General features: G+C 72.5%; 92 protein-coding genes, 3 pseudogenes and 1 CRISPR repeat array (2 of these 96 cut by a window edge). Of the genes and pseudogenes, 56 read left to right on the top strand and 39 right to left on the bottom strand.

Annotated features, from left to right (window positions below):
* The 4 genes from B7C62_10190 to B7C62_10205 all read right to left on the bottom strand — a co-directional run.
* On the bottom strand, nucleotides 1-99 hold the 5' end (the start) of the coding sequence (locus B7C62_10190; GenBank protein ARF77082.1) for a 3D-(3,5/4)-trihydroxycyclohexane-1,2-dione acylhydrolase (decyclizing). It extends 1,878 nt beyond the left edge of the window; 99 of the gene's 1,977 nt are visible here — the first part of the coding sequence; it begins with the start codon at nucleotides 97-99; its stop codon lies off the left edge, out of view.
* Between the two features lie 188 nt (nucleotides 100-287).
* Nucleotides 288-1,217 carry a 5-deoxy-glucuronate isomerase gene (locus B7C62_10195; protein ARF72601.1) on the bottom strand — a complete coding sequence of 310 codons (930 nt, stop codon included), beginning with the start codon at nucleotides 1,215-1,217 and terminating at the stop codon, nucleotides 288-290.
* 74 nt (nucleotides 1,218-1,291) lie between these two features.
* Complete coding sequence (locus B7C62_10200) at nucleotides 1,292-2,350, bottom strand: deoxyribose-phosphate aldolase (GenBank protein ARF72602.1); 1,059 nt, start codon at nucleotides 2,348-2,350, stop codon at nucleotides 1,292-1,294.
* A complete protein-coding gene (locus B7C62_10205; protein ARF72603.1) occupies nucleotides 2,347-3,477 on the bottom strand; it encodes a 5-dehydro-2-deoxygluconokinase in 1,131 nt (376 codons plus the stop codon). The genes B7C62_10200 and B7C62_10205 overlap by 4 nt, the downstream gene beginning before the upstream one ends.
* Nucleotides 3,478-3,615: 138 nt before the next feature.
* Here B7C62_10205 and B7C62_10210 point away from each other — a divergent pair, with 138 nt between their 5' ends.
* Entirely contained in the window at nucleotides 3,616-4,551 is a 936-nt protein-coding gene (locus tag B7C62_10210; GenBank protein ID ARF72604.1) for a 2-keto-myo-inositol dehydratase, read from the top strand.
* Between the two features lie 270 nt (nucleotides 4,552-4,821).
* Complete coding sequence (locus tag B7C62_10215; GenBank protein ARF72605.1) at nucleotides 4,822-5,013, top strand: MarR family transcriptional regulator; 192 nt, start codon at nucleotides 4,822-4,824, stop codon at nucleotides 5,011-5,013.
* A gap of 27 nt (nucleotides 5,014-5,040) precedes the next feature.
* Here the strand turns inward: B7C62_10215 and B7C62_10220 are convergent, their stop codons facing one another.
* On the bottom strand, nucleotides 5,041-5,790 hold the full coding sequence (locus B7C62_10220; protein ARF72606.1) for an SAM-dependent methyltransferase: 750 nt from the start codon (nucleotides 5,788-5,790) through the stop codon (nucleotides 5,041-5,043).
* 313 nt (nucleotides 5,791-6,103) lie between these two features.
* Nucleotides 6,104-8,365, bottom strand: coding sequence for a transporter (locus tag B7C62_10225; GenBank protein ID ARF72607.1), 2,262 nt, complete (start codon nucleotides 8,363-8,365; stop codon nucleotides 6,104-6,106).
* A gap of 265 nt (nucleotides 8,366-8,630) precedes the next feature.
* Here B7C62_10225 and B7C62_10230 point away from each other — a divergent pair, with 265 nt between their 5' ends.
* From B7C62_10230 to B7C62_10240, 3 genes are all read left to right on the top strand, one after another.
* Entirely contained in the window at nucleotides 8,631-9,368 is a 738-nt protein-coding gene (locus B7C62_10230; protein ARF72608.1) for a TetR family transcriptional regulator, read from the top strand.
* A 184-nt stretch (nucleotides 9,369-9,552) separates the two neighbouring features.
* Entirely contained in the window at nucleotides 9,553-9,873 is a 321-nt protein-coding gene (locus B7C62_10235; GenBank protein ARF72609.1) for a copper-binding protein, read from the top strand.
* Between the two features lie 103 nt (nucleotides 9,874-9,976).
* Nucleotides 9,977-12,484 (top strand): copper-translocating P-type ATPase, encoded by a 2,508-nt coding sequence (locus tag B7C62_10240; protein ID ARF72610.1) that lies wholly within the window; start codon nucleotides 9,977-9,979, stop codon nucleotides 12,482-12,484.
* A 585-nt stretch (nucleotides 12,485-13,069) separates the two neighbouring features.
* Here the strand turns inward: B7C62_10240 and B7C62_10245 are convergent.
* The 3 genes from B7C62_10245 to B7C62_10255 all read right to left on the bottom strand — a co-directional run bounded on the left by B7C62_10245 (nucleotide 13,070) and on the right by B7C62_10255 (nucleotide 17,431).
* Nucleotides 13,070-14,368: a citrate (Si)-synthase gene (locus B7C62_10245; protein ID ARF72611.1), complete on the bottom strand. Its 1,299-nt coding sequence runs from the start codon at nucleotides 14,366-14,368 to the stop codon at nucleotides 13,070-13,072.
* Nucleotides 14,369-14,582: 214 nt separating this feature from the next.
* Complete coding sequence (locus tag B7C62_10250) at nucleotides 14,583-16,808, bottom strand: helicase (protein ID ARF72612.1); 2,226 nt, start codon at nucleotides 16,806-16,808, stop codon at nucleotides 14,583-14,585.
* A gap of 59 nt (nucleotides 16,809-16,867) precedes the next feature.
* The gene (locus tag B7C62_10255) at nucleotides 16,868-17,431 is read right to left on the bottom strand and encodes a MarR family transcriptional regulator (GenBank protein ARF72613.1); all 564 of its coding nucleotides are present in this window, start codon (nucleotides 17,429-17,431) and stop codon (nucleotides 16,868-16,870) included.
* A gap of 127 nt (nucleotides 17,432-17,558) precedes the next feature.
* On the opposite strand from B7C62_10255, the pseudogene B7C62_10260 reads away from it, so the two are divergent.
* A pseudogene (locus tag B7C62_10260) lies at nucleotides 17,559-19,163 on the top strand (MFS transporter).
* A gap of 186 nt (nucleotides 19,164-19,349) precedes the next feature.
* A complete protein-coding gene (locus B7C62_10265; GenBank protein ARF72614.1) occupies nucleotides 19,350-19,865 on the top strand; it encodes a hypothetical protein in 516 nt (171 codons plus the stop codon).
* Here B7C62_10265 and B7C62_10270 read toward each other — a convergent pair.
* Together B7C62_10270 and B7C62_10275 are read right to left on the bottom strand one after the other, a co-directional pair.
* On the bottom strand, nucleotides 19,838-20,182 hold the full coding sequence (locus B7C62_10270; GenBank protein ARF72615.1) for a hypothetical protein: 345 nt from the start codon (nucleotides 20,180-20,182) through the stop codon (nucleotides 19,838-19,840). The two genes, B7C62_10265 and B7C62_10270, sit on opposite strands and share 28 nt — an antisense overlap.
* Entirely contained in the window at nucleotides 20,179-20,502 is a 324-nt protein-coding gene (locus B7C62_10275; GenBank protein ID ARF72616.1) for a hypothetical protein, read from the bottom strand. Before B7C62_10275 ends, B7C62_10270 begins: the two co-directional genes overlap by 4 nt.
* A 143-nt stretch (nucleotides 20,503-20,645) precedes the next feature.
* Here B7C62_10275 and B7C62_10280 point away from each other — a divergent pair, with 143 nt between their 5' ends.
* The 4 genes from B7C62_10280 to B7C62_10295 all read left to right on the top strand — a co-directional run bounded on the left by B7C62_10280 (nucleotide 20,646) and on the right by B7C62_10295 (nucleotide 23,322).
* Entirely contained in the window at nucleotides 20,646-21,470 is an 825-nt protein-coding gene (locus B7C62_10280; GenBank protein ARF72617.1) for a transcriptional regulator, read from the top strand.
* Nucleotides 21,457-21,681, top strand: coding sequence for a DUF397 domain-containing protein (locus tag B7C62_10285; protein ID ARF72618.1), 225 nt, complete (start codon nucleotides 21,457-21,459; stop codon nucleotides 21,679-21,681). Before B7C62_10280 ends, B7C62_10285 begins: the two co-directional genes overlap by 14 nt.
* Before the next feature lie 100 nt (nucleotides 21,682-21,781).
* Nucleotides 21,782-22,501, top strand: coding sequence for a glyoxalase/bleomycin resistance/extradiol dioxygenase family protein (locus B7C62_10290; protein ID ARF72619.1), 720 nt, complete (start codon nucleotides 21,782-21,784; stop codon nucleotides 22,499-22,501).
* 74 nt (nucleotides 22,502-22,575) lie between these two features.
* Nucleotides 22,576-23,322 (top strand): dienelactone hydrolase, encoded by a 747-nt coding sequence (locus B7C62_10295; GenBank protein ARF72620.1) that lies wholly within the window; start codon nucleotides 22,576-22,578, stop codon nucleotides 23,320-23,322.
* Between the two features lie 116 nt (nucleotides 23,323-23,438).
* Here B7C62_10295 and B7C62_10300 read toward each other — a convergent pair whose 3' ends face one another.
* Nucleotides 23,439-23,861 carry a MarR family transcriptional regulator gene (locus tag B7C62_10300; GenBank protein ARF72621.1) on the bottom strand — a complete coding sequence of 141 codons (423 nt, stop codon included), beginning with the start codon at nucleotides 23,859-23,861 and terminating at the stop codon, nucleotides 23,439-23,441.
* 162 nt (nucleotides 23,862-24,023) lie between these two features.
* Between B7C62_10300 and B7C62_10305 the strand changes: the two genes are divergently transcribed.
* Nucleotides 24,024-25,334: a phosphopyruvate hydratase gene (locus B7C62_10305; protein ARF72622.1), complete on the top strand. Its 1,311-nt coding sequence runs from the start codon at nucleotides 24,024-24,026 to the stop codon at nucleotides 25,332-25,334.
* 432 nt (nucleotides 25,335-25,766) lie between these two features.
* A CRISPR array of direct repeats spans nucleotides 25,767-26,100; the repeat unit is 29 nt; unit sequence GTGGTCCCCGCGTACGCGGGGGTGTTCCG.
* A gap of 64 nt (nucleotides 26,101-26,164) precedes the next feature.
* Here B7C62_10305 and B7C62_10310 read toward each other — a convergent pair.
* From B7C62_10310 to B7C62_10330, 5 genes are all read right to left on the bottom strand, one after another.
* Nucleotides 26,165-26,431, bottom strand: a complete 267-nt coding sequence (locus tag B7C62_10310; protein ARF72623.1) for a hypothetical protein — start codon at nucleotides 26,429-26,431, stop codon at nucleotides 26,165-26,167.
* Between the two features lie 111 nt (nucleotides 26,432-26,542).
* Nucleotides 26,543-27,151, bottom strand: coding sequence for a hypothetical protein (locus B7C62_10315; GenBank protein ARF72624.1), 609 nt, complete (start codon nucleotides 27,149-27,151; stop codon nucleotides 26,543-26,545).
* A 244-nt stretch (nucleotides 27,152-27,395) separates the two neighbouring features.
* Entirely contained in the window at nucleotides 27,396-28,229 is an 834-nt protein-coding gene (locus B7C62_10320; protein ID ARF72625.1) for a sugar phosphate isomerase, read from the bottom strand.
* On the bottom strand, nucleotides 28,226-29,377 hold the full coding sequence (locus B7C62_10325; GenBank protein ID ARF77083.1) for a dihydrodipicolinate synthase family protein: 1,152 nt from the start codon (nucleotides 29,375-29,377) through the stop codon (nucleotides 28,226-28,228). Before B7C62_10325 ends, B7C62_10320 begins: the two co-directional genes overlap by 4 nt.
* Nucleotides 29,378-29,379: 2 nt before the next feature.
* Nucleotides 29,380-30,531: an oxidoreductase gene (locus B7C62_10330; GenBank protein ID ARF72626.1), complete on the bottom strand. Its 1,152-nt coding sequence runs from the start codon at nucleotides 30,529-30,531 to the stop codon at nucleotides 29,380-29,382.
* Between the two features lie 117 nt (nucleotides 30,532-30,648).
* Between B7C62_10330 and B7C62_10335 the strand changes: the two genes are divergently transcribed.
* The 5 genes from B7C62_10335 to B7C62_10355 all read left to right on the top strand — a co-directional run bounded on the left by B7C62_10335 (nucleotide 30,649) and on the right by B7C62_10355 (nucleotide 40,533).
* Entirely contained in the window at nucleotides 30,649-31,755 is a 1,107-nt protein-coding gene (locus B7C62_10335) for a LacI family transcriptional regulator (protein ID ARF72627.1), read from the top strand.
* A gap of 26 nt (nucleotides 31,756-31,781) precedes the next feature.
* Nucleotides 31,782-35,186, top strand: a complete 3,405-nt coding sequence (locus B7C62_10340; GenBank protein ID ARF72628.1) for a LanM family lanthionine synthetase — start codon at nucleotides 31,782-31,784, stop codon at nucleotides 35,184-35,186.
* A 77-nt stretch (nucleotides 35,187-35,263) separates the two neighbouring features.
* On the top strand, nucleotides 35,264-35,458 hold the full coding sequence (locus B7C62_10345; GenBank protein ID ARF72629.1) for a hypothetical protein: 195 nt from the start codon (nucleotides 35,264-35,266) through the stop codon (nucleotides 35,456-35,458).
* A gap of 71 nt (nucleotides 35,459-35,529) precedes the next feature.
* A complete protein-coding gene (locus B7C62_10350; GenBank protein ID ARF72630.1) occupies nucleotides 35,530-38,445 on the top strand; it encodes a LuxR family transcriptional regulator in 2,916 nt (971 codons plus the stop codon).
* Between the two features lie 210 nt (nucleotides 38,446-38,655).
* A complete protein-coding gene (locus B7C62_10355) occupies nucleotides 38,656-40,533 on the top strand; it encodes an AfsR family transcriptional regulator (protein ID ARF72631.1) in 1,878 nt (625 codons plus the stop codon).
* A 31-nt stretch (nucleotides 40,534-40,564) separates the two neighbouring features.
* Here B7C62_10355 and B7C62_10360 read toward each other — a convergent pair whose 3' ends face one another.
* Both B7C62_10360 and B7C62_10365 read right to left on the bottom strand, forming a co-directional pair.
* A complete protein-coding gene (locus B7C62_10360; protein ARF72632.1) occupies nucleotides 40,565-43,162 on the bottom strand; it encodes a serine/threonine protein kinase in 2,598 nt (865 codons plus the stop codon).
* Nucleotides 43,163-43,227: 65 nt separating this feature from the next.
* Complete coding sequence (locus B7C62_10365) at nucleotides 43,228-44,550, bottom strand: MFS transporter (GenBank protein ID ARF72633.1); 1,323 nt, start codon at nucleotides 44,548-44,550, stop codon at nucleotides 43,228-43,230.
* 824 nt (nucleotides 44,551-45,374) lie between these two features.
* Here B7C62_10365 and B7C62_10370 point away from each other — a divergent pair.
* From B7C62_10370 to B7C62_10400, 7 genes are all read left to right on the top strand, one after another.
* Nucleotides 45,375-46,448: a radical SAM protein gene (locus B7C62_10370; protein ID ARF72634.1), complete on the top strand. Its 1,074-nt coding sequence runs from the start codon at nucleotides 45,375-45,377 to the stop codon at nucleotides 46,446-46,448.
* Nucleotides 46,445-47,173 (top strand): hypothetical protein, encoded by a 729-nt coding sequence (locus B7C62_10375; protein ID ARF72635.1) that lies wholly within the window; start codon nucleotides 46,445-46,447, stop codon nucleotides 47,171-47,173. The genes B7C62_10370 and B7C62_10375 overlap by 4 nt, the downstream gene beginning before the upstream one ends.
* A complete protein-coding gene (locus tag B7C62_10380; protein ARF72636.1) occupies nucleotides 47,170-47,391 on the top strand; it encodes a hypothetical protein in 222 nt (73 codons plus the stop codon). Before B7C62_10375 ends, B7C62_10380 begins: the two co-directional genes overlap by 4 nt.
* A gap of 136 nt (nucleotides 47,392-47,527) precedes the next feature.
* Nucleotides 47,528-50,788 (top strand): adenylate/guanylate cyclase domain-containing protein, encoded by a 3,261-nt coding sequence (locus B7C62_10385; GenBank protein ARF72637.1) that lies wholly within the window; start codon nucleotides 47,528-47,530, stop codon nucleotides 50,786-50,788.
* 3 nt (nucleotides 50,789-50,791) lie between these two features.
* A complete protein-coding gene (locus B7C62_10390) occupies nucleotides 50,792-51,760 on the top strand; it encodes a serine protease (protein ARF72638.1) in 969 nt (322 codons plus the stop codon).
* Nucleotides 51,744-52,349, top strand: a complete 606-nt coding sequence (locus B7C62_10395; GenBank protein ARF72639.1) for a GAF domain-containing protein — start codon at nucleotides 51,744-51,746, stop codon at nucleotides 52,347-52,349. The genes B7C62_10390 and B7C62_10395 overlap by 17 nt, the downstream gene beginning before the upstream one ends.
* 76 nt (nucleotides 52,350-52,425) lie before the next feature.
* Complete coding sequence (locus B7C62_10400) at nucleotides 52,426-53,214, top strand: xylose isomerase (GenBank protein ID ARF72640.1); 789 nt, start codon at nucleotides 52,426-52,428, stop codon at nucleotides 53,212-53,214.
* Nucleotides 53,215-53,263: 49 nt separating this feature from the next.
* Here the strand turns inward: B7C62_10400 and B7C62_10405 are convergent, their stop codons facing one another.
* Nucleotides 53,264-54,511 (bottom strand): 4-hydroxy-3-methylbut-2-enyl diphosphate reductase, encoded by a 1,248-nt coding sequence (locus B7C62_10405; GenBank protein ID ARF72641.1) that lies wholly within the window; start codon nucleotides 54,509-54,511, stop codon nucleotides 53,264-53,266.
* 209 nt (nucleotides 54,512-54,720) lie between these two features.
* Nucleotides 54,721-56,349 carry a hypothetical protein gene (locus B7C62_10410; protein ARF72642.1) on the bottom strand — a complete coding sequence of 543 codons (1,629 nt, stop codon included), beginning with the start codon at nucleotides 56,347-56,349 and terminating at the stop codon, nucleotides 54,721-54,723.
* A gap of 346 nt (nucleotides 56,350-56,695) precedes the next feature.
* On the opposite strand from B7C62_10410, the pseudogene B7C62_10415 reads away from it, so the two are divergent.
* From B7C62_10415 to B7C62_10455, 9 genes and pseudogenes are all read left to right on the top strand, one after another.
* Nucleotides 56,696-57,773, top strand: a pseudogene (locus tag B7C62_10415) (acyltransferase).
* 15 nt (nucleotides 57,774-57,788) lie between these two features.
* On the top strand, nucleotides 57,789-59,693 hold the full coding sequence (locus tag B7C62_10420) for an acyl-CoA oxidase (GenBank protein ID ARF72643.1): 1,905 nt from the start codon (nucleotides 57,789-57,791) through the stop codon (nucleotides 59,691-59,693).
* On the top strand, nucleotides 59,690-60,793 hold the full coding sequence (locus B7C62_10425; protein ARF72644.1) for a 3-oxoacyl-ACP synthase: 1,104 nt from the start codon (nucleotides 59,690-59,692) through the stop codon (nucleotides 60,791-60,793). Before B7C62_10420 ends, B7C62_10425 begins: the two co-directional genes overlap by 4 nt.
* Nucleotides 60,790-61,635 carry a short-chain dehydrogenase gene (locus tag B7C62_10430; GenBank protein ARF72645.1) on the top strand — a complete coding sequence of 282 codons (846 nt, stop codon included), beginning with the start codon at nucleotides 60,790-60,792 and terminating at the stop codon, nucleotides 61,633-61,635. The genes B7C62_10425 and B7C62_10430 overlap by 4 nt, the downstream gene beginning before the upstream one ends.
* A gap of 2 nt (nucleotides 61,636-61,637) precedes the next feature.
* A pseudogene (locus B7C62_10435) lies at nucleotides 61,638-62,788 on the top strand (3-oxoacyl-ACP synthase).
* Nucleotides 62,758-63,018 (top strand): acyl carrier protein, encoded by a 261-nt coding sequence (locus B7C62_10440; GenBank protein ARF72646.1) that lies wholly within the window; start codon nucleotides 62,758-62,760, stop codon nucleotides 63,016-63,018. The pseudogene B7C62_10435 and the gene B7C62_10440 overlap by 31 nt, the downstream one beginning before the upstream one ends.
* Before the next feature lie 77 nt (nucleotides 63,019-63,095).
* Nucleotides 63,096-64,319 (top strand): 3-oxoacyl-ACP synthase, encoded by a 1,224-nt coding sequence (locus B7C62_10445; GenBank protein ARF77084.1) that lies wholly within the window; start codon nucleotides 63,096-63,098, stop codon nucleotides 64,317-64,319.
* A 143-nt stretch (nucleotides 64,320-64,462) separates the two neighbouring features.
* A complete protein-coding gene (locus B7C62_10450; GenBank protein ID ARF72647.1) occupies nucleotides 64,463-66,310 on the top strand; it encodes a beta-N-acetylhexosaminidase in 1,848 nt (615 codons plus the stop codon).
* Between the two features lie 179 nt (nucleotides 66,311-66,489).
* On the top strand, nucleotides 66,490-67,131 hold the full coding sequence (locus B7C62_10455) for a hypothetical protein (protein ARF77085.1): 642 nt from the start codon (nucleotides 66,490-66,492) through the stop codon (nucleotides 67,129-67,131).
* Nucleotides 67,132-67,164: 33 nt separating this feature from the next.
* Here B7C62_10455 and B7C62_10460 read toward each other — a convergent pair whose 3' ends face one another.
* The 3 genes from B7C62_10460 to B7C62_10470 form a co-directional block, all read right to left on the bottom strand.
* Nucleotides 67,165-68,652 carry an aminopeptidase gene (locus B7C62_10460; GenBank protein ARF72648.1) on the bottom strand — a complete coding sequence of 496 codons (1,488 nt, stop codon included), beginning with the start codon at nucleotides 68,650-68,652 and terminating at the stop codon, nucleotides 67,165-67,167.
* Between the two features lie 123 nt (nucleotides 68,653-68,775).
* Entirely contained in the window at nucleotides 68,776-69,147 is a 372-nt protein-coding gene (locus B7C62_10465) for a hypothetical protein (protein ID ARF77086.1), read from the bottom strand.
* A 239-nt stretch (nucleotides 69,148-69,386) separates the two neighbouring features.
* Complete coding sequence (locus B7C62_10470; protein ID ARF72649.1) at nucleotides 69,387-73,118, bottom strand: ABC transporter ATP-binding protein; 3,732 nt, start codon at nucleotides 73,116-73,118, stop codon at nucleotides 69,387-69,389.
* Between the two features lie 196 nt (nucleotides 73,119-73,314).
* On the opposite strand from B7C62_10470, the gene B7C62_10475 reads away from it, so the two are divergent.
* Nucleotides 73,315-73,704: an addiction module toxin RelE gene (locus tag B7C62_10475; protein ARF72650.1), complete on the top strand. Its 390-nt coding sequence runs from the start codon at nucleotides 73,315-73,317 to the stop codon at nucleotides 73,702-73,704.
* Nucleotides 73,704-74,132 carry a transcriptional regulator gene (locus tag B7C62_10480; GenBank protein ID ARF72651.1) on the top strand — a complete coding sequence of 143 codons (429 nt, stop codon included), beginning with the start codon at nucleotides 73,704-73,706 and terminating at the stop codon, nucleotides 74,130-74,132. Before B7C62_10475 ends, B7C62_10480 begins: the two co-directional genes overlap by 1 nt.
* A 21-nt stretch (nucleotides 74,133-74,153) precedes the next feature.
* Here the strand turns inward: B7C62_10480 and B7C62_10485 are convergent, their stop codons facing one another.
* Nucleotides 74,154-75,836 (bottom strand): acetolactate synthase, encoded by a 1,683-nt coding sequence (locus tag B7C62_10485; GenBank protein ARF72652.1) that lies wholly within the window; start codon nucleotides 75,834-75,836, stop codon nucleotides 74,154-74,156.
* Nucleotides 75,833-76,813, bottom strand: coding sequence for an agmatinase (locus B7C62_10490; protein ARF72653.1), 981 nt, complete (start codon nucleotides 76,811-76,813; stop codon nucleotides 75,833-75,835). The genes B7C62_10485 and B7C62_10490 overlap by 4 nt, the downstream gene beginning before the upstream one ends.
* Before the next feature lie 133 nt (nucleotides 76,814-76,946).
* On the opposite strand from B7C62_10490, the gene B7C62_10495 reads away from it, so the two are divergent.
* Both B7C62_10495 and B7C62_10500 read left to right on the top strand, forming a co-directional pair.
* Nucleotides 76,947-78,644 (top strand): hypothetical protein, encoded by a 1,698-nt coding sequence (locus tag B7C62_10495; GenBank protein ID ARF72654.1) that lies wholly within the window; start codon nucleotides 76,947-76,949, stop codon nucleotides 78,642-78,644.
* A 403-nt stretch (nucleotides 78,645-79,047) separates the two neighbouring features.
* Complete coding sequence (locus B7C62_10500; GenBank protein ARF72655.1) at nucleotides 79,048-79,437, top strand: hypothetical protein; 390 nt, start codon at nucleotides 79,048-79,050, stop codon at nucleotides 79,435-79,437.
* Nucleotides 79,438-79,491: 54 nt separating this feature from the next.
* Here the strand turns inward: B7C62_10500 and B7C62_10505 are convergent, their stop codons facing one another.
* A complete protein-coding gene (locus tag B7C62_10505; protein ARF77087.1) occupies nucleotides 79,492-79,854 on the bottom strand; it encodes a hypothetical protein in 363 nt (120 codons plus the stop codon).
* Between the two features lie 232 nt (nucleotides 79,855-80,086).
* Nucleotides 80,087-80,461, bottom strand: a complete 375-nt coding sequence (locus tag B7C62_10510; protein ID ARF72656.1) for an NIPSNAP family protein — start codon at nucleotides 80,459-80,461, stop codon at nucleotides 80,087-80,089.
* Nucleotides 80,462-80,971: 510 nt separating this feature from the next.
* Here B7C62_10510 and B7C62_10515 point away from each other — a divergent pair.
* Nucleotides 80,972-81,394, top strand: a complete 423-nt coding sequence (locus B7C62_10515) for a hypothetical protein (GenBank protein ARF72657.1) — start codon at nucleotides 80,972-80,974, stop codon at nucleotides 81,392-81,394.
* A gap of 218 nt (nucleotides 81,395-81,612) precedes the next feature.
* The gene (locus B7C62_10520; GenBank protein ID ARF72658.1) at nucleotides 81,613-81,825 is read left to right on the top strand and encodes a hypothetical protein; all 213 of its coding nucleotides are present in this window, start codon (nucleotides 81,613-81,615) and stop codon (nucleotides 81,823-81,825) included.
* Here the strand turns inward: B7C62_10520 and B7C62_10525 are convergent.
* Entirely contained in the window at nucleotides 81,760-82,809 is a 1,050-nt protein-coding gene (locus tag B7C62_10525) for a hypothetical protein (GenBank protein ARF72659.1), read from the bottom strand. The two genes, B7C62_10520 and B7C62_10525, sit on opposite strands and share 66 nt — an antisense overlap.
* 712 nt (nucleotides 82,810-83,521) lie before the next feature.
* Nucleotides 83,522-83,875 (bottom strand): PRC domain containing protein, encoded by a 354-nt coding sequence (locus B7C62_10530; GenBank protein ID ARF72660.1) that lies wholly within the window; start codon nucleotides 83,873-83,875, stop codon nucleotides 83,522-83,524.
* Nucleotides 83,876-84,240: 365 nt separating this feature from the next.
* Here B7C62_10530 and B7C62_10535 point away from each other — a divergent pair, with 365 nt between their 5' ends.
* Nucleotides 84,241-84,825: a MarR family transcriptional regulator gene (locus B7C62_10535; protein ARF72661.1), complete on the top strand. Its 585-nt coding sequence runs from the start codon at nucleotides 84,241-84,243 to the stop codon at nucleotides 84,823-84,825.
* 99 nt (nucleotides 84,826-84,924) lie between these two features.
* Here B7C62_10535 and B7C62_10540 read toward each other — a convergent pair whose 3' ends face one another.
* Complete coding sequence (locus tag B7C62_10540; GenBank protein ARF72662.1) at nucleotides 84,925-85,266, bottom strand: hypothetical protein; 342 nt, start codon at nucleotides 85,264-85,266, stop codon at nucleotides 84,925-84,927.
* A 268-nt stretch (nucleotides 85,267-85,534) separates the two neighbouring features.
* Between B7C62_10540 and B7C62_10545 the strand changes: the two genes are divergently transcribed.
* Genes B7C62_10545 through B7C62_10555 form a run of 3 tightly spaced genes read left to right on the top strand, consistent with a single transcriptional unit; the run spans nucleotide 85,535 to nucleotide 88,615 of the window.
* On the top strand, nucleotides 85,535-86,692 hold the full coding sequence (locus B7C62_10545) for an acyl-CoA dehydrogenase (protein ID ARF72663.1): 1,158 nt from the start codon (nucleotides 85,535-85,537) through the stop codon (nucleotides 86,690-86,692).
* 40 nt (nucleotides 86,693-86,732) lie between these two features.
* Nucleotides 86,733-87,608 carry an acyl-CoA thioesterase II gene (locus B7C62_10550; protein ID ARF72664.1) on the top strand — a complete coding sequence of 292 codons (876 nt, stop codon included), beginning with the start codon at nucleotides 86,733-86,735 and terminating at the stop codon, nucleotides 87,606-87,608.
* Between the two features lie 38 nt (nucleotides 87,609-87,646).
* Nucleotides 87,647-88,615 carry a cation transporter gene (locus B7C62_10555; GenBank protein ARF72665.1) on the top strand — a complete coding sequence of 323 codons (969 nt, stop codon included), beginning with the start codon at nucleotides 87,647-87,649 and terminating at the stop codon, nucleotides 88,613-88,615.
* Between the two features lie 4 nt (nucleotides 88,616-88,619).
* Here B7C62_10555 and B7C62_10560 read toward each other — a convergent pair whose 3' ends face one another.
* On the bottom strand, nucleotides 88,620-89,054 hold the full coding sequence (locus B7C62_10560; protein ID ARF72666.1) for a hypothetical protein: 435 nt from the start codon (nucleotides 89,052-89,054) through the stop codon (nucleotides 88,620-88,622).
* A 105-nt stretch (nucleotides 89,055-89,159) separates the two neighbouring features.
* Complete coding sequence (locus tag B7C62_10565) at nucleotides 89,160-89,975, bottom strand: phosphatase (protein ID ARF72667.1); 816 nt, start codon at nucleotides 89,973-89,975, stop codon at nucleotides 89,160-89,162.
* Between the two features lie 339 nt (nucleotides 89,976-90,314).
* On the opposite strand from B7C62_10565, the gene B7C62_10570 reads away from it, so the two are divergent.
* Together B7C62_10570 and B7C62_10575 are read left to right on the top strand one after the other, a co-directional pair.
* Nucleotides 90,315-92,039 (top strand): glycosyl transferase, encoded by a 1,725-nt coding sequence (locus B7C62_10570; protein ID ARF72668.1) that lies wholly within the window; start codon nucleotides 90,315-90,317, stop codon nucleotides 92,037-92,039.
* Between the two features lie 24 nt (nucleotides 92,040-92,063).
* A complete protein-coding gene (locus B7C62_10575; GenBank protein ID ARF72669.1) occupies nucleotides 92,064-95,120 on the top strand; it encodes an acyltransferase in 3,057 nt (1,018 codons plus the stop codon).
* A gap of 41 nt (nucleotides 95,121-95,161) precedes the next feature.
* Here the strand turns inward: B7C62_10575 and B7C62_10580 are convergent, their stop codons facing one another.
* The 3 genes from B7C62_10580 to B7C62_10590 all read right to left on the bottom strand — a co-directional run bounded on the left by B7C62_10580 (nucleotide 95,162) and on the right by B7C62_10590 (nucleotide 97,951).
* Nucleotides 95,162-96,463 carry a hypothetical protein gene (locus B7C62_10580; protein ARF72670.1) on the bottom strand — a complete coding sequence of 434 codons (1,302 nt, stop codon included), beginning with the start codon at nucleotides 96,461-96,463 and terminating at the stop codon, nucleotides 95,162-95,164.
* A 94-nt stretch (nucleotides 96,464-96,557) separates the two neighbouring features.
* Nucleotides 96,558-97,223, bottom strand: coding sequence for a hypothetical protein (locus B7C62_10585; protein ID ARF72671.1), 666 nt, complete (start codon nucleotides 97,221-97,223; stop codon nucleotides 96,558-96,560).
* A gap of 104 nt (nucleotides 97,224-97,327) precedes the next feature.
* Nucleotides 97,328-97,951 carry a TetR family transcriptional regulator gene (locus B7C62_10590; protein ARF72672.1) on the bottom strand — a complete coding sequence of 208 codons (624 nt, stop codon included), beginning with the start codon at nucleotides 97,949-97,951 and terminating at the stop codon, nucleotides 97,328-97,330.
* Between the two features lie 122 nt (nucleotides 97,952-98,073).
* On the opposite strand from B7C62_10590, the gene B7C62_10595 reads away from it, so the two are divergent.
* The 6 genes from B7C62_10595 to B7C62_10620 all read left to right on the top strand — a co-directional run bounded on the left by B7C62_10595 (nucleotide 98,074) and on the right by B7C62_10620 (nucleotide 104,933).
* The gene (locus tag B7C62_10595; GenBank protein ID ARF77088.1) at nucleotides 98,074-99,696 is read left to right on the top strand and encodes a methylcrotonoyl-CoA carboxylase; all 1,623 of its coding nucleotides are present in this window, start codon (nucleotides 98,074-98,076) and stop codon (nucleotides 99,694-99,696) included.
* Nucleotides 99,697-99,703: 7 nt separating this feature from the next.
* Nucleotides 99,704-101,662: an acetyl/propionyl-CoA carboxylase subunit alpha gene (locus B7C62_10600; GenBank protein ID ARF72673.1), complete on the top strand. Its 1,959-nt coding sequence runs from the start codon at nucleotides 99,704-99,706 to the stop codon at nucleotides 101,660-101,662.
* Nucleotides 101,659-102,624 carry a hydroxymethylglutaryl-CoA lyase gene (locus tag B7C62_10605; protein ID ARF72674.1) on the top strand — a complete coding sequence of 322 codons (966 nt, stop codon included), beginning with the start codon at nucleotides 101,659-101,661 and terminating at the stop codon, nucleotides 102,622-102,624. The genes B7C62_10600 and B7C62_10605 overlap by 4 nt, the downstream gene beginning before the upstream one ends.
* Nucleotides 102,625-102,632: 8 nt before the next feature.
* Nucleotides 102,633-103,799, top strand: a complete 1,167-nt coding sequence (locus B7C62_10610; GenBank protein ARF72675.1) for an acyl-CoA dehydrogenase — start codon at nucleotides 102,633-102,635, stop codon at nucleotides 103,797-103,799.
* A 221-nt stretch (nucleotides 103,800-104,020) separates the two neighbouring features.
* Nucleotides 104,021-104,257: a hypothetical protein gene (locus B7C62_10615; GenBank protein ARF72676.1), complete on the top strand. Its 237-nt coding sequence runs from the start codon at nucleotides 104,021-104,023 to the stop codon at nucleotides 104,255-104,257.
* A 28-nt stretch (nucleotides 104,258-104,285) separates the two neighbouring features.
* A complete protein-coding gene (locus B7C62_10620) occupies nucleotides 104,286-104,933 on the top strand; it encodes a hypothetical protein (protein ARF77089.1) in 648 nt (215 codons plus the stop codon).
* 27 nt (nucleotides 104,934-104,960) lie between these two features.
* Here B7C62_10620 and B7C62_10625 read toward each other — a convergent pair whose 3' ends face one another.
* Entirely contained in the window at nucleotides 104,961-105,620 is a 660-nt protein-coding gene (locus tag B7C62_10625) for a hypothetical protein (protein ARF77090.1), read from the bottom strand.
* A 194-nt stretch (nucleotides 105,621-105,814) separates the two neighbouring features.
* Between B7C62_10625 and B7C62_10630 the strand changes: the two genes are divergently transcribed.
* Genes B7C62_10630 through B7C62_10640 form a run of 3 tightly spaced genes read left to right on the top strand, consistent with a single transcriptional unit; the run spans nucleotide 105,815 to nucleotide 108,267 of the window.
* Nucleotides 105,815-106,252 carry a hypothetical protein gene (locus B7C62_10630; protein ID ARF72677.1) on the top strand — a complete coding sequence of 146 codons (438 nt, stop codon included), beginning with the start codon at nucleotides 105,815-105,817 and terminating at the stop codon, nucleotides 106,250-106,252.
* Nucleotides 106,253-106,282: 30 nt separating this feature from the next.
* Nucleotides 106,283-107,746 (top strand): hypothetical protein, encoded by a 1,464-nt coding sequence (locus tag B7C62_10635; protein ID ARF72678.1) that lies wholly within the window; start codon nucleotides 106,283-106,285, stop codon nucleotides 107,744-107,746.
* Entirely contained in the window at nucleotides 107,746-108,267 is a 522-nt protein-coding gene (locus B7C62_10640) for a hypothetical protein (GenBank protein ID ARF77091.1), read from the top strand. Before B7C62_10635 ends, B7C62_10640 begins: the two co-directional genes overlap by 1 nt.
* A gap of 84 nt (nucleotides 108,268-108,351) precedes the next feature.
* Here the strand turns inward: B7C62_10640 and B7C62_10645 are convergent, their stop codons facing one another.
* Nucleotides 108,352-112,707, bottom strand: coding sequence for an alpha-mannosidase (locus B7C62_10645; GenBank protein ID ARF72679.1), 4,356 nt, complete (start codon nucleotides 112,705-112,707; stop codon nucleotides 108,352-108,354).
* A 190-nt stretch (nucleotides 112,708-112,897) separates the two neighbouring features.
* Nucleotides 112,898-113,356 (bottom strand): transcriptional regulator, encoded by a 459-nt coding sequence (locus tag B7C62_10650; protein ARF72680.1) that lies wholly within the window; start codon nucleotides 113,354-113,356, stop codon nucleotides 112,898-112,900.
* A 183-nt stretch (nucleotides 113,357-113,539) separates the two neighbouring features.
* On the opposite strand from B7C62_10650, the gene B7C62_10655 reads away from it, so the two are divergent.
* Nucleotides 113,540-115,003 carry an MFS transporter gene (locus B7C62_10655; protein ID ARF72681.1) on the top strand — a complete coding sequence of 488 codons (1,464 nt, stop codon included), beginning with the start codon at nucleotides 113,540-113,542 and terminating at the stop codon, nucleotides 115,001-115,003.
* Nucleotides 115,000-115,343 carry the 5' portion of a GNAT family N-acetyltransferase gene (locus tag B7C62_10660; GenBank protein ID ARF72682.1) on the top strand. Its footprint extends 298 nt past the window's final position, so the window shows 344 of its 642 coding nt (coding positions 1-344); the start codon lies at nucleotides 115,000-115,002; its stop codon lies beyond the right edge, outside the window. Before B7C62_10655 ends, B7C62_10660 begins: the two co-directional genes overlap by 4 nt.

Genomic DNA, 115,343 nt, shown 5'->3' on the forward strand with positions numbered 1-115,343 from the left:
GAAGATGCCCCAGGTAGCGCTGATCAGCCGGTGGTGGCGGCCGTCGCGCTCGGTGTACTGGCGGGTGAGGAAGGCGATGAGGGCCTGAGCGGTGGTCAGACGGCGGGTGCGGGTGGACCGCGTACGCGAGGTGCTTACGGGACTTAGGGGGCTCGCGGGGCCTACGGGACTCGCAGAGCTCGCGGGGTCTGCGGGGTTCGGAGAACGTGCGGAGTCTGCGGAATTCGGAGAACGTGCAGGGTCTGCGGGGTCTGCGGGGTCTGCGGGGTCTGCGGGGTTCGTCGGGCTCAAGGCGTTACCTCCGGGCCGGGCGACGGATGCGCCGTGTAGAGCGGGAGTCTGGCGTCGACCGGCTGCCCCGGCCAGGTGTCGCGAATCCATCCGTGGTCCGGGTGGTCGCGGATCAGCCAGGCCCGCTCCTCCCCCGGCCCCGCCATGACGTTCAGGTAGTACAGCGTCCGGCCGGGCGGGGCGATGGACGGGCCGTGCCAGCCGTCGGGGATGAGGACCGCGTCGCCGTCGGCGACCTCGACGAGGACGTCCGTACCACCGGTGCGCGACGGGGAGACCCGGTGGTAGCCGAGGCCGCCGCCCTCCACCTCGAAGTAGTAGATCTCCTCCAGCTCGCACTCCTCGCCCGGCACGTGCTCGTCGTGCTTGTGGGGCGGGTAGGAGGACCAGTTGCCGCCGGGGGTGAGCACTTCGACGGCGATCAGGCGGTCGCAGTCGAAGGTGTCGGCGGCGGCGAAGTTGTTGACCTGGCGGGAGCAGTTGCCGGTGCCGCGCAGCTCGACGGGTACCTCCGGCGCGGGGCCGTAGCGAGCGGGGAGTCGTCGCTCGCACTTCGCTCCTGCCAGGGCGAAGCGGCCTCCTGCGCCGGAGGCGATCTGTGCTCGGTCGTCGCGCGGCACGTAGGCGAAATCACTCACCCCGCTGAACACGCTGTCCCGGCCCAGCAGTTCAAAGGTGGCACCTGTCGTATGCACCGTACAGCCACCGGTCAACGGCAGGACGATCCACTCGCAATCCCCGGTGACGAGCGTATGAACTCCACCCGGCTCCAGCTCGAGAACGCGGAGACTGGACCGATCCCATCCAGCCATTTTCGGATCGATGTCCAGGGCGTAGGGCCCGCGCCCCGCGCTGCCGGAGGGCAGGTGGTGGCGCGCGGCGGGAGGGGTGCCCCCGGTGTGGTGCTCGTGATGCGTGTCTTCCATGCCCGCTCCCTACCCGTCTTCGGCCCGTACGTCCCCAGCTGCCCTGCTCCCCCGGCTGCGCCCGGCCGCCCCGGCTACAGCAGCGATACGGCGGTGTCGACGGCGCCCGCCACGTCCCCGTCGACCGGGTAGAGCAGCGAACGCCCCACGACCAGCCCCCGTACGGTCGGCAGCCGCAGCGCCTCGCGCCACTTCCCGTACGCCCCGTCCAGGTCGTCGCCCACCTCCCCGCCGAGCAGGACGGCGGGGAGCGTGGAGGTCTCCATGACCCGGGCCATGTCGTCCGGGTCCTCGGTGACGGGGACCTTGAGCCAGGTGTACGCGGAGGTCCCGGCCAGGCCCGAGGCGATGGCGATGGAGGTGGCGACGGCAGCGGCGCCCAGGTCGTTGCGGAGGCGGCCGTCGACGCGCCGGCAGAGGAACGGCTCGACGAAGACGGGCAGCCGGTGCGCGGCCATCGCGTCGATGGTGCGGGCGGCGGCGTGCAGGGTGTCGAGGGAGCCGGGGTCCTCGTGGTCGATGCGGAGCAGCAGCTTCCCCGCATCGAACCCGTGGCGGACCAGGTCCTCGGGGCGGTGCCCGGTGAACCGGTCGTCCAGCTCGAAGGCGGCGCCCGCGAGCCCGCCCCGGTTCATGGAGCCCATGACGACCTTGTCCTCCAGGGCGCCGAGGAGGAGCAGGTCGTCCAGGACGTCGGCGGAGGCGAGGACCCCGTCGACCCCGGGGCGGGAGAGGGCGAGGCAGAGCCGCTGGAGGAGCTCGAACCGGTTGGCCATGGCAAGGGCCCGGTCCCCGACGGCGAGGGCGCCGCGCGCGGGGTGGTCGGCGGCGATGATCATCAGTCGGCCGGGGTGCGGCGCGGCGGCCTCACGGGCAGTCAGCGAGGCACGGGCAGTCAGCGGGGCGCGGCCCGTCGCGGCCTCTCCGGTGGCGCCTGTCTCGGCCCGCCCGGTAGCGGGAGTCTCGCGGTCCGCCGCGGAGTCGGCCGTACGGAGCAGGGGCCGCCGCTTCCGTCGTGCGGCGGCTTCGGCGACCGCTTCGGGGCGCTCGGCGCGGAGCCGTACGAGGTCGTGGACGGAGGGAGCGGCGGGGGCGACGCGGGAGGCGGGGGAGACAGGCGTCGCAGGGGTCATGAGCCCGCTCCGGAGGGCCCGGCGGTGCTCTCCGCCGTCACGGCCCCCGCCGCGAGCGCCCCCGCCACCTCGTCCGGGAAGGGCATCGCGGAGGAGCAGGCGAGGCGGGAGGCGACGATGGCCCCGGCGGCGTTGGCGTACCGCATGATCCGGTCGAGGTCCCACCCGGCCAGCAGCCCGTGGCAGAGCGCCCCGCCGAACGCGTCCCCGGCGCCCAGCCCGTTGACGACCTCCACCGGCAGCGGCGGTACATCGGCGGTGGTGCCGTCGCGGTGGACGGCGAGGACGCCCTTCGGCCCCTGCTTGACGACGGCGAGCTCCACCCCGGCCGCGAGCAGGGCGCGGGCGGCGGCGTGCGGTTCGCGCTCGCCGGTCGCGATCTCGCACTCGTCGATGTTGCCGACGGCGACGGTGGCGTGGGCGAGCGCTTCCCGGTAACGGGCGGACGCCACCGAGCCGTTGGCCCCGCCGTCGAGGCGCTCTCCACCGCCGGAGGAATCGTCGCCGCCGGAGGCATCGCCACTGCCGGAGGGATCGCCGCCGGAGGGGTCCCCGCCCCGGCCCCCGCACCAGAACATGGGCCGCCAGTCGAGATCGAACACGGTCGCCGTACGGGGCTCCCCGGCCGGGACCTCCCCCCGGGCGCTCCCGCTACGGGCCCGGAGGGCGGCCATCGTCGCCGCCCGGCTCGGCTCGGCGCTGAGCCCGGTACCGGTCATCCAGAAGATCCGGGCATCGCGCACCGCGTCCAGGTCGAGTTCCGGCGGGTGGATCTCCAGATCGGGCGCCTTGGGCTGCCGGTAGAAGTAGAGGGGGAAGTCGTCGGGCGGGAAGATCTCGCAGAACGTGACCGGGGTCGGATACTCCCCGACCGCCGTCACCCACCGGTCGTCCACCCCGAACCGTTCCAGCTCCTGATGGAGGTACGCACCGAAGGCGTCTTCTCCCGTACGGGTGATCACCGCCGTCCGCCGCCCCAGCCGTGCCGCCGCCACCGCGACGTTCGTCGGGGAGCCGCCGAGGAACTTGCCGAACGTCTCGACCCGGGCGAGCGGCACCCCGATGTCCAGGGGGTAGAGGTCCACCCCGATCCGCCCCATGGTGATCACGTCGTACGGCTCAGGCATGCGCATCCCTTCGACCCACCGGTGGCCGGCTGATCCCAGGTCAGGTCTAACCCCCTCTCCGGAACCCTGTCAACATTTTGTCCGGACATTCGGACGAACTCTTGACACTCTTCCGCGCACCCCGCGACGCTGGGCGATATGACCCCCTCCGCACCCTCTTCGGCCCGCATCCGCATCGGCTCGGCACCCGACTCGTGGGGGGTATGGTTCCCCGACGACCCGCAGCAGGTGCCCTGGCAACGCTTCCTGGACGAGGTGGCCGAGGCCGGATACGAGTGGATCGAGCTCGGTCCGTACGGCTATCTGCCCACCGATCCGGCCCGGCTGGCGGACGAGACCCGCCGCCGCGGGCTCACCGTCTCCGCCGGCACCGTCTTCACCGGATTGCACCACGGTCCCGACGTCTGGGACCGGACCTGGGCGCATGTCGCGGACATCGCCGAGCTGACCCGGGCCATGGGTGCCGAACACCTCGTCGTCATCCCCTCCTTCTGGCGCGACGACAAGACGGGCGAGGTCCTGGAGGACCGCACGCTCACCCCCGCGCAGTGGCGGGACCTCACCGCACAGACGGAGCGGCTGGGGCGGGAGGTCCGGGAGCGCTACGGGCTCCGCATCGTCGTCCACCCGCACGCGGACACCCACATCGACAGCGAGGAGAACGTCAACCGCTTCCTCGACGCCACCGACCCCTCCCTCGTCTCGCTCTGCCTGGACACCGGGCACTACGCCTACTGCGGCGGCGACAGCGTCAAGCTCATCGAGACGTACGGGGAGCGCATCGGCTATCTCCATCTCAAGCAGGTCGACCCCGAGATCCTGGCGGCGGTGGTGGCGGACGAGGTGCCGTTCGGCCCGGCCGTGGCGCGGGGCGTGATGTGCGAACCGCCCGGCGGCGTACCCGCCCTGGAACCGGTCCTGGACGCGGCGCGCGCCCTGGACGTCGACCTGTTCGCGATCGTGGAGCAGGACATGTACCCGTGCGCCCCGGACAAGCCGCTCCCCATCGCCCGCCGCACCCGCGAGTTCCTCCGCTCCTGCGGAACCCCCGGCACGCCCCGAACCGCAGGCTGAAGCCCCGACGGCACCGGAGGACAGCCGGGAGAGCGGTGTGCCCCTTCTGTCACACCAGTAACCGTTTCGCCACGCATATCTCCATTACGCGGGTTTTCCGTCACAGGCGCACAACAGCCCCACCCCGCCTGCCGTTCTGAACCGTTCAACCGAGCACAGGCTGAGTGATCACCGGCCTGCGCTCCGCGACTTCCCCGACGGCATCCCCCGCCGCCGCTGCGGAGCACGGCAGAACCGAGCACGACAGAGCAGCGCAGAGAGGTGTCACGGATGACGGACAGAACACTCTGGTCCTACAAGGACATTGCCGCGCACATCCAGGTCCAGCCGGACACCGTCCGCTCCTACCGCAAACACGGGCTCCTTCCCCCGCCCGACCAGGTGAAGAACGGAAAGCCGTACTGGTACGGGGACACCATCCGCGCCTGGGTCGCCTCCCGCCCCCGCAACCGGGGGCGCTGACCCCGGTCCGCTCCCCAGGCCCGGCCTCTACTGCCGGGCCTCCTTCCGGAACAGGGCCGTCCAGAGAAAGGACTCACCGAAGACCGGGGACCCGGGCGCCTCGTCGCGCATGCGGCGCAGCTCGACCTCGGTCAGGCCCGAGAAGATGTCACGCAACTCCTCCGAGGTGTAGGCCAGTCCGCCGCCCAGGTCCCCCCGTCGGTAGAGCTCCGCGTCCGGCAGCTCGGAGCCCATACCGCCCTCCCCGGCCGCGAAGCAGGTGAGCGCGAAATGGCCGCCGGGGGCGAGGCAGCGATCGAGGAGCGCGAGGTAGCTGATACGCCGGTGGGGCGGCAGATGGTGGAAGCACCCGGAGTCATGGATCAGGTCGTACGGTCCCGCCGCTTCCGCCCCCTCCGCCGTCAGGGCGAAGGCGTCACCGCAGTGGAACCGGGCCCCGGCTCCCGGTACTTCGGCGCGCTCCTCGGCCCAGGCGATCGCCGCCGGGGAGAGGTCGATCGCGGTGACGTCGAAGCCGTACGAGGCCAGCGCGTGCGCGTTGCGCCCGGGGCCGCAGCCGAGGTCGAGCGCGCGGCCCGGCGTGACCAGCCCCCGGTCGACGTACGAGACGAGGCTCTCGTCGGGCTTCTCCGCGAAGAACGGCACCGGCTTCGCGCGGTCCTCGTAGAAGCCGTCCCACCACGAGGCGGCTCCGGAGGTCCAGCGGTGCGCCTCAGGTGCGAACAGGCCGTCCAGGAGCGTCAGTACGTCGTCCGTCGTGCGAATGTTCCGGTGCATCCGGTCCCCTTTCCCCACTCGTGAATTTTAGTGATGCGGCCGAAGAAAGCCCAGGTCACAGCCGGTTCGGCGAGGCCACTGGCGGACGCTGAAGGGGGCGGGGCCACGTGGGCGCCCCGACCTCCCCGCCCCCTGGCGCCCAGGCCCTCCGCGCTCCCGCCACGGCCCGTCAGGAGGGCAGCGGCGGCCGACCCGAGAACCCTTTCCGAACGGATCTCGGGCCAGCTGCGGAAAGGCCGCACGGCTATCGCGCAGGCCGCACGGCTCCCGCACAGAGGAGGCGCTGGGGGCACCGGAGGGCGAGCGGCGACGGCTACGCCCCCGCGGTGACCTTCTCCCCGTCCCGGGTCCCCGCCTCGGGTATCTCCCCGTCGGCCGCGGGCGCACCCGGGCCGCTCGGCCCACCCTTCGTACCGGGGCCGACCGGGGCCGACTCCCCTTCGCTGAGGCCGAACTTCTGGTGGAAGGCGCGCAGTGGCTTCGGGGCCCACCAGGTGGCGCGGCCCGTCAGCTTCATCACGGCGGGGACCAGCAGACTGCGGACCACCATGGCGTCCATCAGGACGGCGAGGGCGATCCCGAGCCCCAGCATCTTGGTGTTGGTGACCCGCGAGGTGCCGATGGCGACCATCACGACCGCGAGGATCACGGCGGCCGCGGTGATCAGACCTCCGGTACGGGCCAGTCCGAAGGTGATCGAGCCCTCGTGGTCACCGGTCCGGTCGTACTCCTCCTTGATCCGGGAGAGCAGGAAGACCCCGTAGTCCATGGAGAGTCCGAAGGCGACGCAGAACATCAGGACGGGCAGCGTCGTCTCGATGTCCCCCGTACTGGTGAAGGCGAGGACCCCGGAGAGATTCCCGTCCTGGAAGACCCAGACCACCGCCCCGAACATCGCCGTCAGGCTGAGGGCGTTGAGCGCGACCGCCTGGATCGGGATGAGCACGCTGCCGGTGAGCAGGAAGACCAGGAGCAGCGTCACCACGACGATGATGCCGATCGCCCAGGGCAGCCGGTCCGCGATGGCGTCCTTGGAGTCGACGAGGACCGCCGCCGTGCCCGTCACCGAGGTGTCGAGGGAGTCGGCGGGTATCGCGCGCAGGTCCCGTACGAGCTGCTGGGTCTCCTCCCCCACCGCTTCGCCCTCCGGCAGCACGCTGAAGTACGCGGCGGAGTCCCCCGTGACCGGGCCGTCGACCCGCTGCACGCCCGGGACCTGCTCGATCCGGCCCTTGAGTGCCTCGTACGCGGCGGGCGTCCCCCCGCCCTCGACCAGCATCGCCAGACCGCCGCCGGGGCTGCCGGGGAAACCGTCACGGATGTGCTCCTGGACGACCCGGGACTCGGCGCCGACGGGGAGCTGGCGGTCGTCCGCCGTACCGAACTTGACCCCCAGGAAGGGCAGCCCCAGGAGGACGAGCCCGACCGCGGTGACGATGGCGAAGACGGGCGCCCTGCGCATCACCAGCCCGCCGAAGCGCGCCCATGCCCTGCCGGGCTCCTTGAGGGGGACTTCCGCGGCTGCCGCCCCCTTCTTTCTGCGGCGCAGCAGACGGCGCAGGTCGAGCGCGTTGACGCGGGGGCCCAGCAGCATGAGCGCGGCGGGGAGCAGGATCAGCGCGGCGGCAGCGGCGAGCAGGACCACGGCGATCCCGGCATAGGCGAAGGACCGCAGGAAGTACTGCGGGAAGACGAGCATCGCGGACAGGGACACGGCCACCGTCAGCGCGGAGAAGAGCACCGTGCGTCCGGCCGTGCGCAGCGTCGTACCGACCGCCGTCCGGGGGTCGGCCCCGGTGTCCAGCTCCTCGCGAAAGCGGCGGACGATGAACAGGGCGTAGTCGATGGCCAGTCCGAGGCCGAGGGCCGTGGTGAGGTTCATCGCGAAGACCGAGACATCGGTGAACTCGGTCAGGCCGCGCAGCACGGCGTTGGTGCCGAGGATGGCGACGATGCCGACCAGGAGCGGCAGCATGGCGGCGACCGCGCTGCCGAAGACCATCACCAGCAGGACGAGCGTCACCGGCAGGGCGATGAGCTCGGCCCGCAGCAGGTCCTCCTGGATGATCTCCTGCATCTCGTGCTGGACGGCGACCGGCCCGCCCACGGAGACCGTCACCGGCCCGCTCTCCCCGGCGAAGGCGGGAGCGATCCGTTCGAGGGTCCTGCCCGCGGCCGTCTCGTCGCCCCCGACGCGGGCCGCGATGATCGCCTCCCGGCCGTCCTCGGCGCGCAGGCCGGGCGCCTTGGTCTGCCAGTACGAAGTGACGCCCGATATGCCCTGCTCACCGGCGAGCCGCTCGGTGATCCGTGCGGCCTCGGCCGCCACCGCCGGATCGTCGACGGAGGCCGTACCGCTGCCCACCAGCAGGAGCAGGTTGGGCTGGGAGGCGGGGAACTCCCGCTCCAGCACCTCGGTGGCGTACGAGGACTCGGCGTCGGGGGCCTGCCAGCCGCCGCCACGCATCCGGTCGGCCACCCCGCTCCCGGCGAACACGGCGAGGGCGGTGATCACCAGGGCGGCCAGCAGGGCGAGCCGGGGCCTGGCGGTGACGAACCGGGTCCAGCCCCCCACGGACGGAGCGCCGGACGGATTCGCCGGATTCGGTCGATTCGATGGATTCGCCGGACCAGGTGGCCCGGACCGCCCTGCGCTGCCGCGTGGACCGTTGACTTCGGACATGGTGCGGTGTCCCCTTCACCGAGACCCGGGCAGCTCAGGGCAGCATGGGTCAGTCATTGCCACTTACACTGGCAAACACGAGTAGTCGCTCGCGTTTCACAAGAATGCGAGCGAGTACTCGCGTTTGTCAAACGCATCACGAAAGCTGGGGATTGCCGTGCCGGAGGCCAGAGCCAAAAAGGGCGCAGCAGAGGACGGAGCGGCCGGGAAACCCGCGGACGACGGGCCCGGCGGCACCACGGGGGCCGCCCGCCCGCGCCGCCGCCAGGCCCGCGGCGAAGCCCGTATCGCCCAACTCCTCCAGGCCGCCGCCAACGTCTTCGGCAGCAGCGGTTACACCGCGTCCAGCACCAACGCCATCGCCCGCGAGGCCGGTGTCTCGCCGGGCACGCTCTACCAGTTCTTCCCGAACAAGGAGGCCATCGCCGTCGAGCTCGGCGACCGGCTGCTCGACCGCTGGCGCGACACGTACGGAGCCGCCTTCACCCCGAGCCACATCACGCTGCCGCTCGACCGGATGCTGGACGCCGTCCTGGACCCGCTGATCGCGTTCAACTGCGAGAATCCCGCGTTCTTCGTCCTGATGCACGGCTCGGAGATCCCCGGCCGGATCACCGAGGAGCACGACATCGTGCACGCCACGATGCTGAGCCGGGTCGAGGAGATCCTCATCGGCTACCTCGCGGACATCCCCACCGCCCAGGTCCACCGGGTCGCCGAGATGGCGTTCATGACGTTCAAGGCCGGGCTCGACCTGATCATGGCCCACGAGGGCGAGGAGCGTGAGGCGTACATCCGCGAGCTGAAGACGCTCATCTTCCGTTACCTGGACCCCCTGATCGGCGACGACTCCCCCCACCTGGCTCCGCACGCACGGCAGGGCGACCCCGCCTGAGGGACGGCACGGATCGAGGCACGCACGAGGCCCCGGGCCCATCGGCGGGGCCCGGCACGCCCAGGACGCATTAATACCCCCTAGGGGTATAGTGTGGAGTAAGTGAGGCGCCCCGGGCATCCCTGTAGCCCCTGGAGCCCCGAGCCTGTCGCCGAAGATCCGTGTTGCCGAAGAGGAGAACGTCATGACCGCCGAGACCGAGCCCACCACCCCGTCCACCGGTTCCTGCTGCTCGCCCACCGGTTCCTGCCACGACGGCGCCGCCGACGTGCGGATCGAGCCGACGGACTCGGTCACCGCGGTGTACGAGGTGAAGGGCATGACCTGCGGCCACTGCGAGGGCGCCGTGTCGGAGGAGATCTCCGCGCTCGGGGGCGTGACGTCGGTCGAGGCCGTCGCCGCCACCGGCCGTGTCACCGTCTCCTCCAAGGCCCCGCTGGCCGAGGACGCCGTGCGCGCCGCCGTCGACGAGGCCGGTTACGAGCTCGTCGGCCGGGCCGCCTGAACGCCGGCGTTCCACCGCACCGCCCCCTTCTTGCCGTCGGGCCGGGCCCACCAGCAGATACTGGTGAGGTACGGCCCGATCCGCGTTACCCAGGAGTTCGGACATGGCCAGCACAGCAGCAGCCGAGACCCCGGCCGCGAACGCCTCCGAGGCCGAGCTCATGATCGGCGGGATGACGTGCGCCTCGTGCGCCGCCCGCGTCGAGAAGAAGCTCAACCGGATGGACGGCGTCACCGCCACGGTGAACTACGCGACCGAGAAGGCCCGCGTCACCTTCGCCGAGGGGCTGGAGCTGACGGACCTCGTCGCGACGGTCGAGAAGACCGGCTACACGGCCCGTCCCCTCCCGCCGCCGGAGCGGAAAGCGGAACGGAGGGCGGAAGGGAAGACGGAACGGGCACCGGAACCCAGCCACGAGCCCGAGCAGGCGCCCGGCCCCACTCCCACGCCCACAACAGCCGCCGCGCCCACCGGCACACCGGCCGAGGCATCCGCTGACGCGCCCGCCGCAGCACCCGCCGACTCCGCCGACGCTTCTACCGCCGCGCCCACCGGGTCCACCGGGTCCACCGGGTCCACCGGGTCCACCGGGTCCACCGGGTCCACCGAAGCGGAACAGGTCGAAGCGGAACAAGCCGCCTCCCTCGCCGTCCTCCGGCAGCGGGTCGTCGTCTCCGCCGTCCTCAGCGTCCCCGTCGTCCTGCTCGCCATGGTCCCCGCCCTCCAGTTCGACTACTGGCAGTGGCTCTCCCTGACCCTCGCCGCACCGGTCGTCGTCTGGGGCGGGCTGCCCTTCCACCGGGCCACCTGGACCAACCTCAAGCACGGCGCGGCCACCATGGACACCCTGGTCTCGATGGGCACCCTCGCCGCCTTCGGCTGGTCACTGTGGGCCCTGTTCCTCGGCGACGCCGGGATGCCGGGCATGCGGCACGGATTCGACCTGACCGTCTCACGGGCCGACGCGAGCTCCATGATCTACCTGGAGGTGGCGGCCGGGGTCATCACGTTCATCCTGCTGGGCCGCTACCTGGAGGCGCGCGCGAAGCGGAAGGCCGGGGCCGCGCTGCGGGCGCTGATGCACCTGGGCGCGAAGGACGTGGCCGTGCTGAGGGGCGGTACGGAGGTACGCGTCCCCGCCGACCGGCTCGCCGTCGGTGACCGCTTCGTCGTACGCCCCGGGGAGAAGATCGCGACCGACGGCAGGGTCGTCGAGGGCAGTTCGGCCGTGGACGCCTCGATGCTGACCGGCGAGTCCGTGCCCGTCGAGGTCGCCGTCGGCGACACCGTCACCGGAGCCACCATCAACGCGGGCGGACGCCTCGTCATCGAAGCCACCCGCATCGGCTCCGACACCCAACTCGCCCGCATGGCCCGCCTGGTCGAGGACGCCCAGAACGGCAAGGCCGCCGCCCAGCGCCTCGCCGACCGCATCTCCGCCGTCTTCGTCCCCATCGTCATCGCCCTAGCCCTGGGAACCCTGGGCTTCTGGCTCGGCAGCGGCGCCGGACCCACCGCCGCCTTCACCGCGGCCGTCGCCGTCCTGATCATCGCCTGCCCCTGCGCCCTCGGACTGGCCACCCCCACCGCCCTCATGGTCGGCACCGGCCGCGGCGCCCAGCTCGGCATCCTCATCAAGGGCCCCGAAGTCCTCGAAACCACCCGCCGCGCCGACACCATCGTCCTCGACAAGACCGGCACCGTCACCACCGGCAAGATGACCCTCCTCACCGTCCACACCGCCGACGGCACCGACGAGAACGACGTCCTGCGACTGGCCGGAGCTCTCGAGCACTCCTCCGAACACCCCATCGCCCAGGCCGTGGCAGCAGGCGCCACCGAACGCCTCGACGGAGCCACCCTCCCCACCCCCGAGGACTTCACCAATGTCCCCGGACTCGGCGTCCGGGGCACCGTCGAAGGCCACACCGTCCTCGTCGGCCGCCCCCGCCTCCTCTCCGACGCGGGCATCCCCCTCCCCCAGGAATCGGCCGCCGCCCTGGCGGAGGCCGAGGCTCAGGGACGTACAGCGGTGGTCGTCGCCTGGGACAGGGAGGCTCGGGGCGTGCTCGGGGTGGCCGACGCCGTCAAGGACGGCAGCGCGGACGCCGTGGCGGGGCTGCGCGCCCTCGGGCTCACCCCGATCCTCCTGACCGGCGACAACCGGGCGGTGGCCGACGCCGTGGCCCGCGAAGTGGGCATCGACGAGGTGTACGCCGAGGTCATGCCCGAGGACAAGGTCGACGTCGTCAAGCGCCTCCAGGCCGAAGGCCGTTCGGTCGCCATGGTCGGCGACGGGGTCAACGACGCCGCCGCGCTGGCGACGGCAGACCTGGGACTGGCGATGGGTACGGGGACGGATGCGGCGATCGAGGCGAGCGACCTCACACTGGTTCGTGGAGATCTCAAGGTGACAGCTGACGCAATCCGGCTTTCCAGGCGTACTCTGGCCACTATCAGGGGCAACCTCTTCTGGGCCTTCGGGTACAACGTCGCGGCACTGCCCCTGGCTGCAAGTGGCCTGCTCAACCCTATGATCGCGGGAGCCGCCATGGCGTTTTCGTCCGTGTTCGTCGTCACGAACAGCCTCCGGTTGCGTGCCTTCACGTAACTTCCACAAAGAGATTTAGATCACACCGTTCTTGGGGTAACCATCCGGTGGGTTCGCGAGTCTTAGAGTGCGATGCCAAGGATGTCTTGGGGGACGTCCGAGTGGGAGTGTCTTGGGGGACGCTCCCGTGGCAAGCGTTTGAGCCGGGGCACGTGCACCGGGGAGCTTTGAGCGGCCCTCCCGTGCGTACGTTCCCCGGCAGAGCGCGCACAACAACGGGAGCTTCGGCTCCCTGCACAGACGCCCGGCCGGATCCCGTGGGGGGAATCCGCTCCGGGATATGGGAAGCGCCCCGACCGTCGACCCGTGGGGGGATCGGCGGCGGGGCGTTTCTCGCGTTCACAGGGCAGGTGAGGCCCTGCCCGGGCATGAAGCCCCATCGGGGTCCCACCGGGCAGGTGAAGCCCCACCCGGGCACGTGAAAGCCCCACCCCCGACACACACTCCCGTGACGGCCCCCGAGCGCTGCGACGGCCCCGAAACGCCGAATCGCCCCGGACACCGCGCTCTGTGCGAAGCGCGGTACGCGGGGCGAAGGCAGTCGGCCGAAGAGGCCGGGGCACTACAGGGCGGTACGAGAGCGGGTCAGCGGCCCTCGACCGGGACGAAGTCGCGCAGGACCTCGCCGGTGTAGATCTGGCGCGGGCGGCCGATGCGCGAACCCGGCTCCTTGATCATCTCGTGCCACTGGGCGATCCAGCCCGGAAGGCGGCCGAGCGCGAAGAGCACGGTGAACATCTCGGTCGGGAAGCCCATGGCCCGGTAGATCAGACCGGTGTAGAAGTCCACGTTGGGGTAGAGGTTGCGCGAGACGAAGTACTCGTCGGAGAGCGCGTGCTCCTCCAGCTTGAGCGCGATGTCGAGCAGCTCGTCGGACTTGCCGAGCGCGGACAGCACGTCGTGGGCGGCGGCCTTGATGATCTTGGCGCGCGGGTCGAACGACTTGTACACCCGGTGGCCGAAGCCCATCAGGCGGACGCCGTCCTCCTTGTTCTTCACCTTGCGGATGAAGGAGTCGACATCGCCGCCGTTGGCCTGGATGCCCTCCAGCATCTCCAGCACCGACTGGTTGGCGCCACCGTGCAGGGGGCCCCACAGCGCCGAGATACCGGCGGAGATCGAGGCGAACATGTTCGCCTGCGAGGAGCCGACCAGACGCACGGTGGAGGTCGAACAGTTCTGCTCGTGGTCCGCGTGCAGGATGAGCAGCTTGTCCAGCGCCGAGACGACGACCGGGTCGAGCTCGTACTCCTGGGCGGGGACCGAGAAGGTCATGCGCAGGAAGTTCTCGACGTACCCGAGGTCGTTGCGCGGGTAGACGAAGGGGTGCCCGATGGACTTCTTGTACGCGTACGCCGCGATCGTCGGCAGCTTCGCCAGCAGGCGGATCGTCGAGAGGTGGCGCTGCTCCTCGTCGAACGGGTTGTGGCTGTCCTGGTAGAACGTGGACAGCGCGCTGACGACCGAGGACAGCATGGCCATCGGGTGGGCGTCACGGGGGAAGCCGTCGAAGAACCGCTTGACGTCCTCGTGGAGCAGCGTGTGCTGGGTGATCTCGTTCTTGAAGTCCGCCAGCTCGTCGACCTTGGGGAGGTCGCCGTTGATCAGCGTGTACGCGACCTCGAGGAACGACGAGCGCTCGGCGAGCTGCTCGATCGGGTATCCGCGGTAGCGCAGAATGCCCTGCTCACCGTCGAGGTACGTGATGGCGGATTTATAGGCGGCGGTGTTGCCGTATCCGCTGTCCAGCGTCACCAGGCCGGTATTGGCCCGGAGCTTCCCGATGTCGAAGCCCTTGTCGCCGACGGTGCTGTCGATCACCGGGTAGGTGTACTCGTCATCGCCGTACCGCAGTACTACAGCGTTGTTGGTGTGCTCGCTCACGTCATCCCTCACCGACGTAGTGCCTCTTCTTCGAGGTGCCCTGACTGTCTCCACCCTCCCCCATTCGGCTCAGGAGAGTGCACTCGGGGTCGTCCATTGGACCTACTGGCGGCACTCAGTGCCGCCAACTTACTCATCCTGCCCCCTTGACTGCGGTTCCGGAAGACCTCCGTGATGTTTCCCACCGATTTGATCGATCATTTTTGTGCAGGGGTCACACGAAGTCTTCTCCCGAGCCGCCCCGGAGCCGGAAATCCAGTGCCGTACAGCGTCTGCCTGCGGAAACCGTGCGGACGGCCTGGCCGATCGCCTTACGGGACCCGACCAGCACGACGAGCTTCTTGGCGCGCGTCACGGCCGTGTAGAGCAGGTTGCGCTGGAGCATCATCCAGGCGCTGGTGGTGACGGGGATGACGACGGCCGGATACTCGCTGCCCTGGGAGCGGTGGATCGTCATGGCGTACGCGTGGGCGAGCTCGTCCAGCTCGTCGAAGTCGTAGCCGATCTCCTCGTCCTCGTCGGTGCGGACGGTGAGCTTCTGTTCGTCCAGGTCGAGGCCGGTGACGACGCCGACCGTGCCGTTGAAGACGCCGTTCTCGCCCTTGTCGTAGTTGTTGCGGATCTGGGTGACCTTGTCGCCCACCCGGAAGACCCGGCCGCCGAACCGCTTCTCGGGGAGGTCGGGGCGGCCCGGGGTGATGGACTGCTGGAGCAGCCCGTTCAGCTCCCCCGCGCCCGCGGGTCCCCGGTGCATCGGGGCGAGGACCTGCACGTCACGGCGCGGGTCGAGCCCGAACTTGGCCGGAATGCGGCGGGCCGCCACATCCACCGCCAGCTTCCCCGCGTCCACCGTCTCGTCCTCCACGAAGAGGAAGAAGTCGCTCAGCCCTTCGGTGAGCGGCGGCTGTCCCGCGTTGATGCGGTGGGCGTTCGTCACGACCCCCGACTGCTGGGCCTGCCGGAAGATCCGGGTGAGGCGGACGGCGGGGACCGGGCTCCCCTCCGCGAGCAGGTCGCTCAGCACCTCTCCCGCCCCGACGGAGGGCAGCTGGTCGACATCGCCCACGAGAAGGAGGTGGGCACCGGGTGCCACCGCCTTCACGAGCTTGTTGGCGAGCAGCAGATCGAGCATCGACGCCTCGTCGACCACGACCAGATCCGCGTCCAGCGGCCGGTCCCGGTCGTACGCCGCGTCCCCGCCCGGCTTCAGCTCCAGCAGCCGGTGCACGGTGGACGCCTCGGCCCCCGTCAGCTCGGCCAGCCGCTTGGCGGCCCGCCCGGTGGGCGCGGCGAGCACCACCTTGGCCTTCTTCGCCCGGGCCAGCTCGACGATGGACCGCACGGTGAACGACTTCCCGCAGCCGGGCCCGCCGGTCAGGACGGCCACCTTCCGGCTGAGCGCGAGCCGTACGGCCTCCTCCTGCTCGGGCGCCAGAGCCGCCCCCGTACGCGTGGCGAGCCAGCCCAGCGCCTTGCCCCAGTCCACGTCCTGGAAGGCCGGCATCCGGTCCTCCCCGGTCCGCAGCAGCCGCCGCACCTGCCCGGCGAGGGAGAGCTCGGCCCGGTGGAACGGCACCAGATAGACGGCGGTGATCGGCTCGCCGCCCTCGGGGGACGGCACTTTCTCCCGTACGACCCCCTCCGGATCGGCCGCCAGCTCGGCCAGGCACTCGATCACCAGCCCGGTGTCCACCTGGAGGAGCTTGACCCCGTCCGCGATGAGCCGCTCCTCGGGGAGGTAGCAGTGCCCCTGGTCGGAGGACTGGGACAGGGCGTACTGGAGGCCCGCCCTGACCCGCTCGGGGCTGTCGTGCGGAATGCCGACCGCCTGGGCGATCCGGTCGGCGGTGAGGAACCCGATGCCCCAGACGTCGGCGGCCAGCCGGTAGGGCTGGTTCTTCACGACGGAGATCGAGGCGTCCTCGTACTTCTTGTAGATACGGACGGCGATGGAGGTGGAGACGCCGACGCCCTGGAGGAAGACCATCACCTCCTTGATCGCCTTCTGCTCCTCCCAGGCCGCCGCGATCATCTTCGTGCGCTTGGGGCCGAGGCCGGGGACCTCGACGAGCCGCTTCGGTTCGTTCTCGATGATGTCGAGGGTGTCGACGCCGAAGTGGGTGGTGATCCGGTCGGCCATCACCGGCCCGATGCCCTTGATCAGCCCGGAGCCGAGATAGCGGCGGATGCCCTGGATGGTCGCGGGCAGAACGGTGGTGTAGTTCTCGACGACGAACTGCTTGCCGTACTGGGAGTGGGAGCTCCAACGGCCCTCCATCCGCAGCGACTCACCGACCTGCGCGCCGAGCAGCGCACCGACCACCGTGAGGAGGTCGCCGGCTCCGCGTCCGGTGTCGACGCGGGCGACCGTGTACCCGTTCTCCTCGTTGGCGTACGTGATCCGCTCCAGGACCCCTTCGAGGACGGCCATGTTGGACATGATCCGACGCTACCGGGCGCCACTGACAACGCGGTTCGGGACCCCGGTCCGGAACCCGGTCAGGGGGTACCGGAAGCCGGTCCGCCGTCGCGGTACTCGTGGTCGAGCAGGGCGTCCATGGTCGAGCTCAGGTGGCCGATGAAGTCCTCGAACCGCCGGATCTCCTGCGGTGAGTACGCGGCCATCGCCTCGGCCATCCGTTCCGCGTACGGGCCGAAGAACGCCTCGGCGCGCGGCCGGATGCCGGGGCTGCTGCGCAGGGTGACGACCCGGCGGTCGGTGCTCTCGCGGGTACGGACGATGTGCCCGGCCTGTTCGAGCCGCTTGAGGAGGATCGCGGTGGCGCCGGAGGAGAGCGAGACGCGCTCACTGAGGCGGGCGGGCGAGAGGGGGGTGCCCTTGTCCTCGGCGTACAGGATCTCCACCAGGGCGACGGCGTCGGTGGAGTGCAGCCCGAGCCAGGACGCGAAGCGGCGGGTGAACTCGGTGTAGTTGGCGCCGAAGGCACGGAGGCCGTCCATGAGGTGGTCGACACGAGCGCCGTCGGTGCGGGCGCCGCCGTCGCGGCTGTCGTCCCTGTCGGCTCCGGCCTCGGCCCCGGCTCCGGCATCGGCGTTGGCCATCGCTCTGTCCACCCTCTCTCTCCCGCTCCCGGTCGCGCTCGCGCTTTGACAACCTACCGCGCGCACTTTACCTTTGCCGCAAAGATAGTTACCTTTGCGGTAAAGCAATCACGGGAGTAGAAGCACCATGCCCAAGCCTTCCGACCCTTCCGAACCTTCCGAGTCCGCAGAAACCCCTCCCTCCGTACGTCAGTGGCTCGGCCTCGTCGCCGTGGCCCTGGGCGTCGCGCTGATCGTCGTGGACATCACGATCGTCAACGTGATCCTCGCGCCGATCATCGAGGACCTCTCCATCGGCTCGTCCGAGGCGCAGTGGATTCAGGAGTCGTACGCGATCACCTTCGCGGCCCTCCTCCTGGTCACCGGACGCCTCAGCGACCTCTACGGCGCCCGCCGGATCTTCCTGCTGGGCCTCGCCGTCTTCGGCGCGACGAGCCTGCTGGCCGCGCTCGCGCCCAGCGGCGGGCTGCTGATCCTCGCCCGGTTCGTCCAGGGTGTCGGCGGGGCGATGATCCTGCCCACCTCCCTGGCCCTGCTGAACGCCACGTTCTCCGGCCGCGCCCGTGGCCAGGCGTTCGCCGTCTGGGGCTCGACCATCGGGGCGGCGGCGGCCGTGGGCCCGCTGATCGGCGGCTGGCTCGCGGACTTCTCCTGGCGCTGGGCCTTCGGCATCAACATCCCGCTCGTCGCCCTGATCGTGGCGGGGGGCCTGCTGTACCTGGACGTGTCGCCGCGCACCCGGGGCCGTATCGACGGCGTCGGGGCCGTACTCTCGGCGGCCGGTCTCGGTCTGCTCGCGTACGCCCTGATCGAGGGCCGCACACACGGCTGGCTGATGACGACGAAACCGCTGGAGGTGGGCGGCTTCTCCTGGAGCGGCGGACCCTCACCGGTCCTGGTCGCCTTTCTCGGATCGGTCCTGGCCCTGGGGGCGTTCTGGCGGCGGCAGGCGGCGCTCGACCGGTCGGGCGGCGAGCCGCTGATGGACGTCGGCCTCTTCTCCATCCGCTCGTTCCGGAACGGCAACTTCGTGACGCTGATGGTCGGGCTCGGCGAGTTCGGGATCATCGCGGTGCTGCCGCTCTGGCTCCAGTTCGCCCTGGGATACAGCGCGTTCCAGGCGGGCCTGGCGCTGGTCGCCCTCGCCGCGGGCAGCTTCGCCGCCTCCGGGGCGAGCTTCCCGATGGCGGCCACGGTGTCCCCGCTCGCCCAGGTGCGGATCGGCCTGGCGCTGGAGACGGCGGGGCTGACGATGCTGGCCCTGATCGCCTCGACCGACAGCGCCTGGTGGCTCATCGCGGTCGCACTGTTCGTGTACGGGATCGGCGTCGGCTTCGCCACGGCCCAGGTCACCAACATCGTGCTGGTCGATGTCCCGCCCCGGAGCTCCGGTCAGGGCTCGGGCATTCAGAGCGCGGCGCGTGAACTCGGCTCGGCGCTGGGGATCGCACTCCTCACGACCCTCTTCTTCAGCACGCTGGCGTCCGGGATGACCGACCGCCTCACGCGGGGCGGGATGGCCGCCGGGGAGGCCGAGCAACTGGGCGAGGTCGTCACGGAGAGCGCCGGTTCGGTGATCGGGGTGCTCGCCGGGGACCCGCGTACAGCCACGGCGGCGGAGGCGGCGCGCGAGGCGATGGCGGTGGGCGTGCAGGTCTCGGGGTACGTCTGCGCGGGGCTGCTGCTCCTGGCGCTGGCGGCGACGCTGTTCATGTCGCCCAAGGCGCGTACGGATGCCCGGGCCGAGGAGGGGCAGAACGAGGGGCCGGGCGAGGAACGGAGCGAGGAGCTGAGCGGGCGGCAGGAGGCACGCGGCCCGGCACACAGCTCGGTGAACGGCCCGGCACACGGCTCGACGCACGGCCCGGCCCGGTGAAACCGGTTCGTCCGGGCCCCTCCCCCGACCCATCATGAGCCCATGGCCCTGAACAACACCCTGGCCCGCGTGGACGCGGACCTCGCCTCCGGACGCATACCGGTGGCGAGGCAGCGCCTGCGCGGACTGGCCTCCTCCTACCCGCACGAGCCCGCGCCCCGCCGCCGCCTGGCCGAGGTCTTCCGTCTGTACGGCGACACGGCGGAAGCCGGCCGCTGGATGTACCTGGAGGAGGACCGCTCCCCGGAGGAGACGGCGGCCTTCGAGGAGCGGTACGCCACCCCCGTACGCCGGATGCGGGCGGTCGCCTGGCGCGGCACGGAAGCGGACGCGCCCACCCCGTTCGCCGCCGGGCAGCTGACTGCCGTACGGGAGGCCGCTTCCGACTCCCTGGGCCGACCGGTCACCTGGGACGGCCTGGCGGAGGTACGGGATCTTCCCGCCGACGAGCGGGAGGGCAGCCGGCCGGCCGGTGTCCTGGCGGGCGGCGGGTGCCTGATCCTCACCGTCGCCTTCCTCGGGATCTGGGTCTACGGGCTGGTCTCGCTGTTCGACTGAGGCTCAGGCGGTACGGCCTCATTGGCCTCCAGCCGGGACCCCCTGCTCTCCGCGATCCGGTGGACCTGCCCCAGGCACTCGCTCAACCGGCTCGCGAGGAAGTGGAGTTCCGGCGCGGTGACGCCGGGCTCGGTCAGCAGACCATCGGCGTGCCCGAGCAGTTCGTAGGCCATGTCGAGCTGGATCTCCTCCGCCCGATCGGCCATCCGCGACATGTATCCGGTACCGCTCCCGACGAGGTAGCAGGGCTTGCCGCCCGCACTCGTCCACGGCAGCAACCGCGCGGCGGAGGCGCCCCGCCCACTGATCACCCTCATGCGACGGCCCTGCTTCCCGACCCGGCGCAGGGCCCGAGTTCCACTCCCCGCACCGCGACCCAGAGCTTCCCGCCACGCCTGCGCTGCCGCCGCCGCGCCTCCGCGACCTGCCGTTCGTGCGCGACGAAGTACGGCCGCACGAGCGGACTGTCCTCCCCGCGCGGGGGCCGCTCTCCGGTGCGGTGGGTGGTGAGGCCGTCGACGTACGCGTACGCGTACGGGTTCGGGGTGGGGCTCGTCCCCGGTGCGGGCTGTCGCGGCGGGGCGGGGTGCAGCAATCGCCGCACCGGCCTCAGGAGCCGGTCGATGGTGTGCTTCATGGGGGGCCTTCTTTCTCGTTCTTCGGCGTGCGGGCGTCGCTTCTTTCCGTAGCGAACCCATCACAGAGTGGGGTCGCGGGTCGCTACGCTTCCAGGGGGTCGGGCATGACAGCACGCTGGTCAGATCGAGGAGTTGGGCGCGCATGAGGTCGAACGACAAGCCGCGTACGGCACGCCAGAAGTACGGTGAGGAGCTGAGGCTGCGCCGCACGGCAGCCGGGTTAACCCAGGAAGCGCTGGCCGAGCAGGTGGTCTGCTCGCCGACGCTCATCAGCCACTACGAGGCGGGGCGGCGGCTGCCCAGCCCGGACGACGCCCGGCGGATCGACCGGGCGCTGGGGACGGACGGGTTCTTCGAGCGGTGGTTGCAGGACCTGGAGACGAAGTACGACGAAAACTTCGCGGCCGTGGCGGAGTTGGAGCAGCAGGCTGTGCTCATTCAGCAGTTCGCGTTGACGCTCGTGCCCGGCCTGCTCCAGACAGACGACTACGCACGCGCTCTGTTCCGGGCATATCGACCCAACCATCGCCGGGAAGAGATTGACCAGGACGTTGTCATTCGAACAGAACGCGCCCGCCTGCTCGACGGCCCGTTGAACCCGGTGCTGTGGACCTTGCTGGACGAGGCAGTGCTACGGCGACGGGTCGGCGGCCCGCAAGTGATGGCCAAGCAGCTGCGGAAGATCGCGGACATGGCCGAGGCGGGGCGGCTGCGGCTGCACGTGCTGCCGTTCGAGGCCGGGGCTCACTCTCTTCAGCAGAGCCTGCTGACGCTGATGAGCTTCGCGGATTCCGCTCCGGTGGCGTACGTCGAAGGTTTCCAGACGGGCAACTTGATGGATGATCCAAGCTTGGTGGCATCCAGCAGTACGGCCTACGATCTCGCTCTGGGCGATGCGTTGTCGCACCAGGATTCGGTGGTCCGCGTGCGGGCCGCAGCGGAGGAGCACGAACATGGTCAGCAGTAGGCGGAGCGTTGCGGACGCGTCCACGCTCACGGGCTGGTTCAAGTCCACTTACAGCGGGGGAAATCAGGGCGAGTGCCTTGAGGTCGCTCGCGGCCATGCCACCGTCCCCGTACGCGACAGCAAGGCCCCCGCCGGCCCTGTGCTGACCTTCTCGCCCCAGGGCTGGTCCGGGTTCGTCACCGCCGTCAAGGGCGGCGCGTTCCCCGCCTGACGCACGACGCGTTCACAGCGGCCCCGTCACGGTCATCGACCTGACGGGGCCGCTGTCATGAGCCGTTGACCCACTACTCAACTTTGACTAGGTTCGACTCATGACGGAAAAGACCATCCCTCTACTGCCCTGCCGCACCGACCTCCTCCAGTCCGTGGTCGACTTCTACACAGCGCTCGGCTTCGAGATGACGCATTTACAGAAGAGCCCGTACGCGTACGCGGTGGTCGAGCGGGGGGCCGTCGAGCTCCAGCTGTACGGCATCAAGGACTACGACCCCAGCACGTCCCACGCGAGCTGCTACGTACTCACCGAGGACGTCGACGGCATGTACTCCGCGTTCCGGGCGGGCCTCAAAGCCACGTACGGCCGTATCCCGACACACGGACTGCCGCACGTCGGCCCGCTCAAGGACATGTCGTACGGGGTACGGCAGTTCCTGATCTGCGACCCGACCGGCAACACGATCCGGGTGGGGCAGGCGATGAGCGACGAAGGCGCGGAGGAGCCCGTCCACACGTCCTCGTCGAAGGACCCGTTCGACCGCGCCCTGCACACGGCGGACCTGTTCGCGGACTCCAAGCAGGACTTCCCGGCCGCCGCCAAGGTCATCGACCGGGTGCTGAAACTGGAGGACCAACAGCCGACCCCGGTACAGAAGTTGCGGCTGCTCGTCCTGCGCGGGGATCTCGCGCAGCGGATGGGCGACAGGGAGGGGGCTCGGGCCTGGCTGGAGGAGGCGGGCTCGGTCCAGCTCGGCGCGGAGGAGAGGGACGCGGCGCGCGATGTCCTTGCTCGGCTGGGCGACTTGCGGGTGTGAGTGGGCCGGGAGTTGTTCTGCCAGCGGCAGATCAGCGGCCGGTCCGGGCTTGACGGTCGCTACCGTCCGGTCTCATGACGACGATAACGACGCGTACGGTGGAGTACCCGGCCGACGGTTTGACGATGATCGGGCACCTCGCGCTCCCGGCCGGTGCCGGCCGTCGGCCCGCGGTGCTGCTCGGGCCGGAGGGCGTGGGGCTGAGCGACGTCGAGCGCCGCCGAGCCGACGCTCTCGCCGAGCTGGGATATGTGGCGCTGGCCTTCGACCTGCACGGCGGACGGTATTTGGGTGACCCCGAGCAGATGCTGGCCCGTTGCCTGCCCCTGCTCGCCGATCCCGACCGGATGCGGGGCATCGGCCATGCGGCGCTCGACGTGTTGCGTACCGAACCGCGGACCGACCCCGACCGGATCGCCGCCGTCGGTTACGGAACCGGTGGCGCCATCGCGCTGGAACTCGGGCGCGATGGCGTCAACTTGCGTGCGATCGGGACAGTCAACGCGACCACCACGGGCCGACCGGGTGAGGCAGCTCGCATCCGCTGCCCGGTGTGGGCCGGGGTCGGGTCGGAGGACCCGATCATGCCGCCCGCGCAACGGGACGCGTTCACCGCCGAGATGCAGGCCGCAGGCGTCGACTGGCGCCTCACGGTCTACGGCGGCGCCTTGCACGCCTTCCACCACCCGCCGGTCGACCACCCCACACTCCCCGGCGTCGGCCACCACCCACGGCACGCGCAGCGCGCCTGGCGCGACGTCGTCGGCCTGCTCGCCGAGTGCCTGCCCGTGACGGAAGACCTGGGGGCACGCCCCGGGTAAGCGTGCCGCCGCCCGCCCCACCCCCTACAAACTCGCAGGTCGGAAAGTATTTCCCGCGCGAGCGGGGGTGCCCCTCGTGAGGCGTCGCGGTGCGGCGAACGTCGCAGGTCGGGGCGTTAACGCGTGGCGAGGCGCTCCAGCAGGGCGGCGCTCCGCGCCAGCAACACCCGCTCCTCGTCCGTGAGTTCGGCCTCGATGGCCTGAGCCAGCCAGCCGACCCGGCGGCCACGCTCCGCTTCGAGCGCGGCCCGGCCCGCGTCCGACAGTTCGACCAGGGACTTCCGGCCGTCCGTGGGGTGAGCACGGCGCGTGATCAGGTTCTGCTCCATGAGGAGCCCCACCGCCCGGGCCATCGACTGGGGGCGTACGCGCTGGTCGGCGGCGAGGTCGCTGGTGGTCATGGCGCCGTCGCGGTCGAGTACGCCGAGCACGGCGACCTGGCCCAGCGGGATGCGGTCCTCGTGGGTGACGCGTCGGGTGAGCTTGCCCATCGCGGTGCGCAGTTCGGCGGCGATGGTGGCGGCTTCCGGGGTGGACATAGGGCACTTTACCTCGCCGGTCAGCACGGTTGCGCACGTGACCTGCACAGCAAAGCTGTACAGCAAAACTAAGCAGCTTTGCTGTATAGTTTTGGTTGCCGGGGCCAGCGCCAGCGCTGTCGCAGCCGGGGCCACGGCACATGACAACGGGAAGGAACTCCCATGTCCACCAAGGCAGTCGGAACCATCGACGCCACCGTCGAGACCGTCACCGCCCGCCGGATCATCGACAGCCGGGGCAACCCCACGGTCGAGGTAGATGTCGTCCTGGCGGACGGGGCCCTGGGACGGGCGGCCGTCCCCTCCGGCGCCTCCACCGGCGCCCGGGAAGCCGTGGAACTGCGCGACGGGGACTCCGCGCGCTGGCACGGCAAGGGCGTCGACCGCGCGGTGGCCCACGTCAACGGGGAGATCGCGGCGTCCGTACGGGGCAGGGACGCGACGGACCAGGCGGGCCTCGATGCCGCGCTGACCGCCCTCGACGGCACCGCCACGAAGTCCCGGCTCGGCGCCAACGCGATCCTCGGCGTCTCCCTCGCCACCGCCAAGGCCGCAGCGGCGGCCCACCGCCAGCCCCTCTACCGCTACCTCGGCGGCGCCGACGCCCGTCTCCTCCCGTTGCCGATGATGAACATCGTCAACGGCGGCGCCCACGCCGACAACCCGCTGGATTTCCAGGAGTTCATGATTGCGCCCGTGGGCGCGGACACCTTCGCCGAAGCCGTCCGCATGGGCAGCGAGGTCTTCCACACCCTGCGCCGCGACCTGCTGGCCGCCGGGCACTCCACGGGCGTCGGTGATGAGGGCGGCTTCGCGCCCGCGCTGCGTACCGCCGAGGAGGCGCTCGACTTCGTGATGACCGCCATCGAACGCACCGGCTACCGCGCCGGCACGGACATCGGCCTGATCATGGACCCGGCGTCATCGGAGTTCTTCCGCGATGGGGTGTACGACTACGCGGGCGAGGGCGTACGCCGCACCCCCTCCGAGAACGCCGACTACCTGGCCAAGCTGATCGACGCCTACCCGGTCGTCTCCATCGAGGACCCGATGGCGGAGAACGACCTGGACGGCTGGCGCGAGCTGACCGCCCGCGTCGGTGACCGCTGCCAGCTCACCGGCGACGACGTGTTCTGCACCAACGAGACGCTGCTCCGGGAGGGCATCCGTACCGGCGTCGGCAACTCGGTCCTGGTCAAGGTGAACCAGATCGGAACCCTGACCGAGGCGCTGGCCACGGTGACCACGGCCCACCAAGCGGGCTGGACAGCCGTCATGTCGCACCGCTCGGGCGAGACGGAGGACACCACCATCGCGGACCTGGCGGTGGCGACCGGCTGTGGCCAGATCAAGACCGGCTCGCTCTCCCGCTCCGACCGCACGGCGAAGTACAACCAACTGATCCGGATCGAGGAAGAGTTGGGCGACTCGGCGCGCTATGCGGGCGGCTCGGCGTTGCGTCGCCGTACGTGAACAGCGGGCAGGAGCGGCCGAGGCAGAGGCACGCGAGCCCTCAGTTCGCCGACTATCGGGTGCGAACCGGCACCCGGGCGGGCGCCAGTCCCGGAAGTCTCGTCTCGGGGCGTGGCGGCGAGATCGGGCGCTTCGGCGGGGGCGGGGTCTTCGGCGGGCGGTCCGGGATGTGATCCAACACGGAGGCTCCCAGGGTCGGTACGGGGACCCATCGTATGACCGGCCGCTAGGGCGCGCGGCTGCGATCGGCCGTTTCTCGCCTGTGCAAGTCGGGGGTGTGCGGCGCCATGTCTTTTGGGGGCGCTGGCTGAACGACACGGTCTCTGAGAGGCGAACGGGTACCTTCCTGCTCTGTCACCATGGAGGGGTGAGCGTGGTGCAGCCTTGAGACAAGAGATGGCAAAGCCCCTATAAACCCGCAGGTCAGGGAGAGTGGTCCCCACGTACGCGGGGGTGTTCCGCTCCCGGGTCCGGGGCGAGGCCGGTGGCATGGGTGGTCCCCGCGTACGCGGGGGTGTTCCGTCGTCGGTGGGGGTGTCGGTGATCCGGGCGAGGTGGTCCCCGCGTACGCGGGGGTGTTCCGTGGTTCAGCGTCATGTTGACGCTGGTCTCCTGGTGGTCCCCGCGTACGCGGGGGTGTTCCGCTGGCGGCGCTGGGGTCGATGAACGTCCACTCGTGGTCCCCGCGTACGCGGGGGTGTTCCGCACGAGATCGAGGACTCGCTGCCCGGCATCTAGTGGTCCCCGCCCAAACGGGGGTGCTCCGCCCCCAGAGGTCTGCCCGCCCCCCTCGGGTGGGCAGACCCAGGACGCCCTCGGCAAAGGGCGGGTCAGAGGGACGGGGTCAGGCTCTTCGCCGTGCGGCAGTGGCTCGTCCTCGTGTGGCGCCACAGTTGGACGACCGTCAGGCCGAACAAGGCGGTGAACGCGACGAGCAGGGCCGTCACGATCTCCGTCTGCCGGGCGCCCGCGTCGCGGTCCAGTTGGAGGAGCAGGCACAGCAGGGAGAGCACCATCCCGCCGAGGTAGACCGATCGGACGCGCCGCAGCTGCCGTACAGCGCGAGGGGCGAGGGCTACACGCTTCATGAGGGCCATGTGCGGCGGATACCCCGGGCGCGGCCCGCCAGTCACCGTCCTTGCCCTGTTCACCCGCCGCCGACGGGGTTCGGCCCCTCGTGGACCGCGCGGCCGATGGGAGCGGTCGGCTCAGTCCTCGACCGGCCACTCCAACGGTTCGCTGTGGAAGCCCTGTTCGAGCTCGACCGCCGTCGGCTTCTCGCCCCGGGTGATCAGGAAGGTCGTGCAGATCTTCTCCGACGTGCCCTTGGCCAACTTCTTCTCCGAGTCCGGCTCCGGGCAGTTGGGCCACGTCACATCGCCCCACATGACGAGCAGGGCCTTGGTGCGGTCGCCGCGGTCCGTCCTGATGACGAGGTCGCCGTCCATGGCGCCGATCCGCATCGGCTTGCCGCCTGTGTGGGTGAGCGTGGACCAGACGTGGACGGGGACCCTGGGGCCCTTCAACTGGCTCTTGTCCAGGCCGGACTTGTTGACGTCCTCCGATGTGCCGGTCACGACCTTGGTGGGTGTGACCGTGTACGTGGCGCCCCCTTCATCCTTCTTCAGGCCGCCCTGCTGAGGGCTGGACTCGCCCAGGCGGAAGGTCTTGCGGTCGTCGGGCGAGCCGGAGGGCGCGGCCCCGTCGCTCTTCCCCGTGTCGGAGAGGGCTCCGCCGCAGCCTGCCAGGGTCACCGTCAGTGCTATGGCGGCCAGTGCCGCCGGGACCGCGCGCGTCAGCGTACGCGTGTTACGCATGTCTTGTCGTTCTCCCCGTTGGACGTGCTTACTTCCCGCCCGATCCTGCCAGAGCGGGTGGCGCGTCCTCAAAGCGGAATGGGGCCCGGCCTCGCGGCCGGACCCCCCTCGCTTTCCCCCCGTCGGGCCTTCCCGTTCCCCCCGGACCCCTCCCCGGAAGTCCCGACGCCATGTGTGACCCGGGAGGGTACGCAAAGGTTGCAGCCCTTTACGATCTCTTTACCTTCGGGCTCGGTCAGGGCTCTCAGCAGGCATGTTGCGCATAGCGCTCCGCCACCTCGGCCAGTACCTCCGCCCCGTCCCGGGCCCACAGCGCCTCGTTGAAGATCTCCACCTCGATCGGGCCGGTGAAGCCCGCCGCCTCCACCTCCGTACGGAACGACCGGAAGTCCACGCTTCCGTCGCCCAGTTGGCCCCGGCCCAGCAGGACGCCCGCCGGGAGCGGGGTGATCCAGTCGGCCAACTGGAAGGCGTGGATACGGCCGCCCGCGCCCGCGCGGGCGATCTCGGCGGGGGCCCGGTCGTCCCACCAGACGTGGTAGGTGTCGACGACCACCCCCACCTGCTCGGCCGGGAAGCGTTCCGCGAGGTCCAGGGCCTGGGCCAGGGTGGAGACCACGCAGCGGTCCGAGGCGAACATCGGGTGCAGCGGTTCGATCGCCAGGCGTACGCCGCGTTCGCCCGCGTACGGGGCGAGTTCGGCCAGCGCGTCCGCCACCCGTTCCCGCGCCCCGTACAAGTCGCGTCTGCCGGGCGGGAGTCCGCCGGAGACCAGGACCAGGGTGTCCGTCGAGAGGGCCGCCGCCTCGTCGATCGCCCGGCGGTTGTCGTCCAGGGCGCCGGCCCGCTCCACCGGGTCCGTGGCGGTGAGGAAGCCGCCCCGGCAGAGGCTGGTGACCGTGAGCCCGGCGTCGGAGAGGAGCCTCGCCGTGCGCTCGACGCCGTACGCCTGGACCGGCGCCCGCCACAGGCCGACCATGCCGATCCCCGCCGTGACGCACCCCTCCGCCAGCTCGGGCAGCGACCACTGCTTGATCGTCTCCTGGTTGAGCGAGAGACGGGTGAGGGGGTCGCTCATCGCGTTCCTCCGTGGACCGCGAGGAGTGCTCGCATCCGGTGTGCCGCCAGCTCCGGGTCCGGGAACAGGCCCAGGCCGTCCGCCAGTTCGTACGCCTTCGTCAGGTGCGGCAGCGAGCGCGCCGACTGGAGGCCGCCCACCATCGTGAAGTGCTCCTGGTGGCCCGCCAGCCAGGCCAGCAGGACAACCCCCGTCTTGTAGAAGCGGGTCGGCGGCTCGAAGAGGTGGCGGGAGAGTGCGACCGTGGGGTCGAGGAGGGCCCGGAAGCCGTCCACGTCCCCCGTGTCCAGGACCCGTACCGCATGTGCCGCCAAGGGCCCCAGCGGGTCGAAGATGCCCAACAGGGCGTGGCTGAAGCCCTGTTCGTCGCCCGCGATCAGCTCCGGGTAGTGGAAGTCGTCGCCCGTGTAGCAGCGCACCCCGGCCGGGAGGCGGCGGCGTACGTCGATCTCACGCGCCGCGTCCAGGAGGGAGATCTTGATGCCGTCGACCTTGTCCGGGTGTTCGGCGATGACCTTCAGGAACGTGTCCGTCGCCTCGTCGAGGTCCGGGCTGCCCCAGTAGCCCGCCAGCGCCGGGTCGAACATCGGGCCCAGCCAGTGCAGGATCACCGGCCCGGAAGCCTGGCGCAGGAGGTGGGCGTAGACGGCCAGATAGTCCTCCGGGCCCCTTGCCGCGCGGGCCAGCGCCCGCGACGCCATCAGGATCGGCTGTACGCCGTTCGCCTCGGCCAGGGTCAGTTGCTCCTCGTACGCCGATCCGACCTCCGCCAGTGTCGGCCGGGGGGACGCGGGGAGTTGGTCCGTGCCGACCCCGCACGCGATCCTCCCGCCCACCGCCCTCGCCTCCGCCGCCGAGCGCCGGATCAGTTCGGCCGCACCCGGCCAGTCCAGGCCCATCCCCCGCTGCGCGGTGTCCATCGCCTCCGCCACGCCCAAGCCGTGCGCCCAGAGATGGCGGCGGAAGGCGAGCGTGGACTCCCAGTCGACGGCCGCCGGGGCGTCCGGACCGGCATCCGCGTACGGGTCCGCCACCACGTGGGCCGCCGAGAAGACCGTACGGGAGGTGAGGGGCACCCCTGACGGGGGCAGGTCCAGCGGGGTGGTGCGCGGGGTGTACGGGCCCTGGGGCAGCGGGACCTCCCGCACCGTCACAGCGTCAGCTCCGGGACCTCGAAGCGGCGGCCCTCGGCGGACGACTTCAGGCCCAGTTCCGCGAGTTGGACGCCCCGCGCCCCGGCCAGCAGGTCCCACGCGTACGGCTCGTCCAGCGCCACATGGCGCAGGAACAGCTCCCACTGCGCCTTGAACCCGTTGTCGAACTCCTGGTTGTCCGGGATCTCCTGCCACTGGTCGCGGAAGGGTTCGGTGACCGGGAGGTCGGGGTTCCAGACCGGCTTGGGCGTCGAAGAGCGGTGCTGTACGCGGCAGTTGCGCAGGCCCGCCACCGCCGAGCCGTGCGTGCCGTCCACCTGGAACTCCACCAGCTCGTCGCGGTGCACCCGTACCGCCCAGGAGGAGTTGATCTGCGCGACCGCCCCGCCCGCCAGCTGGAAGATCCCGTACGCGGCGTCATCGGCGGTCGCCTCGTACGGCTTGCCGTGCTCGTCCCAGCGTCGCGGAACGTGCGTCCGCACCTGAGCCGTCACGGAGGTGACCCGGCCGAACAGCTCGTGGAGCACGTACTCCCAGTGCGGGAACATGTCCACGACGATCCCGCCGCCGTCCTCCGCGCGGTAGTTCCACGAGGGGCGCTGGGCCTCCTGCCAGTCGCCCTCGAAGACCCAGTAGCCGAACTCCCCTCGGACGGAGAGGATGTCGCCGAAGAAGCCGCCGTCGATCAAGCGCTTCAGCTTGAGCAGGCCCGGCAGGAAGATCTTGTCCTGGACCACGCCGTGCTTGATGCCCGCGTCCCGGGCGAGGCGCGCCAGGTCGAGAGCGCCCGCGGTGTCCGTCGCCGTGGGCTTCTCCGTATAGATGTGCTTGCCCGCCGCCACCGCCTTCTTGACCGCCTCCACCCGGGCCGAGGTGACCTGCGCGTCGAAGTAGATGTCGACCGTGTCGTCCGCGAGCACCGCGTCCAGGTCCGTCGACCACTCGGTGAGGCCGTGGCGGGCCGCCAGTTCCTCCAGGGCGTGGGCACGGCGGCCGACAAGGACGGGTTCGGGCCAGAGCACCTCGCCGTCGCCGAGGTCCAGGCCGCCCTGCTCGCGGATCGCGAGGATCGAGCGCACCAGATGCTGCCGGTACCCCATGCGACCCGTGACGCCGTTCATGGCGATGCGCACTGTCCTGCGTGTCACGAAGTTCCCTCCCTGTCGGCGTACAGCCGTAGTAAGCGCTTTCTATGCGAGAGGACGCTAGCCTGCCGACAGCGGCCGGACAAGAGGGGGCCGCCCATGACCTCACGGAGGACAGCGATGACAGTCACCCTGGCGGACGTGGCGGCTCGCGCCCGGGTGTCCCCGGCCACCGTTTCCCGTGTGCTGAACGGCAACTACCCGGTCGCCGCCTCGACCCGGGAGCGGGTCCTGCGCGCGGTGGACGACCTGGACTACGTGCTCAACGGACCCGCCAGCTCGCTGGCCGCCGCCACATCGGACCTCGTCGGCATCCTGGTCAACGACATCGCGGACCCCTTCTTCGGGATCATGGCCGGGGCCGCGCAGACCCAGATCGGCGGGCCCGGCGACGGCTCCGGGCGGGCGGGCGGCGAGAAGCTGGCCGTCATCTGCAACACCGGCGGCTCCCCCGAGCGCGAGCTCACCTACCTCACCCTCCTCCAGCGCCAGCGCGCCGCCGCCGTCGTCCTCACCGGAGGCGCGGTCGAGAACGAGGCGCACCAGGCCGCGATCTCCGCGAAGCTGGCCAGGCTCGCCGACGCGGGCACCCGGATCGTCTTCTGCGGGCGGCCCCCGCTCTCCGACGGGAACGCGCTCGTCGCCGCGCTCGCCTTCGACAACCGGGGCGGCGGGCGCCGGCTGACCGAGCACCTGGTCGCGCTGGGCCACCGCAGGATCGGTTACGTCGCCGGGCCCCCGGACCGGACCACCACCCGGCACCGGCTGGAGGGCCACCGCGAGGCCCTGCGGGGCGCGGGCATCGAAGCGGAGCCCGGGGACTCGGGGGCCGGGGACCCGGGGGCCGGTTACCAGGAGCGGCTCACCGTGCACGGGCCCTACGACCGGCGCTCCGGGTACGAGGCCACCCTCGAAATACTGCGCCGGGCCCCGGACGTGACCGCGATCGCCGCCGCCAACGACACCGTGGCGCTGGGCGCCTGCGCGGCCGTACGGGACCGGGGGCTGCGCATCCCGCAGGACATCTCGGTGGCGGGCTTCGACGACCTGCCGTTCTCGGTGGACGCCGTCCCCGCCCTGACGACCGTACGGCTGCCGCTCTTCGAGGCGGGCGCGCGGGCGGGCCGGATCGCCATGGGCAAGGAGAACCCGCCGCCGGGGGGCATCGCCACCATCGCGGCCGAGCTGATGATCCGGGGGTCCACGGCTCCGCCCCGGGCGGTGTGAGGGGCCGGAGGGCCAGAGGGCGAAAGATGGGGGCAACTCCCCCATGTGCCCCGGGTCCTCCCCCGCCAGGATGGTCGCGGGCGGTCCGGTGGGCCGTCCCCGACCTGGGAGGTGCGGTGGCGGAGGCGGAAGAGGAACTGATCGGCAGGGGCGGGCGCGGGAGCGGCGGCAGCGGCGATGTCAGTCGCGGTGGCGGTGGCGACAGCGATGTCAGCGGCGGTAGCCGTACGAAGGCCGCTGTCCGTCTCGCTCCCCCGGCCGCGAACGGGACCGCCGGGGTCGTGAGCGCGAACAGAGCCCATGCCTCCGGTGTACGCCCCCGCACCGCCACCACCAGCACCCGCCCCACCAACGGAACCGGAACCACACCCGGCATTACCCCCGCCGCCCCCCACGGCACACCCTCCCCCTGGTGGCACCCCGGAGTCGTCGGGAAGCCTCCCACCGGCGAGCCCGACTGGGCCGTCTTCGTCCGGGACGTCATCGCCGCCGCGCCCGCCGAGGCCGTCGTCCCCGAGCGGGAGTACCCCGGGCTCACCGGATTCGCCCTCGTCGTGGCCCCGTTCGCCGAGCGGGCCGCCGGGCGGCTGCTGGCCTCGCCGTCGAACAACGCCGTGCGGGGCGGGACGGCCGTCGGGCTCGCCCCCGTACTGGAGGATTTCCGGTCCCAGCTGACCCGGCGCCTGGCCCGGCTCGCGGCGCGGACGCTCGTGCTGGAGCTGCACAAGGCGCGGCGGGCCGGGCGGCTGGACGGGGACGGGCCCGAGGAGCGGTTCCGGGACTTCCTGCGGCTGGTGGCGGGGCGGGACGGGCTCGCGGCCCTCGTCACCGCCTATCCCGTACTGGCCCGCATCCTGGCGCGGGCGAGCCTCGCCGCCGCCGACGCGTTCACGGAGATGCTCGGCAGGTTCGCCGACGACCGGGCGCTGCTGGTGGCCTCGGGGGTGCTGGGCGACCGGGGGGCGAGGGCGGATGGAGCCGTGCCGGGGCCCGGGGCGCTGTCCGGGGTCGAGGCGGGGGCCGGGGACAGTCATCGCGGAGGGCGGTCGGTGATGCTGCTGCGATTCGCCGACGGCACCCGGCTGGTCTACAAGCCGCGTCCGCTCGCGGCGCACCGGCACTTCAACTCCCTGCTGGAGTGGTTCGGTTCGCTCCCCGGGACACCCGGGCTGCGGGCTCTACGGGTGCTGGACCGGGGTGAGTACGGGTGGGTGGAGTTCGTCGAGGAGCGGCCGTGCTCGTCGGCGGCGGAGACCGGGCTCTTCTACCGGCGCCAGGGGGCGCTGCTGGCCCTGCTCCATCTGCTGGACGGGACCGATCTGCACCAGGAGAACCTGATCGCCTGCGGGCCGCAGCCGGTGCTGGTGGATGTGGAGACCCTCTTCCATCCGCCGCTTCCCCAGGCCCGTTCCTCCGACCCCGCCGCCCGGGCCCTGCACGCCTCGGTCCACCGGGTGGGGCTGCTGCCGCAGTTGCTGGTCGGGGACTCGGCCGCGCTCGACGTCTCCGCCATCGGGGGCGGCCGGGCCGCCGCCTGTCCGATCGAGACGGCCGACTGGACGGGGGCGGGTACGGACTCCATGCGGCTGGTCCGGCGCTCCGGCCGGTTCGCCGCGTCGGCCAACCGGCCCCGGCTGGACGGGAGTCCGGTCGACCCGTCCGCGTACACGGACGCCCTGTGCGAGGGGTTCCGGGCCGGGTACACCGCCATCAGCGACCACCGTGACGAACTGCTGGGGCCCAGGGGCCTGTTGAGCGGGTTCACGCAGGACGAGGTACGGGTGGTGGCCCGGCCGACCTGGACGTACACCACCCTGCTCGACGAGTCGACCCACCCCGACCTGATGCGGAGCTCCGCCGAACGCCACCGGGTCCTCTCCCTGCTGCACACCCCCACCCTGGGCGTGCCCGCGCTGCCCGGTCTGGAGGACGCGGAGATCGAGCAGCTGTGGGCCGGTGACGTGCCGGTCTTCCTCACCCGGCCGGGCACCGCCGAGCTGTGGAGCGGCACCGGTCGCGGGGTGCCGGTCGCGCCGGGGCCCACCGGGCTCGCCCGGGTCGAGGCGAAGGTGCGGGCCATGGACACGGTGGACCGCCAGGACCAGGAACGGATCATCCGGATCGCGATGGTGTCCACCTCCCCCGAACCCCCGCACCGGGCGGCGGGCGGCACCCGGGCCCGGACGGCGGCGACGGCCCCCGAGCCGGAGCAACTCCTGTCCGCCGCACGGTCGGTGGGCGATCAGCTCGTCTCGCTCGCCTACCGGCACGAGGGCCGCACCAACTGGATCGGGCTGGAGCTGCTCGGCGAACGCCACTGGCGCCTCACGCCGATGGCCGCCGACCTCGCGAGCGGCTACACGGGTCCCGCGCTCTTCCTCGCCCAACTGGCCGCCCTCACCGGCGCCGAGCGGTACGCCGAGGCGGCCCGCGAGGCGCTGGCCCCGGTGCCCGGGCTGCTGGACGCGCTGCACGGCCGGATGGACGACCTCGCGGTGCTGGGCTCGGGGGCCTTCGCGGGCCTCGGCGGCATCGCGTACGCCCTGGCCGAGGTGGGTGCGCTGCTCGACGACCGTACGGTACGGGGCTGGGCAGGCCCGGCCACCCTGCTGGCCTGCGCGGCGGGTACGGCCGAGACCGGGCACGGGGTGCGCGGCGGGGCGGCCGGCGGGCTGGCCTCCCTGCTCGCGGTGTACCGCACCACCGGCCGGGCCGAAGCCTGGCGGGGTGCCGAGCGCTGCGCCGAGCGGCTCGCCGTCGCGACGCTCCCGGCAGCCGGGGGCTTCGCGGAGGGGAGCGCGGGCATCGGCTGGGCGCTGCTGCGGTTCGCCGGGGCGGGGGGCGGTGAGCAGTACCGTACGGCGGGGCTGCGGGCCCTGCGCCGGGCGGCCGTCGAGGTGACGGGGGGCCGGGCCTGGTGCGAGGGGGCCACCGGGGTGGCCCTCGCGATCGCGGACAGCCCGGCCGCGCTCGCCGATCCCGATCTGGCCGACTGGCTGGCGGAGCGGGCCGGTGGGCCCGTGGACTCCGCCGCACTCGCCGACGACAGCCTCTGCCACGGCGAGCTGGGGCTGCTGGAGCTGCTCGGCCACCCGGCCCTGACCGGCGACCGCACCGCGTGGGTGCGCCGGGCCGGGACCCTGCTGGCCGCCGCCGACCGGGAGGGACCGCGCTGCGGGACCCCCGGCCACGTACCGCACCCGGGGCTGCTCACCGGCCTCGCGGGGATCGGGCACGGACTGCTGCGGGCGGGGTTCCCCGACCGGATCGGCTCCGCGCTGCTCCTCCACCCGTCGGCTCTATCTGTTCCGCCCGTTCCGTCTGTTCCGTCTGTTTCTTCTGTTCCGCCAGCTCCATCCGTTGCTTCTGTTCCGTCCACCCCGTCCGCTCCGGCTGCCTCCATCATTCCGCCCACCTCAATTCGCCCATGAGCACTGCGTAATACGTGATCCGTCAGCCTGTCGGCCCGTATCGAAAAGCTGTCGACCAAGCAGAGAATGAGGAAGAGATGACGCACATCAGCGAATCGGCGTCGCAGGGTTCCGGCGACCTCGGCCAGGAGGGCGCCTACGACCACCCGGCCGGGCAGATATCCCTCGGCATCGGTGGCGGGCTGGGGATGCGCAACAGGCTCCTCAGCGCCTCGGAGACCGGCCTCGGCAACACCATCGACCTGCCGTGGACCACCATGATTCCCGTTTAGCCACATCTCGGCCCTCAATGTGGCGCATTGGGACACTGCCGCATGAGTTACGACTCCAGTAGCCTGCGGCCATGCGAGCCACTTCGCCGGTCATCGTCGGGCGGGACGAGGAAATCGGCCTGCTGAGCAGCGCCCTGGACGCCGTACGACGGCGTTCGGGGCGCGCCTTGTTCTTCCTCGGCGAAGCGGGGATAGGAAAGTCCCGGCTGGTGGGCGAATGCGCCTACCGGGCCTATGGATCGGGCATGCCCGTACTGCGCGGCCGGGCCACCTCGACCGGTCTCGTCGTCCCGTTCCGGCCGCTCGTGGAAGCGCTCTCCTCCCGCTTCCGGGCCGCCGGTACGCCGACCGATCCCGAACTGGAGCCCTACCACCCGGCGTTGGCCAGGCTGGTCCCCGAGTGGCGCCGGGAGGCGGCCCCCAGCTACCCGGAGACCGTGATCGAGCTGGCGGAGGCGCTGCTGCGGCTGCTGTCGGTGCTGGGCCGGGAGTCCGGGTGCGCGATCCTGCTGGAGGATCTGCACGACAGTGACACGGAGACGGTCGCGGTGGTCGAGTACGTCATCGACAACCTCGCCGATCTGCCGATCCTGCTCCTGGGCACCTGCCGCCCGGAGGCCGGTGCCGCGCTCGACCTCATACGCTCCGCCGAGCGCCGTCAGGCCGCTTCCGTACGGGAGTTGAAACCGCTCGGCGGCGATCAGGTGCGGGCGCTGACCGGGGCGTGCCTGGAGTCGGCGCCCGAGGAGATACCCCCGGTGGTGCACCGGCGGCTGACCGAACGCGCGGGCGGCAACCCGTACTTGGTGGAAGTCCTGCTGGCGGATCTGCTGGACACCGGGCAGTTACGCCGGGGGGACGGCGGCTGGGAGGCGGCCGAGCACCCCGGGGGGCCGGTCCCCTCGGGCATCGTGCGCAGCTGGGCCCGGCGACTGGACCGGCTGGACGAACCGGTCCGGGATCTGCTCCTCGCGGCGGCCACCCTGGGCGGCCAGTTCTCGGTGCCGGTGCTCCAGACCGTCACCGGGTTCGAGGACCGGGCCCTCTTCACCCATCTGCGGTCCGCCGTCGAGGCGGGCGTGATCGCCCCCGACGGGGCCGCCCCCGACCGTTACGCCTTCCGGCACTCGCTGACCGCCGAGGCCCTGATCTCCTCGCTCGCCCCGGCCGAGCGCGCCTCGCTCGCCCGCCGCGCCGCCGGGGCCGTCGAGCACTCCGGACTGCCGCTCGACGAGGACGGGCAGCAGCTCGTCGCCTCCCTCCACCTGGCCGCGGGCAACCGGGCCGGGGCCGCGCTGCGGTTCGCCGAGGCCGGGAGACGGATGCTCGCCTCGGGGGCGCATGGTTCGGCCGTGGTGCTGCTGGAGCGGGCCTGCCCCCTGGCCGCCGACGCCGACCGGGCGGCCATCACCGAATCCCTGGCGGTGGCGCGGGCCGAGGGCGGCGATCTGGACAACGCCCTGACGCTGGCAGAAACGCTTCCTCCGGTACCGGCGCGCACGGAGGCCGCCGACCGGCGCGGCGAGGTCCACATCAAGATCGCCTGGGTGGCGGTGATGGCCGAGCGGGCGGCGGACGCGGCCCGCCAGATCGACGCCGCCCGCGCCCTGCTCGGCCGGGTACCGGCGCCCGGCCGCCGGGCCGCGCTCGCCGTCGCCGACAGCCATCTCGCCCTGCTGCCGGGGCAGGACCACCGGGACCCGGAGGAGACCGAGCGGGCCGCCCGGGAGGCCGCGGAGATCGCCGAGGCGGAGGGGCTGCCCGTCGTCGCCTGCCAGGCGTGGCAGTTGCTGGCGCTGCTGCTGCGGGAGAAGGGGTTCGACGCGGCGGACGCCTGTCTGGAGCGGATGCTCGTCCTCTCCACCGAACACGCCCTGCCCGTCTGGCGGGTGGAGGCGCTGGTGCGGCTGGGGGCCAACGCCTTCATGCGGACCGGGGACGCCTCCCGGCTGCGCTCGGCCCGCGCGGCGGCCACGGAGCTGGGTGCGCTGCTGCTGACCCAGACGGTGGACGGGCTGCTCGCCATGAACGCGGTGCTGTGCGCCCGCTGGGACGAGGCGCAGGAGATCATCGACCGTTCACTGGAGGCCAGCGCCCGGGTCGGCAACCACTCGGCCGTCCGCTATCTGCTGCTCTCCGCTGCCACGATGGCCGCGCACCGGGGGCGGCGGCGGGAGATGGACCGTTCCCTGGCGGCCTTCCGGCGGGCGGGCGGTGAGCAATCCCTCCTCGTACCCCACCAGTTGGGGCTGTGCAAGGCGATCGGGGCGCTCCTGGAGGAGGACCGGGAGCGGGCCCTGGCGGGGCTGGACGCGGTGCTGGCCTGGGAGCGGGACCACCCCAGCTACTTCTATCTGAGCGGGAGTTACGGGCTGCGGCCCTTCCTGCGGGTGCTGGCGGGGGCGGCGGACCGGGCGGAGTTCGAGACCGTACGCGCATCGCCCGGGGCCCAACTCGCCTGGAACGGGCAGTTCCTGGAGCTGGCGGAGGCGGTGCTGCTGGGCCGCGCGGGCGACCGGACCGGGGCCGCCCGTCTGGTGGCCTCCTTCGACGCCCGGGCCGCGCCCTTTCCGGTCGCCCGTCACCTGGGTCTGCGCCTGGTCGCGGAGGCGGCCCGTACCGACGGCTGGGGCGATCCGGTGGCGTGGCTGCGGCGGGCCGAGGAGTTCTTCTACGGGGTCGGGGTGCAGCCCGTCGCCTCCGCGTGCCGGGCGGCGCTGCGGCAGGCGGGGGCGAGCGTCACCCAGCACCGGGGCGGCTGGGACCGCATCCCGCTGTCGCTGCGGACGAGCGGGGTGACCCCGCGCGAGTACGAGGTGTTCGTACTGCTCCCGGAGCGGCCGGGGAACCAGCAGATCGCCCGGCGGCTCTCCATCTCGCCGCGCACGGTGGAGAAGCACATGGCCAGCCTGCTCAGCAAGACGGGCCGGGCGGACCGCTCGGCGCTGTGCGAGTTCGCGGCGGAGTGCGCGGTCGAACCGGCCTGAGGGGACGCGAGGGGGCGTGGGGCGGCGTGGGGCGGTCGTACCCGGCCGTTCCGCCGGAGCCCCCACAACCTGGGGGTGCCGGACGGTTTCGGTCGGGTGTGCGGGCGGAACATGCGGGTCCGGCCCCGATGTGCCGGTGACCGTACGGCGGCAGCATCGGCAGGTACGTACGCCAGTCTGCCGCCCGTCCCCGCTCCCGGAGGCCCGCTGATGATCCGACCTCCCGTCCGCCCGGCCCCCACCGGCGCGGTGTACTTCTCCCTGCTCGGCCCGCTCACCGCCCGGCGGGACGGCCACCCGCTCCCGCTCGGCCCGCGCAAACAGCGCCTCGTTCTCGCCACCCTGCTCGCCCGCCCCAACACCCCCGTCCCCGTCGATGTGCTGACCGACGCGGTATGGCCCGAGGACCCTCCCCGCACCGCGCGCAAGAACCTCCAGGTCTACGTCAGCGCCGCCCGCACCCTCCTGGGCGGTGCCGGAAGCGACGGCCGGGACCGGGTCGTCCACGGCTGCGGCGGTTACCGGCTCCGCATCGACGAGGGCGAGCTCGACACCCTGCGCTTCCGGTCCCTGGCCCGCGCCGGGCGGGCCGCCGGGGAGCGCGGCGACCTGCGGACGGCCGCCCGGCTGCTGCGCGAGGCCCTGGACCTGTGGGAGGGGCCGCCGCTGAACGACCTGCGGGACTCCACCGGGGTCGCGGAGGAGGCCGAGCGGCTGGAGGCCCGATGTCTGACCGTGTACGAGGACTGGGCCGAGACCGAGATCGAGCTCGGCCGGGCCGCCGTCGCGGTGGACGGCCTGCGCGATCTGGTGGAGCGCCACCCGTTGCGGGAACGGCTGCGGGCGGCCTGGATGAACTCGCTGCACCAGTCCGGGCGGCAGGCCGAGGCGCTGGCGGTCTACGACGACTACCGGCAGTTACTGGCCCGGGAGTTGGGGCTTGAGCCGAGCCCGGCGATGGCGGCCCTGTACGGGGCGATGCTCGGCCGGGGCCGCGCCGCCCGTCCCTCCGCGAACACCCGGAACACCTCGCGCCGTACGGCCCTGCCCGCAGCGCCCCGGGACTTCACCGGCCGCCGCGAGGAACTCCGCGACCTGCTGGCCGTGCTGGGCTCGGCGGACGAGCGCGTGGTGATCGTCTCGGGTCCCGCGGGCTCCGGGAAGTCGGCGCTGGCCCTGCGGGCGGCCCATCTGCTCGGCGACGGCTTCCCCGACGGGCGCTTCCACGTCCGGGTCCGCCGCGAGGACGGCACGACCCGTACCCCGGCGGAAGTCCTGGGCGCGTTGGGGCGGTTGTCCGGGGCGCCCGTTCCGGCGGGACAGGAGGGGGCAGCGGGACCGGAGGGGGCTCCGGAAGGGGCCGGGGGCGGCGCGGCGGCCGTTTCGCAGGACGCGGAGGACGCCTGGCAGGAGTGGCTGTCGCAGCACCGGGCGTTGATCGTCCTCGACGACGTACCGGACGAGGCGTCCGTACGGGGGCTGCTGCCCCGCTCCGGGCCGTCCTCGGTGGTGCTCACCGCGCGCGGGCAGCTGGCGGGGCTGGCCCCCGTGCACCGGATCGCCCTGGCCTCCCTGGCGGACGGCGAGGCGCTGGAGCTGCTGGGCAAGCTGATCGGGGCCGGGCGGCTGCGGACCGATCCGGGGTCGGCCCTGCGGATCGTCCGGGCCTGTGGCGCCCTGCCGTTGGCCGTGGGGGTGGGCGGGATGCGGCTGTCGGTGCTGCGGCATCTGCCGCTGGCGGAGTACGCGGACCGGCTCGGCGATATGTCGGCGGCCCTGGACGAACTGGTCGCCGGGGATGTCTCCGTACGGCTGCGGATGGCGTCCGGCTGGCAGGACCTGACGGCGGACGACCGGCGGGCGCTGGGGCGGCTGGCCGGGGCCGTGCAGGACGGCGGGTTCACCCTGGACGGGGCGATGGAGGCGCTGGGGTGCGGGGAGCGGGCCGCGATCCGTACGGTCGAGTCGCTGATCGACGCGGGGGCGGTGACCTCGCCGACCGGGGAGGTCACCGCGCACGCCGCGCTGTACGAAGTGCCACGGCTGCTCTGTCTGTACGCGCGGGAGCGGGAGGATTCCCGCACGTGAATCCTCCCGCTCCCGCGCATGGGTGTTCCCGTCAGCCCAGGGTGAGCAGCTCCAGCAGGCCGCCGCCCTCCCTCGGCCCCTCCGCCTCATCGCCCTTTCCGGCAGACAGGAAGTGCAGGGCCAGCAGCAGCCCCGCCGCCCCCGTGGCCAGGTCGGCGGAGCAGCGCCGCAGGGTGGCGCCCGGGACCAGCAGCCGGTCCCCGTCGGCGATGAGGTGCCAGGTGAGGTTGCGTACGGAGGCCAGGACCTCGGGCCCCGTACGGCCCTCCGGCGACAGCTGGCCGGCCGTGGCGGCGAGCCCCGCCCGGCCGGTGAACAGCCCCGGTTCGCGGACGAACTCCATGGCGCAGCCCTTGCGCACGCCGGGGATCAGGGCGCTCAGGGCGGGGTCCTCGTGGTGGGCGGTGTACGCCTGCGCCACCAGGGCGACGCCCGAACTGCCCTGGTTCAGATAGAGCAGATGGCGTCGGCCGTCCTTCACCTGGAGCGTGCCGTCGTCCAGGGCGACGAGGTGTCCCGCCTCGCGTTCCAGGGCGGTGCGGGCGGCCTCGCGCAGCCAGGTCTCGCCGGTCAGGGCGTACAGCTCCAGGTGGAGCAGGGCGGCCCCGCTCAGCCCGCGCAGCAGCCCCGCCGACTCCGGGAGGCGCACCCCGGCCACCGGCTCACCCCGTACCAGCCGGTCCAGTTCGCGGGCGGTGCGCAGGGCGGTGTCGGTCAGCCGGGGGTCGGGGGCCCGGCCGTCCAGGGCCCGGGCCAGGCGCAGCGCGGCGAGGGCGGTGCCCGCGCGCCCGGTGAACAGGTCCGCCGAGGGGGCCGGGGGCGCGGCGGACACCGCCCGGTCCCACAGCTCCCGCCCCTGCTCGGCGCGGCCCAGGAGCGCGAGCACCAGGGCCGTGCCCGGCAGCCCGTCGAAGAGGCCGCCCGGCGCGGCGGGGTCCCTGCGGTACGCGGCGGACACGAGCCAGTCGGTCCACTCCCCGGGGACGGGGGCGCCCGTCCGGTGCAGGGCGTACAGGACCCCGGCCGCGCCGTTCGCGAGGTCGGTCCCGCCGGTCGTGAAGAGGCCCGGGCCGCCGGGGAAGAGGCGGTCCGCCCGTTCGGGGGTGGCCCCGGCGCGCACCCCGGCGAGCAGGCGGGTGCGGAGGCCCGCCCAGTCCACGTCCGGCCCCTCGAACAGGGCCGCCACCTCGGCCTCGCGCCGCCGTGAGGCATCCAGGCCGTGGAGGAGGGCGGGGCGGCGCGGGCCCGCCCCGGCCCCGAGCCCGTACCGCCGCCGGGCCCAGCTCTCCAGCGTCAGGGCCTTCGCCCGCTCCAGCCCGGCCATCTCCGTGAGCGGCATCAGCATGGTGAGCCAGGTCGCCCAGAGCGCGTACGCGTCGGCCTCCGCCCCGGGGGTGCCGGGCGGTGCCTGGAGCCCCTGGGCCCCGGCGAGCGGGGTGTCCGGGTCGTCGAGCCCGGTGGCGTACTCGAAGTCGACGAGGGCGATCCGTCCGTCGGGCCGGACGATGATGTTGGAGGGGTGCAGATCGCCGAAGCGCAGGCCGCGCGCGTGGATCGCGTCCAGCGCCCGGGTCAGTTCGCCGGCCATCGCCTCGGTCCAGGCGACGTAGGGCGCGAGCTCGTCGGCCGTGTCCGCGCCGCGTACGAGGGCGAAGCGGGCGACGATCTCGTCCAGGAGGGTGGCGCCCTCGATGTGCTCCTCGATCAGGAAGTGGTGCTCCCAGACGGTCCGTACGCCGTACACCCGCGGTACGCAGTCGAGTCCGGCCAGCGCCGTCAGCGCCCGGTGCTCGCGGTGCAGCCGGGTGACGGCGTCGTCGCCCGCCCCGTCGAGGCCGCAGTGCGGACGCGCCTCGCGCAGCACCACGCGGCGGCCCGTCCGCCGGTCCGTGGCCAGGTAGATCCCGCCCGCGTTGGAGAACTGGAGGGCCTCGGTGACCGTGTACGGGAAGGTGTCGTCGCGGGCGGCGGCGCGCGCCGCGAGGTGCGGGCGCAGGAACGGGGGCACCTCGACCCAGGCGGGCGTACGGAAGACCACACCGCGCTCGTCGGGTACGAGATTCCCCGAGGGGTCCCGGAGAGCGAGCACGCGTCGGCCCTCGCCGTCGGCGCACCAGCGGGGCACGTAGGCGCCGTACCGGGTGTACACGGGGGCGTCGCCGATCCGCAGGTCGCTGAGGATGTAGGGGCCGCTCCGCCCGGCCAGGGCCGTGGACAGCTCGTCGGCCAGCGACCGGAAGGCGGTGTCGTCGGGCGGGTAGACGGCGATGAACTTGCCCGCGCCGCCGCGGTTCATGTGCTTGTCCGCCATCAGCGCCAACGCCCGTGCGCTGCGCAGGAATTTGAACGGTACGCCGTGCCGGAGGCAGATCCGGGCCACGTCCCGCAGGGTGGCCTCGGCCTCGCCGGGGACGGTGGACACATGGATCTTCCAGCCCTGCTCGGCCGGTTGGGTGTGCTCGGGTGTCAACGAGGCCCACAGGCCCACGGATTGGCGGCGCCAGCCCGGCGGGGGCGGGTCGGTGGCGAGCCGGTAGCGGGAGTCGGCGTCGGGCAGCCGGTCGGGGGTGTCGTAGTACGTACGGTCGGCAAGGCAGTAGAGCTGGGTTTCCTGGACGGCGGCTGGCACGCTCGGCTCTCTCTTCTCGAAGGGGGCGAATGCCTCTCGCGGGGGCGAGGACCGCTCGGAGGGGGTCAGACCCCGGGGGTGGCGTGCTTGGGCCCGGGCTCCACCGGGTCGGCGGGCTCCGGCGGGTCGGCGAGTTCCGGCCGGCCGTCGGTCCCGGCTTCCGGCGGGTCGGCGGGCCTCACCGGGTCGGCGGGTTCCGCCCGGGCCGAGGAGGCGAAGGTGACCACGAGGGCGGACACGGCCAGCACGCACCCGGTCAGGCCGAAGGCCCAGCGGGCCCCGAACGCCATCAGCAGGGCGCCGCCCGCCAGCGGCCCGAACGGCTGGACCATGGAGGACAGGAAACCGGCCGCGCTCTGCACCCGGCCCACCTTCTCCTCCGGGGTCACCACCAGCAGCTTCGACAGGAACCCGATACTGGCGACCGTCGACAGGAACATGCACAGCGCGCACATCAGCCCCGCCACCACCGGTCGGCCGATCCACGCCATCACCCCGGCGGCCGTCACACAGGTCCAGCAGGTGGCGACGATCAGGACCCGGGAGTGCCGGGCGGGGTCGATCCGCGGGGCGAACAGCGCCCCGGCCAGGGCCCCGGCGGAGACACAGCTGATGACGAAGCCGCCGCCGATCCCGGACCGGCCCCCGTCGGAGAACGCGGTCAGCGCGATGAAGGTGAGGGACCCGAACGCGAAGTTCATGCCCAGGCCGAAGATGAGCAGGACCGTCCGCAGATAAGGGATCTTCCACAGGAACGTGAGGCCCGCCGTGAGTTCCCGCTTGCTGAACGCGGAGCCCGCCGCCGTCCTGGCCCGCGAGCGCGTACGTACGAGAGCCACGCAGACGGTCGAGGCGAGCAGGCCGAGCGCCTCGACCGCGAACGGCAGCGCCGGGTGGAGGCCGAAGAGCGCGCCCCCGACGAGCGGCCCGACCAGCCGGGCCGTCTGGGTGCGCGCCTGGAGCCGGGCGGTGGCGGTGCCCATCTGGTCGGCCGGGACGACCGCGCGCATCAGGCCGAAGACGGCGGGCGCGTAGACGCTGCTGATCACCGCGCCCGCCCCGGCGACGAGCAGAACGAGCACCATGGGGGCGTGCCCGTGGAAGACGGCGATGGTCAGGGCGGTGACGACGGTCAGGCTGCCGACGTCGCACAGCCTCATCAGCCGACGGCGTTCGATGCGGTCGGCCATCACCCCGCCGGGCAGCATGGTGATCAGGACGGCTCCGACGGACACCGTCCCGACGGCGCCGGCCTGCACGGGGGAGCCGGTCTCCTTGAGGACCAGCAGGGGGAGGGCGAGGGCGCTCATCTGCCCGCCCAGAACCGCGAAGAGGCCGCTCAGCCAGAGCAGCCGGAAGTCCCGGTTTTCGCGTAGCGGCTTGGTCATCGTGGTCTCCCGGTGGTGGGCGGGGGTGTCGGGGGGCGGTGTCGGGGGCGGTGTCAGTGTCGGGGGCGGTGTCAGTGTCGGGGGGCCATTCGGCGGAGGCGGTCGCCCTCCGGGGCCGGAAGCGGCGGCGGGGCGGCTCCGTCGTGACGGAACCGCCCCACATCACCGGCCGGTCGGCCGGGCGCCACGGCGGGAGAACTCCCCCGGCCTCCGTGGCGCCGCCCGCCCCGGTACCGCGCCCGGTCAGTTCTCCAGGACGACGCTGAGCACGCTCACGCAGCTGCCCGGCGCCACGACCTTGTCGACGGACGTCTCCTGGAGGTCCAGCACGGAGTGCGCCTCGACCTCGGCGGTGCCGTCCTCGTTGGTGTCGTCGGCGGCGGGCTTCGTGTTCTCGGACATGGTGGTCTCCGTCCACTCGTCACTGCTGACCCGGAATCCGTCGGATGCGTACCGCGGTCCCCGGTGCGGCGGGCCGTTGCCTGCCGTTGCCGAGAAAGTTAGGAGGGCCGGCCTGGGAGACGCTTCGGCGGCGGTATGGCGGCGGTATCGGGCCAGCTCGACGGCTCCGGACCCCGCCGCCGGGGATCGCCCGGCGCCCCTCGGCCCGCCCCGGCCCCCCTCCTGAGCTGCGGTCATACCGTCGCTGAAGCGATGGCAGACCGCCGGTGAACCGGCCCGGCACAGCCTGGACGGGCGCCCGACGCGCGCAGCCTGTGAATACGGACCGCGCACAGCCCGTGAACACGGACCGCGCACAGCCCCGCAGGGCGAACGCACGCGGATGCACGCGGACGCATACAGCCCCGAAGGAGGCGGCCCGTATGGAACTCGCCGAACTCGTCGGACTGCGGCCCTTCCCGGCCGCCGGTCTGCTGCTCGGCCTCACCCGCCGCTGCCCCCTGCGGTGCGGGCACTGCTCCACCGGGTCGGACCTGACCGTGCGGGAGGAGCCGGACGCCGGTCAACTCCTGCGGTTCGTCGGCTCGTTCACCGAGGAGAACCGGCCGGACGTCGTCATGCTGACGGGCGGCGAGCCACTGCTCCTGCCCACGCTCACCGGCGAGCTGAGCTTCCTGGCGCGCCGCGCCGGATCGCGTACGGCGGTGCTGAGCGGGATGTTCTTCGCCCGCTCGCGGGAGATCCCGCCCGCGATCCTGCGCGCGATCGCCCAGGTCGACCACTTCTCCGCGAGCCTGGACGTCCACCACGAGCGGGAGGTGGCGCGCGCCGACGTGTTCCGCGCCCTGCACCGCATCCGGGAGTCGGGCGTCAGCGTCAGCTTCCACCTCACCGGGACCGGCGCGGCGGACCCGTATCTGGCCGACATCACCCGGGCGATCGAGCGGGAGTTCGGCGGCCGGGTGCCGTGTCTCGTCAACGAGGTGCGGCCGTTCGGCCGGGCCGCCTCCTGGGCCCGGCCCGCACGCAGCGGACCCGATCCCTCGGCGGCGGCCCCGTGCTCGATGGCCGCCTGGCCGGTGGTCGCCTTCGACGGTACGGTGCTGGCCTGCTGCAACCAGGACACCGTCGACCGGCGGCCCGCCCCGGCCCATCTGGACCTGGGGCACATCGGCTCCGACGACTGGGGGACCGTACGCCGACGGGCCCTGGAGTCACCGGTGTTGAGGATGATCCGTGCGGTCGGCCCCGCGCATCTGGCCGCCCGCTCCGGTGCCGCGCCCCGGCCGGGCTCCTACTGCGACGGCTGCCGGGCGCTGGACGGCGACGAGGCGGTGGCGGCCGGGGCGCGTGCCGTGGCGGCCGGGCCCGCGGGGGCGCTGCTCGACCTGACCGCCGCGCTGCGGGGTGCCCAGGGCGGGCCGGAGGGGGTCGTCCGGCGGCACGGCTGCCCGGCGTACGCGCCGCTGGTGGGCGCCCGGGGCGCAGCGCGATGAGCACCGCCGTCGCCAGGACCTCAGCCCGTCTGCGTACCAAACTCCTGCTCCTCGAACCGGAGTTACGGGGCGCGACCGCCCATATGTGGCGCGCCGGGGACCTGTTGCCGCGCTACCGGGCGTACCTGTGCGCCATGCACGCCGTGATCCGGGCCTCCGTACCGCTGATGGAGCTGGCCCTGCGGCGTACGTCGGAGAGGCGCGGCGATCCGCTGGCGGAACCGCTGGCCGCGTACCTGGCGGAGCACATCCAGGAGGAGGCGGACCATGACGCCTGGCTGCTGGAGGACCTCCGCGCGGCGGGCTCGACGCCCGGGGAGGCACTCGGCCCGCTGCCGCCGCCGGATGTGGCCGCCCTCGTCGGCCCCCAGTACTACTGGATCGAGCACCACCACCCGGTGGCCCTGCTCGGCTATATCGCCGTACTGGAGGGGTACGCCCCCGCCCCCGGCCTGACCGGACGCATCGCCGCGCTGACCGGGCTGCCCGCCGCCGCCCTGCGGACCGTACGGGAGCACGCGGCCCTGGACACCGGCCATCTGGACGAGCTGCACGCGCTGCTGGACCGGCTGCCGCTGACCCGGGAGCAGGAAGCGGCCGTCGCGGTCAGCGCGCTGCACTCCCTCGACGCGCTCACCCGGCTGTTCGTCCGGCTCGGGCGCTCCGCACCGGCCCCGCCGCCGCGGGGAGCCGGACCCACCCCACCGACGGGAGTCACCCGATGACCGGACCACCACCGAACGATGCCGAAAAGCCTTCCATGGAAGCCGCGTTGCACGAGGCAGGCTTCCCCGTGGACCTCCTCACCGAGGAGCAGCGCCAGGTGCTGAGCGAGCTGACACCGCAGGAGCTCACCCTGCTGCTCGACGTCAAGAGCCGGCTGGACGCGGTGGGCCCCGAGGTCCAGGCCCACGGGGAGATCGCGGGCGGCGCGCTGTTCTAGACGCGCCTTCCGGGGCTCCCCGGGGTGGCGTCCGCGCCAGGACGGGGGTCCGGCGCGGGCGCCACCAGGACCGGCCCGGATCAGCAGATCCCGCCCGGATCACGAGAGTTGGACCAGGAGAGTTGAGGACCCGCCCATGATCTGCCCCTCGTGCCGACAGGATCTCCCCGCCACGGCCCGGTTCTGCTCCTCGTGCGGAACACCGTGCGCGGGTCCGGCGGCGGTGGCGCCCGCGCCCGTCGCGCCGCCGCCGGAGGACGAACGCAAGCCGGTGACCGTGCTGTTCTGCGATCTCGTGGGCTCGACCGCGCTGTCGGGGGTGCTGGACCCGGAGACCCTGCGCACGGTGACCCTGCGCTACTTCGAGGCGATGAGCGCCCAGATCGTGGCGCGTGGCGGCACCCCGGAGAAGTTCATCGGGGACGCGGTCATGGCGGTGTTCGGCGTACCGGTGGTCCGCGAGGACGACGCCCGCCGGGCCCTGGCGGCGGCGCTCGGGATGCGCCGGGCGCTGGACGCCCTCAACGAGGAGCTGCACGCCTCCCTCGGCATCCGGCTGACCACCCGGGTCGGGGTCAACACCGGTCAGGTGGTGGCGGGTTCGGATGCCACCGCCCGGCAGGCCCTGGTCTCCGGGGAGGTCGTCAACATCGCCGCCCGGCTGGAGCAGAACGCGGGCCCCGGCGAGATCCTCATCGGCCCGCAGACCCTCCTGGCCGCAGGCCCCACGGTGACGGCCGAACCCACCGGACCCCTCCGGCTGAAGGGCAAACGCGAGAGCGTGACGGCCTACCGGCTGCTCGCCCTGGGGGCGGACGACCCCGAACTGCTGCGCCGCTTCGACGCCCCCTTCGTCGGCCGGTCCGCCGAACTGCACGCTCTGGAGAGCGCGTTGGACGATGCCGTACGAGGTGAGCGCTCCGGCCCGCTGCGGGTGACCGGCGAGGCGGGCATCGGCAAGACCCGGCTGGTACGGGAGTGGCTGACGCTCCGGAGCGGCGCGGGCGCCCTCACGTACGGGGCGGGCCGCTGCCGCACCTACGGGGACCACGGCACGCTGGCCCCGCTCGCCGACGCCGTACGCCCCCTGCTCCCCCGCCCCGGCCACACCCCCGTGGACGAGGCGACCGACGACGCCATGGCCCTGCTCTCCGGGGGCCTGCTGCGGGACGGCACGCCGAACGCGCCCTTCGAGGACATGTGCGCCGCGCTGGCCGTGGTCCTCAGGCGGGCGGCCGGGGCCCGGCCGGTGGTGCTGGTGCTCGACGACTGGCACGCGGCGGCGCCCCTGCTCGTACGGACGGTGGAGCGGCTGACGGGCGGGGCCGGACCGGAACGCACCCTGGTGATCTGCGCGGGCCGCCCGGAGGAGCGGCAGGGCCCGGGGGCGACCGGCGGGAAGCAGGAGCACCTCCAGCTCACCGGCCTCCCCCGCACGGAGGCCGCCCGGCTCGCCGCCGGTCTCGCCCGGCTCGACGGCCGCCCCGCCCCGGCCGACGACCGGCTCCTGGCCCGCGCCGAGGGCAACCCCCTGTATCTGGAACAGCTGTTGGTCGGCGACGGGGCCACCGCGTCAGGCCCGGAAGGGGAGTTGCCGCCCACGCTCCAGGCCCTGCTGGGCGCCCGCATCGGGGCGCTGGCCCGGTCGGAGCGCGGGGTGGTGGATCTGGCGGCGGTGATCGGGCGGGAGTTCACGGCGGCGGAGCTGGTGCGGCTGGAGGTCTCCGTACGGACCGGGGAACAGCCCGTTTCCGTACGGACGGCGGAGCACCCGGGGACGGAGGCCGGCACGGAGGCCGACGCCGAGGCCGACTCGGAGACGGGCGGGGGCGGGCACGGGGGCCGGGACCGGGACCGGCTCCGCGTCGATGACGCCCTCGACGCGCTGGCCCGGCGGCGGCTGGTGGAGCCCGCGCCCTCCGGTGGCGGGGCCCCGTCGGCGTACCGGTTCAGCAGCGGGCTGGTGCACGAGGTCGCCTACGCCTCGCTCTCCAAGCGGGCCAAGGCGGAGCGCCACGCGTGGGCGGCGGAGCTGCCGAGCGTGGCGCGGAGCGGGGACGGCGCGGTCGGGGGCCATCTGGAGCGCGCCTACCGCTACCGCGCCGAGCTGGGGCTGCTGGACGACCGGGCCCGGCTGCTGCGGGACCGCGCCGCCGCCGCGCTGGGCCGGGCCGGGGCGCAGGCCGCCGCCCGGTCCGACCTGCACTGGGCGCACGGGCTGCTGGAGCGGGCAGTGGAGCTGCGGCCGGACGCGGCGGGGGCGGTGCGCGGGCTCGGGGAGGTACGGGTGGCGCTCGGCCGGGTCGAGGAGGGCGCCGAACTCCTGCGTACCGTAAGGGACTTGCCGACCGATCCCGTCGAGGCCGCGCACGCCCGGCTGGCGCTGGCGGTGCTGGACCCGGCGGCGGACCCCGGCCCCGCCGCCACTGCCCGCTCGGTGCTCCCGGTCTTCGAGGCAGCCGGGGACGCCGTCGGCCGGGCCCGGGCCCACCTCCGCCTCGCCCAGCAGCTCCAGCGCTCGGGCCGCCACGCGGAGGCGGAGCGCGATCACGCACGGGCCCTGGAGCACGCGGTGGCGGCCGGGGCCGAACCGGAGCGGGCCGGGGCCCTGGGCGCGATCGGGATCTCCCTCTGGCGCGGGCCGCTCCCGGTACCGGAGGCGGTGGAGCGGTGCCGTGCCCTGCTGGCGGCCCACGGGTCCGGGCGGCCGACGGTCCGGACCACCCTCAACTGCCCGCTGGCCGTGCTGTACACGCTCCAGGACCGGCCCGGCGAGGCGTACGCGTGCCTGGCCGAGGCCGAACGGCTGGCGGGGAAGCTGGGGTTCGCGGAGGCGGAGGTGTTCCTGCCGGTGTTCCGGGCGACCGTGGAGGCGCTGCTCGGCCGGGAGGCGGCGGCCCTGGCCCTGCTGGGCCGGGCGGACGCGGCGGCCCGGCGCACGGGGGCGGCGGGGATGCGGACGGCGCTCGCGCTGGACGCGGCCCGGCTGGAGCTGGACACCGGGAGCGAGGACCGGGCGGCGGGGTGGCTGGCGGGGATCGGTGACGCGTCGGGGCTGAGCCGCGCGGACGCGGCCGACCTGGCGGGGCTGCGCGCCCGGCTGGCGGCCCGGGACCGGCCGGACGAGGCGCTCCGCCACGCCGAGGGGGCCGTACGCGCCTCCCTGTTCACGGACTCGCCGCTGGTACGGGCCGCCGCCGAGCTGGACCGGGCCCGCACGCTCGCCGCGCTGGGGCGCCGGACCGCCGCCGGGGCCGCCGCCCGGAGCGCCGGGGACCACTTCGCGGGCAAGGGGCATCTGCCGGGGGTCCGCCGGGTGGCCGCCTTCCTCTCGACGCCCACCACGACCCCGGCCACCCCCATGGCCATGACGAGTACGACGAGGGAAGGGAGCTGACCGATGGGCACCGCGGCAAGGACAACGGCCCCGGGACTGGGCCTCACCTGGAGCCTGCGCGGACGCGGCCCCGAGGACGTGCCCGTACTGGGCGATCCGGGACCGCCGGGCGGACACCCCGCCGGGCCCGCCACCGGACGCGGCGTACGGGTCTGCGTGGTGGACTCGGGGGTGGAACGGGACCATCCGCTGGTCGGCGAGCCGGCCGGTTCCTGGGTGGTCGTCAAGGACGGCGAGAGCGGGGAGATCACCGTCGAGCCGACGACCACCGGCGACACCTGCGGACACGGCACCGCGTGCGCGGGCATCATCCGCCGGACCGCGCCGGAGTGCGAGATCCACAGCGTACGGGTGCTGGGCGAGCGGTTCTCCGGTACGGGGGACGTGCTGATGGCCGGGTTGCGCTGGGCGGTCGAGCAGCGCTTCGACGTGGTGAACCTGAGCCTGTCGACCACCCGCACCCGCTTCGCGCAGGAGCTGCACTCCCTCGCGGACAGCGCCTACTTCGCCCGTACGGTGATCGTCGCCTCGGCCCACAACACCCCGGTGGAGAGCTTCCCTTGGCGGTTCGCCTCGGTGATCTCCGTCGGCAGCCACCAGGAGGACGACCCCGGTCTCCACCTCTACAACCCGGCCCCGCCCGTGGAGTTCTTCGGGCCGGGGCAGAACGTGTCCGTGCCGTGGCTGGGCGGCCGGACGATCCGCACCACCGGGAACAGCTTCGCCACGCCGTACGTCGCCGGGCTCTGCGCGCGCATCCTGTCGGCGCATCCCCGGATGACGGCCTTCCAGCTCAAGAACGCCCTCTATCTGTCGGCGGCCAATGTGCGGCACGCCCCGGACCCCGTGCCCCCCGGTCCCGCACGCCCCGGCCCCGCGCACCCGGGTCCCGTACACCCCGATCCCGTACGCCCGCGTCCTTCGACAGCGGTAGGAGAAACAGGAGATGACCGCGATGACTCCGAGAACTGAATCCGCCCCCAGGCCGGTCCCCGCCCTTTCCGACGCTCCCCGCAACGAGCTGCTCCAGTCGGTCGTCGACGTGGCCCGGGCCATCTTCGGCGCCGCGGCCAGCTCGGTCCTCCTGCTCGACGAGGAGGCGGACGAGCTGGTCTTCCAGGCGGTCTCCGGGGAGGGCCAGGAGTTCCTCGTGGGCCGCCGGTTCCCCGCCGGGCGCGGGATCGCGGGCTGGGTGGCGACCTCGGGCGAGCCGATGGTGGTGGACGACCTGACCGCCGCGCCCTCCTTCGACCGCTCGCTGGCGGAGTCCACCGCGTACGTCCCGAACTCCCTGATGGCGGCCCCGCTGATCAGCGAGTCCCGCGTCCTGGGCGTACTGGAGGTGCTGGACCCCTCGCCGCAGGCCCGCTCCAGCGTGCGCGAACTGGACCTGCTGGCGATGTTCGCCCGGCAGGCGGCGGCGGCCCTGCGGGTGATCACCCCGGAGCCGGTCGCCGCCCCGGGTCTCGCGGCGGCCGGTCCGGTGCTGGTGGGCGCGCAGCGGGAGGACGCGCTGCGGCTGCTCGGTAGCCTGGAGCAGGTCCTGCGGGGCCCCGCATAGCGGCCGGTGCGGCGGGCAGGAGCCGGGGAAGGCGCCGGACCTGCTCCCGCGCGGTGACGAAGGGAAGGACACGCACGTGAAGCTCGCTTTCTCCACGCTCGGGGTGCCGGGAATGCCCGTGGCCGAGGTCGTCCGGCTCGCCGCCGAGCACGGTTACCGGGGCGTGGAGCTGCGCGCCCACCCCGAGGAGCCCGTGCACCCGGGGCTCTCGTCGCTCGAACGGGCCGATGTGGTCGAGGAGTTCAAGGCGGCCGGGGTGGAGATCCTGACCGTGTCCGGGTATGTGCGGGTGGCCGCCGAGGGCGACGACGAGGCGGTCTCCGCGGAGCTGGCCGAGCTGGTGAAGCTCGCCCGCGACCTGGGCGCCCGGTACGTCCGCGTCTTCCCGGGCGGCGGCGACGCGGACGGGGCGGACGCCGACGCGACGGCCGCCCGCAGGCTGGGCGCGGCCGCCCCGGGCGCCGCCGACATGGGGGTGAGCATCCTGCTGGAGACCCATGACACGCACAGCGCGGGCGCCGACGTGGCCCGGATCGTGGGGACGGTCGGCCACCCCCGGATCGGGGCGATCTGGGACGTCCTGCACACCTGGCTGGCCGGGGAGGACCCGGCGGCGAGCCATGCGGTGCTCGCCCCGCACCTCGGCTACGTACAGGTGAAGGACGTCGCGTCGGCGGACGACCTCACTCCGCTGCCCCTGGGGGCCGGGGTGCTGCCGCTGGCGGCCTGCCTGGACGGGCTGGACCCGGACGCGTGGGTCTGCTGGGAGTACGAGAAGCGCTGGCACCCGCAGGCGGCGGAGCTCCCGGCCCTGCTGAGCGCGGGCCGGGACCATCTGCTGCGGCTGGGGGCGCCGAAGCAGTAGCGGCCGGGTGCCCGGCGGGCCCGTACGTCGTCCGTACGGGCCCGCCCGCTCATGCGGGCTCGTGGGCTCCCCGGTCGGACAGCAGGTGCGTCGAGCGGACCGTGCGCAGGACATGACCGGTGGGGCCGAGGCCGTCCAGGACCCGCGCCACCTCCCGGGCAGGCCCGTCCTCCGGCCCCGGCCACGCTCCCGGTCCCTGTCCCGCTCCCGCCGGGTCCGTCCCCGTCCCCGTCGCCGTGTGCAGGAGGGTGATCGTCGCCCCGTCGACGTCCTCGGGCCGGAGCCGGTCCAGGCTCGTGACCTCCCGGACCCGTACCCCCGACCCGGCGGCCCGGACCAGTGCGGTGCGGACCAGCGGGCTGTCGCCGCCGCCGGTGACGAGGAGCGCGTCGGACTGGGCGAGGACGGAGCCGACCGCCGTGTCCAGGTCGTCCGTGGTGCAGCACCACTCCCAGGGGTGCTGCCCGCGCAGACGCGGGAAACGCCGGCGCAGGACCCGCAGGATGCCCGCCGCCTCGGACACCACGGCCCCGGGGGCCACGACGAACGCGAAGCGCTCGGGGTCCTTGACGGTCAGCGCCTCGGCCTGAGCGAGGGTCGTCGCCCTCTTCAGGGCCGCGTCGGGCGCCCGGTGCGGCCAGCCACCGCCGGTCCCGGGCGCCGGGGCGCCGACCACCACGACCTCGTCGCCCCGGCCCACGGACCGGTGCAGCGAGCGCTCGGCGAAGGAGGCGGAGAGGCACCCGGAACCGGCGGAGCACCCGCAGGGCAGCCAGGCGCCGCCGCCCGGTTCGCCCGTCCTGCCCCCCTGTCCCGGCCCCTGCTTCCCCTGGGAGGGCACGGACGCCTGAGGGGGTGCCGGGGAGGCGGCGGACCGGACCTCCGCCGTCGGCGCCCCGGACGGGGCCGCCCCCTCGCTCACGTACAGCAGCCGCCGGGTCCGTAACACCGCCTGCCAGGAAGCGATCTGCCGGTGGGCGAAGGCGACCGCCGGGCCGTCCTCGCTGCGGGCCGCGAGGGCGAGGCCGCGGTGGCCTCCCTCCGGCCGCTCGTAGGAGACCGCGACGACGGTGGTCGCCGCCGGACCCCGGTCGTCGCCGTTCACGGCCTTCTCCTCCCACCGCCGGGCGTCGACGGTGTACCCGGCCCGGCGGGCGTGCGCGGAGAGCAACGGGTGGGCGGGGCAGTCCATATGACCGCGTACGGGGTGCCACCATGCCGTGGCGATCGCGAGAACGCCGGGGGCGACGGGGAGCGCGGTAGTGGGAAACACGTCGGAGCGCTTGCTGCGGTTCATCCGTTCCTGCCGGTGGTCGGTGACGCCCGGAAGGGTCTCCGGGCAGCGACCTACAACCGGTGGGGCCTCCCGGTTCTTCCGGCCACGGCCGGTCCTCACTCCTCCGGCCCAATGCCCACGGGGCCGGGAGCCGGTCCGGCGGTCCGTCAGGGGGCCGAGAGCCGGTCCGGGCGGCCTGCCCAGGGACCGGGAGCCGGTCCAGCGGTCCGTCAGGGGGCCGGGCCGCGCGGTGCGGGCCGTCGGCCGCCGCGCGTCCCGCGCGCGGCGGCCACCTCCCGCACCCGGCCGAGCAGCGCGGCCACGGCCGGGGTTCCGCTGTACGGGCGGGCCTTGGCCGTCAGCAGGCGCACCCGGTCGTCCGCGCGGGCGCTGCTGATGTGCGGGTAGACGTCGAGGAACGTGTGCCAGGTGCGGCACGCCTGTTCCAGATGGCCCACGGCCAGCTGCATCTCCGCCAGCTCCGCGAGGGACAGGGCTCGGGAGCGGCGCTCGTCGGCCGGGCGGTGCCGCAGGGAGAGGGCGAGCTCCCGGGCCGCGGTGTGCTGGTCGCCGAGGCTCGTCGCGACGGTCGCGCGCTGGAGGGCGAGGGAGCCGGGGTGGAAGGCGCCCACGGGGGTGTCACCGTGCGGCGACCGGTCCAGGCAGCGGTCGGCCGCCGCGAGGTGGCGGGCGTACCGGGCATCGCCGCTGCCGGCCAGGGTGACGGCCAACTGGCCGTGCAGGAAAGCCTGTTTGTGCGGGGGAGCGTGGCGCAGAGCGGCTTCGGCCGCTCGTTCGGCGAGCTGCCGGGCCTCGGCGAAGTGCCCCAACGCGTGCGCCTGCACGCTCAGTCCGCGCAGCGCGAGGCCGTATCCGACCCGGTCACCCGCCTCACGGGCGAGGTCGGCGCTCGTGAGATAGAGGCGCTGCGCGGCGGCCTGGCGGTTCATGTCGAAGTGGGTGAAAGCACAGAGGTAGGTGAGCCGGGAGGCCACCGCGAAGAGTTCGCGCCGCACGGCCGGGCCCATGTCGCAGGTGAGCCAGGGGAGGACCGTCTCGAAGAGATAGAGCCGCAGGGGCTCGTACACCGGTCCGGCCCCGAGGACCGCGTCCCCCCGGGAGAAGAAGGCCAGCAGCTCGTTCGCCGACTCCACATGCCCCCGGTCCACCCGTCCGGGGGGAGCCGGTGACGGCCCTTCGAACCCCGGGGCCCCGGACGGCTCCTGTTCCGGCCCCCCGGTCCGTCGTCCCCCGCCCGCCACGGCCGGTGGCGCTTCCGGGGTGCCCGAGGGGGCGCGCGGTGGCGGTTCCGGGAAGTCCGACGCCCTGTGCGGTGTGCTCCGGATGCCGGACGGCCGGGGCGCGGCGTCCTGGTCGCCCCGGTGGCCCTGGTCGTCCCGGTCGTCCCGGTCGCCCCTGCCGCCCTGGTGGCCCCGGTCGCCCCTGCCGTCCCCGGCCGGACAGTCCAGTGCGGCCAGCGAGTAGGCGCCGGACAGGGCGGCCCGGTGCCGCCCCGCGGTGCGCAGGGCTCCGTCGAGACGTTCGACGGCGCTTCCCGCGCCCGGCCCGGCAGGGCCGCGGAGCACCCCTTCGGCCCCCTCAAGTCCGGTGTCCGCGACCCGGACCGCTCGGCCCAGACGGCGGGAGAGCGCTTCGGCGACCAGGGCCGGAACGGGGCGGCGGGGGCGGCTGCCCGCCAGCCAGTGCGCCACCGACGTGCGGTCGTAGGACAGGGGCGTGCCCTGCTCGGCACCGAGCGCGTTGACCTCACGGGCCAGCCTCGCGCCGCTCCATCCCGCCTCGGACAGCAGGAAGCGCAGGGCCTGATTCGGCGTACGGGGTGCGCGCTCACGGCTCATGTGTCTCCCTCTCCACAACCGGGCTCCGGGCCCCTTCCGGCCACGGGCCCCTCCGGCGCCCCACCGCTTCGCTCCGGCCTCCCCCGCACCGCCGCGGTACCTCCCGGTTCAACATGCTTGCGTGTTCAACATGTCTGGAACCTGCCTGGTGGCGGTATCGGCCCCTCTCTCGCACAGACTTCAAGGGTGAAGGGCCTTCCCGGCCCCGCACAGTGCGCACCACGTAGCGCGTCGCCCTCACCGACTGCGCCCGTGCGCCCCCTCACGGCAACAACCGCGCTGAGCGCGCCCCCTTCCTCCACCCCACCAGCGCACCTGCCCCCCACCGACCGGAGAAGCACCATGCATGACGGCCCTCCCCCACCGCCCCGGACCCCCGGCACCCCCCCACGCCCCCGCCCGCCCCGCCCACTGGCGACGGCCCGTCCACCTCTTCCCCCGGCCAGGGCGACTTCTCCGTCAGCACCCTGGTCGGCTCGGCCCACACCACGCCCGGTCTGCGCACGGCCCTCCGCGAGGTCTTCGAGCAGGTCGACACCGTGGCCGCCGAACGCGGGCTGCCGGAGCTCGGCCCGCGGCTGCTGGGGACCGACCCGCCCAGCGGGCGGGCCCTGGCGAACGCGACCACCGGGACCGCCCAACTCGCCCTGTTCGGGGCGTCCGTGGCCATCCACCGGGCGCTCGAAGAGGCGTACGGCGTACCGTCGGCGGCCGTCGGGGTGAGCTTCGGCGAGATCGCCGCGCTCACGGCCGCCGGAGTGTTCACCGTGGCGGACGGCGCCCGCGCGGCGCACGATCTCGCCATCGCCCTCACCTTCTGCCCCGGCGGGCTGACCGCGCTCGCCTGCTCGGAGCGGTCCGCGCAGACCCTGATGGAGGAGGCGGGGGCCACGGAAGCCGTGGTGGCCGTGGTCAACGACGAGCGGTCGGTGGTGGTCGCCGGTCCGGTGGCCACGCTGGCCCTGGTCGAGAAGGCGGCGGCGGACCGGCGCGTGACCGCGGTACGGCTGCGGCTGCCGTTCTCCTCGCACCACCCGGCGCTGGGCCACGCGGCCTGGGAGTTCGCCGCCGCCGTACGGGCCTATCCACGGGCCGTCGCCCGCTTCCCGGTCCACTCTGCCGTGGCGGGCCGCCGGTACGGGCCCTGCGACGATCTGGCCGCCCGCCTGGCCGACTGCCTGGTGCGGCCGGCGGCGGTGCCTCCCGTGCTCCGCCAGGTGCTCGGGTACCGGCCCGGCGTCCTCTTCGAGGCGGGTACGGGCAGCGCGCTGGCGTCCAGCGCCCGCGGCGCGCTCGCCCAGAACCTCGACCCGGCGCCTCCCGTGCGCGCCCCGCTCGCGGAGCCCGACTTCCCCCTGGTGAGCCTCCCGCCCCTCGCCCGCCTTCCCCTCCCCGGCCCCCGACACCTCACGGAGAACCCATGACCTTCCCCGCCCCCCCTGTCCGAAAGCGCCCGCGACGAGATACGCCGACTGCTCCACGGCCCCTGCGATCCGTCCGCCCTGTCCGCCCTGGCCACGCTGCGCAAAGCGCTCGCCGACACCCCCGGGACGGCGGAGGACGGGCCGGGGGCGGGGCGCGCGGCAGGGATGCGCGAGCCCGTTCACGGCCCCGGCCGGGGCCCGCTCCTGCTGCGTCGGCTGCGCGCGCTGGCGGAGGCGCTGCCGCCCGGGGCCGGGCTCCTCGACGACCCGGCCCGGCTCGCCGCCGTCCACGCCCACGCCGCCGTCGCCGACCCGTCGCTCTGTCTGGCGGGGCTGGTCCACCACCTGCTCTGCCTGGGCTCCCTCACCGAACTCTCCGACGACCACCAGGGGTTGGAGCCCCGGCTGTCCGCCCTGCGGGAGGGACGGGCCAAGGGCGTCTATCTGATCACCGAGGCGGGCCGGGCCAACAGCCATCTCGCCACCGCGACCCGCGCCGAACTCGACCCGGCCGACGGCTCGTTCGTCCTGCACACGCCCGACCCCCGGGCCGACAAGTTCGGGAGCGCCGGGACCTGGGGCGTGGAGCAGACGGGGGTGGTCCTGGCCCGGCTCTTCGCCGGGGGCGCGGACCGCGGGGTCTTCGCGTTCATGGTGGGCCTCACCGATGAACAAGGGCCGCTCCCCGGAGTCGAGTTGTCCTCGCCGGTGGCCCTGGACGCCCTGCCGCTCGACTATGTGCACGTACGGTTCCACCGCGTGCGGGTGCCGTTCGCGCACTGGCTCTCCGACGGGGCCCGGATCGACCGCGACGGTACGGTGCACGATCCCGCCGGATCGCCGGAGCAGCGCCTCCAGCGCACCCTGCGCGTCGGGCAGGGGCTGTGGGCGGCGATGCCCGCGGTCGCCGCCGCCACCTCCCGCCGCTCCGCCGTACGGGCCGTCACCTACGCCCGGCAGCGCAGCACCGAGAGCCGCCTCGCCCCCGGGGTGCCGCTGCTCGCGTACCGGGCCCAGCAGACCGTGGTCCTCGGCGCCCTCGCCGACGCCTTCGCCCTGACCTGCGCCGCCGACGGGGCCCTGGCGGTACGGACCGCCACCCCGGCCCCCGGAGCGCAGGGCAGGGAGGCGATGGGGTTCACCCCGTGGGCCGCCGTCAGCCAACCGCTCGCCGCCTACAAGGCCGTGACCGTCCGGACCGCCGCCCGCCTCACCGCCGAGTGCCAGCACCGGTGCGGCTTCTCCGGCCAGCTGACCGTGAACCGCCTCGCCGCCTACCAGGGCTTCCACCACGCCTTCGACACGGCGGGCGGCGACAGCCAGCTGATCTTCTACGACATAGGCCGCACCCTCGCGGAGCAGGAACAGGAACAGGAGCAGGAACAGGAACAGGCGCACGCCCCGGGGCCGGTGCCCGGCCCCGCCTCCCCCCACTGGTGGCCCGCCGTCATCCACCGCCACGAGGACGATCTCGTACGGGAGTTGAGGAAGCGCGGCGCCACGGACGCGACCCGCGACCCCTTCGAGCGGTGGAACCCGCTGCTGGAGCGGGCCGGTCTGCTGGGCGAGGCGCGGGCGACCCGGCTGATGGCCGACGACGTCACCCGCGTCCTGGGGCGGCTCCGCGACCCCGGCCTCGTACGGGCCCTGACGCCCCTGGCCGCGCTGCACGGTGTGCTGGCCGCCCGCCGCTGGGCCGGTTCGCTGCTCACACTCGGAACGCTGGAACCGGCGGACGTGGCGGCGCTGTCCGGGGCCGCCGACCGGCTGTGCGACGCGGTGATGGAGCAACTCCCGCTGCTGCTGGCGGTGTTCGGCGACGACGAACCCGACGGCACGGACGCGGCCCCGCTGGCCGCCCCCGACGTCAACGCCGCCATGGCCGCCACCCTCACCTGGACGCGCGGGGCCGCCTCATGACCGCCGAACCGACCGCCGGACACGGACAGAAGACGGCCGGCACCCGCCGCATCGGCATCCTCGGCCTGGGCACCCACCTGCCGCCCGGCACCCGTACCAACGAGGAGGTGGCCCGGGACGCCGGAGTGACCGCGCAGTGGATCAGGGAGCGTACCGGCGTCCTGACCCGTCATGTCGCCGGGCCCGACGAGGCGGCCTCCGACCTGGCCGCCCACGCGGTCCGTTCGGCGGTCGAGGCGGCGGGGATCGCCGTCACGGACGTCGGGCTGCTGGTCTGCGCGACCTCCACCCCCGACGAGCTCGGCCCCTCCACCGCCTGCCGCGTCCAGGCCCTCGTGGGCGCCCACCGGGCCGTCGCCCTGGACGTGGGCGCGGCCTGCTCGGGCTGGCTCTTCGCCGCCAAGGTGGCGTACGACTGGCTGCGCGGGTCGGAGCGGGACGGCTACGCGGTGGTCGTCGGCGTGGAGGCGTACTCCAAGTTCCTCGACCCCACCGACCGGGGCACCTCGGTCCTCTTCGCCGACGGGGCGGCGGCCACCGTGCTGGGGCCGGTGGACGCCCCGTACGGGTTCGCGGACTTCCGGCTCGGCTCCGACGGGACGCAGGCCGGGCTCGTCCTGATCCCGGGCGGCGGCAGCCGGCTGCCCGCCGCCCCGGCCACCCTCGCCGCCGGGAGCCACCGCATCCGCATGGACGGGCGGAGCGTCAGCCGGTTCATCGTGGACGTGCTGCCCCGGCTGATCACCGAGGCGCTGGACCGGGCCGGGCTCGGCGTGGAGGACATCGCGTGCTTCGTCTGCCACCAGCCCAACCCCGTACTGCTGCGGCGGCTCGGCGGCGAACTCGGCATCCCGGCGGAGCGGTTGGTCGTCGTCGGTGACGAGGTCGGCAACATCGGGGCCGCCAGCGCCGCCTACGCGCTCGCCGCCGCCGCGGCCCGGCACGGACTGCGCCCCGGGGACCGGGTGCTGCTGACCGTGTTCGGCGCCGGAATGACCTGGGGCAGCGCGCTCCTCACCTGGAGCGGGGCCCACGCGCAGATGCCCGTACCCGTACCGGACTCCCCCGTACCGAACGCGTCAGAAAGGAACCTGCCATGAACGCCGTGGATCTCTTCCGTCTGGACGGTGCCCGCGCCCTGGTGACCGGTGGCTCCCGGGGCATCGGCCGGGCCGTCGCGGAGGGCCTCGCCGACGCGGGGTGCGACCTGGCCGTGACCGCCCGGACCCTGCCCGCGCTCGACGCCACCGTACGGGCGGTGGCGGAGCGGGGGCGCAAGGCCGTGGCGCTCGACGGGGACCTCGCCGAGCCGGGTACGGCGGCGACGCTGGTCGACCGGGCCGCCGCCGCGCTCGGCGGGCTCGACGTGATCGTGCACAACGCCGGAACCCTGCCCACCACCGAGGACGGCAGCCCGCTGCTGGTACCGCTCCAGCAGGCCGAGCAGCGCGACTGGGAGAGCGTCGTCTCCGTCAACCTCAACGCCACGGCGGCCGTCTGCCGGGCCGCCCACCCGTATCTGCTGGAGTCCGGCCGGGCCAGTCTCGTCCTGATGTCGTCGATCGCCGGGATCGTCGGCACACCGACGATGGAGGCGTACGCGGCGACGAAGGCGGCCCAGCTGTCGCTGACACGGAGCCTGGCGGTCGGCTGGGCGCGGCAGGGCATCCGGGTCAACGCGCTCTGCCCGGGGTGGACGCGTACGGACATGACCGCGTTCGCCAGTGAGGCCGGTGCCCTGTCGGACTGGCTCACCAGCCATGTGCCGATGGGCCGTTGGGCCACGACGGACGAGGTGGTCGGCGCGACGCTCTTCCTCGCCTCGCCCGCCTCGTCGTTCGTCACCGGCCACGCGCTGGTGGTGGACGGGGGGCTGGCGGTGCCGGACGGCGGTCTCGCCGGCCACCCCAAGCCGCCCTCGCCCTTCGCCGCCGCGGGCTGACGATGCGGACCCACGAGACCGCCGTCGTCATCGGTGCCGGCTCCTGCCTCCCGCCCCACGTGGTCGACAACGACGCCGTCATCGCGCGCGGCGCGCTGCTCACCGACGCGGGCTGGATACGGGCCCGCACCGGCATCGAGCGCCGCCGCCACGCCTCCCCCGGCACGAGCACCGGGGACCTGGCGGTCGGCGCGGGCCGGGCGGCGCTCGCCTCCGCCGGGGGCGCCCGGCCCGACCTCGTCCTGCTCGCCACCTCCACCCCCGACCACCCGTGCCCGGCGACCGCCCCGGAGGTCGCGCACCGGCTCGGGCTCGGGACGGTGGGCGCGTTCGACGTGTCGGCGGTCTGCTCGGGGTTCCTGTACGCCCTGGCCGTCGCGGCCGCTCTCGTACGCTCCGGGGCCTGCGCCGCGCCCCTGGTGATCGCGGCGGAGACGTACACCGCCATCGTCGATCCCGCCGACCGGACCACGGCCCCGATCTTCGGCGACGGGGCCGGGGCGGTGCTCCTGCGGCCCGGCGGGCGGGACGAGCCCGGGGCCGTCCTCGCCACCGACCTCGGCTCGGACGGCAGCGGGCGGGCCGCGATCACGATCCCGGGCGGCGGCGCCCGCCACCCCCGCCATCTGCCGCCGCCCGGCCCGGACGCGCACTTCTTCCACATGGCGGGCCGGGCCGTCTACGCCCACGCCGTACGCCGCATGACGTGGTCCTCCGAGGCCGTGCTGCGGCGGGCGGGCTGGGCGCCCGACTCCGTACGGGCGTTCATCGGCCACCAGGCCAACCAGCGCATCCTGGACTCGGTCGGCGACCGGCTGGGCATCGCGCCCGCCCACCGGTACGGCAACATCCGCGAGCTCGGCAACACCGCCGCCGCCTCCGTTCCCCTGGTCCTGGCCGACCCGGCCGTGCACCGGGCGGTGGTCCCCGGCGAACGCACCCTGCTCACCGCGTTCGGCGGCGGCTACACCTGGGCGTCCGCCGCCCTGACCTGGCCCGACGTCACACCGCTGGCCGAGGAGCCGGACACCGCCCCCGCCTCCGCCCGTACCGCCGCCCCTGCCGTCCCCGCTGTTCCTGTCCCCGCTTCCGTACCGCCACCACCCCTGTGAGGAGCCCCCGATGGACGACCGCGTCTACCCCCGCCTCGTGACCCTGCTCGGCGACAAGTTCGAGGTCGCCGCCGATCTCATACGCCCCGACGCCACCCTCGGAGACCTGGAGCTGGACTCCCTCGCCGTGGTGGAGCTCTACGTCACCCTCCAGGAGGAGTGGGAGATCCCGCTCGACGACTCCGCCGCCACCGCCGAACTGACGGTGGCGGAGGTGGCCCGCTCGGTGGCGGCCCTGCTCGCCCCCGGGAAGGCCGGCGGCACACCGTGACCGGGGACCGGGGGCACATCACCGTGCCCGGCACCCCGGAGTACGCCCCGGCGCCCGGCGCTCCACGGCCCACCCCCGTGACCGACCCGGTCGCCGTCACCGGCATCGGTCTGGTGACCCCCGGCGGCATCGGCACCGAGGCCACCTGGGCGGCGGTCTGCGCCGGGCGGGCGACCGCGGGCACCGATCCCGTACTGGCGGAGGCGGGTGCGCCGGTCCGGATCGCCTGCCGGGTGCCGCCGCAGGAGGGGGTACGGGGGCGGGTCTGGCGGTTCGACCCCGCCACCCGGTTCCTGCTGACCGCCGCCCGCGAGGCCCTCGCGACGGCCCGGCTGGACCCGGAGCAGTGGGAGCCGGGGCGGGTCGCGGTGGTCGTGGGCACGGCGGCGGGCGGGGTCACCACCCTGGAGGCGCAGCACCGCAAGCTGCTCGCCTCCGGGCCCGGGGCGCTCTCCCCGCTGACGCTCCCCGCGTTCCTGCCGAACATGGCCGCCGGTCAGCTCGCCCTCGAACTCGGCGCCACCGGACCGTCGTTGCAGACCTCCACCGCCTGCGCCTCGGGGGCGACGGCGGTCATCACGGCCGCGCTGCTGCTGCGGGCCGGGCTGTGCGATGTGGCCGTGGCAGGCGGTACGGACGCCATGGTCACGCCCCTGTGCGCCTCGGCGTTCGCGAAGATGGGCGCGCTGTCCCGGCGGGAGGGTGACCCCGGCTCCGCCTCACGCCCGTTCGACCGGGACCGCGACGGTTTCGTGCTGGGCGAGGGGAGCGGGGTGCTCGTCCTGGAACGTACGGCTCACGCCGCCGCCCGTACGGTCCGGCCGCTGGCGCTGCTCGCCGGGTACGGCGCCACCGGCGACGCCCACCACCCCACCGCCCCGCACCCCCGGGGCGCCGGGCTGCGGGCGGCGACCGCGCGGGCGCTGGCCGGGGCGGGCCGGACCCCGGACGAGGTCGGCCACATCAACGCCCACGGCACGTCCACCGCGCTCAACGACGCGGTGGAGGCCACGGCGATCCGGGAGCTGTACGGGACGGGGACCGGCCCCTCGGTCACCTCGGCCAAGGGCGTCCTGGGGCACACCATGGGCGCGGCCGGGGCGATCGAGGCGGCGCTGACGGTGCTGAGCGTCGCGCGCGGGACCGTACCGCCCACGGCGGGCTTCACCGCCCCGGACGCCGCCACCGCGGGCATCGACCTCGTCCGCGCGGCCGCCCGGCCCCAGCGCGTCGGCCTCGCCCTCAGCCACTCGCTCGGCTTCGGGGGACACAACACGGTCCTGGCGTTCACGGCCGCCTGAGCCTCTTTCAGCGCTGCCGGGAGGGGCGGCCACTCCTTCGCGCGCGTGTCGCTCCCGGTGCTCCCCCACCCCCTTGACCGAAAGTTACTTCCCCTATATCCGTATCATCTTGGAAGTTTCTTTCAGTCAGGGAAGGAGCTCACGTGCCCCACCGCACCTCACGACGCACCCTCCTCACCGCCACCGCCGCCGCCACGGTCGCAGCCGCCACCGGAGTCCTCGCCACCGGCACCGCATCCGCGCACCCCGCGTCCGGCCACCCCCACGACACCGCCTCCACCGACCGCCGACTGCGGCGGATCATCGCCGGAATGAGCCTGGAGGAGAAGGTCGGCCAGCTCTTCGTGATGCGGGTGTACGGGCACTCCGCCACGGACCCCGACCAGGCCGACATCGACGCGAACCTCCGGGAGATCGGGGTCCGCACCGCCGCCGAGCTGGTCTCCACGTACCACGTCGGCGGGATCATCTACTTCACCTGGGCGCACAACACCCGCGACCCGCACCAGATCGCCGCCCTCTCCAACGGCATCCAGCACGCCGCCCGCACCGCCCGCTCCGGCGTACCGGTGATCATCTCCACCGACCAGGAGCACGGCATCGTCTGCCGGGTCGGCGAGCCCGCCACGCTGCTGCCGGGCGCGATGGCGCTGGGTGCGGGCGGCTCGCGCTCCGACACCCGGCGGGCGGCCTGGATCGCGGGCACGGAGCTGGCCGCGCTCGGCATCAGCCAGAACTACGCGCCGGACGCCGACGTCAACGTCAACCCCGCCAACCCCGTGATCGGCGTCCGCTCCTTCGGCTCCGACCCCGAGGCGGTGGCCGGACTCGTCGCGGCGCAGGTGAAGGGGTACCAGGGCGCCGGGATCGCGGCCACCGCCAAGCACTTCCCCGGCCACGGCGACACCAACGTCGACAGCCACACCGGGCTGCCCGTCATCGAGCACACCCGGCCGGAGTGGGAGGAGCTGGACGCGCCGCCGTTCCGGGCCGCGATCCGGGCCCGTATCGACTCGATCATGACCGCGCACATCGTGGTCCCGGCGCTCGACCCGTCCGAGGACCCGGCCACGCTCTCCCGGCCGATCCTCACCGGCATCCTCCGCGAGGAGCTGGGCTACGACGGGGTGGTGGTCACGGACTCGCTCGGCATGGAGGGCGTACGGACGAAGTACGGCGACGACCGCGTCCCGGTCCTCGCGCTGCTGGCGGGGGTGGACCAGCTGCTGAACCCGCCGAACCTGTCCGTCGCGTGGAACGCGGTCCTGGAGGCGGTCAAGGGCGGCGAGATCAGCGAGGCGAGGGTCGATGAATCGATCCTGCGCATCCTGCGCCTCAAGACGAAACTGGGTCTCTTCCGCGATCCGTTCGTCAGCGGCCGGGGCGTCGACCGCACGGTCGGCATCCGCAGGCACCTCGCCGACGCCGACCGGATCGCCGAGCGCACGACGACCCTGCTCGCCGACCCCGGCGCCCTGCTCCCGCTCTCCCGCCGCAGCCACCGCAGGCTGCTGGTGGTGGGGGCCGACCCGGCGTCGCCGTCCGGCACGACGGGCCCGCCGACCACCACCCTGGCCGGTGCCTTCACCGAACTGGGCTTCACCGCGACGGCGTTGTCCACCGGTACGGCCCCGAACCCGGCGAGGACCGCCGAAGCCGTCGCCGCCGCACAGGGCAAGGACGCGGTGGTCGTGGCCACGTACAACCTCACCGCGGCCAGCACCCAGCTCGCCCTCGTCGACGCCCTCGTGGCGACCGGCGTCCCGGTGGTCGCCGTCGCGATCCGCAACCCGTACGACGCCGCGCACCTCACCGGTCGCGGGGTCGCCGCCGTCCTGGCGTCCTACTCCTGGACCGATGTCGAACTCCGCGCCGCCGCCCGGGTGATCGCGGGCCGCGCCGATCCGGAGGGCAGGCTCCCGGTCCCGGTCCAGCGGGCGGACGACCCGGCACAGGTGCTGTACCCGGTGGGCCACGGACTGTCGTACTAGCCCTACGCCCCCCGTACGGTCGCGGCCCCCGCCACCGACGCGAAAGCACCCCGCGCACCCGGCGTGGCCCCGCTCCGGCGGGCCGCGCCGGGTGTACGTCTGGACGGACGCATCGGGGGTTCACCATGGACGGAACGGACGCATACGCGCCCTCACCGGCCCCGCGGCGCCCTCGGCTCCTGCCGCCGGCCGTTCCGCTTCTGGGGGCGGCCGCGGCAGCGCTGCTCCTGCTGCTGACCGGCTGCCAGGCCCCTCGGGGCGGCGTCACCGACGACCGGGCCCCGGCTCTCCCCTCCCCCGTCCCCTCCCCGTACGGGGTCGTGTTCCTCGGCCCCGGCGACTGCAGTTCGCGCGGGCCCGAGATCCGGGAGGTCTCCTGCCGCAGCGAGAAGGCGCAGGCCACCGTCCTCGCCCGGCATCTGGGGTCCGCCGCGTCGGGCCCGCTCTGCCCGCCCGCCACCGACTTCGTGCTGCATATCTCCGAGACGGGCGAGGGCGCCCGTTCCCGCCTCACCAGCGGTTACGCCTGTATGCGGAACCTGGAGCCGCCGCATCCGGGCGACCCGGGGCAGGGCGGCGGTCCGCTGACCGTCGTCGGGGACTGTGTCACGGCCTCCCGCGCGGGCGAGGTGCGGGAGACCGCGTGCGACGGCTCGGGCGAACGGGCCCCGCAGTACCGGGTCACCTCGGCGGTGCAGCGGCGGGAGGAGTGCCCGGGGACGACGGACCTGTTCGTGTCGCTGCGGGGCGAGGCCCCGGTGGGCTGTGCCCGCCGGCTCCCGGTTGCGGGGGAAGCGACGGCGGGCACGGCCCACCCGTAAAGCCCTCCACTGACGAGGGCTACGGGAGCGGGACTACGGGCGCAGGACCTCGTCGCCGCGCTCGATCTCCCCGTTGCGCTGGTCCAGCCGCGTGTCGAACTTCGCCAGCGGCTTCGCCTTCGCCGGGTCCGACTGGACGGCCGCCGGGGCGACGCCCGCCCAGCGCTGGATGGCGGCGGTGGCCTTCGCCTTCTCGGCGTCGACGAGACCGGAGACCCGGGCGCCGTGGTTGCCGCCCGGCACGGTGAAGACGTGGCTGTCCTTTGCCCCGCGCCCGAGCCGGAAGGGCTCCGCACCCCACGGGTCGTTCTCCCCGTAGACGTACATCATCTGCCGGGCGTTGTTCTTCACCCAGCTGTCCACGTCCCGCATCGCGCCCCGGTCGAACTTCATGGGGATGGAGCGGGGCACGAAGTTGCGCGGGGGCTGGTAGCCGTAGCGGCTCAGATTGCCGAGCCAGGGCTGCTTGATGTCCGGCGATCCGAGCTGGGTGCCCGCCTGGTAGTAGTACGGGGTGTACGGCTCCAGGCCCTGGTCGGTGTAGAAGGAGAAGCCGGAGATCCCGTCGACGGAGTTCCAGATCTCCTCGTCGGTGGCGTTCCTGGCGTCGGCCGGGATCTGGTCGCAGTCACTGAGGTGGGAGTACTGCCAGAACGCCCAGACGTAGTCCATGACGGTGGCTTCGTAGGACCGGTCGAGGGAACCGGTGGTGGTGAAGGTCCAGCCGCCCGCCGCGGCCTCCTCCTTGTACTTCTTCTGGAGCGGGGCCCGGCGGATCAGCGCTTCGCGCTGCACCCCCTGGAGCCGGTCGCGGCACTCCTTGGTTCCGACGTTCCGGAAGAACCGGTCGTACGCGGAGTCCTCGCGGTCCACGACGTCGTTGGGCGCGACATAGGCGACGATGCCGTCCATGTCCTTGGGGTAGAACCGCTCGAAGTAGGTGGCGGTCATACCGCCCTTGGAGCCGCCGGTGGCCAGCCACTTCTTCGTGTAGATCTTCTTGAGCGCCGTGAAGACCCGGTGCTGGTCGCTGGCCGCCTGCCAGATGTCGAGCTTGGACCAGTCGGCGGGCGCCGGGCGCGACGGGGTGAAGAAGCGGTACTCCAGGGAGACCTGGTTCCCGTCGATGATCTGCGTCGGCTCGCTGCGGCTCGGGTTGGTGGAGACGTGGTAGCCGCTGGTGGCGAACACCGTCGGGCGGGAGGTGTCCTTGTGCAGCACGGTGATGCGCTGCTGGAACGTTCCCTTCGACGGACGCCGGTGGTCGACCGGCTGGGTGTAGTTGAGGACGAAGTAGCGGTAACCGGCGTAGGGCTTCTCCTCGATCAGGCTCATCCCCGGGATCGCCAGGATGCGGTCCTTGATGTCCTTGCTGCTCGACTCGGCGCTGATGGCGGCAGCGCCGCCGCTGCTCTTCGCGTCCGGTTCCGCGGCGGTGGCCGCACCGGCAGAGGCTCCCGTCGCCGCCACTGTGCCTATGAGCACCGCGAGCGACAGGGCCCCTGTGAGCACCTTGCGCATACACCCTCCCCTTCATTCACAACAGTCGCCGTGAACTTAGCGAGGGCAACGCACTCCACGCCAGACCCAGTTGGGCGTGTCCTGCTTCCTGACGCCTTCCGGCCGCTTCTTCCCGGCCGCCGGTCAGCACAGAATCCAGCCGGTGGAGACCGACTTCCCGGCGATCGATCCGGTGGCCCGGACGCAGCGGTTGAGGGCGTTCACGGTCACCGGACCGGCCATCCTGGTGTACGAACCGCTGTCGCTGACGACGCGTCCGCCGCGCGGCTGGAGCGTGACGCTCATCGAACGCCGCTTGCCCGGTTTCTTGGCGACGGTGACGGCACAGGCGTGGGCGCGGCTCTTGTAGACCCGCAGCTCCCCCGTGGCGAACGGCACGGTCTTCGCCGGCCGGCCCGAGCAGACGGACGCGGCACCGACGGCCGTGGCCGGGGCACCGAGGACGAGTCCGAGGCCGGCCAGCAGCGGCAGGAAGAGCAGGCGGGCCAGGAGCAGGCGCGCCGGGAACGGCCGTACCGCCACCGCTGCCGCCGCGGTCTCTCCGGTTCGCCCGGACCTGCCGGGTCTCTCCTGCCCCTGGGGTCCCCGGAATCCCGCCGCCCTGTCGAACACTTTTGCCCCCGCCTGACGTCTGTACGCACCTGTGCGTCCCTGGCTACGACGCAGCAGAGCCCCGAGAGGTTGCACGATCGGTTCCGGGGCGCGTCGCGGGACCGGGAAGGGCCGGGGACGCTTCAGACGCCGGCCGGTTCGTCCTCCCCCACGCCCTCCCCTATGAAGGTGCGCCACAGCCGGGCGTACTTCCCGTCCCGGGCCAGCAGCTCGTCGTGCGTCCCGTCCTCGGCGACGCGCCCCTGGTCCATCACCACGACCCGGTCGGCGCGGGCGGCGGTGGTCAGGCGGTGGGCCACCACCAGCGTGGTGCGGCGCCCGGCGAGCCGGTCGGTGGCCTGGTTGACCAGGGCCTCCGTGGCGAGGTCCAGGGCGGCGGTGGCCTCGTCCAGAAGCAGGATGTCCGGGTCGACGAGCTCGGCGCGGGCGAGCGCGATGAGCTGGCGCTGTCCGGCGGAGAGGTTGCGGCCGCGCTCGGCGACCTCGTGGAGGTAGCCGTCCTCCAGGGTGGCGATCATGTCGTGGGCGCCGACCGCGCGGGCGGCGGCCTCCACCCGGGCGTCGGTGGCGTCGGGCAGCCCGTAGGCGATGGCGTCGCGGACCGTACCGGCGAAGAGGTACGCCTCCTGGGGGACGACCCCGAGGCGGTGGCGGTAAGCGGTCATGTCGAGCCTGCGCAGGTCCGTGCCGTCGGCGGTGACCCGGCCTGCGGTGGGGTCGTAGAACCGGGCGACGAGCTTGACCAGGGTGGACTTGCCCGCGCCCGTCTCGCCGACGAAGGCGACGGTCTGCCCGGCCGGGATGTGCAGGTCGATGCCGGTGAGGGCCTCTTCCTCGTCCCCGTACGCGAAGGAGACGTCCTCGAAGGCGATCTCTCCGCGCAGCGACAGCACGTCCATCGGCTCCTCCGGGTCGGCGGTGGAGGTGGGTTCGCGCAGGAGCTCCTGGATGCGGCCGAGGGAGACGGTGGCCTGCTGGTAGCCGTCGAAGACCTGGGAGAGCTGCTGGACGGGGGCGAAGAACAGCTCGATGTAGAGGAGGTAGGCGACCAGCGCGCCGGTGGTCAGCGTCCCGGCCTCGATACGGCCCGCGCCGACGATGATGACGGCCGCCGCGGCGACGGAGGCCAGCAGCTGGACGAACGGGAAGTAGACGGAGATCAGCCACTGGCCGCGCACCCGGGCCCGGCGGTAGCCGTCGCTGCGCTCGGCGTACCGCGCGGCGCCGTCGTGCTCCCGGCCGAACGCCTGGACGATACGGAGGCCGGAGACGGACTCCTGGAGGTCGGCGTTGACCCCGCTGATGCGTTCACGGGCCAGTTCGTACGCCTTGACGCTGCTGCGGCGGAAGAAGAAGGTGCCGACGATCAGCACGGGCAGGGTCGCGAAGACGACCAGGGCGAGCTGGATGTCCAGGACGAGCAGGGCGACCATGATGCCGAAGAAGGTGACGACGGAGACGAAGGCGGTGACCAGGCCGGTCTGGAGGAACGTGGAGAGCGCGTCCACGTCCGTCGTCATCCGGGTCATGATCCGGCCGGTCAGCTCGCGCTCGTAGTAGTCGAGGCCGAGCCGCTGGAGCTGGGCGAAGATCTTGAGGCGGAGCGAGTAGAGCACCCGTTCGCCGGTCCGCCCGGTCATCCGGATCTCGCCGGTCTGGGCCACCCACTGGACGAGCACGACGGCCAGGGCGATCGCGGAGGCCGCCCACACCGCGCCGATCGACACCTGAGTGACGCCCTCGTCGATGCCGTACCGGATGAGGACCGGCAGCAGCAGGCCCATCCCGGCGTCGACGGCGACCAGCCCGAGGGCCAGGAGCAGGGCCCCGCCGAAGCCGCGCAGCAGCCGGCGCAGCCCGTACGACTCCTCGGGCCGCACGGCGCGCGCCTCGTCGACCTGCGGGGTGTCCGTGGCGGGCGGCAGGGCCTCGACCTGGGCGAGCAGCTCGGGGGTGGCGGGCATCCCGGCGACCGAGGCGCCCCGCTCCTCCTCCTTGCGAATCCAGAGCTGGGGCGTGATGCCGCGCTCGGCGTCGAACTCGGCGTCCAGCTCCTGCTGGAGGGCCCGGCCGCCGTCGGGGTCGGCCTCGGCGCGCACCGGCCGGTGGCCCGGGGACGTACCGCCGAGCTCGTCCGGGTCGGTGAGGAGGCGGCGGTAGAGGGCGGAGGTGCGCTCCAGCTCATCGTGGGTGCCGGTCGCGGCGAGCTTCCCGCCGTCCAGGACGGCGATGCGGTCGGCGAGCTGGAGGGTGGAGCGGCGGTGGGCGATGAGGAGGGTGGTGCGCCCCGCCATCACCTGTTTCAGCGCCTCGTGGATCTCGTGCTCGACGCGGGCGTCGACGGCGGAGGTGGCGTCGTCCAGGAGGAGGAGCCGGGGGTCGGTGAGGATGGCGCGGGCGAGGGCGACGCGCTGGCGCTGGCCGCCGGAGAGGGTGAGGCCGTGCTCGCCGACGGTGGTGTCGTACCCGTCGGGCAGCTCGGTGATGAACCCGTGGGCCTGGGCGGCGCGGGCGGCCTGCTCGATCTGCTCCTGGGTGGCGTCGGGGAAGCCGTAGGCAATGTTGGCGCGGACGGTGTCGGAGAAGAGGAAGCTGTCCTCGGGGACGAGCCCGATGGCGGAGCGCAGGGACGCCTGGGTGAGCTCGCGGACGTCGTGGCCGCCGATCAGGACGGCGCCGTGGGAGACGTCGTAGAAGCGGGGCACCAGGAGCGAGACGGTGGACTTGCCGCTGCCGGAGGCGCCGACGATCGCGACGGTCTCGCCGGGTTCGACGGTGAGCGAGAACCCGTCGAGGACGGGCCGGTCATCCTCGTACCCGAACCGTACGTCGTCGAACTCGATCCCGGCCGGGGCGTCGGCGGGCAGCTCCTTCGTCCCGTCCGTCATGGAGGGTTCGGTGTCGATGAGTTCCAGGACGCGTTCCACCCCGGCGCGGGCCTGCTGGCCGACGGTGAGGACCATGGCGAGCATCCGGACCGGGCCGACGAGCTGGGCGAGGTAGGTGGAGAAGGCGACGAAGGTGCCGAGGGTGATCTCGCCCCGGGTGGCCAGCCAGCCGCCGAGGGCGAGCATGGCGACCTGGCCGAGCGCGGGCACGGCCTGGAGGGCGGGGGTGTAGCGGGAGTTCAGCCGGATGGTGCGCAGCCGCCCGGCGAAGAGCCGTCGGCCGACCTCGCGGAGTTTGCCGGTCTCCTGGTCCTCCTGCCCGAACCCCTTGACGACCCGGACCCCGGAGACGGCCCCGTCGACGACCCCGGCGACGGCGGCGGCCTGGCCCTGGGCGTACCAGGTGGCGGGGAAGAGCCGGGCCTTGGAGCGGCGGGCGATGAGCCAGAGGGCGGGGGCGACGGCGAGGGCGACGAGGGTGAGCGGCAGGGAGAGCCACGCCATGATCACCAGGGACATGAGGAAGAGCAGGATGTTCCCGATGGTCATCGGGAGCATGAACAGCAGCCCCTGGATGAGCTGGAGGTCGCTGGTGGCCCGGCCGACGACCTGCCCGGTGGAGAGCTCGTCCTGCCGTTTGCCGTCGAGCCGGGTGATCGTCGCGTACATGTCCGTACGCAGGTCGTGCTGGACGTCGAGGGCGAGCCGGCCGCCGTAGTAGCGGCGGATGTAGGTGGCGATGTAGACGAGGACGGCGGCGCCGACGAGGAGGCCGGTCCAGAGCGCGAGCGAGCGGGTGCGGTCGGTGACGACGTCGTCGATGATCACCTTGGTGATCAGCGGGACGAGGGCCATGACGGCCATCCCGGCGAGCGAGGAGCCGAGCGCGAGCAGGACGTTGCGCCGGTACCGCCACGCGTACCCGGTCAGCCGCCGGCCCCACCCCTGTCGCTCTGCGCCCGTCACGCGTTGCCTCCCGCTCCCGCACGTCCGACCCGATCTTCCGGAAGGCACCAACAGCGCGGGGAGCGGATTTCATCCCTCCGCAACAAATCGGGGGCGCGGAGGGAGCCATGGCAACCATCCGGAAGGGATCACCCTTGCGGGTGACTGCGGAGAGAAGGCAGGCGCCATACACTGAAGCATCTATACGTTTCGATGTATGGATACGCCCTATGTGATCGAGATCGAACCCGAGGTTCGGCTGTGGCTGATGAACCTGCCGTACAACGACTTCCTCGTGGTCGAGCACGTCGCCGAGCTGTTGCGGGAGCACCCCACGACCCTCGGGGAGCCGTACTCCCGGCACCTCGGCGACGGCGTCCGCGAGCTGCGGTTCAGCCTCGGCCGACGGGGGTTCGCGACCCGGATTCCGTATTGGCTCGCACCGGATCGCCGGATCGTTCTGCTTACCGTCTTCCGCAAGACCCGGCAGCGGGAGACGGCCGAGGTCGCCCGCGCCAAACGTGCCAAGGCGCTCTGCGCGAGCGAGCACCAACCGGCTCACGATGTGTTCACGCGCACAGCCGACGAGGAGAAGGAGAAGCGGTAATGGTCAGCCACGCACGCTGGAAGCTCGCCCGCGACGAGAAAGTCGCCCAGGGGATCGCCGAGGCCCCCGAGGTGGAGCGGCGGCGCGAGGAGATCTCTCTCGCGTTCGACCTCGGGCAGGCCGTGTACGACCGCCGGGTCGCTCTCGGCCTCTCGCAGACCGAGCTGGCCCGGCGCGCCGGTATGAAGCAGCCGCAGGTCTCGAAGCTGGAGCTCGGCGGCACGGTCCCCACCGTGCCGCTGCTGGCTCGGCTGGCCCGCGCCATGGACGCGGTGTTCCGGTTGGAGCTGTTCGGGAGCAGCATCCGCGTGACGTTCACCGATCTGGACGGTGCCCCCTCGGAGCAGGCCGCCCCGGAGCCCGCCTCCACCGCCGCAGCGGAGGCAGAGGTGGACACGGGCGCGGAGAGGACGGCGGCCACGGGCTGAGGGTCTCCGCCCCCGCCCGCCCTACAGATGCGTCGGCTCGAACATCCGCAGCAGCGCCGGAAACACGACGACGGACGGCCCCGGGGTGGCCAGGGCCTTGCCGAGATCCGCGGCGAGCGACTCCGGAGTGGTCCGGACGGCCGGTACGCCGAAGGACTCGGCGAGGGCGACGAAGTCCGGGCGGGCCAGCTCGGTCCCCGTCGTCTCGCCGTAGGCGTCCGTCATGTACTCGCGCAGGATGCCGTAGCCCCCGTCGTCCACGATCAGCCAGGTCAGCGGCGCGTCGTACTGCCGCGCGGTGGCCAGCTCCGCGATCGAGTACATCGCCCCGCCGTCGCCGGAGACCGCGAGCACCGGAGTGGTCGGGTCGGCGGCGGCAGCGCCGATGGCCGCCGGGAAGGCGTAGCCGAGGCCGCCCGCGCCCTGGGCGGAGTGCATGGTGTTGGGGCGCCGGGCGTCGAAGGCGGACCAGGCCCAGTAGGACAGGATCGTCATGTCCCAGAAGCTGGGCGATCCGTCGGGCAGCGCCTGCCGGACGGCGGCGAGGACCTGCTGCTCCAGGGTGAGGTCCTGCGCCTCGATCCGGACCCGTACCTTCTCCAGCACCGTACGTACGCGTTCGGCGGCGTCCGGGTCCTCGCGGCGCTCGACGGCCTCCAGCAGGTCGGACAGTGCCTCGCGGGCGTCGGAGTGGATGCCGAGCGCGGGGTGGTTGGACTCCAGCTTCCCGGCGTCCGCCTCGATCTGGATGACCCGGCCGCGCGGGCGGAAGGTGTGGTAGTTCGAGGAGAGCTCGCCGAGCCCCGAGCCGACGACGAGCAGGACGTCCGCGTCCTCCAGGAAGTCGGTGGTGTGCCGGTCCTCCAGCCAGGAGCGCAGCGAGAGCGGGTGCTCCCAGGGGAAGGCGCCCTTGCCGCCGAAGGTGGTGACGACGGGCGCGTCGATCCGCTCGGCCAGCGCGCGCAGCTTGCCGGAGGCGTCGGACCGTACGACCCCGCCGCCCGCGATGATCACCGGCCGCTCGGCGTTCGACAGCAGGTGGGCGGCGGCGATCGTCAGCTCGGGGCGCGGGTAGAGCTCGCGCGGGGTGGCGTCCATGGCGCTGACGACCGGCAGGGTGGTCTCCGCGAGCAGCACGTCCTGCGGGATCTCCACCCAGACCGGCCCGTGCGGGGCGGTCAGCGCGGACTCCCAGGCGGCGGCGATCGCGGACGGGATCTGCGAGGCGGCCCGCACGGTGTGCACGGACTTCACGATGTCCCGGACGGATGCCTGCTGGTCGCGCAGCTCGTGCAGATAGCCGTGGCGCCCGCCGCCGAGCCCCGCCGTGGGGACCTGGCTGGCGATCGCCAGTACGGGGGCGGAGGCGGAGGCCGCCTCCTGGAGCGCGGCGAGCGAGGTGAGCGCGCCGGGCCCGGTGGAGAGCAGCAGCGGCGCCACTTCACCGGTGATCCGGCCGTACGCGTCGGCGGCGAACCCGGCGTTGTTCTCGACGCGGAGTCCGACATACCGCAGCGAGGAGCGGCGCAGCGCGTCGAACATGCCGAGCGCGTGCTGTCCGGGCAGCCCGAAGACGGTGGTCGCGCCGAGCCCCTGGAGCGACTCGACGACGAGGTCACCGCCGGTACGGCCGGGCGGCGGGGTCAGTACGGCGGCGGCCTGGGCGGGGCTGAGCTGCGGCCGGTCGTCGTGATCGTGGCTCACCGGGCGTCCCCGGCGGCCTTCTCCGCCGCGATCTGGCGGGACATGATCGTCGTCAGCTCGTACGCGGTGTGGGAGGCGGCCACGGAGGTGATCTCGGCGTGGTCGTACGCGGGCGCCACCTCGACCAGGTCGGCGGAGACCAGGTGGCAGGAGGAGAGCCCGCGCAGGATCTCCAGCAGCTCGCGCGAGGTGAGGCCGCCGGCCTCGGGGGTGCCGGTGCCAGGGGCGTGCGCCGGGTCCAGGACGTCGATGTCGATGGAGATGTAGAGCGGCCGGTCCCCGATGCGCTGGCGCAGCTGGTCGGCGATCTCGTCGACGCCGCGCCGCATGACGTCGGCGGAGGTGACGATGCCGAAGCCCATCTTCTCGTCGTCGGTCAGGTCCTGCTTGCCGTAGAGCGGGCCGCGGGTGCCGACGTGGGAGAGGGCGGAGGTGTCGAGGATGCCTTCCTCAACGGCCCGGCGGAACGGGGTGCCGTGGGTGTACTCGGCGCCGAAGTAGGTGTCCCAGGTGTCCAGGTGCGCGTCGAAGTGGAGCAGGGCGACGGGCCCGTGCTTCTTGGCGACGGAGCGCAGGAGGGGCAGGGCGATGGTGTGGTCGCCGCCGAGGGTCATCAGGCGGGCGCCGGTGTCCAGCAGGTCGTCGGCGGCGGCCTCGACGGTCTCGACGGCCTCGTTGATGTTGAACGGGTTGGCCGCGATGTCCCCGGCGTCCGCGACCTGCGCGAGGGCGAACGGGGAGGCGTCCTGGGCCGGGTTGTACGGGCGCAGCAGCCGGGACGCCTCACGGATCGCGTTGCCGCCGAAGCGGGCGCCGGGCCGGTAGGAGACCCCGCTGTCGAAGGGCACACCGACGACGGCGACATCGGCCCGCCCGACCTCGTCGAGCCGGGGCAGCCGGGCGAACGTCGCGGGTCCGGCGTACCGCGGGACGCGGGAGGAGTCGACGGGGCCGCGCGGCGATTCGGTGCTGCTCATGGGGGTGTGCCTTTCCTTCGGGTTCGTACGGTGTCCAGTGTGCGGGGTGCGGGCAGACACGGGTGCGAGGAAGACGGTAGGTGGCCCGGGGGCAGGGCAGAAGTGTACGTTTCCTCCACCGGAACCGCCCCGAATGGACGAACCATCCATGCCATCGCCCACACCGCCCTCCGTGACCACCCCGGGCCCGCCCGCCCCGGGCCCGCCCACTCCCCCCGTCCCGCTCGCCGCCCTGCTCGCCCGCGAGGAGCTGGGCCTGCGCCGGATCGCGGGCCCGGCCGACGCCGATCTGCTCTGGGTGCACACCTCGGAGATGGCCGACCCCTACCCGTACCTTCTGGGCGGTGAGCTGCTGCTGAGCGCCGGGGTGCTGCTCACGGACACGGACCCGGAGCGCTATGTGGCGCGGCTGGTGGAGGCGGGGGCGGCGGCGCTGGGGTTCGGGGTGCGGCCGGTGCACGAGAGCGTTCCGGAGGCGCTGGTCGAGGCGTGCGACCGGCACGGCCTGCCGCTGCTGGAGGTGCCGCCGGAGACCCCGTTCACGACGATCGCGCGGGCAGTGTGGCGGCTGATGGCCGAGGCCCGCCACCGCGAGCTGCGCCGGGTGACCCGCGCCCAGCAGGCCCTGGCGACGGCGGCGGCCCGGCCCGACCCCGTACCGGCGGTCCTGCACCGGCTGGCGGCGCGGCCGGGCGGCCGGGCGGTCCTGCTGACGGCGAGGGGCGAGGAGCTCCACGCGGCGGGCCGCCGCCCGTCCCCCGAGGTGACGGCGGCGCTGACCCGCCTGGCCCGCGTGGTCGCCCGCGAACGCCCCGGCTCCCCCGCCTCGGCCACCGACACCCACGGCGACACGCATCTGTCGGCGTACCCGCTGGGCGGCGGCGAGGGCCTGACGCTGGCCCTGGCGACCGACCGGAGGGAGCCGGGCGACCACACGGTGGCGGGAATCGCGGCGGTGCTGCTCTCCCTGCTGACGGCCCCGCACCAGGGGGCGGACGCGGCGGACCGCTCGGCCGCGCTCGTACGGCTGCTGCTCGGCGCCCCGCCCGCCGAGGTGGCCCCACTGCTGGCCGGTACGGGCGCGGGGCCCGGGGAGGAGGACACCCCCCGGTCCGTGGTCCACACCCGCCGGGAGGAGGAGCCCCTCTGGACCGTGGTGCACGCCCGCCGGGAGGAGGAGCCCCTCTGGACCGTGGTGCACGCCCGCCGCACGGACGGCACGAGGGCGGACCCGCTCACGGCCGGGGCACTGGGGGCGTCGCTGGGTTCGCCGCTGGTGGACGCGGGGCAGGACAGGGACGCGGTACGGGTGTTGCTTCCGGGGGCGGTCCGGGAGCCCGGGGACGTCGTACGGGATTCCCGGGGCGCCGTACGGGAGCCCCAGGGCACTGCGCGGGAACCCCGGGATGCCGTACGGGAGCCCTCCCCTCTCGCCCCGCACCCCGGCTGGACCCTGGGCGCCTCCTCCCCCACCCCCCTCTCCGACCTGGCCGCCGCCGACCTCCGGGCGGCCCGCGCCCTGGCCCACGCGGAGGCGACCCGCACCCCTCTGACGGTGGACGCCCCCGTCACGGGCCTGGCCGCCCTGATCCCGCCCGACCAGGCCGCCGCCCACGCCCGCGCCCTCCTCGCCCCGCTCACCCCACCCCTCGCCGACACCCTGCGCTGCTGGCTCTCCCTGCACGGCAGTTGGGACCGCACAGCGGTGGCCCTCTCCGTCCACCGCAACACCGTCCGCCAACGCATCGGGCGGTGCGCGGAGTTGCTCGGCATGGACCTGGACGACATGGACGTACGGGCGGAGTTGTGGTTCGCCCTGCGGCGGGAGTAGGCGGACGACACGCCCGGTAACGGGCCAGGACCAGGACCAGGCAAGCCTTGCCTTCCTGGTGGCAGGGCTGGCGGGCTGCTGCCATGGGTGCATGACGAAGCAGAAGACGAGACCGCGTCCGTCCCTGGAATTCCGTTGCGGGCCCGTGCACTTGACCGTCGACCGCATCCCCGGGTGGCTGATGGCAGCCCTCGCCACGGCCACGGGAAGCGGACTCGCCGCGTGGCTCACGTCGCGGTGACAAGCCGAGGCCGGCCCGGATCAGCCCGAAGCGCCCGGGGGCACCTTGCCGACCGCGCCCTGGAGCGGAGCCGGTACGGAAGTACTCGGCTGCGGCGTTCACCGGAGCCCCGCACCGGGCCATCGGGTCATCGGGTCATGCGGGGCGGGATAGCATCCGCAGATGACTGCTGGGGTGCTGATCCTGTTGGGGGTCATCGTCCTGGGCGCAGTCGCCGCGATCGGCGGGGGACTCCTTGAACTGCTCGCTCTCGCGAGAATCAGGAAAAAGGGAGTGCGGGCGGTTGCGGTGTGCCGCGGCCATGTGTGGGGCCCTGGCAAGACCTTCCATCTCCAGTTCACCGATACGGGCGGCGCCCGGCACTCGATCTGGACGACGAACCCATGCGTCGAGGGGCATGAGTACGAAGTGCTCTACAACGCTTCTCGGCCCAGCAGTTGGGCCCTCGCACCCGTGCGGCTGTGGGACCCGTCCCGGCCACGTCAGGTGGGCATGCTCCTCGGCTCGGCCGGAGTCGTGGTGCTGGCGGCGATCGTGCTGGTCATGGAGTAGCGGGGAACGGCGCGTCCGGCTCCGGGCAGCCCCGTTCTCCCGTCCACCGTCACCTCAACCGGACTTGGAGACCTCGAAGCCGTACCACTTGTCGACGTTGACGGCGAAGTAGAGCACCGGGTCCCAACCGCTCCGCGCCACGCGCAGCTCCGCCATCTGGCTGCGATCGGAGAACGACCCACCGGCATCGATGGCCAGGTCGATGGCCTCCACGGTGTCGGTCTCGACACTGCCCAGCTGTTCCGGTTCCCATGTCCCGCTCCCCGACAGCCTTCCGTTGCCCGGAGGCGGGTCGACGAAGGAGAAACGGATGGCGCTACGGGGAATCCCGGACATCTCGAACCGGCCGTCCGCACGCAGGTCCACCCGCGCACCGCCGCTTCCGGTCCACACTCCGACGATCTGCGAACGGTCGATGCGTTCAGGCTGCTCGGAGAGCAGCGCGAGACAGCCGCCCACGACGAACAGGCCCGGAACTGCCATCGCGATGGCGACAGCGGCCATGACCTTGCTCCGGGCACTCCACCGCGTCACTCGACACTCACCACCCAGGCATCGGTTCCCCCGCGCCGGACCCCCGCACATGTCCCGAACGCGCGCTCGACTCACCGTACCAACAGGCCATACCCGCCCGGCGCCGCCCCTGCTCTCAGAGCAGCGGCTCCGGCTCTCCGGCCGCCGTCCCGGATGCGGATGCGGTGTCGGCCGCCGCGAGGTCGCCGGGAAGCAACGGACGCATGAAGGTGCGCTCGTACCGCAGGACGCATCCGCTGTCGTCGCGGATACGGTCCGCCGCGATGAACTCGGGGTCCCGGCCGAAGCGATGCCGGTACTCCTCGTAGGCGGCCAGGCTGGGGAAGCTGAAAAGCGCCAGGGCCTCGTCGCTGGCGCCCTCCGCCGGAAGAAAGTAGCCGTGGTGCGTACCCCCGCGGGCCTGCACCAGCTCCATCCAGCGCTTGCCGAACCGCTCGAAGGCCGTGATCTTCTCCGGGTCGATGGTGTACCGCACGACGCATGTGATCATGGATCAAGGCTAGTACTCCAGCCGGGGCGGGTGCGGTCGACCGATGAGGGGCCAACCTGATCCCCCCTGCCAGAGCCCGGACATGCGAGCCGTCAACAGCGCAGTGCTCAAGATCCAGCAGCTCGGCGCGGCACAGCTCGGCCAGCAGGACTGCGTGCAGGCGCGGCCAGACGCCGGCCTCGCGTCCAGTCCCGAAGCCGACGCCAGGCCGTCACCCCGGAACAGCCGACCGTTTCGGCCGGGACGTCGCGCCAGGCGACACCGGTCCGATGCGGGGCACGCGGACCTTCTCCAGCACGGGTTCAACTGCGGCGAGTCCCCGCGCAGATCATGGCGGCAGAAGAGGAAGCCTCAATTCCGTGCGCAGGCCGCAGAATGCGCCGGGCTGATTACCTCGGAGGTAATTGTTTGCCTCCCGAGGGGCCGCCTACGTTCTGCACTGTCCGGCGGCGCCACGAAAGGGCCGCCTTCTTATACGGGCAACTCCCTGTGCACGAGAGGAAAACGATCATGGCTTCGACGCAGTACGACGGGATCACCTCCCACGCGAAAGCGACGGGCTCCGACGGATTCGCAAGAATGGCGCTCAAGCTGGACGCGGTGGCCACCGGCCTCAACGGCATCGCGTACGTGGCACTCGCCACGGTCCTCGACTCCTTCTTCGGCATCGCGACGGCAGTCCAGTACCCGGTCGGGACATTCCTGCTCCTTTACGCGCTGGGAGTGCTCGCCATCGGGACGCGTAAGGAGATCAACCGCACGGGGCTGACGGCGGTCATCGTGACGAACCTGCTGTGGGTGGTGCTCAGTCTGGTGGTGCTGATCACCGGCGCGCTGTCTCCGACTGGTGTCGGCGCGGCCTGGATCGTGCTGCAAAGTCTGACGGTCGGCGGCTTCGCAGCCCTCCAGTACGTCGGGCTCAAGCGACTGTGAGATCGTCCGGAACGATGCCGACAAGAATGAGGACGGCAACCAATGAACGGCCGCAAGAGACCCATCCCGCCTCGGGATTGGTGAGCCCGCATACTGAGGTGTCGCGTATTCAGCGGCTGGGCCGATCTTTGGTTATGGCTGTCACCGGTGGCGGTGGTCCGGCGCGGGTCAATATGGCCCCGCCATGCGTCTTGGTCGTCCGCCTCGGGCATACCGATGTGGTCGGAGACCAGAACTTCGAGGACGGCACGGTTCACCGTAATCGTGCCGACGCGTCCCTCGTCGTCACCGAGATCCTGCCGCAGACCGGCCACCGCACCCTGCCCGGACTCAACCATGGCGCCGTCGTCATGGCTCCGAAGAAGTCAGGCGGCCGCCCGCAGGTCCAGGGTCCGTGTGCGGCAGTCGCGGCAGTGGCCGGGGGTGGGTGAGCGGAAGGCGCGTTCGCAGCCGTCACAGGTCTGGAAGGGGGTGACAGGTGCGCGGCGGGGCGGGGCGAGTTCCAGGGTGCCGGGGAGAGGTGGCGGGAGGAGGGTGGTGAGGCGGTGCTTGACGAGGTGCGCGGGGTATTTGACGGGCTGGGGTGGGTTGTTGGTGAGGATGTGGCGGATCGTGTCGGGGTGGGCGTCGCGCTCCAGCCAGGCGGCGACCCCGGGGGCCAGTTGCTGGACCTGTGCCTCGGAGAGGATGAACTGCGGTGCGTGGTTGCGGAGATCGCTGAGGAGCGCGGTGGCGGCGCGGGCGAGTTCCGGGGTGAGTTCGCGGGGGTGAGGGAGCGGCGGGCGCGGGGGCTTGGGTGCGGTCGGGGGCGGCAGGCGGGGCGCGAAGGCCGCTGTGGGCGGGGGAAGTTCCTCCGGTACGGGGGTGGGGGCGGGGCCGAGGCCGGGGTCCGGGTCGGGCGTCTGCGGTACGAGTACGGGTACGGGGAGTTCTGCGGGTGCCTCTGGTACCGGGGCTGGGAGCGGCACCGGAGGCAGGGGCGGCTGCGGCTGCGGCGGCAGGGGTACCGGCGGCTCGGCTGCCGCTGTGGCCGCTCGGGGCCGTAACAGGGCCGCAGGCTGGTTGCAGAAGACCGTGCGGGTGACGATCCGGCCGTTGGGCAGCCGCGTACGGGCGCGTTGCAGGTAGCCGTGGGCCTCCAGCTCGCGCAGGGCGGTGGCGATGAGTTTTTCGCCCTCGGGGAAGCGGGCGGCGAGGGCTTTGATGCCGACTTCGGTGCCCTGGGGCAGGGACTGGATGCGTACGGCGAAGCCCACGGCGGTGGTGCTGAGGGTGGGGTGCTGGGCGAGGTCGTTGCCGACGACGGTGAAGCGGTCGGTGTGCCGGATGGTGACGTGGAGGACGCCACGGGCCGGGAGAGGCCCGGGAAGCTCTGCCAGGGCACGGGTGAGGGCAGTATTCTGCTGGGTATCCATCGGGAAGGGGTTCTGCTTCCTTGGTGGTCAGGCCCTCGATCGGGATGGCTGTCCCGGCCGGGGGCCGACGTATGTGTGTGGTCTGGTGGCGTGAGCATATGCCTGCCAACCGGTACGAAATCCAGCCCAGTTGGCAAACCTCACCCGTGTGAGTGACGAACCCCCGGGGGTTGTCAGGTGGACGCCGGGGTGGGTTGGGTGGGGTGGGTTCTTTCTCTTGGTTCTTTAGGTAGTTGATGTCCCGCGTCACCGCGTCGCGGCCGTGTGCGATCCGGTCGGCAGGTTTCGCGGGGCCTTGGCGGGGGCACCGGATCGCGCCCCCGCACGACCCGGCCGAGGCCGTCACCGTACGGGGTGCGATTCGGCCGGCACGAGGTGTCATGCGGTCGGCCGGACCGGGTACGACCGCTCATGCCGACCGCCGGTCCCCGTTCCTTCCGTGGCCCCACGAACATCGGTACGCCGTACGCGAGCGCCCTCTCCCGCACCCCGGACCAGTGGCCCTGCTGTACCTGTGCACGGTGGCCGTCCTGGCCGGTTTCGGGCGCGGTGACTCCACTTGGCGGTTCCTGCTCGCCGGGGCCGGTGCGCGCCTGGCGTCGCTCGCCGCCGTCTGTGCCGTGGTCCTGTGGGGGACGCCTACGCGCGCACGGGCGGGGCGGGACGCGAACCATCGCGTCCCGCCCCGCCCGTCCGGCGTCCGGCCGTCGCATCAGACCCGACGGTGGCGCCCGTAGTACTCCCCCGTCGTGCGGTGGAAGTCCGCGTCGCCGATGTGCTTGTCCTTGTCGAACTCCGGGGCGTCCTTGATCTGGTCCTTCGTGAGGTCGATGTAGACCTTCTTCTCGCCCGCGTCGATCCGGCTCACCGTGCCCGCCGGGAGCAGGACGTGCTTGCCGAAGATCCATACGCCGGTGTCGACCACCAGGTACGAGGACGTGACGTCGTCGGAGTGCTTGTCGACCTTGCCGATGCTGCCGTCGGTCGCCTCGACCTTGTAGCCGATCAGGTCGGTGCCGACGGTGTGGCCGGCGGTCGGCTGGTAACCCCACAGGTTCTCGGACATGAAAGCTCCTTCGGTCGCACGTGAATGGATCACGTGAATGAATTCTGTTCAGCGGCCCGCGCACCTCGTGGAGGTGCGGGCTCTCGCCGTGCCCACTTCCTGAGCAACCGCTGCCAGCCTCGTGCCCCGGGCCCCCGGTGCCATGTCTGCGAACTCGGGTGTTTTTCGATCCATTTCGCGGGAATTCGACACCCCCGCACCGCGCGCCCACGCGGTGCCGGATGCCCCCTGCGGCGCCCCGGACACAGGTCGGATGCGGCCCGGACGAAAAATCATGGGTTTCGGAACGGCTGGGGCGTCAACGCTAGGAATGACCTGCCCGCAGGCGTGCCACGGGGCCGCAGCTCGACCGAGGGTGTTCCAGCATGGGCGTAGAGCAATCCGGCCCTGATCACCGGCTCCGCGATGTGGCGGAGGCGATGCGCGGGGTCATCGAGCTGCTGGAGGTCTACTGGACGGGGGCTCCCGACGCGTCCTCGTCCGTCACCGTGTCGGCCCCGCAGCTCCGGGTCCTGTACGTGCTCGAACGCCGTGAGGGGATCAATCTGCGCCAGCTGGGCGCGGAGCTCGGGGCCGCGTCCTCCTCGGTGAGCCGGCTGTGCGACCGACTGGAGGCCATCGGCTTCGTACGGCGGTCCTCCAGCACCGCCAGCCGGCGTGAGGTCGAGCTGCGGCTGACCGCGCAGGGGCGGGCCCACCTCGACCGGCTGCGAGCCCGGCGTGAGGAGCGGCTGGCGGCCGTCCTGGCGCAGGTGACACCGGCCTCACGCGCCCGGCTCGTGGAGGCGGTGGAGGCCATCCGCGCCGCGCTCAGCGCCGTACGGGCGGAGCCGGAGCCGTCGGCGCCAGGGCACGAGGAGCGTCCGGCGGCCCCGGGGCGCAAGCACCCCCCGGACGGCAGGGGGGAGCACCCCCCGGACGGCGGCGCGCAGCGGCGGCGTACGGGCTGACGCCCCCTTCACCGCTCCCGGACACCGCTCCGGGCCCCAGATGCCCCTGGGTCCGTCACCGCTCCCGGGGCCGCCGGGCCCCCTCAGCTCTGACGCCCCTCACCACTCCCGGGCCGCGATCAGCTCCTCCCCGTCCGCGTCCTCGAAGCCGTACGCCCGGGCGATGAACCAGAACGCCCCGCCTATCTCCTCCCGGGCCACCGTCTCGATCTCGCTGCCCGCCGCCTCGAACTCCGCCTCCAGGGCGTTGAACTCCTCGGTCGCCCCCTCGGTCAGCCGGTACAGTGCCGCCAGGTCCGCCGGGCGCTCGGCCTCGATCCGCTCGCACAGGCGCAGAAGCACCGCCCGGCCCCGGTCCAGGACGTGGTCCGGGAAGTAGTCGTCCTCGTACAGCGGCAGCAGGAACGCGTGCTCCGCCACCTGTCGGTTCGTGATCGCCACGATGCCCCTCCACACCCGTCCGCGCCCACCGGCCCGCTCCCCACCGATCCTGCACCACGCCACTGACAACGCCCCGGAGCCGAACGGTCCCGGCCTGCCACGGGCTGACCCGGCCCCCACCTGACCCGCCCGCGCGTGCTCAGCATCACCCTGGACAGCTCCGTGACCGACCGGTAACTTCGAAGGGGAATGAGCAAGCGCTTAGCCATGCCCGGTGAGCGCAGGCGCGTCCACCGACGAACACTTCAGCCGATCAAGGAGGCACCCCGTGCGCCGTACGGTATTCAACGAGGACCACGAGGCGTTCCGGGAGACCATCCGCGCCTTCATCGCCGCCGAGGTCGTGCCGGTGTACGACGAGTGGTTCGCCGCGGGCGAGGTGCCGCGCGACTTCTACCTCAAGCTGGGCGAGCTGGGCGTCTTCGGCATCGAGGTCGACGAGGAGTACGGCGGCGCGGGCATCGACTCGCACAAGTACGAGGCCGTCATCTACGAGGAGACCTCCCGTGCGGGTGTCTCCTTCGGCGGCTCCGGCGTGCACACGCTGCTCGGCCTCCCGTACATCAAGATGCTCGCCACCGACGAGCAGAAGAAGCGCTGGCTGCCGAAGTTCGCGACCGGCGAGGAGATGTGGGCGCTCGCGATGACCGAGCCGGGCACCGGCTCCGACGTCGCGGGCATGAAGACCACCGCCAAGCTCTCCGAGGACGGCACGCACTACGTCCTCAACGGCGCGAAGACCTTCATCACCGGGGGCGTCCACGCCGACCGCGTGATCGTCTGCGCCCGTACCGCCGCCCCGCGCGAGGACGACCGCCGCTTCGGTATCTCCCTCTTCGCCGTCGACACGACGTCCGAGGGCTACTCGGTCGGCCGCAAGCTCGACAAGCTCGGCCTGAAGACCTCCGACACCGCCGAGCTGGCGTTCGTCGACGTCAAGGTCCCGGTCGAGGACCTGATGGGCGAGGAGAACAAGGGCTTCGGCTACCTCGGCACCAACCTGGCCTCCGAGCGCTGGGGCATCGCCTTCGGCGCGTACGCCCAGGCAGCCGCCGCTGTCCGGTTCGCCAAGGAGTACGTCCAGGAGCGCACGGTCTTCGGCAAGACCGTCGCCTCCTTCCAGAACACGAAGTTCGAGCTGGCCGCCTGCCAGGCCGAGGTGGACGCGGCCCAGGCCGTCGCCGACCGCGCGCTGGAGGCGCTGGACGCCGGTGAGCTCACGGCAGCAGAGGCCGCCTCCGCCAAGCTGTTCTGCACCGAGGTCGCGCACCGCGTGATCGACCGCTGCCTCCAGCTGCACGGCGGCTACGGCTTCATGAACGAGTACCCGATCGCCCGCCTGTACGCGGACAACCGCGTCAACCGCATCTACGGCGGCACCAGCGAGGTCATGAAGTCGATCATCGCCAAGTCGATGGGGCTGTGAACACTTCACCAGCCGCTTCGGTAAGGACGGCGTTCTCTTCATGAGCGCAGCACTCGATTCCCTGCTCGATCTGCTCGACCTGGAGCGGATCGAGCGGGACATCTTCCGGGGCACGAGCCGCAGCGCGGTCGTGCCCCGGGTGTTCGGCGGGCAGGTCGCGGCCCAGGCGCTGGTCGCCGCGGGCCGGACAGTCCCGGCGGACCGGGGTGCCCACTCCCTGCACGCGTACTTCCTGCGGGCGGGCGACCCGGGCGCGCCCATCGTCTACACCGTCGACCGCATCCGCGACGGGAAGTCGTTCACCACCCGCCGGGTCGTCGCCGTCCAGCACGGGCAGCCGATCTTCCACCTCTCCGCCTCCTTCCAGACCTACGAAGAGGGGCTGGAGCACCAGGCGGACATGCCCGCGGCCCCCGATCCGGAGTCCCTGCCCACGGCCGCCGAGATGCTGCCCCGGTACGCGGACCGCTTCGCCGACCCGGGGATGGCGGACCGGCTGATCGAGGCGCGGGCCGCCGTCGACCTGCGGTATGTGGACGAGCCGCCGTTCGGTACGGCGGGCGAGGCCCGGGAGCCGCGCTCGCAGGTCTGGTTCCGGACCAACGGCAAGCTCGCGGACGACCCGCTGCTGCACGTGTGCATGGCGACGTACGTCTCCGACATGACCCTGCTGGACTCGGTGCTCCTGGCCCACGGGCGGGGCGGCTGGGCGGTCGGGGACGTGGTGGGGGCGAGTCTGGACCACGCGATGTGGTTCCACCGGCCGTTCCGGGCGGACGAGTGGCTGCTGTACGACCAGGAGTCGCCGTCGGCCTCCGGCGGGCGGGGCCTGGGCCAGGCCCGCATCCACACCGCCGACGGCCGCCTCGCGATCACCGTCATCCAGGAGGGTGTCGTCCGCGTGCCCCGGGGATGAGCACCATCTGACGTCTCATTTCGGACATACTCCGCACCATGAGCGACGCGGAGGCCCAGAGCAGAGCTGATGGCGGGGAGTCCACCTTCACGGTGATCGTGGCGGCCCTCGCCAACCTCGGGATCGCCGTGGCCAAGGCCGTCGCCGGGCTGATCAGCGGGTCGAGCGCGATGCTCTCCGAGGCGGCCCACTCGGTCGCGGACACCGTCACCGAGGTCATGCTCCTCGCCGCGCTCAAGCGGAGCGAGAAGCCGGCCGACGAGGACCACCCCCTCGGTTACGGCCCCGAGCGGTACATCTGGGCCATGCTCGCCTCCATCGCCACCTTCGTCGGCGGTGCGGTCTTCTCGGTCTACGACGGGGTGCACACCCTGATCGCGGGCGAGGAACTGGGCGATCCGCTGATCTCGTACATCGTCCTCGGCGTCGCCTTCGCGCTGGAGGGCTACTCCCTGCGTACCGGCGTCAAACAGGTACGGCGCGAGGCGGCCCGGCTGCGGGTGCCGGACACGTACTACCTGCGCCACACCCCCGACACCGCCGTGAAGGCCGTCGTCATGGAGGACTCGGCGGCGCTGGCCGGGCTGCTGCTGGCGGCGGGCGGGCTGCTCGGCGGGCAGCTGACGGGGTCGGGGGTCTGGGACGGGATCGCGTCCTGTCTGATCGGCCTGCTGCTCGTGTACGTGGCGTGGGTGCTGGGCCGGTCCAACGCGCAGCTGCTCATCGGGCGGCCGCTGCCCGCGGCGATGCGGGCGGGGGTGCGGGAGGAGCTGACATCCGTACCGCACATCGTCGGCGTACTGGAGCTGACCACGCTCATCCAGGGGCCGACGGAGATCCTGATCGCCGCGAAGGTCGACTTCCGGGACATGGCCACGGCGGCGGAGGTCGAGTGGGCCTGCGAGGAGGCGGAGGCGCGGCTGCGGGAACGGTTCCCCTCGGTCCGGCGGGTGTATCTGGACCCGACGCCGGGGCGCGAGCAGCGGGAGCGACGCGCCGGCCCTTGAGGCCCTACGGCGTCAGCTCCGCCACCGCCTTCGCGATCCGCCGCTCCCGCGTGGCGTCCGTCTTCGCGCCCTCGACCGAGGTGACATGCGCCTTCTGGCGACTGGGCGAGAGGGCCGCGAACGCCTCGGCCGCGCCGGGAGCCGCGGCGAGCGCCGCCGCGAGGTCCTCGGGCGGCTCGACCGTGCGGGGCGCGGTGTCGAGGGTCAGCTCCACCTCGATGGCGTCGCCGCCCGCGATCCCGGTCTCCTTGCGCTTGCCGGAGCTGAACGGGATGAGGTAGCGGCCGCCCATGGGGGCGATGGTCGAGCGGTACGCGTAACCGTTCACGGTCACGTTCACCGGCGGGCGCTTTCCGGCGCCGAGCGCCTCGACCACGTCCTCCGGCACCTCGATACCCGTGTTGTTGCCGCTCTGGAACATCGTCGAACTGAACTTCATGGCCTTGGCCCTCCGTCTCCGTCGGCCGCCTCCCGCCGAGGCGGCCGCTCTCCGTCAGGGAAGACGGCCGCCGGGCCGGAAACTCATCGGAGCCGCCGGATCGCACTACGCGGCGGGCTCCCGGGCAGGCTCGGGCTCGTCCGCCAGCAGCCCCGCCGCGTGCAGCAGGTACTCCGTCATCGGGTCGTAGTGGCGCGGGTCGGTGACATGGTCGTCCAGGGGGACGGTGACCTGGAGGGTGCCCTCCGACTCGCCGAGGAAGAGGGCCGGGTCGTTGCAGTCCGCGTAGCCGATCGCGTCCAGTCCGCGCTGGCCCGCGCACCCCGCCCAGCCGTGGTCCGCGACGACGAGGTCGGGCAGCGGGCGGCCCAGGTGCGCCATCGCGTCCAGGATGGCGGCCATCGGGGCCGGGGAGTGGGTGTGCCAGAGAGTGGCGCCGCGCTCCAGCATCGCGACGTCGGCGAACTGGAAGACCAAGCCCTCGTCCGCCGTCAGCCCCGACGGGATGCGGACGATCTCGCAGCCCGCCCGGCGCAGCGCGTCCGCCGTCTGCCGGTGCACGTCCAGCAGGCCGCCGGGGTGGCCGGTGGCGAAGAGGACCCGCTCCCGCCCGTCGGCGGCCTTGCGCAGACGGGCCGCCATCCGCTCCAGGGCGTCGACCGTCAGCTCGGGGTCGATGGTGTCCTGGCCGATGCGGTGCTCGGGGTCGTCGTTCACCCCGCAGCGCTCGGCCATCACGGCGAGCACGTCCTGCTCGTCGGTCCAGCGGTCGCCTAGCTCCAGGCCCAGCCAGTAGTGGCGGTCACCGTTGGCGAGCTTGCGGTAGTGGGAGAGGTTGTTGTCCCGTGGTGTGGCCACGTCCCCCGCGATACGCGTACGGACGAGGTGGTCGACGAGGGCGGCGCGGCTGGGTATCGGCATGAACCCATTGTGCCGTCCGGGGTGCGGTACGTGCTCGGTAAGCCTCAGGAGCGCCGGGGAACCCCAGGAATCCGGTCAGGTCCCAGGGGTCCCGCAGGCCCCGGAAGCCTCGTGGGTCTTCAGTCTTCCGGGATTGTTCATCCGCCTGTGACCTGCGCCTTCCTCGGGCCGACGGGTGCGGCCGGTCGAATGGGAGCACCCAGAGGTCTGGACCAATTGAGTCGCGCCAATCCGCTGTCTCATTTCCGCCCACCACCTCGTTCTCGAGCAAGTGGTCTATACCTTTGGTACTAGGGTGGGCCACCTGAAACGGGTACATACACAGCCGTGGGGGGCTTTATGACCGTGCATCACCTTCCGCAACCACCGTCCGACGACGAGCTGTTCTGGTACTTCGGACCGCAGCGCCGCTGGGTTCTGGTGAGCAGTTCGCTCGCCTTCGTCTTCACCGCGGCCACCATGTTCACCTTCGCCCTGCGGACCCCGGCGCTCTGGGCCTTCCTCGCGATCCTCGGACTGAACGTCGTGGCGCTGCTGCTCTCCTCCGTCAACAGCCTGCGGAAGCGCCGGCTGACCCGGCCGTCGCACGAGATCCTCGTCCGCGCCTGGCAGCCCGCCGAACTGCCGTCCGTGGACCTGTACTTGCCGACCTGTGGCGAACCCCTCCCCATCCTCGCCAACGCCTACCGCGCCGTCTCCGCCGTGGACTGGCCCGGCGCGCTGACCGTCTGGGTGCTGGACGACGGCGACCGGCCCGAGGTCGCCGCGCTGGCCGCCTCGTACGGGTACGAGTACGTCGTCCGCCCCGACCGGGGCCACCTGAAGAAGGCGGGCAACCTCAACCACGCGCTCACGCTGAGCAGTTCGGAGTACATCGCGATCCTGGACGCGGACTTCGCGCCCCGCCCGGACTTCCTGCGCCACCTCGTGCCGTATCTCGCCGACCCCGCCGTGGGCATCGTGCAGAGCCCGCAGTGCTTCGACACCGACGAGGGCATGGGGTGGATACAGCGCGCCGCAGGCTCCGCCCAGGAGTGGTTCTTCCGCTGGATCCAGCCGTCCCGGGACGCCAGTGACGCCGCCATCTGCTGCGGCTCCAACGCCGTCTACCGCCGCAGCGCGATCGACCTGGCGGGCGGCTTCGCCCGGCTCGACCACAGCGAGGACCTGTACACCGGGCTCGCGCTGCACGAGAAGGGGTTCCGCACCCTGTACGTCCCCGTCCTGGTCGCCAAGGGCACCTCGCCCGACGAACTCACCTCCTTCGTCAACCAGCAGTACCGGTGGGCGATGGGCAACCTCCATCTGCTCGGGACCCCGGTCCTGAAGCGGATGCGGGCGCCCTGGCGGATGCGGCTCTGCTTCTACGAGGGTGTGGTCGGGTACCTCACCACGGCCGTGAACACCTTCGCCGCGCCGCTGCCGCCGCTGGTGATGATGTTCTGGTACCCGGACCACATCCGCCCCTGGCACGTCCTGCCGCTGCTCGCCCCGCTCTGGCTCTGGCACGTGCTGCTGCCCCGGATCAGCCGGACCCGCTGGCGGGTCGAGGTGATCCGGGCCAACGTCCTCACCAGCGTGGCCGCCGCCACCGCGTTCTGGCACACCCTGCGGGGCCGCAGCGCCGCCTGGGTGCCCACGGGGGTGCGGGCCAAGGGGAGTTCGGGGGCGATGGCCCGCCGGGTGGCCGGTGTCTCGCTGGTCTGGCTGGTCCTCTCCAACGGGGCCGCCGCGCTGGGGATCGCGCTGGCCGTGGCCCGTAACGGCTGGGAGCCCAACTGGGGGCTGGGGCTCTACCTGTTGGTACAGCTCCAGATCAACGTCCCGCTGATCCGGGACCTGTTGCGCGAGCTGCGCCCGGCGGGGAGCTCCCCGCAGCCGAACCCGCTCGCCGCCCCGCGCTCCCGTACGCCCCGAGCCCGGGGTCCCCGTACGGGCCTGGGCTTCTCCACCGGCATGCTGCCCCGCCGCTGGCCCGAGACCCTCGCCGCCTCCGCCGTCCTCCTGCTCACCGGTCTGCTCGCCTCGGGATGGGTCAACCCCATGCTCCCCTGGTCGAGCTGAGCCGAGCCGAAAGGCCCCACCACCATGCCCTTCCTCCTGGCTCCCGGCCCCCGCCGGAAGCGCTCAGCACCCGCTTCCCCACCCACTTCCCCACCCGCTTCCGCACCGGCCTCCGCGCCACCGGCCGCGCCGCCCGCCGCGCGCTCCGGCGGTGAGTCCGGGCCGAGCCCGCACCGCTCCACGTTCCGGCCCGACATCGAGGGACTGCGCGCGGTCGCTGTCCTCTGCGTCCTCGCCTTCCATGCCGAAATCCCGGGCACGGCAGGCGGGTTCATCGGCGTGGATGTCTTCTTCGTGATCTCCGGCTATCTGATCACCGGCCTGCTCGTCCGCGAGGCGATCAGCACCGGCCGCATCCGGCTGGGCGACTTCTTCTCCCGCCGGGCCCGGCGCCTGCTGCCCTCGGCCGCCGTGGTGCTCGCGGCCGTGGCGGTGGCCGGGGCCTGGCTGACCGTACCGCTGCGCCGCACCGACCTGGAGTACGACGTCCTCGCGGCGGCGCTCTCCGTCGCCAACTGGCGGTTCGTCTCGCAGCAGACGGACTACCTCGCCGCCGGGCACGACCAGAGCCCGCTGCTGCACTTCTGGTCGCTCGCCGTGGAGGAGCAGTTCTACCTGTTCTGGGCGCCGCTCCTCGCCGTGGCCGTCCTCTGCACCGCCCGCGCCCTCCGCCGGGGACGGGCCGTGCGGGCGGTCGTGGCGCTGGTCACCGGGGTGCTGGTCCTCGGCTCGTTCGCGCTGTCGCTGTACTGGACGGAGCACTCGGTCTCGCTCGCGTACCTCGGAACGCCTTCGCGCGTCTGGCAGTTCGGCGTGGGGGCTCTGCTCGCGCTGCTGCCGTGGCACCTGCTGCGCGGCCCGCGTCCGCTGCGGCTGCTGTGCGGCTGGGGCGGGGCGGTGGCGATCGGCTGGTGCGTGGTGGCGTACGACGCCTCGACACCGTACCCCGGTTACGCGGCGCTCGTCCCGACCCTGGCCACCGCCGCCGTGATCCTGGCCGCGATACCCGGCCGGGGCGAGCGGAACGTCCAGGGCGCCTACGGGGTCGGGCGGCTGCTGGCGGGGCGGGGGCCCCGGGCGGTCGGGCGGCTCTCGTACAACCTCTATCTGTGGCACTGGCCGGTGATCGTCCTCGCCGAGGCCCGGCTCGGCACGCTGGGCTGGCCCGCGAAGACCGCGCTGACGCTGGCGGCCGTACTGCCCGCCCTCGCCACGATGCGCTGGGTCGAGCAGCCGCTGCGCCGCAGCCGTACGGTCTCCGAACTCCCGCGCCGGGGACTGTCGGTGGGCATCTCCGCGATCGTGCTGCCGGTCGTGCTCGCCCTGGTGGTGGGCACCGCGACGCTGCACATGATGGGCCCGGCCACCCCGGTCGACGTCAAGGGGCTGCCGCCGGGCGCCGCCTCCGGGCCCTCGCTGCTCGCGCGGGTTCCCGGGGCCCCGGTCGCGGACGGCGGGCCGGTGGTGCCGAGCCCGGCCCAGGCCCGCAAGGACTTCCCGCCGGACCAGGGGTGCCAGGTCGCCCCGGAGGTGACGCGCAGCCCTCAGTGCCTGTTCGGCGCGGTGGACAGCCCGGACCGGATCGTGCTGCTCGGCGACTCGCACGCGGGCCAGTGGTTCTCCCCGATGCTCGCGCTGGCCTCCCAACGCGGCTGGGCACTCCAGGAGTTGGTCAAGCAGGGTTGCCCACTGCCGCAGTTGGCGGTGGACAGCCCGCAACTGGGCCGCGCCTACCGGGAGTGCGACACCTGGCGGGCGGACACCCTGGACCGCCTGCGTACGGGGCCGAGGCCCCGGCTCATCGTGATCGCCTCCCTCAACCGGTACACCGAGGACCGTCAACTCCTCACCGCGGCCTGGGAGAGGACGCTGAAGCCGCTGCGGGAGACCGGCGCCCCGATCGTGTACATCGAGGGCACCCCCGTACCCGGTACGGACATCCCCGCCTGCGTCTCCGGCTCCCCCGACGACGACGCCGCCTGCGCGTTCGACCGGGCGGACGCGGTACCGGCCGATCCGCTGGCGCGGCGGATCGCGGCGGGGAAGGTGCCGGGCGTACGGTCCATCAGCGTGAACCCGGTGCTGTGCCCGGGGGACGGCCCGACCTGCCCGGCCGTACGGGACCGGGTGCTGCTCTACCGGGACGACGCCCATCTGACGAACGTGGCGGCCGTCGTACTGACCCCGAGGCTGGAGCGGCTGCTGACGGACGCGGGCGCCCTGCCGGCGACGACCCCCGAGCCCTCAACTCCCGCCGCACCAGGGGCGGACGGCTGGACCGAGCTGCTCCGGGACGACTTCGACGGGCCTGCGGGCAGCCGCCCCTCCCCCGCGAACTGGCAGTACGACATCGGGACCTGCTACCCCGGCTGCCCGGCCCCGCAGTGGGGCACCGGCGAGATCGAGACCATGACCGACTCCACCGACAACGTCCGCCTGGACGGGAAGGGCGCACTGGAGATCGTGCCCACCAGGAGGGGCGGCGAGTGGAGTTCGGGCCGGATCGAGACCGTACGTTCCGACTTCGCGCCGCCGCCCGGCGGGGTGCTGCGGATCGAGGCGTCGATCGCGCTGCCGGACGTGACCGGCCCGGAGGCGGCGGGGTACTGGCCCGCGTTCTGGACCCTGGGCGCCTCGCTGCGCGACGGGTACACGGGCTGGCCGGGCGTCGGTGAGCTGGACATCATGGAGTCCGTCAACGGCCGGGACACCGTCTTCGGCACGATGCACTGCGGGGTGCTCGACGGCGGCCCGTGCGAGGAGCCCGTGGGGCTGACCTCGGGCCCGCAGCCGTGCGCGACCTGCCGTACGGAGTTCCACTCGTACGCCGTGGAAGTGGACCTCGGCGCGGGCGAGGTCCGCTGGTATCTGGACGGCCGCGTGTACCACCGGGTGAGCGCCGACCGGATGGACGCCGGGACCTGGAAGCGGACGGTGGACCACGGGGTGTTCCTGATCCTCAACGTGGCGATCGGCGGCAAGCTCCCGGAGGCGGACGGCGCCACGGCCGGACCGGAGACCGAGCCGGGGCACCCGATGCGGGTGGACCGGGTCACGGTCTCGGTCAAGGACGGGGGCTGAGCCCGGCGGCCGTCACCCGGCGCCCGCCCGGGAGCGGGCCCTCAGGGCGTGTCCGGCGGATCTTGACCGGGTCCGCGTCCTGATCCGCCGGACACGCCCTGCGCGCGGGGTGTCGGCCGCCCCCACAACGTGACCGCGCGCAGCAGCCGTTCCACCGGGCCGAGCCGGTGGCGCTTCATCAGCCAGGCGGAGGCGGCGAGTTGGCACCCGTAGAAGACCAACGCGCCGCCCACCACGGCCGCCGCACCGGCCCGGCCGTACAGGGCGGCCCCGTAACCGGTGAAGACGAGGGCCATCACGAGGGACTGCGCCAGGTAGTTGGTGAGCGCCATGCGGCCCGCCGGTGCCAGCCGGGCGGCGAGGCGGGCGCCGCGCGGGGTGGTGAACCAGAGGAGCAGGCCGCTCGCGTACGCCGCGCTGAGCGCCGGGGCGGTGATCATGCCGACGAGGAACAGCGGGACCTCCCAGCGGGCGCCCAGCGGCCCCACCATGCCCGCCGCCATGAGCGCGCCGCCGGGCAGCCCGACGGCGAAGCCCCAGAGGCAGATCCGGCGCAGCCGGTCCGCGCGGGCCGGGGCGTCCGTCAGCAGGCGGCGCCTGCCCGCCACGAACCCGGCCAGGAACGCGGCGACGACCATGCCGCCCATCATGAAGAGCCCGGCCACCAGGTCGCCCCAGGCGTCCATGTTGGCGCGGACGACATCGCCGGGGCCGCCCCGGTACGCGGCGGTCAGCTCGGCCGTCCGGGTGGCGAGGGCCCCGTCCTCGTCGCCCGGGTCCACCAGGGCGAGGAGCGCCGCGAGGAGCAGGTAGACCGTGGCGACGGCCCCGTACACCCAGAGCGCGGCACGCCACACCCCGGCCGGGTCGGCGGCCCGGACGGCGAGGAGGACCAGGCCGAGGACGGCGTACGTGGTGAGGATGTCGCCGGGGTAGAGCAGGACGGCGTGCAGGACACCGATCACGAACAGGCCGAGCAGCCGGCGGAGCATCCTCGGCCGGAAGGAGGCCCCGTCGCGTTCGGCCGACGCCATCTGGAGGGTGAAGCTGTAGCCGAAGAGGAAGGAGAACAGCAGGTAGAACTTGGTCTGCACGAGCATCATGACGAGCCAGTGCGCCACCTGGTCCGCGGCGGTGGCGTCCGGTCCGCCGCCGCGCTGTCCGTCGAGGCCCGCCATCACCAGGACGTTGGCCAGGAAGATGCCGCAGAGGGCGAAGCCGCGCAGGGCGTCGACCTCGATGATGCGGTGGGGCCGTAAGGGGCCGGCCGTGGGTGCGATGGTGTCGGGGCTCTGCGACACGTTGGCCTCTCGGTTCGGTCGGGGCGGTTGCGTCTCGGTCAGGTGCGGCGGGCGTACAACGTCAGGTGCGGCGGGCGTACACAGGGGCGCGGCGGGCGTATATACGGATGGGCCGGGCGGATCACGGCACCAGGAGTCACGGCACCACGGACAGCACCGTCACCACGGTCACCGTGGAGATCGCCGCCTGGAGGTTGCGGATCGCCTCCCGCACGCTCACGCCCGCCCAGTGGCCGCCGGCGATCTCCGCCATGCGCGGGGCCACCTGCTTCTTCGGCAGGCCGGGGAAGGTCTGCGGGTGCATCCCCGTGGCGTGCAGCAGCGCGATCAGCGCGGTGGTGCGGGCGTCCGGCTCGGCCCCGTGCAGCACCACCGCCGCCAGCCGGGCGCGCAGCTCCCGCTCGACGGAGCCGTCGGCCTCCGGATAGCGGCGTACGGGGAAGACGCCGAGGGCCCGGTGGCGCTCCTCGGTCACCAGACCACGGGCGCAGAGGCTGTCCACGACGTCCTGCGAGCCCTTCGCGTGGTCCCGGGTCAGCCAGTCGATCACCTTGCGGCTGCTGGAGGCCCCGTGGACCCAGCGGGCCAGCCGGTCGAGCCGCCCGTCCAGCAGCGTGTCCCCGATCGGGGACGGGTCGAAGACCTCGACGCGGCCGCCCTTCACCGTGACCCGGCCCGCCATGACCAGCTCCAGGAGCATGCCCGCGGCCACGCCCCAGCGCGCCGCCGTCTCCCCCTTCGCCGCGCCGGTGGTGTCGTCCAGCGACAGCAGCATGATCTCTTCGCCCAGCGAGACGGCCATGGTCGAGCTCCCCGTTTCTTCTCGTCCTGGTCGGACGGACGTGCGTCCTGGTCGGACAGACGTGAGGAACCCTTTCCAGGTTGCCCGGACGATGAAACTCCTGGTCAGGAGGGGGCGTCCACGGCGGCGGCGAACGCGCCGCGCGCGAGCCGGTGCAGCAGCGCGGCGGTGGCCTCGCGGCCGGGGCGGGCCTCGGGCCGGGCCAGGTGCGGGGTGGAGTTCAGCAGGCCGAAGACGGCGTGCACGGTGACGCGGGCCTCGTCCTCGGGCAGCGCGGGGTAGAGGGCGCGCACGACGCCGACCCAGACCTCCACGTACTGCCGCTGGAGCTGTCGCACCCGCTTGCGGTCCGTGTCGCGCAGCCGGTCCAGCTCACGGTCGTGGAGGGTGATGAGGGGGCGGTCGTCGAGGGCGAAGTCGATGTGGCCCTCGATGAGCGCGTCCAGGAGCGCCTCCGGGGAGCCGCCGCCCCGCTCGGCGTCCTCCGACACCCGCAGGCGGCCACCGTCCAGCAGCCGTTCGCTGATGCCCACCAGCAGCTCGGCGAGCATCGCGTCCTTGCCGGGGAAGTGGCGGTAGAGACCGGGGCCGCTGATCCCGACGGCGGCGCCTATCTCGTCGACGCCGACACCGTGGAAGCCGCGCTCGGCGAAGAGGCGCGCGGCCTCCCGCAGGATCTGCTCGCGGCGGGTGGGGGCCGCGACGCGGGCGGCGGCATGGGTGCTCATGGGGATTCATTCTAGACAGGGTCGTTAGCGGTCGTTAACCTGAGGGAAACGCGTTAACGCTCATTAACGGAATTCATTGACGGACGTGGATGATCGCGGTACGGGCAAGGGGGCTCGACACGATGCAGCAGGCACCGGTCCTGGCGAGCGCGGCTGATCCCGCCTCGGCGGCCTGGCAGGCCAACGAGGCGGCGCATCAGGCGCTCTCCGACGAGCTGGCGGAGCGCCTCGCCACGGCGCGGCTGGGCGGGGGTGAGAAGGCCCGGGCCCGCCACGAGGCACGCGGCAAGCTGCTGCCCCGGGACCGGGTGGACACCCTCCTGGACCCGGGTTCGCCGTTCCTGGAGCTGGCCCCGCTGGCGGCGAACGGGATGTACGGGGACCAGGCCCCGGCCGCCGGGGTCATCGCGGGCATCGGGCGGGTCTCGGGCCGGGAGTGCGTGATCGTCGCCAATGACGCGACCGTCAAGGGCGGCACGTACTACCCGATGACCGTGAAGAAGCACCTGCGCGCCCAGGAAGTGGCCCTGGAGAATCGTCTCCCCTGCCTCTACCTGGTCGACTCGGGCGGTGCCTTCCTGCCGATGCAGGACGAGGTCTTCCCCGACCGGGACCACTTCGGGCGGATCTTCTACAACCAGGCCCGGATGTCGGCCGCCGGGATTCCGCAGATCGCGGCGGTGCTGGGCTCCTGCACGGCGGGCGGGGCGTACGTCCCGGCGATGAGCGACGAGGCCGTGATCGTGCGCAACCAGGGCACGATCTTCCTCGGCGGCCCGCCGCTGGTGAAGGCCGCGACCGGTGAGGTCGTCACGGCGGAGGAGCTGGGCGGCGGCGAGGTCCACTCCCGGATCTCCGGCGTCACCGACCACCTCGCGGAGGACGACGCGCACGCCCTCCGCATCGTCCGCAACATCGTGGCCACCCTCCCGGACCGGGCCCCGCTCCCCTGGTCGGTCGAGCCGGCCGAGGAGCCGAAGGTGGACCCGGCGGGGCTGTACGGGGCGGTGCCCGTCGACTCCCGCACCCCCTACGACGTACGCGAAGTGATCGCCCGGGTCGTGGACGGCTCCCGCTTCCAGGAGTTCAAGGCGGAGTACGGTACGACGCTGATCACCGGCTTCGCCCGTATCCACGGCCACCCGGTGGGGATCGTCGCCAACAACGGCATCCTGTTCGCCGAGTCGGCCCAGAAGGGCGCGCACTTCATCGAGCTGTGCGACCAGCGCGGCATCCCGCTGGTCTTCCTCCAGAACATCTCGGGCTTCATGGTCGGCAAGGACTACGAGCACGGCGGGATCGCCAAGCACGGCGCGAAGATGGTCACGGCGGTCGCCACCACGCGCGTCCCGAAGCTGACGGTCGTGGTCGGCGGTTCGTACGGGGCGGGCAACTACTCGATGTGCGGCCGGGCGTACGGCCCCCGCTTCCTGTGGATGTGGCCCAACGCCAAGATCTCGGTGATGGGCGGCGAGCAGGCGGCCTCCGTCCTGGCGACGGTCAAGCGCGACCAGCTGGGCGACGACTGGAGCACCGAGGACGAGGAAACGTTCAAGGACCCGATCCGCGCCCAGTACGAGACCCAGGGCAACGCGTACTACGCCACCGCCCGGCTCTGGGACGACGGCGTGATCGACCCCGTGGACACCCGGCAGGTGCTGGGCCTCGCCCTCACGGCCTGCGCCAACGCCCCGCTGCCCCAGAAGGACCCGGCCGGTCCCGGCTTCGGCGTCTTCCGGATGTGAGGAACAGATGACGACGATGTTCGACACCGTGCTGGTCGCCAACCGCGGCGAGATCGCCGTCCGGGTGATCCGGACCCTGCGCGAGCTGGGGGTGCGCTCGGTCGCGGTCTTCAGCGACGCGGACGCGGACGCCCGGCACGTACGGGAGGCGGACACGGCGGTACGGATCGGCCCGCCGCCCGCCGCCGAGAGCTATCTGAACGTTCCGGCGCTCCTGGAGGCGGCCCGCCGCACGGGCGCGCAGGCGGTGCACCCCGGCTACGGATTCCTCGCGGAGAACGCCGAGTTCGCGCAGGCGTGCGCGGACGCGGGCCTGGTCTTCATCGGTCCCCCGGCCTCCGCGATCTCGCTCATGGGCGACAAGATCCGGGCGAAGGAGACGGTCTCGGCCTACGGGGTCCCGGTGGTCCCCGGCTCCTCGGGCAGCGGCCTCACGGACGCCCAACTGGAGTCGGCCGCACGGGAGATCGGCACCCCGGTGCTGCTCAAGCCCTCGGCGGGCGGCGGCGGCAAGGGGATGCGCCTGGTCCGGGACGCGGCGGTGCTGGGCGAGGAGATCGCGGCGGCGCGGCGCGAGGCCCGCGCCTCCTTCGGCGACGACACCCTCCTCGTCGAGCGGTGGATCGACCGCCCGCGCCACATCGAGATCCAGGTGCTGGCCGACGCCCACGGCAACGTGGTGCACCTGGGCGAGCGCGAGTGCTCGCTCCAGCGCCGCCACCAGAAAATCATCGAGGAGGCGCCGAGCGTCCTGCTGGACGAGGCGACCCGGGCGGCGATGGGCGAGGCAGCAGTCCAGGCGGCACGGAGCTGCGGCTATGTCGGGGCGGGGACGGTGGAGTTCATCGTCCCGGGCAACGACCCGTCCTCGTACTACTTCATGGAGATGAACACCCGCCTCCAGGTCGAGCACCCGGTCACCGAGCTGATCACCGGCCTGGACCTGGTGGAGTGGCAGCTGCGGGTGGCGTCGGGCGAGCAACTCCCTTACGCGCAGAAGGACATCACCCTGACGGGCTGGGCGATCGAGGCGCGGGTCTGCGCCGAGGACCCGTCCCGCGGCTTCCTCCCCTCCGGCGGTACGGTGCTGGCGCTGAGCGAGCCGCAGGGCGGCGGGGTGCGGACGGACTCGGGGCTCAGCGAGGGCGTGCCGGTGGGCAGCCTGTACGACCCGATGCTGTCGAAGGTGATCGCGTACGGCCCCGACCGCTCGACCGCCATCCGCAAGCTGCGGGCGGCCCTGGCGGACACGGTGATCCTGGGCGTCCCGACCAACGCGGGCTTCCTGCGCCGCCTGCTGGCCCACCCGGACGTGGTCTCCGGCGACCTGGACACGGGGCTGGTGGAGCGCGAGGCGGAGGGCCTGGTGCCGGACGGCGTTCCGGACGAGGTGTACGCGGCCGCGGCGGCGGTGCGCCTCGACGCGCTGGCGCCCCGGCCGGACGCGGGGGGCTGGACGGACCCGTTCTCGGTGCCGAGCGGCTGGCGGACGGGGGGTGTGCGGGTGCCGCTGAGGTTCCCGCTACGGGTGCCGGGCACGGACCCGGTGACATCCGAGGCTCCGCGTGACGCGACCGTCACCCCCACCCGGGTCACGGTCGAACTCGACGGCGTGACGCACCACTTCCACCGCACCGGCGACTGGCTCGGCCGGGACGGCGACACCTGGCACGTCCAGGACCACGACCCGGTGGAGGCGTCCCTCAGCGGGGCGGGCCGGAGCGGGGCGGACACGCTGGCGGCGCCGATGCCGGGCACGGTCACGGTGGTGAAGGTGGCCGTCGGGGACGAGGTCGAGGCGGGGCAGAGCCTGCTCGTGGTGGAGGCGATGAAGATGGAGCACGTGATCTCGGCCCCGCACGCGGGGACGGTGACGGAGCTGGACGTCACGGCGGGCGCGACGGTGGCGATGGACCAGATCCTGGCGGTCGTGGCTCCGCTCACCGACGGGGAGGACGCGTCATGAGCGCACTCCCGATGAAGGTGCCGGGCACGGGTCTCCCTTCCCGGGTCCGCATCCACGAGGTAGGAGCCCGGGACGGCCTCCAGAACGAGAAGGAGACGGTCCCGACGGAGGTGAAGGCGGAGTTCATCCGCCGCCTGGCGGTGGCGGGGCTGACGACGATCGAGGCGACGAGCTTCGTCCACCCCAAGTGGGTGCCCCAACTGGCCGACGCGGAGGCGCTGTTCCCGCTCCTCGGCGAGATCGCGGACGTGGGCGACGTCGCCCTCCCCGTCCTGGTCCCGAACGAACGCGGCCTGGACCGGGCGCTGGCGCTGGGGGCGCGGTCGATCGCGGTGTTCGGCTCGGCGACGGAGACGTTCGCGGCCCGCAACCTGAACCGCACGGTCGACGAGTCGCTGGCGATGTTCGAGCCGGTGGTGGCGCGGGCGAAGGCGGAGAAGGTCCATGTGCGCGGGTACCTCTCGATGTGCTTCGGGGACCCGTGGGAAGGCGCGGTGCCGGTCGCCCAGGTGGTGAAGGTGGCCAGGGCCCTGATGGACCTGGGCTGCGACGAGCTGTCGCTGGGCGACACGATCGGGGTGGCGACGCCGGGCCACGTAAGGGAGTTGCTGACGGCGCTGAACGATTCCGCCGTCCCGACGTCCTCGGTCGGCGTGCACTTCCACGACACGTACGGCCAGGCGCTGTCCAACACCCTGGCGGCGCTCCAGCACGGGGTGACGACGGTCGACGCATCGGCGGGCGGCCTGGGCGGCTGCCCGTACGCGAAGAGCGCCACGGGCAACCTGGCCACCGAGGACCTCGTGTGGATGCTCGACGGCCTGGGCATCGAGACGGGCGTCGACCTGGCCGCCCTCACCGCCACCAGCGTCTGGCTGGCCGAACACCTGGGCCGACCGAGCCCATCCCGCACGGTCCGCGCCTTGACCTCTTCTTCCTCTCCCACCTCCCACAAGGAGTGACTGACCCCATGTCCCTGGACCACCGGCTGACCGCCGAGCACGAGGAACTGCGCCGCACGGTCGAGGAGTTCGCGCACGACGTGGTCGCGCCGAAGATCGGCGACTTCTACGAGCGCCATGAATTCCCGTACGAGATCGTGCGCGAGATGGGACGGATGGGCCTGTTCGGGCTGCCGTTCCCGGAGGAGTACGGCGGCATGGGCGGCGACTACCTCGCGCTCGGGATCGCCCTGGAGGAGCTGGCCCGGGTCGACTCGTCGGTGGCGATCACCCTGGAGGCCGGGGTCTCCCTGGGCGCGATGCCGCTCCACCTGTTCGGCACGGAGGAGCAGAAGCGCCAGTGGCTGCCGAAGCTGTGCGCGGGCGAGGCGCTGGGCGCGTTCGGCCTGACCGAGCCGGACGGCGGCTCGGACGCGGGCGGCACGCGGACGACGGCGGTGCTGGACGAGGCGACGAACGAGTGGGTGATCAACGGTTCGAAGTGCTTCATCACCAACTCGGGCACGGACATTACGGAGTTGGTCACGGTCACGGCGGTGACCGGCCGCAAGGAGGACGGCCGCCCCCGGATCTCCGCGATCATCGTCCCCTCCGGCACCCCCGGCTTCACGGTCGCCGCCCCGTACTCCAAGGTCGGCTGGAACGCCTCGGACACCCGCGAACTCTCCTTCACCGACGTCCGCGTCCCCGCCGCCAACCTCCTGGGCGAGGAGGGCCGGGGCTACGCCCAGTTCCTGCGCATCCTGGACGAGGGCCGGGTCGCGATCTCCGCTCTGGCGACGGGCCTGGCGCAGGGCTGCGTGGACGAGTCGGTGAAGTACGCGGCCGAACGCCACGCCTTCGGCAAGCCGATCGGCGCCAACCAGGCGATCCAGTTCAAGATCGCCGACATGGAGATGCGCGCCCACATGTCCCGCATCGGCTGGCGCGACGCGGCCTCGCGCCTGGTGGCGGGCGAACCGTTCAAGAAGGAGGCGGCGATCGCGAAGCTGTACTCCTCGACGGTGGCGGTGGACAACGCCCGGGACGCCACGCAGATCCACGGCGGGTACGGGTTCATGAACGAGTACCCGGTGGCGCGGATGTGGCGCGACTCGAAGATCCTGGAGATCGGCGAGGGGACGAGCGAGGTCCAGCGGATGCTGATCGCGCGGGAGTTGGGGCTGCCGGGCTGAGCCTGTTGATGTGCTGACACGTCTGCCCCGGCCACCGCGGAACGTCCGTGGGGGCCGGGGCGGACACGTCAGCGGGGCATCACTCCTCCGCCTCCCCCTCCGACGGTACGAGGCCGAGGCCGGGCCAGGACAATACTGGGGCGAGTAACCCGACCGCGCTGCCGCCGGGAGCTCGGTGGGCAAGTCGACCCGTCGTGGTTTCACCGGACGAGAGAAATCCCATGCCCACGGATACGTTCGAGGTACGGCCGGTGGCCCATGTCGTCGGTGGCCACAGCAAACCGGCGGACGACTTCCAGGGTGGGGTGCGGTCCATCATCCGCCTCGACGAGGAGTACCCCCTCGAAACCCTCCAGGGGATCGAGGAGTTCTCGCACCTCGTCGTCACCTGGCACACGGAACCGAGCTGGCCCACGGAGATGCTGGGCGACTACTGGCGGGATGCCGACGCGCGGTGACGCCAGCAACGCGGAAGGCGCTCGTACGGTGATCCCCCTGTCCGCGTGGTCCGACGCCCGGCGCCTCTGGGACCACCACCTCATGCACCACACCCCCCGCCCCTGCTCGGTCATCGTCGGGCTGGGCAGCCATGACCTGGGGGTGGCCGACGCGGCGGCGGGGTTCTACCTGCGCGGGCTGGCACCCCTCATCGTGTTCACCGGCTCGACCAGCCCCACCACCCGCGCACGGATGCCGCGCGGCGAGGCCGTGCACTACCGGGAGCGGGCCGTCGAACTCGGCGTACCGCCCGCCGCCGTGCTGGTCGAGCCGCAGGCGCGCAACACCGGCGAGAACATCCGCTTCTCGCGGGCCGTCCTCGACGCGGCCGGCGTGGAGGTGGACTCCGTACTGCTGGTCAGCAAGCCGTACGAGGAGCGGCGCGCGTACGCCACGGCCCGGAAACTGTGGCCGGGGGTGGATGTCGTCAGCGCATCGAGTCCGATGACGTTCGAGGAGTACGTGGAGTCGATCGGGGACGACCGGATGGTGATCGACATGCTGGTCGGGGCCTTGCAGCGGCTGCTCGTCTACCCGGCGCAGGGCTTCATGATCGAGCAGCCCGTCCCGGACCAGGTCGCGGCGGCGTACGAGCGGCTGGTCGGGGCCGGGTTCACGAGTCGGCTGGTTCCCTAGGGAGTCGGGGAGGCAACGCCGTTACGGTCATTCCTCCGTCTTGACGGTGAACGGCCCGGTGGCGGGGGCCACACACGCGGAGGCATCCGATTCCTCGCCCGCCGCCAGGCCCGCCACGCAGAGCCGGCCGCCGCTCTCGCGCAGGTCGAGGTGGAAGCGTGTGGTCGTGCCGTCCTGCTGGAGGCCGTGGATGTGCTCGTCGATGTAGCCGAGGCTGTTCAGGGTCTTCCGGACCTTGACGGGGGTGGGGTCCGCGACCTCCTGCAGCGCCTCGACGACGCGCTGTTCATGGTGGCCGCTCGTGCACAGGTCGCGGTCGCTCAACTCCGCCGCAGGCCCGGTGAGCGGGCCCGGCTCGATCGGTTCGGCCGGGGGAGTTTCCCCGGGGGCGAGGCTCGCTGTCGCCTCGGAGCCGGTCTGCTTCCCGGCAGTGGGCCTCGGATCGACTCTGCCGGGCTCAGGGCACTTCTTCCCGAACGTGCTGAGCATCGCCGCGAATGCCGCCTGCTCGGGGCCCGGTTGGGCGGAACTCGTCAGGGAGCTGGCTCTCTTGTCCGGCTCGGCCTGCGTCCCGCCGCCTCTCGCCTCACCTCCACAGCCGGTAAGGACCAGAGCGGCGAGGGCGGCAGCCACGAGGCCGCGGCGGTAGCGGGCGAATGCACTGACGGAGATGTGTGTGTCGGCCATGAGCCGAGTCTCCGCCGACACCGCGTGCTTCCGCGTGAGTACCCATACTCACTGTCCTTGTGCGATCGCTCCCGGGGTCGGAAGGGGGCTCCGAATCGGCCATGCCTATGCGTGCTGATGTCCAGGTTCGGGGTTCCTCGTGCGCATCCTGTTCCGTAGGTTTCACAGGGGCGATCAGCTTACGGAGGGGACTCATGGCCTGGGACGAGTGGGAGCAGATCAAAGCAGAGGTGACCGATCGGCACGCTGACCAGATGCGGCTGAGCCAGCTTGCTCCGGCAGGGGAAAGCGGCGGTACTACCCCGGATCTGTGCTCCAGTCCGGCGAAGAAAGCAGCGGCGGTCAAGGCGATTGACAAGGACCTGGAGCTCGGCGTCGAGAGGGGCGGCAAGCACGCCGATGAGAGTGTGAACGCGGCGGTCAAGGAGTTCGGGGCCAGGGACGGATACGGCTGGGACACGTCGAGTGCGTTGAAGAAAGCACACGAGACGTGGGGAAAGCAGGTCAAGATGCTGCTCGGTCGGCTGGCATCGGAGAAGGAAGCCTTGAGCAGAACAGGCATCGACTTCCAGCGGAACGAGCTCGATATCGCCGCGCGGATGCGTCGGCAGTCCCGGATCGACAGCTGCTGATCACTTGACCGACCGGCCTACGGGGGACGCGTGCCGACGTACCACGAAATAATGAGTACCGACCTGTCCGATCTCACCACCGCCGCTGACCAATGGGATGCGATGGCGGGGAAATTCAAGAAGCTGGAAGACCAGTACAGGAGGGATGTTCACGGCATCGCGCTCGGCGAGTCCTGGGTGGGGCTGAGCGCCCAAGCCGCGAACAGCAGGTTCACCGTGACGCTCAAGGAGTTTCAAGGAGCTCAGGCAGAGGCGAAGGCGGTCGCCTCCATTCTGCGTAACGCGCACACTCAGCTCACCGACCTCAAGAACAGGGTCAAAGCGGTGCGTGCCGATGCCGTGAAGGACGGCATGCGGGTCTCCGGCCAAGGAGTCGTCGTTTTCGATACCGAACAGCTCAGTCAGAGTGAGCGCACCGCGTACGTGCACGACCCCGACTACCAGCAGAGCGCCCGCGCGAAGGCAGCCGAATGGACCGAGCGTCTCGACCGGGCGGTGAAGGCGGTCGCCCACGCCGACGATGGCATCCGCATCGAGCTCAACGCCGCCGTACTCGACTCCGACGTGCTGGACGGCACGTTCAACGGCTTCAACAGAAACCCCGCGGAGAGCCCTTACCCATCCCTGGAAGAGGCTGGCAAAGCCGCCGACATGCCCAAGGGCCGGGCGGAGGTCGCCGAGTGGTGGCGTGACCTCGATCCGGTCACCCGAGGCATCCTGCTGCGCGAGCGTGGTGACGAGCTACGGGGGGCGGGGATCACGGACCCTCTTTACCGGTGGAGGTCTCCCGACCTCGGTTCGGGTGCCTTTGACGTGGAGGAGCCGACTCCCCAGGACGTGAAGTTCCACGCATGGGCCCTTGGCATCGCGACAGCCGGTGATGTCATCGGCGAGACCGGCGCATCTCGCAATATGCTGCACTACCTGCAGGGAGCCGGGGAACCTCTCAACCTCGACGTGGACCGGATACTGCACGACGATTCCGGGTTCCGGTCGGGGATCGAGGAGAAGCATGTGGCCACCAATCAGGATGCCTGGAGGCGGCAGGCACTGGACGAGTTCCACAAGGCCGGAGGGGATCAGACCGTGGTCGTCCCGGTGGAGAGCAGGACCAGACACACCACCCTGCAGAGCGACGAGTGGTTCCACGCGGTCGGGTCTCACGCGCAGAACGTCTCCGGGTTCGTCACTGTCACCCCGGATGCTCACGGCGGCAGTCCCAAGGTCTCACTCGACTACCAGGTGAACGTATGGGACCGCTACAACTGGGATGAGGGTAAGTCGACAAACTTTCCGATGGGCATCACGATCGAGGACGAGGACATGGGCCGCCTCCACAAGGTCGGCTTCGCCCAGGAATTTGACATGCGCGGCAGCAGTTCCACCTACACTCACGATCTCAGTGGCCCCACACCGCCGGCCGTCACCCCGGAGGACCCGGGGCGCGAAGGCACTCGGAGCGACGTCTCCCGAGGCGACGAGGAGAACCGATGATGGCCTCACGTGCAGGCCGGACGCTCTCCGTGGTCCCGGTGGCCTGCCTCGTCGCAGGACTGGTGCTCGTCGGCTGCACTCCCGCGCCTGCGGACCGTGCCATACGCACGAGTTCGTCCCCGAGCTGGGAGAAGGGAGCCGGCGCCCCGGAGGCAGCCGCGTTCATGAAGATCCGGATTCCGCAGGGCGCCACGGAGGTGAAGGGTGCCGTACGGGTCCAGCCTCAGGAGAATGTGCACCTGCTGTCCTTCGTCACCAGTGAGCGGACCGCCGAGTCGATCACCGAGGATCTGCGCCCCGACTACCCTCTGGCTGTCGAGGGTCCGTCGTCCTCGTCCCTGAGCGGAGACGGATTCGAGCACCTCGGCCTCACTCCACCACAAGCACTCGAGCGCGTGCGGACGACAAGTGCATGTCCGCCGTGCGTCGGGGACTCCAGACGACGCCACATCCAGGGCATCGAGATCCATATCAGCGAGGTCGCGAAGGATCGGGTACGGGTCTACCTGGCCGCGTACTGACGTGCCCGGCCGGATTCCGTAGGAGCGGGGAAAGGGTGTGGCTGTCTGCCACCGGACAGCCACACCCCCAAGCCCGCAGGCGCCCTACCGCAGCGCCGCGCCCGGCACCGTCACCCCGTCCTCCGTCACGTACTTCACGCCGTCGTCGCTCTTCGTGATCGTGAACGCGTCCAGGGTCTCCCCCACCTCCTTGTCCGTCGTCGACCGGTCGTCCCACTTGGCGCCGATGACCGCCTCGTAGCGGATCGTGTCCTTGGAGACCGTGATGCCCTGGAACGTCGACGTGTGGGCGGCACGGGCCACTTGGGTCGCCCCGTTGCGGGTCCAGACGTTGTCGTCGGCCGGGGAGAGTTCGTAATACTTCGGGCCGGACATCGCCACCGCGTAGACGGGGCCCGTCGTCACTCCCGGGGTGTCCGTCGCGTCCGCGTTCACGTAGCCCCGGGCGTAGACGTGGTCGTGGCCCATCAGGACCAGGTCGATGTCGTTGCGCTGGAAGACCGGCAGCCACGCGTCACGGATGGGCTTCTCGTCGCGGCCGACCGCCGCGGAGAAGACCGGCTGGTGGAAGGTGGCCACCGACCACTTGTGGGGGTTGTTCGCCAGGATGTGGTCCAGCCAGCGGGCCTGGAGGTCCAGCCAGAGTTTCTGCGGGTCCGGGCAGCCGGTCGAGCAGGGTGGCAGGTCGGGCGGGGTCATCAGCTCGCGGGCGTCGTGCGTGCTGGCGTTCAGCGTGATGAAGCGGACGCCCTGGTAGTCCGTGTAGTAGGCCGTCTCCGCCAGGGACTTCGCCATGTGGGTCTCGTAGGCTGCCCGTTGGCGTTCGGCTGCGGTCTCGTCCCTTGCCGGTACGGCGGTGGGGCCGTTGACCGGGTACGCGAACGTCGACTTCCACGTCTTCAGGAACAGGTCCGCGTTGTACTCGTGGTTCCCGGGCGCCGCGATCACGTTCGTCGTCCGGCTGCGGCCGTTCATCGCGCCGAACCACTCGTCCCACTGGCCCGCGTTGCCGCCCGAGTCCACCAGGTCGCCCGCGTTGACGCTGCCGATCGCCTTCGGGAAGCGCTTGTACGCCTGGTCGACGACCGGGGCCCACTTCGCCTTCAGGTCGTTCTGGGCGTCGCCGAAGTAGAGGAAGGTGAACTCGTCGCCCGGCCTGCCCGCGGAGGTGAACACGTACGTCTCACTCAGTTTGCTCCCCGTCCCCACCCGGTACTCGTACTTCGTCCCCGGCTCCAAGTTCTCCAGCACCGCCGAGTGCGTACGCGTCGGGACTCCGCCGCTCAGGAGCTCCTCGTTCGTCACCGCCTTGGCCTTGCGCCAGGCGGAGTTGGAGCCCGGCTCGCGGTACTGTGCCTCGCCCTGCGTCGTGCCGCTGCCCGTCCGCCACGTCACCGCCTGGGAGGTGGCGGGCGTGGCCGTCGGGGTGAGGACGATGCGCTCCGGGGCCACGCCCGGCGCCTCCAGGTCCGGGTTCGTCGTCAACGCCACGTCGAAGATGTGCATGATGCCCCGGTCCGTGCCCTGGGGCAGGACCACCGAGCGCACCCGCTTCTTCGCGTCCAGCGCCTGCGGGACCGTGCCGAAGACCACCGTACGGGCCGTGTCCGACGTGCCGTTGACCTTGTTGCGGCCCTCGGTGACCACCAACGGGACGTTGCCGTAGAGGTAGTTGGTGCCGGGCGTCCAGTCCGTGAACTGCACCGCCACGTTCTGCGTCGAGCCGTCCTCGTACTCCACACTCGCCATGCCCTGCGACGGGCCGTTCGTCGCCAGGCCGAGGAAGGAGATGCCCGTCGCCTTCACGCCCTTGCCGTTCCTGCCCGTCACATCCACTCGCTGGCCGTACGGAATCCAGTTGTCCGGCTCGCCCGCCTTCGCCTTCGGCCAGGTGAACGTGACCCCTGTGTCGCCCAGCGGCAGCTTCGCGCCGGGGGCCGCGCCCGCCGCCGCCAGCTTCTCGCGGGAGAGGGAGTTGTCGCTGAGGTCGAGCGAGCCCAACTTGCCCTGGCCGTCGGGGGTCGAGCCGATGTTGTTACGGGCGGCCGAGCCCTCCGTGTACGAGGGCGGGATGTCTCCCGGACCTGTGCCCCACGTCCCGGGGGCCTCCCCCATCGTGTACGTCAGGACGCCGCCCGCCCTCGCGAAGTCCTCGTTCAGCCAGGAGCTGGACGTGGAGCGGCCGTTGACCTTCAGACCCGTCACATACGGCCGGTCCGACGCCGCGCCCTCCGCCTTGATCGTGATCCGGCGGTCGCTCTCCGCGCTGTCGATCACGATCCGGTCGAACATCGGCGAGCTGAGCACCAGGTTCGCCGTGCCGTACACCATCGGGTTCATCCCCAGGTTCGCCCACACGTACCAGGCGCTCAGCGAGCCCAGGTCGTCGTTGCCCGGCAGGCCCGACGGCGTCGTGTCGTACATCTCGTCCGTCGCCCGGCGCAGCACCTCCGACGTACGGTCGGGACGGCCCAGCCAGTTGTAGACGTACGGCGTCGAGAAGCTCGGCTGGTTGGAGAGGTAGGCGCCCGTGGTGTTGTGGACGCCCGCGTCCAGCGACTTCGTGTGCTCGTCGAGGTCGCGGGTCACCGGCTCGATGCCGCCCCGCCTTTCGATCAGGGTGCCCATGTTCTGCGGGACCATCCAGCCGTACTGGTAGCCCGTCGCCTGCTCGAACTGGTTGCCGCGCTCACCGAGGTTGAAGGAGCGGTCGAAGCCGTTGCGGCCGCGCGGGCGGATGCGCTGCGTCTCGGGGTCGAGCAGGTTCTGCCAGTTCTGCGCCCGCGTCATGAACCGGTCGTGGGTCGTCTTCTCGCCCAGGCGGCGCGCCAGTTGGGCGATCGCGAAGTCGTTGATGGCGTACTCGAGGGTCTTGGACGTGGCCGAGTCGCCCTTGCCGTTGTCGATGAACCCGGCGCTGAAGTACTGCTGCGCGTGCGCCCGCTTCGTCGTGTCGGCGGGCAGCCGCTGTGTCTTCCGCATCGAGGCGAGCGCCGCCTTGCGGTCGTAGTCCACGCTGCCGAACGCGTCGATCGACGACAGCACCACCTGGAGCGAGTCACCGCTCATCTTCTGCTGCGACTGGTTCAGGTGCGGCCAGTTGGGCCAGGCGCCCGTCTGCTTCACCAGGTCCACCAGCGACTGGTTGATGTCGTCGCCGATCTTCGGGAAGAGCAGCGCGATGAGCTGGGCCTGGCCCCGGTACATGTCCCAGCCCGCGTATGTCACGTAGTGGTGCCGACCCGGCGCCACCGTGCGGACCTTCCCGTCGTGGCCCGGGTACTGGCCGTTCACGTCGTCCGCGATGTTCGGGTGGAGGAGAGCGTGGTAGAGCGCCGTATAGAACTTCACCCGCTCCGACTTGGTGCCTCCGGTGGCCTTCACCGTCGACAGGGCGTCCTTCCAGGTCCGCGCGGTCGCCTTCCGTACCTGGTCGAAGGTGCGGCCGCCGGTCTCCTCCTCCGCGTTGCGGGCCGCGTTCGCCACGCTCACGTAGCTCAGCCCGGTCCGCGCGGTGACCGTCGCACCCTTCGGGAAGACGAGGTACGCCCCCGAGCCGTGCTTGACCGCGCCGCCGCGCGCGCTCGCCGCGCCCGGGGTGACCGCGCCGCCCTGCCAGGTGCCGTACGAGGTGAACGCGCGGTCGAAGGTGGAGGAGAAGTAGGCGCGGTACCGGCCGCCCTCGTCGCACACCGACGCCGTCTCGACCCAGCCGCTGACCGTGCGGCCCTCGACCTTCACCTCGCTGTCGAAGACCCGGTTGTTGGACCCGGCGACATCCAGGATCAGCGTAGAGGAGTCCTTGCGCGCCGGAAACTCGTACCGGTTCACGGCAGTTCGGGTGGTCGCCGTCAGCTCCGCCTCGACGCCGTTGCCGAGGCCGACCGTGTAGTGGCCGGGAGCGGCCGTCTCGTCACGGTGGTCGAAGTCCAGGTAGTACGGATCGATCTTCGTGCCGGGGCTCGTCGGCAGCGCGCCCCCGTCGAGCGGGCCGGTGTACGGCAGCACCGGGAAGTCGAAGGCGCTGAACCGGCCCTCGCAGCCGGTGCCGGAGAGCCGGGTCATCCCGAAGCCGCGGATCTTGTCGGCGCTGTACTCGTACCCGCCCTTCTGGTCGCCGTCCGAGGAGCGGTACGTCGTCGGGCTCGACTGGACCATGCCGAACGGGGTCGTGGCGCCCGGCCAGGTATTGCCGTACGCGCTGTTGCCCTTGTTCTGCGTCGGGTCCAACTCGGTGCCGATGAACGGGTCGACGGCGTCGTACGCGCTGATGGCGGAAGCGCGCGGGGTGACATCCGAGGCGGTGGCGGTCGCCGTGGCCATGGCCGGTGTCAGGGCGGCGACAAGCGCGCCGGACGTCAGCGCGGCCACGGCCATGGCGCGCAGCCGGGCCCGTCCCGGCCGGGGCGCCGGGCGTTCGGCGGCGGTGGGTTCCCGCATGAGCGGTCCTCTCGGGGCAGACGGAAGCGTGGAGCCCCGGACCGGGGAAGTGGGCGAGGGAGGCAAGGAGGTAGATGAATGACAACGTTGTCCAAACCCCGTCCGGGCGCAGGCACCACAGTGCTCGGCACAGTTTCCCCGGAGAGGGCCGCCAGGGGAAGACCTGGCCAACAGTCGCACCCCGGAGACGTCACACGGACGTGGTAGCGGCGGACTCCTCCGCGGCCCGGCGGCTGTCGTACTCCGCGCGCGCCCTGGCGATCTCCGCCTGGTGCCCCTCGGTCCAGTCGACCAGGGACCGGATCGTCGTGTGCAGGGTCGCCCCCATCGGCGTGAGCTCGTACTCCACGCGCGGCGGGACCATCGGGTAGACCGTACGCCGCACCAGGCCGTCGCGTTCGAGCTGACGCAGCGTCACCGTCAGCATGCGCTGGCTGATGCCGTCGATCAGGCGGCGCAGTTCGGAGAAGCGCAGGGTCCGGCGCTCCAGGTGCGCTATGGCAAGCAGCGACCACTTGTCCGCGACGCGGTCGAGGATCTGCCGGACCTCGCAGCCCTCGCGGACATCCCAGTTGCTGACGTCGAAGTCCTCCCGCCCAACTCCGGTATCGCAGCGGTGACTCGGTGACTTCAAAGTGCCTTCTTCCATGGTCCACCAGCGTGCCGCATGCTTCGAGTGGTTACAAGAGGGAACCGACCGGCTCCTGAGTAACTTTCCATCACATCCGTGACCAAGAACCGCTGTTGCGGCAGTTTGCGCTGCCTGCTTCCCCGTCCAAGGAGAAATTCCGTGTCCCCATCACCAGCCCTTTCGAGCAGCGGTACCGCCCGTATGACCGGGCGCGCCTGGGGCGTGCTGTTCGTGCTCTGCGGCGCGATCTTCCTCGAAGGCATCGACGTGGCCATGCTGAACGTCGCCATGCCCGCGATCCGCGCCGACCTGGGGCTCTCCACCGGCACCCTCCAGTGGGTGATGAGCGCGTACGTCCTCGGCTACGGCGGCTTCATGCTGCTGGGCGGACGGGCGGCCGACCTGTTCGGGCGCCGGCGGATGTTCATCGGCTGGCTCGTGGTCTTCCTGCTCTTCTCCGGTCTCGGCGGGCTCGCCACCGAAGGGTGGATGCTGATCCTCGCCCGGTTCGTGACGGGGGTCGCCGCCGCCTTCATGACCCCGGCGGGCCTGTCGATCATCACCACCGGCTTCCCGGAGGGGCCGCAGCGCAACAAGGCCCTGCTCGTCTACTCCGGCACCGCGGCGGGCGGGTTCTCCATCGGCCTGGTCGTCGGCGGTCTGCTCGCCGCCATCGACTGGCGCTGGGTGTTCTTCGCCCCGGTCATCCTCTCCTTCCTCATCCTCCTCGCCGCGCTGCGGCTCGTCCCCGGGTCACCGCGCCCGGACCGCAGCGGGCGGAGCGTCGACCTGGCCGGAGCGCTCACCGTCACCGGGGGCATCCTGCTTCTCGTCTTCGGTGTCGAGCGGGCCACGCACGCCTCGGCCGCCTGGACGACCGGCACGATCGGTACCGCGCTCGTCCTCTTCCTGGCGTTCGTCCTCATCGAGCACCGCTCGCCCTCGCCCCTGGTGCGCCTGGGCATCTTCCGTAACGGGTCGCTGGTCCGCGCCAATGTGTCGGGGCTCCTCTTCGCCGCGGGGTTCTTCGGCTTCCAGTTCATCGCCGTGCTCTACCTCCAGGAGCTGCGGGGCTGGTCGTCCCTCCAGACGAGCTTCGCCCTGATCGTCATCGGTGTGGACGCGGTCCTCTCCCCGCTGCTCACCCCGAAGCTGGTGGCCCGGTTCGGCAACGCGCGCATCATCTTCGGCGGGCTGCTCCTCGCCTCCCTCGCGTACGCGCTGTTCCTGCCGCTCGGCGCGGACTGGACGTACCTCGCGATGCTCCCGAGCCTGGTGCTGCTCGGTGTGGCGTTCTCGCTGGTGTACGGTCCGCTGACGATCACGGCCACCGACGGTATCGCCGAGGAGGAGCAGGGCGTCGCGGGCGGGCTGCTCTACACCTCCTTCCAGTTCGGCGCCGCGCTCGGCCTGTCCTCGATCGCGGCCGTCAACATCGCGGCTACCGAAGGAACTTCACCGGCCGCCCTGCTCGACGGCTACCGGGCGGCGCTCGTCGTCCCGCTGGCCGCCGCCCTGCTCGCCACCGCCGTCAGCGCCTTCGGGCTGCGGCGCCGGTCCGGAAGCGGCCGGTCCGGAGACCTGCCCGAGGGGCCGTACGGCGGGGGCGCCGCCCCGAATCCCGTTCGACAGGCCGACCTCCCGCCCGGCAAAGTCTCTGTATGAGCCACCGCTACTGGCCCCTCCGCGGGCTCCGGATCTGTACGCCCCGCCTCGAACTGCGCCTGCCCGAAGGGGAGCTGCTCGACGAGCTGGCGGCGGTCGCCGCCGACGGGGTGCACGCCCCGGACCGGATGCCGTTCACCGTGCCGTGGACCGACGGCGAGCCCGACGAGGTCGGCCGGGCCACCTACCAGCACGTGCTGGGCACCATCGCCGGGTGGACGGCCCAGGAGTGGCACCTCTCCCTGGCCGTCCTCCACGAGGGGAAGGTCGTGGGGCGGCAGGACGTGATCGGCCGGGAGTTCGGCGTACGGCGGGAAGTGCTGACCGGGTCGTGGCTCGG

This window comes from Kitasatospora albolonga, from assembly GCA_002082585.1.
In the GTDB taxonomy this organism is placed as follows: domain Bacteria; phylum Actinomycetota; class Actinomycetes; order Streptomycetales; family Streptomycetaceae; genus Streptomyces; species Streptomyces stephensoniae.

Excerpts from the sequence above, each read along its gene's own strand:
- B7C62_10195 (ARF72601.1), bottom strand. The coding sequence starts at position 1,217 with ATGGAAGACACGCATCACGAGCACCACACCGGGGGCACCCCTCCCGCC.
- B7C62_10200 (ARF72602.1), bottom strand. The coding sequence starts at position 2,350 with ATGACCCCTGCGACGCCTGTCTCCCCCGCCTCCCGCGTCGCCCCCGCC.
- B7C62_10205 (ARF72603.1), bottom strand. The coding sequence starts at position 3,477 with ATGCCTGAGCCGTACGACGTGATCACCATGGGGCGGATCGGGGTGGAC.
- B7C62_10210 (ARF72604.1), top strand. The coding sequence starts at position 3,616 with ATGACCCCCTCCGCACCCTCTTCGGCCCGCATCCGCATCGGCTCGGCA.
- B7C62_10215 (ARF72605.1), top strand. The coding sequence starts at position 4,822 with ATGACGGACAGAACACTCTGGTCCTACAAGGACATTGCCGCGCACATC.
- B7C62_10220 (ARF72606.1), bottom strand. The coding sequence starts at position 5,790 with ATGCACCGGAACATTCGCACGACGGACGACGTACTGACGCTCCTGGAC.
- B7C62_10235 (ARF72609.1), top strand. The coding sequence starts at position 9,553 with ATGACCGCCGAGACCGAGCCCACCACCCCGTCCACCGGTTCCTGCTGC.
- B7C62_10240 (ARF72610.1), top strand. The coding sequence starts at position 9,977 with ATGGCCAGCACAGCAGCAGCCGAGACCCCGGCCGCGAACGCCTCCGAG.
- B7C62_10250 (ARF72612.1), bottom strand. The coding sequence starts at position 16,808 with ATGTCCAACATGGCCGTCCTCGAAGGGGTCCTGGAGCGGATCACGTAC.
- B7C62_10255 (ARF72613.1), bottom strand. The coding sequence starts at position 17,431 with ATGGCCAACGCCGATGCCGGAGCCGGGGCCGAGGCCGGAGCCGACAGG.
- B7C62_10265 (ARF72614.1), top strand. The coding sequence starts at position 19,350 with ATGGCCCTGAACAACACCCTGGCCCGCGTGGACGCGGACCTCGCCTCC.
- B7C62_10270 (ARF72615.1), bottom strand. The coding sequence starts at position 20,182 with ATGAGGGTGATCAGTGGGCGGGGCGCCTCCGCCGCGCGGTTGCTGCCG.
- B7C62_10275 (ARF72616.1), bottom strand. The coding sequence starts at position 20,502 with ATGAAGCACACCATCGACCGGCTCCTGAGGCCGGTGCGGCGATTGCTG.
- B7C62_10280 (ARF72617.1), top strand. The coding sequence starts at position 20,646 with ATGAGGTCGAACGACAAGCCGCGTACGGCACGCCAGAAGTACGGTGAG.
- B7C62_10285 (ARF72618.1), top strand. The coding sequence starts at position 21,457 with ATGGTCAGCAGTAGGCGGAGCGTTGCGGACGCGTCCACGCTCACGGGC.
- B7C62_10290 (ARF72619.1), top strand. The coding sequence starts at position 21,782 with ATGACGGAAAAGACCATCCCTCTACTGCCCTGCCGCACCGACCTCCTC.
- B7C62_10295 (ARF72620.1), top strand. The coding sequence starts at position 22,576 with ATGACGACGATAACGACGCGTACGGTGGAGTACCCGGCCGACGGTTTG.
- B7C62_10300 (ARF72621.1), bottom strand. The coding sequence starts at position 23,861 with ATGTCCACCCCGGAAGCCGCCACCATCGCCGCCGAACTGCGCACCGCG.
- B7C62_10305 (ARF72622.1), top strand. The coding sequence starts at position 24,024 with ATGTCCACCAAGGCAGTCGGAACCATCGACGCCACCGTCGAGACCGTC.
- B7C62_10310 (ARF72623.1), bottom strand. The coding sequence starts at position 26,431 with ATGGCCCTCATGAAGCGTGTAGCCCTCGCCCCTCGCGCTGTACGGCAG.
- B7C62_10315 (ARF72624.1), bottom strand. The coding sequence starts at position 27,151 with ATGCGTAACACGCGTACGCTGACGCGCGCGGTCCCGGCGGCACTGGCC.
- B7C62_10320 (ARF72625.1), bottom strand. The coding sequence starts at position 28,229 with ATGAGCGACCCCCTCACCCGTCTCTCGCTCAACCAGGAGACGATCAAG.
- B7C62_10335 (ARF72627.1), top strand. The coding sequence starts at position 30,649 with ATGACAGTCACCCTGGCGGACGTGGCGGCTCGCGCCCGGGTGTCCCCG.
- B7C62_10340 (ARF72628.1), top strand. The coding sequence starts at position 31,782 with ATGGGGGCAACTCCCCCATGTGCCCCGGGTCCTCCCCCGCCAGGATGG.
- B7C62_10345 (ARF72629.1), top strand. The coding sequence starts at position 35,264 with ATGACGCACATCAGCGAATCGGCGTCGCAGGGTTCCGGCGACCTCGGC.
- B7C62_10350 (ARF72630.1), top strand. The coding sequence starts at position 35,530 with ATGCGAGCCACTTCGCCGGTCATCGTCGGGCGGGACGAGGAAATCGGC.
- B7C62_10355 (ARF72631.1), top strand. The coding sequence starts at position 38,656 with ATGATCCGACCTCCCGTCCGCCCGGCCCCCACCGGCGCGGTGTACTTC.
- B7C62_10365 (ARF72633.1), bottom strand. The coding sequence starts at position 44,550 with ATGACCAAGCCGCTACGCGAAAACCGGGACTTCCGGCTGCTCTGGCTG.
- B7C62_10370 (ARF72634.1), top strand. The coding sequence starts at position 45,375 with ATGGAACTCGCCGAACTCGTCGGACTGCGGCCCTTCCCGGCCGCCGGT.
- B7C62_10375 (ARF72635.1), top strand. The coding sequence starts at position 46,445 with ATGAGCACCGCCGTCGCCAGGACCTCAGCCCGTCTGCGTACCAAACTC.
- B7C62_10380 (ARF72636.1), top strand. The coding sequence starts at position 47,170 with ATGACCGGACCACCACCGAACGATGCCGAAAAGCCTTCCATGGAAGCC.
- B7C62_10385 (ARF72637.1), top strand. The coding sequence starts at position 47,528 with ATGATCTGCCCCTCGTGCCGACAGGATCTCCCCGCCACGGCCCGGTTC.
- B7C62_10390 (ARF72638.1), top strand. The coding sequence starts at position 50,792 with ATGGGCACCGCGGCAAGGACAACGGCCCCGGGACTGGGCCTCACCTGG.
- B7C62_10395 (ARF72639.1), top strand. The coding sequence starts at position 51,744 with ATGACTCCGAGAACTGAATCCGCCCCCAGGCCGGTCCCCGCCCTTTCC.
- B7C62_10405 (ARF72641.1), bottom strand. The coding sequence starts at position 54,511 with ATGAACCGCAGCAAGCGCTCCGACGTGTTTCCCACTACCGCGCTCCCC.
- B7C62_10410 (ARF72642.1), bottom strand. The coding sequence starts at position 56,349 with ATGAGCCGTGAGCGCGCACCCCGTACGCCGAATCAGGCCCTGCGCTTC.
- B7C62_10425 (ARF72644.1), top strand. The coding sequence starts at position 59,690 with ATGACCGCCGAACCGACCGCCGGACACGGACAGAAGACGGCCGGCACC.
- B7C62_10430 (ARF72645.1), top strand. The coding sequence starts at position 60,790 with ATGAACGCCGTGGATCTCTTCCGTCTGGACGGTGCCCGCGCCCTGGTG.
- B7C62_10440 (ARF72646.1), top strand. The coding sequence starts at position 62,758 with ATGGACGACCGCGTCTACCCCCGCCTCGTGACCCTGCTCGGCGACAAG.
- B7C62_10460 (ARF72648.1), bottom strand. The coding sequence starts at position 68,652 with ATGCGCAAGGTGCTCACAGGGGCCCTGTCGCTCGCGGTGCTCATAGGC.
- B7C62_10475 (ARF72650.1), top strand. The coding sequence starts at position 73,315 with ATGGATACGCCCTATGTGATCGAGATCGAACCCGAGGTTCGGCTGTGG.
- B7C62_10480 (ARF72651.1), top strand. The coding sequence starts at position 73,704 with ATGGTCAGCCACGCACGCTGGAAGCTCGCCCGCGACGAGAAAGTCGCC.
- B7C62_10490 (ARF72653.1), bottom strand. The coding sequence starts at position 76,813 with ATGAGCAGCACCGAATCGCCGCGCGGCCCCGTCGACTCCTCCCGCGTC.
- B7C62_10495 (ARF72654.1), top strand. The coding sequence starts at position 76,947 with ATGGACGAACCATCCATGCCATCGCCCACACCGCCCTCCGTGACCACC.
- B7C62_10500 (ARF72655.1), top strand. The coding sequence starts at position 79,048 with ATGACTGCTGGGGTGCTGATCCTGTTGGGGGTCATCGTCCTGGGCGCA.
- B7C62_10510 (ARF72656.1), bottom strand. The coding sequence starts at position 80,461 with ATGATCACATGCGTCGTGCGGTACACCATCGACCCGGAGAAGATCACG.
- B7C62_10515 (ARF72657.1), top strand. The coding sequence starts at position 80,972 with ATGGCTTCGACGCAGTACGACGGGATCACCTCCCACGCGAAAGCGACG.
- B7C62_10525 (ARF72659.1), bottom strand. The coding sequence starts at position 82,809 with ATGGATACCCAGCAGAATACTGCCCTCACCCGTGCCCTGGCAGAGCTT.
- B7C62_10530 (ARF72660.1), bottom strand. The coding sequence starts at position 83,875 with ATGTCCGAGAACCTGTGGGGTTACCAGCCGACCGCCGGCCACACCGTC.
- B7C62_10535 (ARF72661.1), top strand. The coding sequence starts at position 84,241 with ATGGGCGTAGAGCAATCCGGCCCTGATCACCGGCTCCGCGATGTGGCG.
- B7C62_10550 (ARF72664.1), top strand. The coding sequence starts at position 86,733 with ATGAGCGCAGCACTCGATTCCCTGCTCGATCTGCTCGACCTGGAGCGG.
- B7C62_10555 (ARF72665.1), top strand. The coding sequence starts at position 87,647 with ATGAGCGACGCGGAGGCCCAGAGCAGAGCTGATGGCGGGGAGTCCACC.
- B7C62_10560 (ARF72666.1), bottom strand. The coding sequence starts at position 89,054 with ATGAAGTTCAGTTCGACGATGTTCCAGAGCGGCAACAACACGGGTATC.
- B7C62_10565 (ARF72667.1), bottom strand. The coding sequence starts at position 89,975 with ATGCCGATACCCAGCCGCGCCGCCCTCGTCGACCACCTCGTCCGTACG.
- B7C62_10570 (ARF72668.1), top strand. The coding sequence starts at position 90,315 with ATGACCGTGCATCACCTTCCGCAACCACCGTCCGACGACGAGCTGTTC.
- B7C62_10575 (ARF72669.1), top strand. The coding sequence starts at position 92,064 with ATGCCCTTCCTCCTGGCTCCCGGCCCCCGCCGGAAGCGCTCAGCACCC.
- B7C62_10585 (ARF72671.1), bottom strand. The coding sequence starts at position 97,223 with ATGGCCGTCTCGCTGGGCGAAGAGATCATGCTGCTGTCGCTGGACGAC.
- B7C62_10590 (ARF72672.1), bottom strand. The coding sequence starts at position 97,951 with ATGAGCACCCATGCCGCCGCCCGCGTCGCGGCCCCCACCCGCCGCGAG.
- B7C62_10595 (ARF77088.1), top strand. The coding sequence starts at position 98,074 with ATGCAGCAGGCACCGGTCCTGGCGAGCGCGGCTGATCCCGCCTCGGCG.
- B7C62_10600 (ARF72673.1), top strand. The coding sequence starts at position 99,704 with ATGACGACGATGTTCGACACCGTGCTGGTCGCCAACCGCGGCGAGATC.
- B7C62_10605 (ARF72674.1), top strand. The coding sequence starts at position 101,659 with ATGAGCGCACTCCCGATGAAGGTGCCGGGCACGGGTCTCCCTTCCCGG.
- B7C62_10610 (ARF72675.1), top strand. The coding sequence starts at position 102,633 with ATGTCCCTGGACCACCGGCTGACCGCCGAGCACGAGGAACTGCGCCGC.
- B7C62_10615 (ARF72676.1), top strand. The coding sequence starts at position 104,021 with ATGCCCACGGATACGTTCGAGGTACGGCCGGTGGCCCATGTCGTCGGT.
- B7C62_10625 (ARF77090.1), bottom strand. The coding sequence starts at position 105,620 with ATGGCCGACACACACATCTCCGTCAGTGCATTCGCCCGCTACCGCCGC.
- B7C62_10630 (ARF72677.1), top strand. The coding sequence starts at position 105,815 with ATGGCCTGGGACGAGTGGGAGCAGATCAAAGCAGAGGTGACCGATCGG.
- B7C62_10640 (ARF77091.1), top strand. The coding sequence starts at position 107,746 with ATGGCCTCACGTGCAGGCCGGACGCTCTCCGTGGTCCCGGTGGCCTGC.
- B7C62_10645 (ARF72679.1), bottom strand. The coding sequence starts at position 112,707 with ATGCGGGAACCCACCGCCGCCGAACGCCCGGCGCCCCGGCCGGGACGG.
- B7C62_10650 (ARF72680.1), bottom strand. The coding sequence starts at position 113,356 with ATGGAAGAAGGCACTTTGAAGTCACCGAGTCACCGCTGCGATACCGGA.
- B7C62_10655 (ARF72681.1), top strand. The coding sequence starts at position 113,540 with ATGACCGGGCGCGCCTGGGGCGTGCTGTTCGTGCTCTGCGGCGCGATC.